General features: G+C 70.3%; 112 protein-coding genes and 1 riboswitch (1 of these 113 cut by a window edge). Of the genes, 48 read left to right on the top strand and 64 right to left on the bottom strand.

The genetic code is table 11. The features are described 5' to 3' along the window. Positions 1 to 571, bottom strand: the start of a protein-coding gene (locus ACFYTQ_RS29875) for a Rieske 2Fe-2S domain-containing protein (protein WP_387368311.1). Its footprint begins 626 nt before the window's first position; the window shows 571 of its 1,197 coding nt (coding positions 1-571); the start codon lies at positions 569 to 571; its stop codon lies off the left edge, out of view. 205 nt (positions 572 to 776) lie between these two features. Here ACFYTQ_RS29875 and hsaA point away from each other — a divergent pair, with 205 nt between their 5' ends. From hsaA to ACFYTQ_RS29850, 5 genes are read left to right on the top strand one after another with little or no spacing between them, the layout of a single operon-like run. Further along, complete coding sequence (hsaA, locus tag ACFYTQ_RS29870; protein ID WP_387368309.1) at positions 777 to 1,940, top strand: 3-hydroxy-9,10-secoandrosta-1,3,5(10)-triene-9,17-dione monooxygenase oxygenase subunit; 1,164 nt, start codon at positions 777 to 779, stop codon at positions 1,938 to 1,940. After that, positions 1,940 to 2,815, top strand: a complete 876-nt coding sequence (gene hsaD / locus ACFYTQ_RS29865) for a 4,5:9,10-diseco-3-hydroxy-5,9,17-trioxoandrosta-1(10),2-diene-4-oate hydrolase (RefSeq protein ID WP_387368307.1) — start codon at positions 1,940 to 1,942, stop codon at positions 2,813 to 2,815. Before hsaA ends, hsaD begins: the two co-directional genes overlap by 1 nt. A 2-nt stretch (positions 2,816 to 2,817) precedes the next feature. Beyond that, positions 2,818 to 3,723 (top strand): iron-dependent extradiol dioxygenase HsaC, encoded by a 906-nt coding sequence (gene hsaC, locus ACFYTQ_RS29860; protein ID WP_387368305.1) that lies wholly within the window; start codon positions 2,818 to 2,820, stop codon positions 3,721 to 3,723. A 5-nt stretch (positions 3,724 to 3,728) separates the two neighbouring features. Continuing rightward, positions 3,729 to 4,301 carry a 3-hydroxy-9,10-secoandrosta-1,3,5(10)-triene-9,17-dione monooxygenase reductase subunit gene (gene hsaB, locus ACFYTQ_RS29855; RefSeq protein WP_387368460.1) on the top strand — a complete coding sequence of 191 codons (573 nt, stop codon included), beginning with the start codon at positions 3,729 to 3,731 and terminating at the stop codon, positions 4,299 to 4,301. A gap of 10 nt (positions 4,302 to 4,311) precedes the next feature. Continuing rightward, positions 4,312 to 4,512, top strand: coding sequence for a DUF433 domain-containing protein (locus tag ACFYTQ_RS29850; protein WP_387368303.1), 201 nt, complete (start codon positions 4,312 to 4,314; stop codon positions 4,510 to 4,512). A gap of 196 nt (positions 4,513 to 4,708) precedes the next feature. On the opposite strand, the gene ACFYTQ_RS29845 is transcribed toward ACFYTQ_RS29850, so the two are convergent. The 5 genes from ACFYTQ_RS29845 to ACFYTQ_RS29825 are packed head-to-tail and all read right to left on the bottom strand — an operon-like array spanning position 4,709 to position 8,163. After that, positions 4,709 to 5,002, bottom strand: coding sequence for a multiprotein-bridging factor 1 family protein (locus tag ACFYTQ_RS29845; protein WP_387368301.1), 294 nt, complete (start codon positions 5,000 to 5,002; stop codon positions 4,709 to 4,711). Next, on the bottom strand, positions 4,995 to 5,351 hold the full coding sequence (locus tag ACFYTQ_RS29840) for a type II toxin-antitoxin system RelE/ParE family toxin (protein ID WP_387368299.1): 357 nt from the start codon (positions 5,349 to 5,351) through the stop codon (positions 4,995 to 4,997). Before ACFYTQ_RS29840 ends, ACFYTQ_RS29845 begins: the two co-directional genes overlap by 8 nt. 56 nt (positions 5,352 to 5,407) lie before the next feature. After that, a complete protein-coding gene (gene dmpG / locus ACFYTQ_RS29835) occupies positions 5,408 to 6,445 on the bottom strand; it encodes a 4-hydroxy-2-oxovalerate aldolase (protein ID WP_387368297.1) in 1,038 nt (345 codons plus the stop codon). 10 nt (positions 6,446 to 6,455) lie between these two features. Continuing rightward, positions 6,456 to 7,367 (bottom strand): acetaldehyde dehydrogenase (acetylating), encoded by a 912-nt coding sequence (locus ACFYTQ_RS29830; RefSeq protein ID WP_387368295.1) that lies wholly within the window; start codon positions 7,365 to 7,367, stop codon positions 6,456 to 6,458. Positions 7,368 to 7,377: 10 nt separating this feature from the next. Further along, positions 7,378 to 8,163: a 2-keto-4-pentenoate hydratase gene (locus ACFYTQ_RS29825; RefSeq protein ID WP_387368293.1), complete on the bottom strand. Its 786-nt coding sequence runs from the start codon at positions 8,161 to 8,163 to the stop codon at positions 7,378 to 7,380. Positions 8,164 to 8,293: 130 nt separating this feature from the next. Here ACFYTQ_RS29825 and kstD point away from each other — a divergent pair, with 130 nt between their 5' ends. Together kstD and ACFYTQ_RS29815 are read left to right on the top strand one after the other, a co-directional pair. Continuing rightward, entirely contained in the window at positions 8,294 to 10,003 is a 1,710-nt protein-coding gene (gene kstD / locus ACFYTQ_RS29820; RefSeq protein ID WP_387368291.1) for a 3-oxosteroid 1-dehydrogenase, read from the top strand. Between the two features lie 11 nt (positions 10,004 to 10,014). Continuing rightward, positions 10,015 to 10,878, top strand: a complete 864-nt coding sequence (locus ACFYTQ_RS29815; protein WP_387368289.1) for a MaoC/PaaZ C-terminal domain-containing protein — start codon at positions 10,015 to 10,017, stop codon at positions 10,876 to 10,878. A gap of 132 nt (positions 10,879 to 11,010) precedes the next feature. Here the strand turns inward: ACFYTQ_RS29815 and ACFYTQ_RS29810 are convergent, their stop codons facing one another. The 11 genes from ACFYTQ_RS29810 to ACFYTQ_RS29760 all read right to left on the bottom strand — a co-directional run bounded on the left by ACFYTQ_RS29810 (position 11,011) and on the right by ACFYTQ_RS29760 (position 22,315). Further along, entirely contained in the window at positions 11,011 to 11,454 is a 444-nt protein-coding gene (locus ACFYTQ_RS29810; RefSeq protein ID WP_387368287.1) for a hypothetical protein, read from the bottom strand. Continuing rightward, positions 11,451 to 12,725 (bottom strand): DUF58 domain-containing protein, encoded by a 1,275-nt coding sequence (locus ACFYTQ_RS29805; protein WP_387368285.1) that lies wholly within the window; start codon positions 12,723 to 12,725, stop codon positions 11,451 to 11,453. The genes ACFYTQ_RS29810 and ACFYTQ_RS29805 overlap by 4 nt, the downstream gene beginning before the upstream one ends. Then, positions 12,722 to 13,684: an AAA family ATPase gene (locus ACFYTQ_RS29800; RefSeq protein WP_387368284.1), complete on the bottom strand. Its 963-nt coding sequence runs from the start codon at positions 13,682 to 13,684 to the stop codon at positions 12,722 to 12,724. The genes ACFYTQ_RS29805 and ACFYTQ_RS29800 overlap by 4 nt, the downstream gene beginning before the upstream one ends. Before the next feature lie 34 nt (positions 13,685 to 13,718). Continuing rightward, positions 13,719 to 14,222, bottom strand: coding sequence for a hypothetical protein (locus ACFYTQ_RS29795; RefSeq protein ID WP_387368282.1), 504 nt, complete (start codon positions 14,220 to 14,222; stop codon positions 13,719 to 13,721). Then, positions 14,219 to 15,157: a DUF4129 domain-containing protein gene (locus ACFYTQ_RS29790; RefSeq protein ID WP_387368280.1), complete on the bottom strand. Its 939-nt coding sequence runs from the start codon at positions 15,155 to 15,157 to the stop codon at positions 14,219 to 14,221. Before ACFYTQ_RS29790 ends, ACFYTQ_RS29795 begins: the two co-directional genes overlap by 4 nt. A 219-nt stretch (positions 15,158 to 15,376) precedes the next feature. Continuing rightward, positions 15,377 to 16,552 carry a lipid-transfer protein gene (locus tag ACFYTQ_RS29785; RefSeq protein ID WP_387368278.1) on the bottom strand — a complete coding sequence of 392 codons (1,176 nt, stop codon included), beginning with the start codon at positions 16,550 to 16,552 and terminating at the stop codon, positions 15,377 to 15,379. Continuing rightward, on the bottom strand, positions 16,549 to 16,965 hold the full coding sequence (locus tag ACFYTQ_RS29780; protein ID WP_387368276.1) for a MaoC family dehydratase: 417 nt from the start codon (positions 16,963 to 16,965) through the stop codon (positions 16,549 to 16,551). Before ACFYTQ_RS29780 ends, ACFYTQ_RS29785 begins: the two co-directional genes overlap by 4 nt. Then, complete coding sequence (locus tag ACFYTQ_RS29775; RefSeq protein ID WP_387368274.1) at positions 16,962 to 17,906, bottom strand: bifunctional MaoC family dehydratase N-terminal/OB-fold nucleic acid binding domain-containing protein; 945 nt, start codon at positions 17,904 to 17,906, stop codon at positions 16,962 to 16,964. The genes ACFYTQ_RS29780 and ACFYTQ_RS29775 overlap by 4 nt, the downstream gene beginning before the upstream one ends. A gap of 8 nt (positions 17,907 to 17,914) precedes the next feature. After that, complete coding sequence (locus ACFYTQ_RS29770) at positions 17,915 to 19,084, bottom strand: acyl-CoA dehydrogenase family protein (protein WP_387368272.1); 1,170 nt, start codon at positions 19,082 to 19,084, stop codon at positions 17,915 to 17,917. Next, positions 19,069 to 20,136, bottom strand: a complete 1,068-nt coding sequence (locus tag ACFYTQ_RS29765) for an acyl-CoA dehydrogenase family protein (protein ID WP_387368270.1) — start codon at positions 20,134 to 20,136, stop codon at positions 19,069 to 19,071. The genes ACFYTQ_RS29770 and ACFYTQ_RS29765 overlap by 16 nt, the downstream gene beginning before the upstream one ends. Positions 20,137 to 20,161: 25 nt before the next feature. Then, positions 20,162 to 22,315, bottom strand: a complete 2,154-nt coding sequence (locus ACFYTQ_RS29760; protein ID WP_387368268.1) for an acyl-CoA dehydrogenase family protein — start codon at positions 22,313 to 22,315, stop codon at positions 20,162 to 20,164. 144 nt (positions 22,316 to 22,459) lie between these two features. On the opposite strand from ACFYTQ_RS29760, the gene kstR reads away from it, so the two are divergent. From kstR to ACFYTQ_RS29735, 5 genes are all read left to right on the top strand, one after another. Further along, positions 22,460 to 23,116: a cholesterol catabolism transcriptional regulator KstR gene (gene kstR / locus ACFYTQ_RS29755; protein WP_387368266.1), complete on the top strand. Its 657-nt coding sequence runs from the start codon at positions 22,460 to 22,462 to the stop codon at positions 23,114 to 23,116. Positions 23,117 to 23,299: 183 nt separating this feature from the next. Further along, the gene (gene otsB / locus ACFYTQ_RS29750; RefSeq protein ID WP_387368264.1) at positions 23,300 to 25,873 is read left to right on the top strand and encodes a trehalose-phosphatase; all 2,574 of its coding nucleotides are present in this window, start codon (positions 23,300 to 23,302) and stop codon (positions 25,871 to 25,873) included. Between the two features lie 156 nt (positions 25,874 to 26,029). Further along, the gene (locus tag ACFYTQ_RS29745; protein WP_387368262.1) at positions 26,030 to 26,920 is read left to right on the top strand and encodes a metal ABC transporter solute-binding protein, Zn/Mn family; all 891 of its coding nucleotides are present in this window, start codon (positions 26,030 to 26,032) and stop codon (positions 26,918 to 26,920) included. A gap of 146 nt (positions 26,921 to 27,066) precedes the next feature. Next, positions 27,067 to 27,831, top strand: coding sequence for a metal ABC transporter ATP-binding protein (locus ACFYTQ_RS29740; RefSeq protein ID WP_387368458.1), 765 nt, complete (start codon positions 27,067 to 27,069; stop codon positions 27,829 to 27,831). After that, positions 27,828 to 28,703, top strand: coding sequence for a metal ABC transporter permease (locus tag ACFYTQ_RS29735; RefSeq protein WP_387368260.1), 876 nt, complete (start codon positions 27,828 to 27,830; stop codon positions 28,701 to 28,703). The genes ACFYTQ_RS29740 and ACFYTQ_RS29735 overlap by 4 nt, the downstream gene beginning before the upstream one ends. Positions 28,704 to 28,815: 112 nt before the next feature. Here the strand turns inward: ACFYTQ_RS29735 and ACFYTQ_RS29730 are convergent, their stop codons facing one another. After that, positions 28,816 to 29,691, bottom strand: a complete 876-nt coding sequence (locus tag ACFYTQ_RS29730) for an A/G-specific adenine glycosylase (protein WP_387368258.1) — start codon at positions 29,689 to 29,691, stop codon at positions 28,816 to 28,818. A gap of 149 nt (positions 29,692 to 29,840) precedes the next feature. Here ACFYTQ_RS29730 and ACFYTQ_RS29725 point away from each other — a divergent pair, with 149 nt between their 5' ends. Both ACFYTQ_RS29725 and ACFYTQ_RS29720 read left to right on the top strand, forming a co-directional pair. Continuing rightward, on the top strand, positions 29,841 to 30,464 hold the full coding sequence (locus ACFYTQ_RS29725) for a carbonic anhydrase (protein ID WP_387368256.1): 624 nt from the start codon (positions 29,841 to 29,843) through the stop codon (positions 30,462 to 30,464). Between the two features lie 63 nt (positions 30,465 to 30,527). Further along, positions 30,528 to 31,178: a hypothetical protein gene (locus ACFYTQ_RS29720; RefSeq protein WP_387368254.1), complete on the top strand. Its 651-nt coding sequence runs from the start codon at positions 30,528 to 30,530 to the stop codon at positions 31,176 to 31,178. On the opposite strand, the gene disA is transcribed toward ACFYTQ_RS29720, so the two are convergent. The 3 genes from disA to ACFYTQ_RS29705 form a co-directional block, all read right to left on the bottom strand. After that, positions 31,165 to 32,427, bottom strand: a complete 1,263-nt coding sequence (gene disA, locus ACFYTQ_RS29715) for a DNA integrity scanning diadenylate cyclase DisA (RefSeq protein WP_387368252.1) — start codon at positions 32,425 to 32,427, stop codon at positions 31,165 to 31,167. The genes ACFYTQ_RS29720 and disA overlap by 14 nt on opposite strands. Further along, positions 32,424 to 33,824, bottom strand: a complete 1,401-nt coding sequence (radA, locus tag ACFYTQ_RS29710; RefSeq protein WP_387368250.1) for a DNA repair protein RadA — start codon at positions 33,822 to 33,824, stop codon at positions 32,424 to 32,426. Before radA ends, disA begins: the two co-directional genes overlap by 4 nt. 74 nt (positions 33,825 to 33,898) lie before the next feature. Continuing rightward, positions 33,899 to 34,609 (bottom strand): hypothetical protein, encoded by a 711-nt coding sequence (locus tag ACFYTQ_RS29705; protein ID WP_387368248.1) that lies wholly within the window; start codon positions 34,607 to 34,609, stop codon positions 33,899 to 33,901. Between the two features lie 302 nt (positions 34,610 to 34,911). On the opposite strand from ACFYTQ_RS29705, the gene carD reads away from it, so the two are divergent. The 6 genes from carD to ACFYTQ_RS29675 all read left to right on the top strand — a co-directional run bounded on the left by carD (position 34,912) and on the right by ACFYTQ_RS29675 (position 39,447). Further along, positions 34,912 to 35,400: an RNA polymerase-binding transcription factor CarD gene (gene carD / locus ACFYTQ_RS29700; protein WP_019931623.1), complete on the top strand. Its 489-nt coding sequence runs from the start codon at positions 34,912 to 34,914 to the stop codon at positions 35,398 to 35,400. A 2-nt stretch (positions 35,401 to 35,402) separates the two neighbouring features. Further along, positions 35,403 to 36,107: a 2-C-methyl-D-erythritol 4-phosphate cytidylyltransferase gene (gene ispD, locus ACFYTQ_RS29695; protein WP_387368246.1), complete on the top strand. Its 705-nt coding sequence runs from the start codon at positions 35,403 to 35,405 to the stop codon at positions 36,105 to 36,107. 17 nt (positions 36,108 to 36,124) lie between these two features. Then, on the top strand, positions 36,125 to 36,613 hold the full coding sequence (gene ispF, locus ACFYTQ_RS29690; protein WP_387368456.1) for a 2-C-methyl-D-erythritol 2,4-cyclodiphosphate synthase: 489 nt from the start codon (positions 36,125 to 36,127) through the stop codon (positions 36,611 to 36,613). 92 nt (positions 36,614 to 36,705) lie between these two features. Further along, positions 36,706 to 38,100, top strand: coding sequence for a cysteine--tRNA ligase (cysS, locus tag ACFYTQ_RS29685; protein ID WP_387368244.1), 1,395 nt, complete (start codon positions 36,706 to 36,708; stop codon positions 38,098 to 38,100). Beyond that, the gene (gene rlmB, locus ACFYTQ_RS29680) at positions 38,100 to 39,071 is read left to right on the top strand and encodes a 23S rRNA (guanosine(2251)-2'-O)-methyltransferase RlmB (RefSeq protein WP_387368242.1); all 972 of its coding nucleotides are present in this window, start codon (positions 38,100 to 38,102) and stop codon (positions 39,069 to 39,071) included. Before cysS ends, rlmB begins: the two co-directional genes overlap by 1 nt. Before the next feature lie 58 nt (positions 39,072 to 39,129). Beyond that, a complete protein-coding gene (locus ACFYTQ_RS29675) occupies positions 39,130 to 39,447 on the top strand; it encodes a DUF4190 domain-containing protein (RefSeq protein ID WP_387368240.1) in 318 nt (105 codons plus the stop codon). A 7-nt stretch (positions 39,448 to 39,454) separates the two neighbouring features. Here the strand turns inward: ACFYTQ_RS29675 and ACFYTQ_RS29670 are convergent, their stop codons facing one another. The 3 genes from ACFYTQ_RS29670 to ACFYTQ_RS29660 all read right to left on the bottom strand — a co-directional run bounded on the left by ACFYTQ_RS29670 (position 39,455) and on the right by ACFYTQ_RS29660 (position 42,490). Continuing rightward, positions 39,455 to 40,264 (bottom strand): enoyl-CoA hydratase/isomerase family protein, encoded by an 810-nt coding sequence (locus ACFYTQ_RS29670; protein ID WP_387368238.1) that lies wholly within the window; start codon positions 40,262 to 40,264, stop codon positions 39,455 to 39,457. 222 nt (positions 40,265 to 40,486) lie between these two features. Further along, the gene (locus ACFYTQ_RS29665; RefSeq protein ID WP_387368236.1) at positions 40,487 to 41,656 is read right to left on the bottom strand and encodes an acyl-CoA dehydrogenase family protein; all 1,170 of its coding nucleotides are present in this window, start codon (positions 41,654 to 41,656) and stop codon (positions 40,487 to 40,489) included. A 93-nt stretch (positions 41,657 to 41,749) separates the two neighbouring features. Then, positions 41,750 to 42,490: an alpha/beta fold hydrolase gene (locus tag ACFYTQ_RS29660; protein WP_387368454.1), complete on the bottom strand. Its 741-nt coding sequence runs from the start codon at positions 42,488 to 42,490 to the stop codon at positions 41,750 to 41,752. Positions 42,491 to 42,564: 74 nt separating this feature from the next. Here ACFYTQ_RS29660 and ACFYTQ_RS29655 point away from each other — a divergent pair, with 74 nt between their 5' ends. Next, positions 42,565 to 42,876, top strand: a complete 312-nt coding sequence (locus tag ACFYTQ_RS29655; RefSeq protein WP_387368234.1) for an antibiotic biosynthesis monooxygenase family protein — start codon at positions 42,565 to 42,567, stop codon at positions 42,874 to 42,876. Between the two features lie 4 nt (positions 42,877 to 42,880). On the opposite strand, the gene ACFYTQ_RS29650 is transcribed toward ACFYTQ_RS29655, so the two are convergent. The 3 genes from ACFYTQ_RS29650 to ACFYTQ_RS29640 all read right to left on the bottom strand — a co-directional run bounded on the left by ACFYTQ_RS29650 (position 42,881) and on the right by ACFYTQ_RS29640 (position 46,639). Further along, positions 42,881 to 45,601, bottom strand: a complete 2,721-nt coding sequence (locus tag ACFYTQ_RS29650) for a discoidin domain-containing protein (RefSeq protein ID WP_387368232.1) — start codon at positions 45,599 to 45,601, stop codon at positions 42,881 to 42,883. A gap of 99 nt (positions 45,602 to 45,700) precedes the next feature. Further along, positions 45,701 to 46,144 (bottom strand): OsmC family peroxiredoxin, encoded by a 444-nt coding sequence (locus ACFYTQ_RS29645; protein WP_387368230.1) that lies wholly within the window; start codon positions 46,142 to 46,144, stop codon positions 45,701 to 45,703. A gap of 174 nt (positions 46,145 to 46,318) precedes the next feature. Continuing rightward, positions 46,319 to 46,639: a DMT family transporter gene (locus ACFYTQ_RS29640; protein ID WP_387368228.1), complete on the bottom strand. Its 321-nt coding sequence runs from the start codon at positions 46,637 to 46,639 to the stop codon at positions 46,319 to 46,321. A gap of 106 nt (positions 46,640 to 46,745) precedes the next feature. Between ACFYTQ_RS29640 and ACFYTQ_RS29635 the strand changes: the two genes are divergently transcribed. Then, the gene (locus ACFYTQ_RS29635; protein ID WP_387368226.1) at positions 46,746 to 47,327 is read left to right on the top strand and encodes a TetR/AcrR family transcriptional regulator; all 582 of its coding nucleotides are present in this window, start codon (positions 46,746 to 46,748) and stop codon (positions 47,325 to 47,327) included. Positions 47,328 to 47,396: 69 nt separating this feature from the next. Here the strand turns inward: ACFYTQ_RS29635 and ACFYTQ_RS29630 are convergent, their stop codons facing one another. Further along, positions 47,397 to 48,245, bottom strand: a complete 849-nt coding sequence (locus ACFYTQ_RS29630) for an ABC transporter permease subunit (protein ID WP_387368224.1) — start codon at positions 48,243 to 48,245, stop codon at positions 47,397 to 47,399. Next, positions 48,242 to 49,144 (bottom strand): ABC transporter ATP-binding protein, encoded by a 903-nt coding sequence (locus ACFYTQ_RS29625; RefSeq protein ID WP_387368221.1) that lies wholly within the window; start codon positions 49,142 to 49,144, stop codon positions 48,242 to 48,244. Before ACFYTQ_RS29625 ends, ACFYTQ_RS29630 begins: the two co-directional genes overlap by 4 nt. A gap of 128 nt (positions 49,145 to 49,272) precedes the next feature. Between ACFYTQ_RS29625 and ACFYTQ_RS29620 the strand changes: the two genes are divergently transcribed. The 4 genes from ACFYTQ_RS29620 (at position 49,273) to ACFYTQ_RS29605 (ending at position 52,290) form a co-directional block, all read left to right on the top strand. Beyond that, positions 49,273 to 50,484: a sensor histidine kinase gene (locus tag ACFYTQ_RS29620; RefSeq protein ID WP_387368218.1), complete on the top strand. Its 1,212-nt coding sequence runs from the start codon at positions 49,273 to 49,275 to the stop codon at positions 50,482 to 50,484. Beyond that, positions 50,481 to 51,143: a response regulator gene (locus tag ACFYTQ_RS29615; RefSeq protein WP_387368215.1), complete on the top strand. Its 663-nt coding sequence runs from the start codon at positions 50,481 to 50,483 to the stop codon at positions 51,141 to 51,143. Before ACFYTQ_RS29620 ends, ACFYTQ_RS29615 begins: the two co-directional genes overlap by 4 nt. An 86-nt stretch (positions 51,144 to 51,229) precedes the next feature. Next, positions 51,230 to 51,466, top strand: a complete 237-nt coding sequence (locus ACFYTQ_RS29610; RefSeq protein ID WP_387368212.1) for a hypothetical protein — start codon at positions 51,230 to 51,232, stop codon at positions 51,464 to 51,466. A gap of 29 nt (positions 51,467 to 51,495) precedes the next feature. Beyond that, positions 51,496 to 52,290, top strand: a complete 795-nt coding sequence (locus ACFYTQ_RS29605; protein ID WP_387368209.1) for an LLM class flavin-dependent oxidoreductase — start codon at positions 51,496 to 51,498, stop codon at positions 52,288 to 52,290. Here the strand turns inward: ACFYTQ_RS29605 and ACFYTQ_RS29600 are convergent. From ACFYTQ_RS29600 to ftsH, 18 genes are all read right to left on the bottom strand, one after another. Then, positions 52,271 to 53,059, bottom strand: coding sequence for a phytanoyl-CoA dioxygenase family protein (locus tag ACFYTQ_RS29600; protein ID WP_387368206.1), 789 nt, complete (start codon positions 53,057 to 53,059; stop codon positions 52,271 to 52,273). The two genes, ACFYTQ_RS29605 and ACFYTQ_RS29600, sit on opposite strands and share 20 nt — an antisense overlap. A 125-nt stretch (positions 53,060 to 53,184) precedes the next feature. Then, positions 53,185 to 55,722 carry an ATP-dependent Clp protease ATP-binding subunit gene (locus ACFYTQ_RS29595; RefSeq protein ID WP_387368203.1) on the bottom strand — a complete coding sequence of 846 codons (2,538 nt, stop codon included), beginning with the start codon at positions 55,720 to 55,722 and terminating at the stop codon, positions 53,185 to 53,187. A 287-nt stretch (positions 55,723 to 56,009) separates the two neighbouring features. Then, positions 56,010 to 56,570 carry an FHA domain-containing protein gene (locus tag ACFYTQ_RS29590; protein ID WP_387368452.1) on the bottom strand — a complete coding sequence of 187 codons (561 nt, stop codon included), beginning with the start codon at positions 56,568 to 56,570 and terminating at the stop codon, positions 56,010 to 56,012. 255 nt (positions 56,571 to 56,825) lie between these two features. After that, entirely contained in the window at positions 56,826 to 57,191 is a 366-nt protein-coding gene (locus ACFYTQ_RS29585; protein ID WP_387368200.1) for an Lsr2 family protein, read from the bottom strand. Between the two features lie 114 nt (positions 57,192 to 57,305). Continuing rightward, positions 57,306 to 58,796 carry a lysine--tRNA ligase gene (lysS, locus tag ACFYTQ_RS29580; protein ID WP_387368197.1) on the bottom strand — a complete coding sequence of 497 codons (1,491 nt, stop codon included), beginning with the start codon at positions 58,794 to 58,796 and terminating at the stop codon, positions 57,306 to 57,308. Positions 58,797 to 58,929: 133 nt separating this feature from the next. After that, positions 58,930 to 59,352 carry a rhodanese-like domain-containing protein gene (locus ACFYTQ_RS29575; RefSeq protein WP_387368450.1) on the bottom strand — a complete coding sequence of 141 codons (423 nt, stop codon included), beginning with the start codon at positions 59,350 to 59,352 and terminating at the stop codon, positions 58,930 to 58,932. 5 nt (positions 59,353 to 59,357) lie between these two features. Next, on the bottom strand, positions 59,358 to 59,960 hold the full coding sequence (locus ACFYTQ_RS29570) for a cysteine dioxygenase (protein WP_387368194.1): 603 nt from the start codon (positions 59,958 to 59,960) through the stop codon (positions 59,358 to 59,360). Positions 59,961 to 60,109: 149 nt separating this feature from the next. Then, positions 60,110 to 60,904: a type III pantothenate kinase gene (locus ACFYTQ_RS29565; protein ID WP_387368191.1), complete on the bottom strand. Its 795-nt coding sequence runs from the start codon at positions 60,902 to 60,904 to the stop codon at positions 60,110 to 60,112. 16 nt (positions 60,905 to 60,920) lie between these two features. Continuing rightward, the gene (gene panD / locus ACFYTQ_RS29560) at positions 60,921 to 61,340 is read right to left on the bottom strand and encodes an aspartate 1-decarboxylase (RefSeq protein ID WP_387368188.1); all 420 of its coding nucleotides are present in this window, start codon (positions 61,338 to 61,340) and stop codon (positions 60,921 to 60,923) included. A gap of 13 nt (positions 61,341 to 61,353) precedes the next feature. Then, a complete protein-coding gene (panC, locus tag ACFYTQ_RS29555; RefSeq protein WP_387368448.1) occupies positions 61,354 to 62,271 on the bottom strand; it encodes a pantoate--beta-alanine ligase in 918 nt (305 codons plus the stop codon). Positions 62,272 to 62,291: 20 nt separating this feature from the next. After that, entirely contained in the window at positions 62,292 to 63,218 is a 927-nt protein-coding gene (locus ACFYTQ_RS29550) for a Rossmann-like and DUF2520 domain-containing protein (RefSeq protein WP_387368185.1), read from the bottom strand. 109 nt (positions 63,219 to 63,327) lie between these two features. Then, entirely contained in the window at positions 63,328 to 64,443 is a 1,116-nt protein-coding gene (locus tag ACFYTQ_RS29545) for a DUF6779 domain-containing protein (protein WP_387368182.1), read from the bottom strand. A gap of 70 nt (positions 64,444 to 64,513) precedes the next feature. After that, positions 64,514 to 64,984, bottom strand: a complete 471-nt coding sequence (locus tag ACFYTQ_RS29540; RefSeq protein WP_387368180.1) for a DUF3180 domain-containing protein — start codon at positions 64,982 to 64,984, stop codon at positions 64,514 to 64,516. Between the two features lie 5 nt (positions 64,985 to 64,989). Next, positions 64,990 to 65,514, bottom strand: coding sequence for a 2-amino-4-hydroxy-6-hydroxymethyldihydropteridine diphosphokinase (folK, locus tag ACFYTQ_RS29535; protein WP_387368177.1), 525 nt, complete (start codon positions 65,512 to 65,514; stop codon positions 64,990 to 64,992). After that, a complete protein-coding gene (folB, locus tag ACFYTQ_RS29530) occupies positions 65,511 to 65,894 on the bottom strand; it encodes a dihydroneopterin aldolase (protein WP_387368174.1) in 384 nt (127 codons plus the stop codon). The genes folK and folB overlap by 4 nt, the downstream gene beginning before the upstream one ends. Beyond that, on the bottom strand, positions 65,891 to 66,712 hold the full coding sequence (gene folP / locus ACFYTQ_RS29525) for a dihydropteroate synthase (protein ID WP_387368446.1): 822 nt from the start codon (positions 66,710 to 66,712) through the stop codon (positions 65,891 to 65,893). Before folP ends, folB begins: the two co-directional genes overlap by 4 nt. A 59-nt stretch (positions 66,713 to 66,771) precedes the next feature. After that, positions 66,772 to 67,386, bottom strand: coding sequence for a GTP cyclohydrolase I FolE (gene folE, locus ACFYTQ_RS29520; protein ID WP_387368444.1), 615 nt, complete (start codon positions 67,384 to 67,386; stop codon positions 66,772 to 66,774). A gap of 126 nt (positions 67,387 to 67,512) precedes the next feature. Beyond that, the gene (ftsH, locus tag ACFYTQ_RS29515; protein WP_387368172.1) at positions 67,513 to 69,867 is read right to left on the bottom strand and encodes an ATP-dependent zinc metalloprotease FtsH; all 2,355 of its coding nucleotides are present in this window, start codon (positions 69,865 to 69,867) and stop codon (positions 67,513 to 67,515) included. A gap of 415 nt (positions 69,868 to 70,282) precedes the next feature. On the opposite strand from ftsH, the gene ACFYTQ_RS29510 reads away from it, so the two are divergent. Continuing rightward, positions 70,283 to 71,098 carry a hypothetical protein gene (locus ACFYTQ_RS29510; protein WP_387368169.1) on the top strand — a complete coding sequence of 272 codons (816 nt, stop codon included), beginning with the start codon at positions 70,283 to 70,285 and terminating at the stop codon, positions 71,096 to 71,098. Between the two features lie 3 nt (positions 71,099 to 71,101). On the opposite strand, the gene ACFYTQ_RS29505 is transcribed toward ACFYTQ_RS29510, so the two are convergent. Continuing rightward, positions 71,102 to 71,935, bottom strand: a complete 834-nt coding sequence (locus ACFYTQ_RS29505) for a DUF1266 domain-containing protein (protein WP_387368166.1) — start codon at positions 71,933 to 71,935, stop codon at positions 71,102 to 71,104. A 161-nt stretch (positions 71,936 to 72,096) separates the two neighbouring features. Between ACFYTQ_RS29505 and ACFYTQ_RS29500 the strand changes: the two genes are divergently transcribed. Beyond that, on the top strand, positions 72,097 to 72,354 hold the full coding sequence (locus tag ACFYTQ_RS29500) for a DUF2277 domain-containing protein (RefSeq protein ID WP_387368163.1): 258 nt from the start codon (positions 72,097 to 72,099) through the stop codon (positions 72,352 to 72,354). Between the two features lie 7 nt (positions 72,355 to 72,361). Here ACFYTQ_RS29500 and ACFYTQ_RS29495 read toward each other — a convergent pair whose 3' ends face one another. Continuing rightward, positions 72,362 to 73,633: a PucR family transcriptional regulator gene (locus ACFYTQ_RS29495; protein WP_387368161.1), complete on the bottom strand. Its 1,272-nt coding sequence runs from the start codon at positions 73,631 to 73,633 to the stop codon at positions 72,362 to 72,364. 145 nt (positions 73,634 to 73,778) lie between these two features. Between ACFYTQ_RS29495 and ACFYTQ_RS29490 the strand changes: the two genes are divergently transcribed. From ACFYTQ_RS29490 to ACFYTQ_RS29480, 3 genes are read left to right on the top strand one after another with little or no spacing between them, the layout of a single operon-like run. Then, complete coding sequence (locus ACFYTQ_RS29490) at positions 73,779 to 75,344, top strand: aldehyde dehydrogenase family protein (protein ID WP_387368158.1); 1,566 nt, start codon at positions 73,779 to 73,781, stop codon at positions 75,342 to 75,344. After that, positions 75,341 to 76,180 carry an SDR family oxidoreductase gene (locus ACFYTQ_RS29485; protein WP_387368156.1) on the top strand — a complete coding sequence of 280 codons (840 nt, stop codon included), beginning with the start codon at positions 75,341 to 75,343 and terminating at the stop codon, positions 76,178 to 76,180. Before ACFYTQ_RS29490 ends, ACFYTQ_RS29485 begins: the two co-directional genes overlap by 4 nt. Before the next feature lie 20 nt (positions 76,181 to 76,200). After that, positions 76,201 to 77,070, top strand: coding sequence for a PfkB family carbohydrate kinase (locus ACFYTQ_RS29480; RefSeq protein ID WP_387368153.1), 870 nt, complete (start codon positions 76,201 to 76,203; stop codon positions 77,068 to 77,070). Here the strand turns inward: ACFYTQ_RS29480 and ACFYTQ_RS29475 are convergent. Genes ACFYTQ_RS29475 through ACFYTQ_RS29460 form a run of 4 tightly spaced genes read right to left on the bottom strand, consistent with a single transcriptional unit; the run spans position 77,055 to position 83,008 of the window. Then, positions 77,055 to 77,714 carry a nucleoside/nucleotide kinase family protein gene (locus ACFYTQ_RS29475; RefSeq protein ID WP_387368150.1) on the bottom strand — a complete coding sequence of 220 codons (660 nt, stop codon included), beginning with the start codon at positions 77,712 to 77,714 and terminating at the stop codon, positions 77,055 to 77,057. The genes ACFYTQ_RS29480 and ACFYTQ_RS29475 overlap by 16 nt on opposite strands. After that, positions 77,711 to 78,412, bottom strand: a complete 702-nt coding sequence (locus ACFYTQ_RS29470; protein ID WP_387368147.1) for a cyclase family protein — start codon at positions 78,410 to 78,412, stop codon at positions 77,711 to 77,713. Before ACFYTQ_RS29470 ends, ACFYTQ_RS29475 begins: the two co-directional genes overlap by 4 nt. Next, positions 78,409 to 80,568 carry a protein kinase gene (locus tag ACFYTQ_RS29465; RefSeq protein ID WP_387368144.1) on the bottom strand — a complete coding sequence of 720 codons (2,160 nt, stop codon included), beginning with the start codon at positions 80,566 to 80,568 and terminating at the stop codon, positions 78,409 to 78,411. Before ACFYTQ_RS29465 ends, ACFYTQ_RS29470 begins: the two co-directional genes overlap by 4 nt. 4 nt (positions 80,569 to 80,572) lie before the next feature. Beyond that, positions 80,573 to 83,008: a serine/threonine-protein kinase gene (locus tag ACFYTQ_RS29460; protein WP_387368141.1), complete on the bottom strand. Its 2,436-nt coding sequence runs from the start codon at positions 83,006 to 83,008 to the stop codon at positions 80,573 to 80,575. A 339-nt stretch (positions 83,009 to 83,347) separates the two neighbouring features. Between ACFYTQ_RS29460 and ACFYTQ_RS29455 the strand changes: the two genes are divergently transcribed. Further along, entirely contained in the window at positions 83,348 to 84,640 is a 1,293-nt protein-coding gene (locus ACFYTQ_RS29455) for an amidase (protein ID WP_387368442.1), read from the top strand. A 91-nt stretch (positions 84,641 to 84,731) separates the two neighbouring features. Here the strand turns inward: ACFYTQ_RS29455 and ACFYTQ_RS29450 are convergent, their stop codons facing one another. From ACFYTQ_RS29450 to dacB, 5 genes are all read right to left on the bottom strand, one after another. Continuing rightward, on the bottom strand, positions 84,732 to 85,607 hold the full coding sequence (locus tag ACFYTQ_RS29450) for a LysR family transcriptional regulator (protein WP_387368138.1): 876 nt from the start codon (positions 85,605 to 85,607) through the stop codon (positions 84,732 to 84,734). Between the two features lie 362 nt (positions 85,608 to 85,969). Then, positions 85,970 to 86,527: a hypoxanthine phosphoribosyltransferase gene (gene hpt, locus ACFYTQ_RS29445; protein WP_387368135.1), complete on the bottom strand. Its 558-nt coding sequence runs from the start codon at positions 86,525 to 86,527 to the stop codon at positions 85,970 to 85,972. A gap of 16 nt (positions 86,528 to 86,543) precedes the next feature. Then, positions 86,544 to 87,512, bottom strand: a complete 969-nt coding sequence (gene tilS / locus ACFYTQ_RS29440; protein ID WP_387368132.1) for a tRNA lysidine(34) synthetase TilS — start codon at positions 87,510 to 87,512, stop codon at positions 86,544 to 86,546. Next, complete coding sequence (locus ACFYTQ_RS29435; RefSeq protein WP_387368129.1) at positions 87,513 to 88,586, bottom strand: zinc-dependent metalloprotease; 1,074 nt, start codon at positions 88,584 to 88,586, stop codon at positions 87,513 to 87,515. Between the two features lie 13 nt (positions 88,587 to 88,599). Continuing rightward, the gene (gene dacB, locus ACFYTQ_RS29430; RefSeq protein ID WP_387368126.1) at positions 88,600 to 89,985 is read right to left on the bottom strand and encodes a D-alanyl-D-alanine carboxypeptidase/D-alanyl-D-alanine-endopeptidase; all 1,386 of its coding nucleotides are present in this window, start codon (positions 89,983 to 89,985) and stop codon (positions 88,600 to 88,602) included. A gap of 141 nt (positions 89,986 to 90,126) precedes the next feature. Between dacB and ppa the strand changes: the two genes are divergently transcribed. Beyond that, positions 90,127 to 90,618: an inorganic diphosphatase gene (gene ppa / locus ACFYTQ_RS29425; protein WP_387368123.1), complete on the top strand. Its 492-nt coding sequence runs from the start codon at positions 90,127 to 90,129 to the stop codon at positions 90,616 to 90,618. A gap of 237 nt (positions 90,619 to 90,855) precedes the next feature. On the opposite strand, the gene ACFYTQ_RS29420 is transcribed toward ppa, so the two are convergent. Together ACFYTQ_RS29420 and ACFYTQ_RS29415 are read right to left on the bottom strand one after the other, a co-directional pair. After that, positions 90,856 to 93,855: a BTAD domain-containing putative transcriptional regulator gene (locus tag ACFYTQ_RS29420; RefSeq protein WP_387368120.1), complete on the bottom strand. Its 3,000-nt coding sequence runs from the start codon at positions 93,853 to 93,855 to the stop codon at positions 90,856 to 90,858. 22 nt (positions 93,856 to 93,877) lie between these two features. Next, positions 93,878 to 94,699, bottom strand: coding sequence for a crotonase/enoyl-CoA hydratase family protein (locus ACFYTQ_RS29415; protein ID WP_387368118.1), 822 nt, complete (start codon positions 94,697 to 94,699; stop codon positions 93,878 to 93,880). A gap of 122 nt (positions 94,700 to 94,821) precedes the next feature. Between ACFYTQ_RS29415 and ACFYTQ_RS29410 the strand changes: the two genes are divergently transcribed. The 3 genes from ACFYTQ_RS29410 (at position 94,822) to ACFYTQ_RS29400 (ending at position 96,233) form a co-directional block, all read left to right on the top strand. Further along, the gene (locus ACFYTQ_RS29410; protein ID WP_387368115.1) at positions 94,822 to 95,163 is read left to right on the top strand and encodes a 2-oxo-4-hydroxy-4-carboxy-5-ureidoimidazoline decarboxylase; all 342 of its coding nucleotides are present in this window, start codon (positions 94,822 to 94,824) and stop codon (positions 95,161 to 95,163) included. A gap of 44 nt (positions 95,164 to 95,207) precedes the next feature. Beyond that, positions 95,208 to 95,681 (top strand): YbaK/EbsC family protein, encoded by a 474-nt coding sequence (locus ACFYTQ_RS29405; protein WP_387368112.1) that lies wholly within the window; start codon positions 95,208 to 95,210, stop codon positions 95,679 to 95,681. Positions 95,682 to 95,768: 87 nt separating this feature from the next. Beyond that, positions 95,769 to 96,233, top strand: coding sequence for a flavin reductase family protein (locus tag ACFYTQ_RS29400; RefSeq protein WP_387368440.1), 465 nt, complete (start codon positions 95,769 to 95,771; stop codon positions 96,231 to 96,233). Between the two features lies 1 nt (position 96,234). On the opposite strand, the gene ACFYTQ_RS29395 is transcribed toward ACFYTQ_RS29400, so the two are convergent. Then, on the bottom strand, positions 96,235 to 96,852 hold the full coding sequence (locus tag ACFYTQ_RS29395; RefSeq protein ID WP_387368109.1) for a LysE family translocator: 618 nt from the start codon (positions 96,850 to 96,852) through the stop codon (positions 96,235 to 96,237). A 50-nt stretch (positions 96,853 to 96,902) separates the two neighbouring features. After that, positions 96,903 to 97,016, top strand: a riboswitch (SAM riboswitch). A 48-nt stretch (positions 97,017 to 97,064) separates the two neighbouring features. Here ACFYTQ_RS29395 and ACFYTQ_RS29390 point away from each other — a divergent pair. Then, positions 97,065 to 98,378: an aminotransferase class V-fold PLP-dependent enzyme gene (locus ACFYTQ_RS29390; protein ID WP_387368106.1), complete on the top strand. Its 1,314-nt coding sequence runs from the start codon at positions 97,065 to 97,067 to the stop codon at positions 98,376 to 98,378. Here ACFYTQ_RS29390 and ACFYTQ_RS29385 read toward each other — a convergent pair. The 3 genes from ACFYTQ_RS29385 to ACFYTQ_RS29375 are packed head-to-tail and all read right to left on the bottom strand — an operon-like array spanning position 98,375 to position 99,692. Beyond that, positions 98,375 to 98,563, bottom strand: a complete 189-nt coding sequence (locus tag ACFYTQ_RS29385; RefSeq protein ID WP_387368104.1) for a hypothetical protein — start codon at positions 98,561 to 98,563, stop codon at positions 98,375 to 98,377. The two genes, ACFYTQ_RS29390 and ACFYTQ_RS29385, sit on opposite strands and share 4 nt — an antisense overlap. Positions 98,564 to 98,591: 28 nt before the next feature. Continuing rightward, a complete protein-coding gene (locus tag ACFYTQ_RS29380; RefSeq protein ID WP_387368101.1) occupies positions 98,592 to 99,044 on the bottom strand; it encodes a DUF2752 domain-containing protein in 453 nt (150 codons plus the stop codon). Positions 99,045 to 99,071: 27 nt separating this feature from the next. Beyond that, on the bottom strand, positions 99,072 to 99,692 hold the full coding sequence (locus tag ACFYTQ_RS29375; protein ID WP_387368098.1) for a TetR family transcriptional regulator: 621 nt from the start codon (positions 99,690 to 99,692) through the stop codon (positions 99,072 to 99,074). 122 nt (positions 99,693 to 99,814) lie between these two features. Between ACFYTQ_RS29375 and ACFYTQ_RS29370 the strand changes: the two genes are divergently transcribed. The 11 genes from ACFYTQ_RS29370 to ACFYTQ_RS29320 all read left to right on the top strand — a co-directional run bounded on the left by ACFYTQ_RS29370 (position 99,815) and on the right by ACFYTQ_RS29320 (position 111,504). Continuing rightward, positions 99,815 to 100,603, top strand: a complete 789-nt coding sequence (locus ACFYTQ_RS29370) for an SDR family oxidoreductase (protein WP_387368095.1) — start codon at positions 99,815 to 99,817, stop codon at positions 100,601 to 100,603. A gap of 10 nt (positions 100,604 to 100,613) precedes the next feature. Further along, the gene (locus ACFYTQ_RS29365) at positions 100,614 to 101,678 is read left to right on the top strand and encodes a diacylglycerol kinase (RefSeq protein ID WP_387368092.1); all 1,065 of its coding nucleotides are present in this window, start codon (positions 100,614 to 100,616) and stop codon (positions 101,676 to 101,678) included. Between the two features lie 305 nt (positions 101,679 to 101,983). Beyond that, complete coding sequence (locus tag ACFYTQ_RS29360) at positions 101,984 to 102,529, top strand: MSMEG_0572/Sll0783 family nitrogen starvation response protein (RefSeq protein WP_387368090.1); 546 nt, start codon at positions 101,984 to 101,986, stop codon at positions 102,527 to 102,529. A 9-nt stretch (positions 102,530 to 102,538) separates the two neighbouring features. Further along, on the top strand, positions 102,539 to 103,597 hold the full coding sequence (locus ACFYTQ_RS29355; protein ID WP_387368087.1) for an MSMEG_0568 family radical SAM protein: 1,059 nt from the start codon (positions 102,539 to 102,541) through the stop codon (positions 103,595 to 103,597). Between the two features lies 1 nt (position 103,598). Continuing rightward, on the top strand, positions 103,599 to 105,023 hold the full coding sequence (locus tag ACFYTQ_RS29350; protein ID WP_387368084.1) for an MSMEG_0567/sll0787 family protein: 1,425 nt from the start codon (positions 103,599 to 103,601) through the stop codon (positions 105,021 to 105,023). Beyond that, complete coding sequence (locus ACFYTQ_RS29345; protein WP_387368081.1) at positions 105,020 to 105,943, top strand: carbon-nitrogen hydrolase family protein; 924 nt, start codon at positions 105,020 to 105,022, stop codon at positions 105,941 to 105,943. Before ACFYTQ_RS29350 ends, ACFYTQ_RS29345 begins: the two co-directional genes overlap by 4 nt. Continuing rightward, on the top strand, positions 105,936 to 107,186 hold the full coding sequence (locus ACFYTQ_RS29340; protein WP_387368078.1) for an MSMEG_0569 family flavin-dependent oxidoreductase: 1,251 nt from the start codon (positions 105,936 to 105,938) through the stop codon (positions 107,184 to 107,186). The genes ACFYTQ_RS29345 and ACFYTQ_RS29340 overlap by 8 nt, the downstream gene beginning before the upstream one ends. Before the next feature lies 1 nt (position 107,187). After that, positions 107,188 to 108,027 (top strand): carbon-nitrogen hydrolase family protein, encoded by an 840-nt coding sequence (locus tag ACFYTQ_RS29335; RefSeq protein ID WP_387368075.1) that lies wholly within the window; start codon positions 107,188 to 107,190, stop codon positions 108,025 to 108,027. Continuing rightward, a complete protein-coding gene (locus ACFYTQ_RS29330) occupies positions 108,027 to 109,115 on the top strand; it encodes an MSMEG_0565 family glycosyltransferase (RefSeq protein WP_387368072.1) in 1,089 nt (362 codons plus the stop codon). Before ACFYTQ_RS29335 ends, ACFYTQ_RS29330 begins: the two co-directional genes overlap by 1 nt. 551 nt (positions 109,116 to 109,666) lie before the next feature. After that, positions 109,667 to 110,053 (top strand): hypothetical protein, encoded by a 387-nt coding sequence (locus tag ACFYTQ_RS29325; RefSeq protein ID WP_387368069.1) that lies wholly within the window; start codon positions 109,667 to 109,669, stop codon positions 110,051 to 110,053. A gap of 176 nt (positions 110,054 to 110,229) precedes the next feature. Further along, positions 110,230 to 111,504 (top strand): IS30 family transposase, encoded by a 1,275-nt coding sequence (locus ACFYTQ_RS29320; RefSeq protein WP_387368066.1) that lies wholly within the window; start codon positions 110,230 to 110,232, stop codon positions 111,502 to 111,504. Positions 111,505 to 111,652: the final 148 nt, after the last annotated feature.

Below are 111,652 nucleotides of genomic sequence, written 5' to 3'. Positions count from 1 at the left end.
CGACCACGTTGTCGATGATCTCGCGGCAGTTCGCGCCCTCGATCAGCATCGAGTTCCAGGTCCAGTCCGTCCAGCCGCTGTCGAGCGTCTCGCTCGTGTTCCCCTCGGTGTCCTGGTAGGGACCCTCGATGTAGGGGATGGTGATGTCGTCCGGCGGCGGATTGCCCTCGTGGTCGTGCCAGACGAACAGCTGGCCGTTGCGCTCGAGCGTGGTCCAGGCGCGGGTGCGCGCCAGCGGCGGCACGCGCCGCGCGTACGGGATCGAGGTGCATCGGCCGTTGCCGCCCCAGCGCCAGTCGTGGAACGGGCAGGCGACCGAATCGCCCTTGATCTCACCCATGCTCAGATCCCCGCCGAGGTGTCGGCAGTAGGCGTCGAGCACCCGCAGTTCCCCCGAGCTGTCGGCCCAGACCACCAGCTTGGTGCCGAATGCCTGCACGGCGTGCGGCTTGCCGTCCCGGAACGATGCGGCCAGGCCCAGGCAGTGCCAGCCCCGCGCGTATCGCGTGGGCGTGGACCCGACGTCGATCTCACGGATCTTCCCGCCGCGCGCAGGTGCGGTTTCCGCCATTGTGATCCCTCCTCTGGAAGTACTAGAACACGTTACAAAAAACTCTGCCGCGACGCCAGCTATTGCCGTGACGACCAGGCAAGGGGCAATGTGTCCATCGAGCGGATACCCGTTCTCGACATGAATAAGAACCTGTTCTAGTCTCAGTGACAGGATCAACCGGGTACCCCCGGTCCGAGACGACCAGGCAGGAGCAGCCCCCGAGATGACGCAAGAAGTAACAGAGCGGGTCGAAGCGCTGTTGCCGATGCTGCGCGAGCGAGCGCAGGAGGCAGAGGATCTACGTCGCATCCCCGACGAGACGATGAAGGCGCTGGCCGAGACCGGTTTCTTCCGGCTCGTGCAGCCCCGGCAGTGGGGCGGCCTGGCCGCCGACCCGGTCGTCTTCTACGACACCGTGCGCAAGATCGCGAGCGCGTGCGGGTCCACCGGCTGGGTCGCGGGCATCATCGGCATCCACAACTGGCACCTCGCGCTGTTCGATCAGCGTGCGCAGGAAGAGGTTTGGGGCACCGACAGCACCGTGCGCATCTCCTCGTCCTACGCCCCGATGGGCGCGGGCGTGGTGACCGACGACGGGTACCTCGTCAACGGGTCGTGGAACTGGTCCTCGGGCAGCGATCACGCCGACTGGACCTTCGTCGGCGGGCCGGTCATCAAGGACGGCAAGCCGGTCGACTTCGGCAGCTTCCTCATCCCGCGCAGCGAGTACCGCGTCGACGACGTGTGGAACGTGGTGGGCCTGCGCGGCACCGGCTCGAACACGCTGGTGGTCGAGAACGTCTTCGTGCCGCGTCATCGCTTCCTGTCCTACAAGACGATGAACGAGCTGAAATCGCCTGGGCTGGAACACAATACCGATCCGGTGTACAAGATGCCCTGGGGCACGATCCATCCCACCACCATCTCCTCGCCGATCGTGGGCATGGCCTACGGCGCACTGAAGGCGCACGTGGAGCATCAGGGCAAGCGCATCCGCGCCGCCTATGCCGGGGAGAAGGCCAAGGACGATCCGTTCGCCAAGGTGCGCATCGCCGAGGCGGCCAGCGATATCGACGCGGCCTGGCGGCAGCTGTCGGGGAATGTGGCCGACGAGTACGCGCTGTTGGTGGCGGGCAAGGAGATTCCGTTCGATCTGCGGGTGCGGGCGCGGCGCGATCAGGTCCGCGCCACCGGGCGCGCGATCGCCTCGATCGACAAACTCTTCGAGAGCTCCGGCGCGACCGCGCTGGCCAACGGCACTCCGCTGCAACGGTTCTGGCGCGACGCGCACGCCGGGCGGGTGCACGCGGCCAACGATCCCGAGCGGGCCTACGTCATGTACGGCACGCACGCGTTCGGGTTGCCGGTGACCGACGGGATGGTGTGATGACCTCGACCGCCGAACTGACCTTCGAGTCGACCTCGCGGTACGCCCAGGCGCGGCCGAATCTGCGCCTGCACTACCACGAGGCGGGCGTGGGCAACGGCCCGACGATCGTGCTGCTGCACGGCGGCGGGCCCGGCGCCTCCTCGTGGTCCAACTTCGCCCGCAACATCCCGGTGCTGGCCGAGAGCTTCCATGTGCTGGCGGTGGATCAGCCCGGATTCGGGTTGTCGGACAAGCCGATCGAGCATCCGCAGTACTTCGTGCACAGTTCGTCGGCGCTGAAGGACCTGCTCGACGCGCTCGGGGTCACCGGGCGGGTGCACCTGCTGGGCAATTCGCTCGGCGGCGGGACCGCGGTGCGGTTCGCGCTCGATTATCCGGACCGGGCGGGCAAGCTCGTGCTGATGGGGCCGGGCGGGTTGAGCACCAATCTGTTCGCGCCGGATCCGACCGAGGGCGTGAAGGCGCTGGGGCGGTTCAATGTCGAGCCGACGCGGGAGAACATCGAGAACTTCCTGCGGATCATGGTGTTCGACCAGTCGCTGATCACGCCGGAACTGGTCGAGGAGCGGTTCGCCTCGGCGTCGACGCCCGAGGCGCTGGCCGCGACCCGGGCCATGGGGAAGTCCTTCGCGGGCGCGGATTTCGAGAAGGGCATGCTGTGGCGGGAGGCGTACAAGCTGCGTCAGCCGGTGCTGCTCATCTGGGGCCGGGAGGACCGGGTCAATCCGCTCGACGGGGCGCTGGTGGCGCTGAAGACGATCCCGCGGGCGCAGTTGCACGTGTTCGGCGGGTGCGGGCATTGGGCGCAGCTGGAGAAGTTCGACGAATTCAACCGTCTGGCAACGGATTTCCTGTCGCCGAAGGAGAAGTAGCAATGGGCATTCGATCGCTCGGGTACATGCGCATCGAGGCCACCGACATGGCGGCCTGGCGCGACTACGGGCTCGAGGTGCTCGGCATGGTCGAGGGCAAGGGCGGCGATCCCGACGCGCTCTACCTGCGGATGGACGATTTCCCCGCGCGGCTGGTGATCGTGCCCGGCGAGCGGGACCGGTTGCAGATCTCGGGGTGGGAGACCGCGAATGCCGAAGAGCTGCAGGATGTTCGGGACCGGCTGGAGGCCGCGGGGGTGCCCTACAAGGAGGGCACGGCCGAGGAGCTGGCCGACCGGCGGGTGTTCGAGCTGATCCGGTTCGAGGACCCCTCGGGCAATGTGCTCGAGGCGTTCCACGGGGTGGCGCTCGAGCATCGGCGGGTGGTGAGCCCGTACGGGCATCGGTTCGTGACCGGGGAGCAGGGGCTCGGGCACGTGGTGCTGAGCACGACCGACGACAAGGCGGCGCTGCGGTTCTATCGCGATGTGCTGGGATTCCGGCTGCGCGATTCGATGCGGCTGCCCCCGCAGGCCGTCGGGCGGCCCGCCGACGGGGAACCGGCCTGGCTGCGGTTCTTCGGGTGCAATCCGCGGCATCACTCGCTGGCGTTCCTACCGATGCCGACGCCGAGCGGGATCGTGCATCTGATGGTCGAGGTGGAGAACTCCGACGACGTCGGGCTGTGCCTGGACCGGGCGTTGCGCAGGAAGGTGAAGATGTCGGCGACGCTGGGGCGGCACGTGAACGACAAGATGCTGTCGTTCTACATGAAGACACCCGGTGGGTTCGACGTCGAATTCGGTTGTGAGGGTTTGGAAGTCGAGGACGCCGACTGGGTCGCGCGGGAATCGACCGCGGTGAGCCTGTGGGGGCACGACTTCACGATCCAGTTCAAGCAGGGATGAGCGAGATGACGGACGGCCCGGCCGCGATCGACCCGCGTCGGTTCCGGAATGTGCTGGGGCAGTTCTGCACCGGCATCACGGTGATCACGACCCTCGATACCGAGGGCGCCCCCGTGGGTTTCGCCTGCCAGTCGTTCGCCGCGCTCTCCCTCGACCCGCCGCAGGTGCTGTTCTGCCCCACCAAGGGCTCGCGCACCTGGGCGGCCATCGAACGCGCGGGCCGCTTCTGCGTCAACGTCCTCGCCGAGGAACAACGCGAGATCTGCGCCCGCTTCGGCTCCCGGGAACCCGACAAATTCGCCGGAATCCCCTGGCGCCCTTCGAACCTGGAGCTCCCGCTCCTGGACGACGCCCTGGCCACCATCCAGTGCACCGTGGCCACGGTCGTCGACGGCGGCGATCACCACATCGTGATCGGCCGGGTGGAGGCCCTGTCGGAGTCCACCGACTCCGGCAGGCCGCTGCTGTTCTACCGCGGCCAATACACCGCCATCGAACCCGACAAAACCACCCCGGCCCCCTGGCGAGCCGACCTGGAACACTTCCTCACCACAACCACCCAGGACACCTGGCTCTAACCTGAACCACGTGCCCCCTCTCGATCCCATCACCACCGACCCCGTCCTCTGCCACGGCAAGCCGGTGGTCCGTGGTCTGCGCTACCCGGTCGAGATGCTGCTCGAACTACTCGCGGCCGGGATGACCATCGACGAAATCCTCGCTGACTATCCGGACCTCGAGCGTGACGACCTCCTCGCCGCGCTCGAGTACGCCACCGAAGTTCGATGACGGGCGATCGTCGGCTCACCGCCGAGGAACTGGTGGCCGCACATCGACGGCTACCCCGGGTGGACTATGCGCGGATGCGGAACGAAGTGGACGAATTCTTCGGAGATGATGACCGGATCGAGCCCGCGGAACCCCCACGGCCCGAAGCTCTTTGACGGACGGCAGGCCGAGCGACACGGTCCATGGAGGTGTAGCCCTAGGCCACACGTGGCCGTACCTGAATCACGAGGTCGGCGTCGAGGGCGTGGGCGAGTCGTTCGAGCACCGGGAGGCTGGGCACGGTTCCGCCCGCTTCGAAGCGGGCGACCGCGGATTGGGTCATACCGGCGCGGTCCGCGAGGCCGCTCTGACTCCAGCCGCGGTCCTCGCGCATCCGCCGGATGGTTCGCCCGAGTTCGTACGCGAGTCGCGTCACCTCGTACGCCTCGGCGGCGCCGGGCTCCCGCATTCGACGGTCGCGCAGTTCTGTCCAGTCGGAACGCTCAGCCATCGATCTCATCCTCCTCAGCGGAGTGCCGCGCCCTGACGCAGCGCTCCATGGCACGTCGCGCCCGCTCGATCTGCGCACGCTCACGCATCCGCGTCTTCACGAACACGGTCAGCAGTATGATCCGCCGCCCCGGAGCGATCCAGTAGGTGACACGCACCTGCCGACTGTCGAGATGGAATCGAAGCTCACGCAACTTGCCGTCGAGCTGCCGGGTGTAGGGCTCACCCAGCAGCGGCCCCTCCTCGGCCAGCAGGTCGATGTAGAAGGCCGCTCGGGCGAACTCGTCCGCAGGCAGGCGCTCCAGCCACGTACGTATCTCCGATTCCAGCTCGACGGTACCCCAACCCATAGCACGAATGCTATACGCCCAGCTGAGTGGTCATACCTTTTTCACATAACGGGGCCTCAGGCCGTGACGGCTTGTTGTTCGCGTTGGAGTTCGAGGGCTATGTCGATTAGTTGGTCTTCCTGGCCGCCGACCAGTTTGCGGTGGCCGGCTCGGACGAGCATTTCGGCGGCGGAGACGTTGTAGCGTTCGGCTTGGCGTTCGGCGTGTTTGAGGAAGCTGGAGTAGACGCCGGCGTAGCCCATCATGAGGGATTGGCGGTCGAGGAGGCATTCGGTGGGCATGGCGGGGCGGACGACGTCTTCGGCGGCGTCGGCTATGGCGTAGAAGTCGATGCCGGTCCTGATGTTCAGCTTGTCGCAGACGGCGACGAGGGCCTCGACGGGGGTGTTGCCCGCGCCCGCGCCGAAACGTCTTGCGCTGCCGTCGATCTGGGTGGCTCCGGCGCGGATGGCGAAGACGGAGTTGGCGTTTCCGAGGTCGAGGTTCTCGTGGCCGTGGAAGCCGACCTGGGCGTCGTCGCCGAGTTCGGCGACCAGGGCCGCGACGCGGTCGGAGACCTGTTCCAGGACAAGGGCGCCCGCGGAGTCGACGACGTAGACGCACTGGCAGCCCGCGTCGGCCATGATGCGGGCCTGCTTGGCGAGGACCTCGGGGGGCTGGCTGTGCGACATCATCAGGAAGCCGACGGTCTCCAGACCCAGTTCGCGCGCGAGGCCGAAATGCTGGATGGACACGTCCGCCTCGGTGCAGTGCGTGGCGATGCGCACGATCGAGGCGCCGTTGTCCTGGGAGATCTTGATGTCCTCCTTGACCCCGACGCCGGGCAGCATGAGCACCGCGATCTTGGCCCGCTTCGCCGTCTCGGCCGCGATCGTGATCAGTTGCTGCTCAGGGGTTTTGGAGAAGCCGTAGTTGAACGACGAGCCGCCCAGCCCGTCGCCGTGGGTCACCTCGATCACCGGCACGCCCGCGCCGTCGAGCGCGGCCACGATATCGCGCACCTCGGTGGCGGTGAACTGGTGGCGCTTGTGATGCGACCCGTCGCGCAGCGAGGTGTCGGTGACGCGAATGTCGAGTTCGGAAGAGTAGGGCATGGCGGTCTCCTTAGACCCGGGCCGACAGGATCTGGTCTGCGATGACGTCACCGACGCGGGTCGCGGCGGCGGTCATGATGTCGAGGTTGCCCGCGTAGGGCGGCAGGAAGTCCCCCGCGCCCTCGACCTCCACGAACACCGAAACCTTCGCCAGCCCACCGGAAACCACCGAGGGCTCGTCGAACTGCGGCTCGTTGAGCAGCCGGTACCCGGGCACGTACTGCTGGATGTCGGCGACCATCCGATGGATCGACTCGGCGATGGCGTCGGTGTCGGCGTCCTCGGGGATCGCGCAGAAGATGGTGTCGCGCATGATCATCGGCGGTTCGGCGGGATTGAGGATGATGATCGCCTTCCCGCGCTGGGCCCCGCCGATGGTCTCCACGCCGCGGCTGGTGGTCTTGGTGAACTCGTCGATGTTCGCGCGCGTCCCCGGCCCGGCCGACACCGACGACACCGAGGCCACGATCTCCGCGTAGGGCACCGCGACCACCCGCGACACCGCCGCCACGATCGGAATCGTGGCCTGCCCGCCGCAGGTGATCATATTCACGTTGGGCGCCTCGAGATTCGCGTCCAGGTTCACCGGCGGCACCACCGCGGGCCCGACCGCCGCCGGGGTCAGATCGACCGCCCGGATCCCCGCCTCCGCGTACCGCGGCGCGGCCTCGCGGTGCACGTACGCCGAGGTCGCCTCGAAGATCAGATCCGGCAGTTCGGACCGGGCGAGCAGCCAGTCCACACCCTCGTGCGAGGTCTCGAGCCCCAGCCCGGCCGCGCGCTTCAGGCCCTCGCTCGCGGGATCGATGCCGATCATCCAGCGCGGCTCGATCTTGTCCGAGCGCAGCAGTTTGTACAGCAGATCGGTACTGATGTTGCCGGAGCCGACGATGGCGGCCGCGACCTTTCCGTTGGCAGGCACTCGGATCTCCTCAGCTGAATTTCAAACGGACGGAACCGAGTCCGGTGAACTCGGCGTGGAAGTCGTCGCCCGGCCGGGCGTCGATGGCGCGGGTGCACGAACCGGGCAGCACGATGTCCCCGGCGCGCAGCCGCACCCCGAAGGAGGCGACCTTGCGCGCCAGCCACGCCACCGCGACGGTCGGATCGCCCAGCACCGCGTCGCTGCGGCCCTCGGCGACCACCTCGCCGTTGCGGGTCAGGCGGGCGTCGATGGCCTTGATGTCCAGCAGGTCCGGGGCCACCCGCTCGGGGCCGAGCACCCAGCCCGCCGAGGAGGCGTTGTCGGCGATGGTGTCGCACAACGCGATTCGCCAGTCCTTGATGCGGGTGTCGATCAGCTCGATCGCGGGCGCGTAGGCGACGGTCGCGGCGAGCACGTCGGCCTCGGTGCACTCCTCCCCCGGCAGATCCGCGCCGAGCACGAAGCCGACCTCGACCTCCACCCGCGGATACAGGTACCGCGAGGTGTCCACCGGGACGTCGGTGAACACCTCCATCTCCGCGAGCAGATGCCCGTAGTCCGGTTCGTCCACGCCCATCATCTGCTGCATGGCCTTCGACGACAGTCCGACCTTGTGCCCGATGATCCGCGCGCCGCCCGCGATCCGCTCGCGAATGTTGATCAGCTGGATCTCGTAGGCGTCGACGACATCGATGTCGGGATACCGCGCGACCAGCGGGTCGATCGGTACCCGGTCGCGCTCGGCGAGCGCGAGCTCGGCGGCCAGTTCACTCCGTACCGCATCCGACAGCACGCCACTTCCTTCCACTGGGGGCCGGTCCGCGCCCGAGATCGAAAACTGAAACGAGTTTTCCTGCGATTTCTCGCTCCAGCCGTCCCTTCTGCCAGATCAATATAGACCGAACCTGTGCCGATTCTATAACGTGTTCTACATGAGTGATCGGGAATACGATGTGGTGGTGGTCGGCAGCGGCGCCGCCGGAATGACCGCCGCCCTCACCGCCGCGCACCACGGCCTGCGTGTGGTGGTCCTGGAGAAGGCCGAGCACTACGGGGGGTCGACCGCGCGCAGCGGGGGCGGCGTGTGGATCCCGGGGAACAAGGCGCTGCTCGCGTCGGGCCGGCCCGACGATCGGGAGGAGGCGCGCAAGTACCTGTACAACATCATCGGCGACGTCGTGCCCAAGCAGCGGATCGATACCTACATCGACCGCGGGGCCGAGGCGCTGAACTTCGTGCTCGACCACACCCCGCTGAAACTGCGCTGGGTGCCGGGCTACTCCGACTACTACCCCGAGGCGCCGGGCGGTCTGGCGCAGGGCCGCTCGTGCGAGCCGAAGCCGTTCGACGCCAAGGTGCTCGGCGACGAGCGCTTCAAACTGGAACCCCCCTACAGCAAGGCGCCGCTGAACGTGGTCGTCACGCAGGCGGACTTCGTGCGGCTCAACCTGATTCGACGGCACCCCAAGGGCATGGCGCGCGCCCTGCGGGTCGGCGCGCGCACCTATTGGGCCAAGTTCACCGGTAAGCATCTTCTCGGTATGGGTCAAGCGATTATCGCGGCAATGCGCAAGGGCCTTCTCGATGTCAATGTACCCGTTCTCCTCAACACCCCGCTGACCGGACTGCTGGTGGAGGACGGCCGGGTGGTCGGCGTCGAGGCCACCCAGGACGGGAAGACCGTGGCGTTCCGGGCCCGGCACGGGGTGATCCTCGGCGCGGGCGGGTTCGAGCACAACGCCGAGATGCGGCACCGGTACCAACGCGAACCGATCGGGACCGAGTGGACCACGGGCGCGAAGGCCAATACCGGCGACGCCATCCGCGCGGGCATGGAACTCGGTGCGGCCGTGGATATCATGGCCGACGCCTGGTGGGGCCCGACCGTGTTCAAGGGCGGTAAGCCGTGGTTCGCGCTGGCCGAGCGCAACCTGCCCGGCGGCATCATCGTCGACACCGCGGGCAAGCGGTTCTTCAACGAGTCCCTGCCCTACGTCGAGGCCGTGCACAAGATGTACGGCGGCGAATACGGCCAGGGCGACGGACCCGGCGAGCACGTGCCCGCCTGGCTGGTGTTCGACCAGCGCTACCGCAATCGCTACATCTTCGCGGGACTGCAACCGGGACAACGGATTCCGAAGCGGTGGATGGAGAACGACAACATCGTCTCCGCGCCCACCCTGCCGGAGCTGGCCGAGCGCATCGGCGTGCCGGAACAGGCCCTGGTCGACACCGTCGCGCGCTTCAACGCCTTCGCCGAGACCGGGGTGGACGAGGACTTCGGCCGCGGGAACAGCGCCTACGACCGCTACTACGGCGATCCCACGGTCAAGCCGAATCCGTGCCTGGCCGCGCTGGTGCAGGGCCCCTACTACGCGGCGAAGATGGTGCCCGGCGATCTCGGCACCAAGGGCGGTCTGGTCACCGACACCGCGGGCCGGGTGCTGCGCGCGGACGAGACCGTGATCGAGGGCCTCTACGCCGCGGGCAACACCTCCGCACCGGTCATGGGCCACACCTACGCGGGTCCGGGCGCGACCATCGGACCGGCGATCACCTTCGGTTATCTGGCGGTGCTGGACATCGTGGACCGCGCGAAGCGGCAGCCGGTGGCCACCGAGGCGAGCAACTAGGAGACAGTGTCATGCCGATCGACCCGAAACTCGCTCTGGGAGCGGCGCTTCCGAGCCAGGAGTTCGCCTGGTCGCCCTCCGACGTCCAGCTCTACCATCTGGGCCTGGGCGCGGGGGCGCGCTGGACCGACCCGGCCGAACTGCGCTACCTCGACGACCGCGACCCGCGGGTGCTGCCGACCTTCGCCACCGTCGCGCACACGCTGCGGATGACCGAACCGCCGCGGGTGAGCTTCCCGGGCGTGGAGATCGACCTGGCGAAGGTGGTGCACGGCAGTCAGGAGATCGTGGTGCACCGCCCGCTCCCGGCCGAGGGCAAGGCGTCGAGCACGGGGCGGATCAGTGAGATCTGGGACAAGGGCTCGTCGGCGGTGATCGTGCAGGAGACCACGGTCACCGGTTCGGACGGGGCGGCGCTGTGGACCGCGCGGTCGTCGATCTTCGCGCGCGGCGAGGGCGGCTTCGGCGGCGAGCGCGGACCCAGCACGAAATCCGAATTGCCCGATCGCGCACCGGATTTCGATGTCGCCACGCCCACCCTGCCGCAGCAGGCGCTGCTCTACCGCCTGTGCGGGGACCGCAATCCGCTGCACTCGGATCCCGAATTCGCCAGGGGCGCGGGGTTTCCCGATCCGATCCTGCACGGGCTGTGCACCTACGGCATCGTCTGCAAGACGGCCGTGGACACCGTGCTGGGCTCGGACACGAGCCGGGTCACCGGTTTCCGGGCGCGCTTCGCCGGGGTGCTCTACCCCGGCGAGACGATCCGGTCGCGGATGTGGCTCGGCACCGGTGAGGTCATCATCGCGGCCACCGCGCCCGAGCGCGACGACGCGCCGGTGCTCGGGGACGTGCGGCTGACGTTCAGCTCCTGATCCGGCTCAGTGCTCGGGAAATCCCGTCGCGAACAGAACGGCGATGGCGATGGAACTGGCGACGGCGACAACGGGAATCAACCACATGGGCGTAATACTACATGAAGTAGTATTACGCCCTGTCGTCTCAGCCTACCGATCGGTCGACTCCGGGGCCGGTTCGGGGGTCACCCCCCGCACGACGCCCGCGTAGGCGAGGATCACCAGAACCGGCGCGGCCAGCGGTAACCAGGCGAAATGCGCGGGCACCACGCTCGCGGCGACGGCCGCGCCGGTGGCGATCAGCGCCCCGGCGACCGAGGGCAACGTGGTGGGAACCACACCCTTCGGGGCGTGCACGGTCGCGATGTTGAGCAGATACGTCGTGGCGACCACACCGGTGGCGGCGGCGACCGGCGCGCCGGGGTCGGCCCAGGCGAGGGCGCCCAGCGCCACGAACACCGCGCCGACCGCGCAGATCCGCCACCACCAGCCCGCCACCACGAGGGCGGCCGCGGCGAGCGCGGCCCAGGGCAGCGCGACGGCCACGGCCACGGTCAGCAGCAGCCCAGACAGCACGGCGAGGAATCGGGTCATCGCTTCACCCGCACCACACGGCGATGCGCGGGCAGCATCCGCACCACCTGATCGAGCCGGGCGTCCTCGGGCCAGGGCACGATGTCCACCCCGACCGTGCCCATGTCCCGGTACATGGCGGCCCGTTCGAGCTGCCACATCCGGGCCAGCGTGCGATCCAGGCCGTCGCGGAAGGGCGTGCCGCGCAACACGTCCACGACCACCACCACGTGTCCGCGCTTGCGCAGATCGATGAGCGCGAGCGCGAACTGGGTGTCGAGCAGCGTGGAGAAGGCCACCACGATCGCGCCCAGCGGCACCGCGGTGTGCGGGGCCAGCGTGCCCGAGGTGACGATGTGCTCGTCGCCGACGTCGAGCACGGTGTCCACGATCCGGTAGAACTGCCGCCGCCCGATGTCGGGCCGCAGCCAGCGCGGGGCCTGCCCGAGGCACACCACGGCCGTGCGGTCCCCGGCCTGCAGGGCCGACTGCGCGACCTGGGCCGCGCCGCGCACCGACAGTTCCAGCGAATCCGAGGCCGGGCCCGGGGCCTGCAACGAGGTGTCCACCAGCACGACCACGTCGGCGGCCCGGTTGGTGAGCCGCTCGGTCACGAACAGCCGCCCGCGGCGCGCGCTCACCGCCCAGTTCACCGTGCGCAGCTGATCGCCCGGCGCGTAGACGCGGATGTCGGCGTATTCGACGCCGGGCCCGTGCCGCCGGGTCAGGTGGGTGCCGATGCGCTCGGGAAGTTCGGTGCGCGGCAGGCGCATTCGCTGCGGATCGGCGATCGGGTACACGTAGACCTGTCCGGCGGGCAGCGACACCGAGGCCACCGCGAGCCCGGCCGGGCTGAGCGCGGTCACCCGGACCCGGACCGGATAGCGGCCCCAGCGCGCGGTGGACAGGGCCAGCCGCAGCCCGGCCGGGGTGAGGCCGGAGTCCACCGCCTCCTCCACCCGCACCTCGATGCCCTCGATCGGTTCGGGTTTGCAGCGCAGCAGCGCGTGCCCGTCCTCGACGAACGCCGCGACCGGCAGCACCACCTCCTCGGATTCGAAGCAGCGCAGCACGCCCGCGCCGTCGACCTGAATCCTGGTGCGCGCCGACTGCATCGGAGCGCTGGCGAGCACGCCGAGCATGGGCGCGGCGAAGATCAGCAGCTGCCAGCGGCCGAGGATCACCGCCAGGGCGAGCGCGGGCGCGGCCGCCCCGGCCAGCATGAACACCAATGCCGCCGGGCGCCAGCGCAATTCGGCCTCGGCGATCGAGGTGACGTCGCGATGCCTCATGGCACGCTGGCGCGCGGGACCGGTAGGCGGCGCAGCAGTTCCCCGATCACGTCCTCGCCGCGGATGCGGCGCACCCACATCTCCGGGCGCAGCGTGATGCGGTGCGCCACCGCCGGAATCGCCAATGCCTTGACGTCCTCCGGGATGACGTAGTCGCGACCCATGAGCAGCGCGCGGGCGCGGGCCATCTGCACCAGATCCAGTTCCGCGCGCGGGCTCGCGCCGACCTCCACCTGCGGATGGCCGCGGGTGGCGGCGGCGAGCGCCACCACGTAGGTGACCACGTCCGGATGCACGGTCACGTATTCGACGGCCTGGCGCATCTCCAGCAGCCCCTGGGCGTCGACGACCTGACCGACCTGCGGCGGCACCGCGCCGCGCTCGAGGCGGCGGCGGATCATCTGGGTCTCGTCCTCCTCGGACAGATACCCCAGCCGCAACTGCACGGCGAACCGGTCGAGCTGGGCCTCGGGCAGCGGGTAGGTGCCCTCGTACTCGATCGGATTGTCGGTGGCCAGCACGATGAACGGCTGTGGCAGCGGGAAGGTTTCGCCGTCGATGCTGACCTGCCCCTCGGCCATGGCCTCGAGCAGGGCCGCCTGCGTCTTGGGCGGGGTGCGGTTGATCTCGTCGGCCAGCAGCATGTTGGCGAAGACCGGACCGCGCCGGAAATTGAACCGGCCCGAGTTCATGTCGTAGATCGTCGAGCCGATCAGATCCGCGGGCAGCAGGTCCGGGGTGAACTGGACGCGGGTGAACTGGAGGCCCAGCGCCGCGGCGAAGGACCGCGCGATGAGCGTCTTGCCCAGGCCGGGCAGATCCTCGATGAGGACGTGCCCGCCCGCCAGCACCGCGACCATGATCAGTTGCAGCTCTTCGCGTTTGCCGACCACCACGCGGGATATCTCGCGCAGCACCGCCTCGGTGCGTTTGATGGTGACGTCCATGGGAGTCGTCATATTCGAATTCGAAGTCACACTCGTAGCACCTTTTTCACATCGACTGCAGTCGGCGCAGGATCTCGTCGAGGGCCGCCCGGCCGGGCGCCCGCGAAGTCTGGTCGCGCAGCGCGGAATCGGCGGGATCCACCCAGCGCCACAGCTCCGGGCCGAACTGCATGAGTCCGGCGGCCTCGGTCGCCCGGCGATTCTTGGCGATCCGATGGCCGCTGGACAGCTCGAACTCCTTGGCCAGCAGGGGACGCAGATGGCGGTCCCAGTCCGCGCGCGAGCCGTCGGCCCGGTCGGCCAGCATCTGCGCGCGGGCCCGCCACCGGCGCAACATCTCGGCGGGGCCGTTCTCGATCTCGTTGTCGGCCGGATCCTTTCGACTCGCGGCGCGGGCGCCCTCGACCAGCGACCAGGCCAGCAGGCCCAGCGCGACCACCAGCGGCGCCGCCACCAGCAGCGGGATCAGATCCCGTCGCTCGGCGGGGGCCGCCAGCTCGACCAGCGCGATCACCACGATCGCGCCGCCCACGATCATCGAACGCCTCACCGGACCTCTTCTCCCTGCAGATCCCGCAGCACGATCCGCAGCAGCTGCTCGGCGCGCATGCGCTGCCACTCCAGCATGGCGTGCGGGCTGAACCGGGCCTCCTCGAACAGCGCGACCAGTTCGCGGGCCGAGGCGTCGTGCAGCGCACCGCGTTCGAACGCGCGGGCCAGCACCTCGGAGGGGGTGTCGGAGATCAGCGGCGCGACCTCACGGGCCAGGGCCAGGCCGCGTTCCATCGCGACATAGCAGGCGATGATGGCCTCGCGGGCGTCCTGCCCGGAGGCGATCATGGCCGCCAGACCCATCTCGGCCACCTCCGCGAGCGAGACCGGGGGTTCGGCCGCCGCCGGTGCGGGCGCGTCGTCGGGGGCGGCCGGGCGACGGCGGGTGCTCACCGCGACCACCACCAGTCCGACGAAGGCGGTGGCGATCAGGGCGCCCGCGGTCGCGCCGACCAGGACCAGGGTGCGCCCGGTGAGATGCGGTGTGCCCGAGAACGGATGGGGGTCCGGCGGGGTGGTCGGCACGGCCGTGGTCGGGGCGGGGCGCGGCGCGGGGGTCTCCGGGGTGGCGGACCCGCCCGGGGCCAGCAGCCGGATCGACCACGCGATCGCGGCGGACACGGCCAGCACGGCGAGCACCACCAGCAGGGCCAGGCCCATCCGGCGCAGTCGACCGGGGGGGCGTTCGCGGTCCCGATCCCGCTCGGGCAGCGCCAGCGGGAGCCGGTGCTGACTGGTGAGCACGCCCGCGAGCAGGATCACCACCGACACCAGCGACAGCACCGGCATGAGCGCGACGGTCACCGCCGAGGGCGGCGAGACCGCGTGCGGCCCAGCGGTTCCCGGGACGAAGCCGCGCAGGGCGAACACGGCCAGCACCAGCAGCACGATCGAGCCGATCGCGCGCGGTATCGCCGTACCCACCCGACCCACTGGCCTCTCCCAAAGTATTCGCAACTGCCGGAAACAGCCACATCGTTACATGCCGCGCGGTTCGCCAGCAGGAGAATCGGAAACACCAGGTCGATTCCATATACGGTTGTGAATGGGCACAACCGATTCCCCCTACCGGCTTCCATCCGGCACAGAACGCAATTTCGCATTCGCCATTCGAAAGCGACTGTGCGCAATGGTTTTCCGGGCGAAGACCGATCAGTTCGTGGTGAGCACCAGCCCGGAGGTGGGCACCCCGGTCCCGGCGGTGACGACCATGTTGGTCACGTTCTCGACCTGGTTGACCGAGGTGCCGCGCAGCTGCCGCACCGCCTCGGAGATGCCGTTCATGCCGTGGATGTACGCCTCGCCGAGCTGACCGCCGTGGGTGTTGAGCGGCAGCCGCCCGCCCACCTCGATCGCGCCGTCGGCGATGAAGTCCTTGGCGTCGCCACGGCCGCAGAATCCGAGTTCCTCGAGCTGCATCAGCACGAAGGGCGTGAAGTGGTCGTAGAGAATCGCGGCCTGCATGTCGTCGGGCCGCAAACCGCTTTGCGCCCAGAGTTGTTCGCCGACCAGACCCATTTCCGGCAGCCCGGTCAGGGCGTCGCGGTAGTAACTGGTCATCACGTACTGATCCGCGCCCGAGCCCTGCGCGGCGGCGGCGATGACGGCCGGGCGCTGCGGCAGATCCCGCGCCCGTTCGGCGCTCGTGATCACCAGCGCGACGCCGCCGTCGGTCTCCTGACAGCAGTCCAGCAGGTGCAGCGGTTCGGCGATCCAGCGCGAGTTCTGATGATCCTCCAGGGTGATCGGCTTGCCGTAGAAGTGCGCGGCCGGATTGACCGCGGCGTGCTTGCGATCCGCGACCGCCACCCGGCCGAAGTCGGCACTGGTCGCGCCGTAGACGTGCATGTAGCGCCGGGCGACCATGGCCACCTGCGCGGCGGGCGTGCCCAGCCCCTGCGGATAGGCCCAGGCCGCGTCCACGCCCGAGGAGGTCGGCGCGGTGGCCAGTTGCGTGGAGAACTGGCCGAACCGGTGCCCGGACCGCTCGTTGAACGCCCGGTAGGCCACCACCACGTCCGCGATGCCGGTGGCCACGGCCATGGCCGCCTGCTGCACGGTCGCGCAGGCCGCGCCGCCGCCGAACGGGATGTTGCTGAAGAACGTCAGATGCGGGATGCCCACCGCCCGCGCGACCGCGGCCTGGGTGTTGGTGTCCATCGTGAACGTCGTCAGCCCGGTCACGTCCGCGGGCGTCAGCCCCGCGTCGGCGAGCGCGGCCGAGACCGCCTCGGCCGCGAGCCGCAACTCGCTGCGCCCGGAGTCCTTGGAGAAGTCGGTCGCCCCGATGCCGACGATGGCGGCCCTGCCGCTGATCGAATTGCTCACGCCCGCTCCCGAATCGCGATGACGACCTGTGCCCGGATGTGGTCGCCCAGGCTGTCCCGCCCGACCACCTCGATGTGGATCTCGTCGCCCTCGACCGCGGTCACCGTGCCCGACAGCGTGAGGGTGTCACCCGCGTAGAGCGGCACGCCGAGCCGCAGCGCGTTGGACCGCATCACCGCGGCGGGCCCGGCCCAGTCGGTGACGAACCGCTGCACGATGCCCATATCGGTGAGGATGTTGACGAAGATGTCCTTGGAGCCGCGCGCCACCGCCTTGTCGCGATCGTGGTGCACGTCCTGGAAGTCCCTGGTGGCCAGGGCCGTCGAGACGACGAAGGTGGGATCGGCGTGCACGACCGCCTCGGGCAGGGCCGTGCCCACCGCGACGGTGGCCGGATTCAGCGTGGCGGTCATGCGAGCACCTTCCAGTACGGCAGCACGGTGTCGTCGTCGAGTTGCTCGAAGGCCACCTCGACGGGCAGATCCACCCGCACCCGATCGGGTTCGACGCCGCGCAGCTCGCCCAGCATCCGCACGCCCTCCTCGAGTTCGACCAGCGCGACCACGTACGGCAGGCTCCGGCCGGGCACCTTCGGGGCGTGGTGCACGACGTAGCTGAAGACGGTGCCCTTGCCGGAGGCGACCACGTAGTCGACCGGTTCGGCCTTGTCCTGCCACAGCGCCGGAACCGGCGGATGCCGCAGGGTGCCGTCGGGCAGCCGCTGGATGCGCAGTTCGCCGAGTTTCGCTCCGGCCCAGAAGAATTCGGTGTCGAGCGAGACGATCGGGCGGACGCGCTTGCTCGGATCATCCTGCGGCGCGGCGGGTTTCGCGGTGCCGGGCGCGAATTTCAGCATCCGGAAACGCATTTCGGTGACCGCCTCATCACCCACGTACCAGGTCAGCACATAGGTCGCGAACCAGCCCTCGCCGAGCGCGGTACGCTTGGGGCCCACCAGATCCTGCAAGCGGGTGCGCGCCTGCGGGCGCTCGCCCAGCCGCAGGTACCGATGATAGGTCTGCTCGCAGTTGGTGGCGACCACCGAGGTGTACCCGGCGCGGTCGAGCAGGTCGTTGACGGCGTTCATCGGATCGTCGGCGGGCCGCGCGCCGTGCAGGCCGGGCATCGTCCACACCTGGGCCATGGCGGGCGGGGCGACGATGCCGGGATGTCCGGCCGCGCGCGCGGCCTCCTCGTCGACGTAGATCGGATTGCGATCGCCGATCGCCTCGACCCAGTTGTTGATCATGGGCTGGTTCACCGGGTCGCGGGCGAGACGCGGCGCGCTCTCCCCGGCCGCCTCGACGCGCGCGCCCGCGGCGCGAATCTCGTCCGCTGTCAATGCTTCCGGCACGGACACTCCTATCTCGGTACGCGGGGCAGTCGCAGGCCCGCGGTGGCGATCAGCTCGCGCATGACCTCGTTGACGCCGCCGCCGAAGGTCACCACCAGGTTCTGTTTGGTGCGCCGGTCCAACCAGCCGAGCAGCTCGGCCGTGGCCGGATCGGCGTAGTCGCCGTGACGGCCGACGATCTCCTCGGCGAGGCGGCCCGCCTCCTGCAACGCCTCGGTCGAATAGACCTTGGTGGCCGAGGCGTCGGCGATCACGCCCATGGGGTTATCGGCGGCGTGGTCGGCGCTCGCGGCGACCTGCCAGTTCAGCAACTCGTTCTGCCGGACCATGGCGTGCATGCGGCCCAGCGAGCGGCGCACATCGCTCTCGCCGAGCACGCCGCGCCGCTGCGCCCAGTCCCGGACCCGGTCGTAGAGCTGCTCGATCTTGCCGGACGGGCCCAGGCTGACCCGCTCGTGGTTGAGCTGGGTGGTGATCAGCCTCCAACCCCGGTTCTCCTCGCCGACGAGCATGTTCGCGGGCACGCGCACGTTGTCGAAGTAGGTGGCGTTGGTGTGGTGGGCGCCGTCGCAGGTGATGATGGGCGTCCACGAGTAGCCCGGATCCCTGGTGTCCACGATGAGGATCGTGATGCCGCGGTGGCGGGATTCGACCGTGCCGGTGCGGCAGGCCAGCCACACGTAGTCGGCCTCGTGGGCGCCGGTGGTGAACACCTTCTGGCCGTTGACGATCCAATCGCCGTTCGCGTCGCGGACCGCGCTGGTGCGCAGCGCCGCGAGATCGGTTCCGGCCTCCGGTTCGGAGTAGCCGATGGCGAAGTGCACGTCGCCGGACAGGATGGCGGGCAGGAACTTCCGCTTCTGCTCCTCGGTGCCGAACTCTTGCAGGGTCGGCCCGACGGTCATCAGCGTCACCAGCGGCAGCGGCACATCGGCGCGAACCGCCTCGTTGTAGAAGATCTGCTGTTCGACCGGTCCGAAGCCGTGCCCGCCGTACTCCTTGGGCCAGCCCATGCCGAGCCACCCGTCGCCGCCCATCCGCCGCACCACCGCGCGATAGGCGTCGCCGTGCCGGTTGACCGCCATCTCGGCCTCCTCCTCGGGAGTGACGAGATCGGCGAAGTACGAACGCAATTCGTCGCGCAGCCGGCGCTGCTCCGGGGTCAGGTCGATGAACATCGGGCTCCCAAACGGTCCAGCCGGAACGACGCGCCGCCGAGCCAGCGGGCGATGTCCTTGGCCTGTGAGTAGTAGCGATGCAGGGGATGGGTCACGTCGACGCCGATGCCGCCGTGCAGGTGATGACACTTCTGCATGGCCGCGGGCAGGTCGGCGGCGACGGTATAGGCCAGCACGTCCAGATCGTCGTCCACGCGGGCCCGCAACTCCGGGCTCGGATCCGGTTGCGCCAGCGCCCAATTCGCCGACGCCGCCGCGACGTGCAGGGTCCGCGAGGTGACGTAGAGATCGGCGATCTGCTGGGCCACCGCCTGGAATTCGGCCAGCGGTCTGCCGAACTGGTGCCGGGTCCGGACGTGTTCGGCGGTCAGGGTGAGCGCGCCCTTGAGCAGACCGTCGGCCACCGCGCCCAGACACGCCACCGCCGAGCGGTGCAGATCGGCGAGACCCGCGCTCGGCAGCAGATGGTCGGCCGGGATGCGGGCATCCTCGAAACGCACGGAGAATTCCGGCATTCCGGTCGAGGCGGGCGACGGTGTCAGGGTCGTGCCCGGCGTGTCCGCCTCGACCACCGCGATCCCCGAATCGGTCGGCACCAGCAGCCATTTCGCCTGCGCGGCATAGGGCACGGCGACCTTGTGGCCGCGCAACCGCACCCGATCGCCCTCGGTCACCGCGGTCGTCGCGGGCTTGGGGGCGAAGGGCGCGCCGGGCTCGTTCAGGGCCGCGGTGAGCACCGCGCCCTCGGCGACGGCCGGAAAGATCCGCTCCGCCAGCGTGTCCGGCGCGGTGCGCAGCAGCGGCAGCACACCGAGGCCCAGCGTGGCGAGCGCGGGCAGTTCGGCGGCGTCGGTGGCCAGTTCGGTGAGCAGCGCGCTCACCTCGAGCAGTCCCAGGCCGTCGCCGCCGAATCGCTCGGGCAGCGCCACGATCAGCAGGCCGCTGTCCACCAACGCGGGCCACAGCGCCATATCCCGGGCGCTGTCGCGTTCCAGCAGATTCACGACAACCTCGGCGACCGCGTCCTGGCTCTCGTCGTAATCGAAATCCATTCAATCTCCCCGTTGAGGTGTGGATTCAGCCGTGCGTTTCGCGCGGGAGCCCGAGAATCCGTTCACCGGCCACGGTCAAAAGGATCTGCTCGGTGCCCCCTGCGATCGACAAGCAGCGCGTCAGCAAGAATTCTTTCACCACATCCGATTCCCGCGCGCCCACCACACCAGCGAGTTCCACGGCGAATTCGGCGACCGCCTGCCGGTGCCGGACGCCGACCAGTTTGCGCACGCTGCTCTGCGGTCCGGGGTCCACCCCGGCCAGCATGCGCTGGGCCGCTCGGGTTTCCACGAGCAGCCCCGCGACCGCGTCGGCGACCAATCCGCCGAGCCGGTCCGCGATCAATTCCGCGCCCGGTCCGGCGGTCGGAGCCGTTTCGATCAATCGCTCGAGTTCGTCGCCGATTCCGCTTCCGCCCATGGCGACTCGTTCGTTCGACAAAGTGGAGCGCGCGATTTTCCAGCCCGCGCCCAATTCGCCGACCAGACCGTCGTCGGGGACGAACACATCGTCGAGGAAGACCTCCGAGAAACGCGCCTCGCCGGTGATCTGCACCAGCGGCCGCACCTCGATCCCCGGACTGCTCATGTCGACCAGGAAATAGCTGATGCCACGGTGTTTCGGCGCGGCGGCGTCGGTGCGGGCCAAACAGATCGCCCAGTTCGCGACATTGGCCAGCGAGGTCCACACCTTCTGACCGCGCAGCCGCCAGCCGCCCTCGGTCCGGGTGGCCGTCGTGCGCAGCGCCGCGAGATCCGAACCGGCGTCCGGTTCGCTGAACAGCTGGCACCACACCACCGACCCGCGCAGCGTCGGCTCCACGAAGCGTTCGATCTGCTCGGGCGTGCCGTACTGCAACAGGGTGGGCACCGCCCAGTTGCCGATCTGGATGTCCGGCACGGTGATTCCCGCGCGGCGCACCTGTTCGTCGATGAGCGACCGCAGGATCGGGCCCGCGCCCCGCCCGTACGGCGGCGGCCAGTGCGGGGCGAGCAGCCCGGTGTCCACGAGGGCGTCGCGGCGCCGGTCGATCGGCAGCGCGGCGATCCGGGCGAGATCCGCGGCGAGTTCGGCGGCCCCGGCCGGGTCGAGTCCGACCGCGTCCCAGGCGGATTCGCCGACGCCCTCGTCCAGTCCCAATTCCAGTCCGACGGTGCGGCGCATGCCCGCCCGCACGAGTTCGGTCACCCGGGCCCGCCAGCGCGCCGAACCGCCGAGCAGCTGGCGCAGGGCGACCGCCCGGCGCAGATACAGATGGGCGTCGTGCTCCCAGGTGAAGCCGATGCCGCCGAGCACCTGGATGCAGTCCTTGGCGGTCTCCACGGCCGCGTCGAGCGAAACGGCCAGGGCGATGGCGGCGGCCAGCGGCAGTTCGTCGGTGCGCGCGTCCACGGCGGCCGCGGCGTCGGCGGCGACCGCGCGAATCAGCTCGGTGCGGCACAACATCCACGCGCAGATGTGCTTGACGGCCTGGAACTCCCCGATCCGGCGGCCGAACTGCTCGCGCACCTTCGCGTACTCGGTCGCGGTCTCCAGGCACCAGCCCGCGATCCCCGCCAGTTCGGCGGCCACCAGGGCGGCGATGAGATCGGTTGCGTCGTAATCGGTTTCGAACAGTTGCTCGGGGGCGATCCGGACGGCCGCGCAAGTGACCCGGGCCAGGGGGGTGGACGTGTCCAAGGGCGGATGGGATTCGACGGTGAGGCCGTCGGTCCCGGCGGGGAGCAGGGCCCAGCGACCGGAGTCCACCCGGAGCAGCACCGCGGTGCCCGCGGCCGCGCCCAGCACGGTTTCGAAGGTTCCGGTCAACTCGAACGCACCGGACCCCTTGGCGGACACCGCGATCGGATCGCCCAGCGAGATGCCGCACGGAACGTCCTCGGCGAGCGCCCCGTTCGTCACCAGACCGGCGAGCGCGGTCGCCGAGACGGGCCCGCCGACCAGATCGTGCGCGGCCTGTTCGAGGAGCACGGCCAGGTCGGCGACCGAACCCTCGGCGTCCCCGCCCGCCTCGGGCACGGCGACGCGGAAGATGCCCAGCCCCACCAGGCTCGGCCAGTACTCCCGCCAGTGCTCGGGGCCGCCGTGGCGCAGTGTTGCAATCGGCCGGATCGACGCGGCCCATCCGCGCATCGACTCCTGAACCGCTTTATGCTCGTCAGTGGTGGCGATGCTCACACCGCATACCGCCTTTCCGGCGTGACTCCCACACCTAGAACATGTTCTAATATTCCATCCGGGCGGAAGTCAAGAGACGATTCCACCGCGAGCGGCCACGCACCCCAGCCGCGCTACGACGTTTGCAGGAAAGGACTTTCATCGATGGCCAGTCCCTCCCGAGAGCCGGCGGACTCGGGTGCGCCGAACGGAAACCGCGCGCGCACCGCACCGGTCAGCACGCTCAGCGAGGACGAGCTGAGCTCGGCCGCGCAGCGGGAGCGGCGCAAGCGGATCCTCGACGCCACCCTCGCGCTGGCGTCCAAGGGCGGTTACGACGCCGTGCAGATGCGCGCGGTCGCCGAGCGCGCCGATGTCGCCGTGGGCACGCTGTACCGCTACTTCCCGTCCAAGGTGCATCTGCTCGTCTCCGCGCTCGCGCGCGAGTTCGAACAGTTCGAGAGCAAGCGCAAACCGCTGCCCGGGCAATCGCCGCGCGAACGCATGCATCTGCTGCTCACCCAGGTCACCCGGGCCATGCAGCGCGACCCGCTGCTGACCGAGGCGATGACGCGCGCGTTCATGTTCGCCGACGCCTCGGCCGCCGCCGAGGTCGACCGGGTCGGCCGGGTCATGGACCGGTTCTTCGCGCGGGCCATCGAGGACGGCGAACCGACCGACCGGGATCTGGCCATTGCCCGGGTCATCAGCGACGTATGGTTGTCGAACCTGGTGGCGTGGCTCACCCGGCGGGCCTCGGCGACCGACGTCACAGAGCGGCTGGAACTGACCGTCGACCTGCTGCTGGGCGACAAATCCTGAGAAGTTTGCCTACCCTTCCGCGTGGCAAACCAGTCAACGTACGGCAGGATCCCGCAAAATGGGGGACGCGTACGGCGAGGCGTCTGTAAACGTCTCGTATCACTGCGCGTACATGCGAGCAAACCTCACCCAGTAGAGTTTCTCGCGCCCTGCCATTTCTCCTCCGATCACTAGGTTGGATGCGTGAGCGCACAGGATTTGCCACAGGAACTTCGCCGTGCCTTGTCCGCGGTAGCCCGCATGCCGCGGCTACTTGTCGCATCGGACTACGACGGGACGATCGCGCCCATAGTGTCCGACCCGGCGAAGGCCTATCCCCATCGGGAATCGGTGAGCGCGTTACGCGCGCTCGCCGGCCTCACCGCCACCACGGCGGCCGTCATCTCCGGCCGGGCGCTGCGCGATCTCGCGGCGCTGTCCCGGCTTCCGGTCGAGGTCCAGCTGATCGGTAGTCACGGTTCGGAATTCGACGTCGGCTTCGTGCACGCCATCGACAACGACGCCAAACACCTACTGCAGGAAGTGCAGAACTCCCTGAACCGCATCGCCGAGGACAATCCCGGCGCCGCGGTCGAGACCAAACCGGCCAGCGTCGCGCTGCACGTGCGCAACGCCGCGCCCGAGGTCGGCCGACGCGCCCTGCACCAGGCCCGGCAGGGCCCCGCGAGCTGGGTCGGCGTGCAGGTCACCGAGGGCAAGGCCGTCATCGAACTCGCGGTCATCCAGACCGACAAGGGCGACGCGCTCGACATCATCCGGCATCAGGAGGGCGCCTCCGCGGCGGTCTTCTTCGGCGACGACGTGACCGACGAGAAGGCGTTCGCGCGGCTGTCGGGTCCCGATGTCGGCATCAAGGTCGGCGACGGCGAGAGCCTGGCCAAGTACCGGGTGGCCAGCACCGAGGAGGTGGCCAGGGCGCTGGCGTTCCTGCTCGAGGAGCGGCGCACCTGGCTGGCGGGCGCCTCGGCCCCGCGCATCGAGCGGCTGACCATGCTGGCCAGTCCGCGCTCGAAAGGTCTTGTGACACCGGACGGTACGGTCACCTGGTTCTGTCACCCCGAGCCGGATTCGGCCGCGGTGTTCGCGCATCTGCTCGGCGGGCCGGATGCCGGACACTTCACCATCGCGCCGGAACGTCCCGGGCTGCCGCTGTCGCAGCGGTACGTGGACGGCACCATGACCGTCGAAACCCGTTGGTCCAGTTTGCAAGTGCTCGACTACCTGCCGCACGACGTGGCGCCCGAGCGCACCGATCTGACCCGGGTCATCACCGGCGTCGCGCGCGCGGTGGTCACCTTCGCGCCGCGGCCGGAGTTCGGTCAGGTGCCGGTGAGCATCGATCGCGAACCCGCGGGCCTGCGCGTGCACGGCACCAACGATCCGATCGTGCTGCGCTCCCCCGGCGTCGCGTGGGAGATCATCGAGGAGGGCATCCACCAGACCGCGCGTGCTGTGGTCGATCCCTCGCGCGGGCCGATCGTGCTCGAAATGCGTTGCGGCACCTCGGATCTGGCTCCGGCCATGGTCAGCGAGGCGGAGCGGCGGTCCGAGGCCGAACGGTACTGGCGGGACTGGTCGGAGGAGCTGGAGCTGCCGCCGCTCAAGCCGGATCTGATGAAGCGGTCGGCGCTGACGCTGCGCGGGCTGGTGCATCAGCCGTCCGGTTCGATCATGGCCGCGGCCACCACCTCGCTGCCCGAGGACATCGGCGGCGTGCGCAACTGGGACTACCGGTACTGCTGGCTGCGCGACGCCGCGCTCACCGCGCACGCGCTGGTGCGGCTGGGCTCGCTGCACGAGGCCGAGGAGTACCTGGACTGGGTGCACCGGGTGCTGGAGACCCTGGCCGGGCCGGAGCGGTTGCATCCGCTCTACACGCTCTACGGCGAGACGCTGCCGCCCGAGGCCGTCATCGACTCGCTGCCCGGATACGCGGGGTCGCGGCCGGTGCGCGTGGGCAACGCCGCGAACATGCAGGTGCAGCTGGACGTGTTCGGTCCGATCGTGGACCTGATCGCCGAGTTGGCCGCGGCCCGCGAGCGCAAGGGCATCCACGATCCCGCCAAGGCGCTGCCGGATCGGGACTGGGAGTTGGTGCACGCCATGGTTTCCGCGGTGAAGCGGCGCTGGCGCGAACCCGACCACGGCATCTGGGAGATCCGCGGCAACCCGCGCCACCACGTGTACTCCAAGGTGATGGGCTGGCTGACCGTCGACCGCGCGCTGCAACTCGCGCAGCGGTTCAACCGGTTCGCCGATCCGGAGTGGGTCGAGCTGCGCGAGACCATCGCCGAGGAGGTCAAGGCCAAGGGCTGGAACGAGGAGGTGCAGTCCTTCACCGCGGCCTACGACGGCACCGATCTGGACGCGGCGACGCTGCACATCGGGCTGAGCGGGCTGATCGATCCGTCGGATCCGCGGTTCGCGGCGACCGTGGTGGCCACCGAGGCCGAACTGCGCAGCGGGTCGACCGTGTACCGGTACCACCACGACGACGGCCTGCCCGGCGGCGAGGGCGGCTTCCACCTCTGCGCGGCCTGGCTGGTCGAGGCGTATCTGCTGATCGGCAAGCGGTCCGACGCCGAGGCGCTGTTCGCGCAACTGGTCGACGTCGCCGGGCCGACCGGACTGCTCAGCGAGGAGTACGACCCGGTGGCCGAGCGCTCGCTGGGCAATCATCCGCAGGCGTACAGCCATCTCGGTCTGCTGCGCTGCGCCCAGCTGCTCAGCCAGCCGGTGCCCGCACTGGTTCAGTAGCGAATCCGCGTCGAGGGCCCGTGACCACGGTCACGGGCCTTCGTCGTGTCGAGGACCACACGGGAATCGGACAGATCGATGTCACCGGCTATGGACACGTACGCTACATTCAAATGGAAATCGTTTCCGTTAAGTGCTGTGCAGGAGTACCCCCGCGTGAACAGAAGTCTCGTCGTCCGATCATTCGCCGTCGTGCTGGGGGTCGCGGCAGCGGCAGCCCTGACCGCCTGCTCGAGCAGCTCCGAGGGCGCCGGCAAGCACACCGTCGTCGCCTCCACCAGCGCGTGGGGCAGCATCGCCGCCGCCGTCGCCGGGCCGGACATGACGGTCGAGTCGATCATCGATCAGCCCACCCAGGATCCGCACGAGTACCAGACCAGTCCGTCGGACGCGGCCAAGATCCGCGAGGCGGGGCTGGTGATCTTCAACGGCGGGCACTACGACGAGTTCGCGGAGAAGGCCGCCGAGGGTCGCGACAAGCCGACCATCGATGCCTTCGAGCTGCGCGCGGGTGCGGCGAAATCCGATGACAACGAGCACATCTGGTACGACGTGGACACCGTCGACGCGGTGGCGACCCGGATCGCGTCCGAACTCGGCACGATCGACGCCCAGCACGCGCAGGCATACACCGACCGCGCCAACGCCTTTCGCGCCCGGCTGAAGGAGATCTCCGCGATCACCGCCAAGATCGCTGCCGAGCACCCGAAATCGCCTGTGCTACAGACCGAACCGATCGCGCACTACCTGCTGCTGGCCGCCGGGACCGACGACCGCACCCCGCACGCCTTCGCCGAGGCCGTCGAGCAGGGCACCGATCCCGCCCCCGCCGACGTCGCCACGGTCCGGGACCTGTTGAACGGCAAGCAGGTTCGCGCGCTGGTCTACAACAAGCAGACCGAGGACAAGACCACCCGCGACGTCGCCACGGCCGCCACGGCCGCCGGTGTCCCCGTCGTCGAGGTCACCGAGACCCTGCCCGCGGGCAGCGACTACCTGCAATGGCAGATCGGGAACGCCCAGGCGCTGGCCAAGGCGCTGGGCTGACGACGGGAGTGGTGATGTCCGGGAAGGCAGACCTCGGCGAACGTGTTGCGAACGGTGTGACAGGCACTCCGGGCGCCACTCCCGCACTAGCCGAAACCGATTGTCCGTTCGATGCCGCGTGCGCGGGTGAGCTCGCCGAGCCCGCGGTGCGGCTGCGGGGGGCGCGGCTCGCGTTCGGGGAGCGGACGCTGTGGGACGGGCTGGATCTGGATGTGGCGGCCGGGGAGTTCGTCGCGGTGCTGGGGCCCAACGGGTCCGGCAAGACGTCGCTGTTGCGGATGCTCTTGGGGCAGATCGCGCTCAGCGCCGGGAGTGTCGAGATCGCGGGTTCGCCTGCGCGACTGGGGAATCCGCGGGTGGGGTACATTCCGCAGCAGAAGACGATGGACGCCGGGGTGCAGTTGCGCGGGATCGATCTGGTCGGGCTCGGGGTGGACGGACATCGGTGGGGGCCGGGCTGGCGGGGGCGCGGGGAGCGGCGGGCACGGGTCGCCGCGGCCATCGCTCAGGTCGGGGCGCAGGATTTCGCGCGCGCGCCGTTGGACGCGTTGTCGGGTGGGGAGCAGCAGCGGCTGCGGGTGGCGCAGGCGCTGGCGGGGGATCCGAAGGTGTTGCTGTGCGACGAGCCGTTGCTGAGCCTGGATCTGGCGAATCAGCGGCTGGTGTCGCAGCTGGTCGACCGTCGGCGGCGCGACCACGGGACGGCGGTGCTGTTCGTGACGCACGAGATCAATCCGGTGCTGCCGCTGGTGGATCGGGTGCTGTATCTGGTGGACGGGAAGTTCCGGATCGGCACGCCGGACGAGGTGATGACCTCCGAGGTGCTCTCGGAGCTGTACCGGACCCAGGTCGATGTCGTGCGGGTGCGGGGGCGGCTGGTCGTCGTCGGGGCCGAGGAGGGCGCGGCGTGATCGAGAAGTTGTCCGAGGTCTTCACGCGGATGGTCGATCTCCAGGTGACGGCGAATCTGCTCTCCTACGACTTCGTGCGGCAGGCGATCCTGGCCGCGGCGCTGCTCGGATTGCTCGCCGGGGCGATCGGACCGCTGATCGTGAGCCGGCAGATGTCGTTCGCGGTGCACGGGACGAGCGAGCTGTCGCTGACCGGGGCCGCGGCGGCGTTGCTGGCCGGGATCGGGGTCGGGGTCGGGGCCATCGCGGGTTCGGTGGTGGCGGCGGTGTTGTTCGGCGTGCTGGGAGCCCGTGCGCGGCAACGGGATTCGGCGATCGCGGTGGTGCTGTCGTTCGGGTTGGGGTTGTCGGTGCTGTTCCTGTGGCTGGGTCCGAGCCGGGCGGGGTCGAAGTTCTCGCTGCTGACGGGGCAGGTCGTGAGCGTGGGCGACGGCGGGCTGGGGCTGTTGCTGGCGTGCACCGTCGGCGTCCTGGTGGTGCTGGCGTTCGTGTACCGCCCCTTGCTGTTCGCGAGCACCGATCCGGAAGTGGCCGTGGCCCGCGGTGTTCCGGTCCGCGCCCTCTCGGTGGTCTTCGCCGTCCTGCTCGGCATCACCGCCGCCTTCGGCGTCCAGATCGTCGGCGCCCTCCTGGTCCTGTCCCTCCTCATCACCCCCGCCGCGGCCGCCGCCCAACTGACCGCCAGCCCCCTCCGCACCACGCTCCTCGCCATAGCCTTCGCCGAAATCTCCGCGGTCGGCGGCATCCTCCTCTCCCTGGCCCCCGGCGTCCCCGTCTCCACCTTCATCACGGCGATCTCCTTCGCCATCTACGTCATCTGCCGCCTCATAGGCACGAGAACCCGAAACCGCCGCTCCCCCATACCCGTTTGACCCGCAGGCACGACAACCCAGCCGCACCCTTTATTCGGATCCGCACCCGTTTCAGGGCTCTGGAAGGGGTGCGGATTCGAATAAAGGGTGCGGCTGGGTTCGTGCGCTGCGGTTAGGGGGTGGCTTCGCCTGCTAGGGCGAAGAGACCTTCGGGGGTTTGTTCTATGAGGCCGTCGGTTAGGAGGGAGTCGAGGGCTCGGGTGCGTTGGGTGGGGTTTTGGGGCCAGGCTAGGTCGAGGGTGGCGCGGGGGACGGGGGTGGGGGTGTTGCGGAGGACGTCGAGGAGGCGGCCTCGGGCCTGGCGGTCGGTGCCGGTGTATTTCTGGGTGCGGCGGGGGGTGGTGGATGGGGGGTGGCCCGCGGATTTCCAGGTGCAGTGTGGGAGGGGGCAATTGGTGCAGGTGGGGGTTCTGGCCGTGCAGATCAGGGCGCCGAGTTCCATGAGGGCGGCGGAGAATTTGGCGGCCCGGGGGACGTCTCCGGGGAGGAGGGCCTCGGTTTCGGCGAGGTCTCGGGCGGCGGGGTTGGCCGCGTCGGCGCGGCCGTGGACGGCTCGGGCCACCACTCGGCGAACGTTGGTGTCCACCACGGGAACTCGCTGCCCGTAGGCGAAACAGGCCACGGCGCGGGCGGTGTAGGCGCCGATGCCGGGCAGGCCGAGGAGGACGTTCACGTCCGCGGGGACCTCGTCGCCGTGTTCGTCGGCGAGGACCCGGGCGCATTCGTGCAGGCGCAGGGCGCGGCGGGGATAACCCAATCTGCCCCAGGCGCGCAGGACCTCGCCCTGGGACGAGGCGGCCATGGCGGACGGGACGGGCCAGCGGGCGACCCACTCGCGCCAGATGGGCTCGACCCGCACGACGGGGGTCTGCTGGAGCATGATCTCGCTCATCAGGATCTGCCAGGCCGTCACCCCGGGCCGCCGCCACGGGAGGTCGCGGGCGGTCTCGTCGTACCAGTCGATCAAGGCGTCGGAGTCGATGCTCACGCGTTCGCCGTCCTCTCGCAGTTTGCCCTCACGCTGCCCGCCGCCGCACCACTCATTCCGTACACTTCCCGTACCCGGCCGACACCGGTTTGCCGGGACGTAACTTGGCGGACTCGCCGGTAACCGGCCCAGTATGGAAAATGGGACACATGCCTCATACCAACCCGATCAGTGCCTGGAAGGCCCTCCGCGAGGGCAACGAGCGGTTCGTGAGCGGCACGCTGCAGCATCCTAGCCAGGGTGCCGCCGACCGGGCCAAACTCGTGGCCGGTCAGCAGCCCTCGGCGATCCTGTTCGGGTGCGGCGACTCTCGCGTCGCCGCCGAGATCATCTTCGATCAGGGCCTCGGCGACATGTTCGTGGTGCGCACCGCGGGACATGTCATCGACTCGTCGGTGCTCGGCTCGATCGAATACGGGGTCGAGATCCTGAACGTGCCGTTGATCGTCGTGCTCGGCCACGACAGCTGCGGGGCCGTGCGCGCGACCATCGACGCGCTCGACGGCGGCGATGTGCCGGGCGGCTTCATCCGCAGCGTGGTGGAGCGGGTCACCCCGTCCATCCTGGTGGGCCGTCGCGAGGGCTTGACCGAGGTCGACGAGCTCGAGGCGCGGCACGTGATGGAGACCGCGCGCCTGCTCATGCAGCGTTCGATGATCATTTCGCAGCGGGTGGCGACGGGTGAGTGCGCGATCGCCTGCGTGACATACAAACTCACCGACGGCAAGGTGCAGCTGCATCGCGCCGTCGGCAACATCGGCGAAGTGGCCTGACCGGGGCCGACACGCCGTGCGCGTGAGCCGGACCGGCCGGATCGTGCGCTTACCGTTGTCGCTGTGCTGGAACCGACTGGACCGTTACCGCCCGAGGTCTACTGGCGGCGCCGCCTGCTCGCGATCGCGGCGCTGGTGGTCGTGCTCGCGCTGCTGATCTGGCTGGCGGTCTTTCTGCTGGGTGGGGGCGACGACAAGCCGAGCTCCGCGGCGGCGCCGAGTTCGACCTCGACCTCCCCCGGTTCCGCCGCGCCCGCCGCGGGTGCGGAGAGTTCGCCGAGCGCGGCCGCGACCACGAACGCCGCGGCCAGCGGGTCGCCGTCGCAGTGTCCGGATCAGTCGCTCGCGGTGAAGGTCGCGGTGGGACAACCCAACTACAAATCGGGCGAACAGCCGGTGTTCCGCATCGTGATCACGAACATCTCCACCGCCGCCTGCACCCGGGACATGGGTTCGGGATTGCAGCAGGTGTCGGTGACCTCGCTCGACGGGCAGCGCCGACTGTGGGCGAACACCGATTGCGATCAGGGCGGTCCGGGAGATGTGCGGACCTTGAACGGGGGGCAGCAGGCGGAGTTCACGCTCACCTGGTCGGGGACGACCTCGCAGCCGAACTGCGCCGGGGAACGGGTGCCGGTCGGGGCGGGGGCGTATGCCGTTGTGGCGCAGTTCGGTTCGGTGCGGAGTGTGCCGGAGCCGTTCAATATCGCGTGAGCGCCGCGCGGATTCGGCGGGCCAGCCCCTCGTCGATGCCGGGGAGGGCGGTGAGGCCGGGGAGGTCGGCGGCGCGGAGGTCGGTGAGGGTGCCGAAGGCCGCCACCAGGGTTTCGGTGGCTTCGCCGGAGAGTTGCGGGAGCTGCGCGAGGAGGCGGTAGCCGCGGGGTGCGGTCGTGGTGTCCAGTGCCTCGAGCGTCGCGGGAAAGCCCAGGGGCGGGGCCAGATTCGGCAGGTCCAGCAGGTCGAGTTCGTGGAGTTGGTCGAGGGCGTCCAGGGCGCGGTCGGCGACGGTCTCGTCGGCGGTCGGGCGCGCGTGGTCGCGGACGATCAGGCGGCGGACGCGATCGGTGTCGCCGACCACCTCGGTGAGTTGCAGGGCCAGTTGGCGACCGTCGGTGCCGAGTTCGAGGACGTCGGATTCGATCTCGTGGGTCACCCGGCGGACCAGCTCGAGGCAGTGCAGGGCGCTCAGCACATCGCGGAGGGTCGCCGTGTCGGACAGCTCGGCGGCCGAGAGGCGCCGCAGCGTCTCGTCCAGTCGGGTCCGATACCGATCGAGGGTCGCCATGGCCTGATTCGCCCGCGCCAGAATGGTTTCCGAGGGCTGGATCAGGTGCCGGGCGCCGTGGGCGTAGACGGTGATGAGGTTGGTGGACCGGCTCACCGAGACCACCGGGTAGCCGATCTGCGCGGCGGTCCGCTCGGCCGCCTTGTGCCGGGTGCCCGTCTCCGTCGTCGGCAGCAGCGGATCGGGGACCAGGTGGACATTGGCCCGTCGGATCCGCATCCCGTCCGCCGAAAGCACCACGGCCCCATCCATTTTCGACAACTCCCGCAGTCGCGTCGGGGAGAACTCCGTATCCAGGTCGAATCCCCCGTCGCAGATCCGCTCGACGCTCTCGTCGTACCCGAGCACGATCAGCGCCCCGGTCCGAGCCCGCAGAATCCGATCGATCCCGTCCCGCAGCCCTGTCCCCGGCACGAGCCGGGCCACGACGGCCCGGACGAGAGCGTCCGCGCCGCTGTCGCGGCGGGAACCGAGGGAAAGGTCACGAGGGGAACCGAGGGAGAGGCCCCCCGGGGAAAGGCCACCGGGCGATGCGAGGGGTAGGTGGCCGTGTGGGCCCGGTGGGAGGTCGGCGTGGGAGTCGTTGCCGGAGTGGGCATTTGCCGCGGGCGGGAGGGACAGGCCCGCGGCGGCCAGGGGGCGGCCCAGGAGGTTGGTGACCCAGCGGCCCGGTCTCATTCGACGGCCTCCAGTCGGGGGCGGTTGCGTTTGGCCAGGCCGGTGACGGTGAGGGCGGTGCGGACGTCGGTGACCTCGTGGATCTTCAGGCCGAGGCCGGAGGTGTCGACGCCGGGCGGGACCAGGGCCTCGGTGAAGCCGAGGCGTTCGGCCTCGGCGAGGCGGCGGGTGGCGCCCGCGACGCGGCGGACCTCGCCCGCGAGGCCGACCTCGCCGAGGATGACGGTGCCCGCGCGCAGGGGTTTGCCGCGTTCGGCGCTGGCGATGGCCAGGGCCACGGCGAGGTCGGCGGCGGGTTCGGTGAGGCGCATACCGCCGACGGTGGCGGCGTAGACCTCGAATTTGCCGAGGTAGAGGCCGCACCGGCTCTGGAGGACGGCCAGCACCATGGAGACGCGGTTGTAGTCCAGACCGCTGACCGCGCGGCGGGGCATGGCCGCCTGGGTTTCCACCGTGAGGCCCTGGACCTCCCCGACGAGCGGGCGCTTACCGTCCATGGCGACGGTGATGGCGGTGCCGGGAACGGCGTCGGCGCGGTGATGCAGGAACAGGCCGGACGGGTCCTCGACGCAGACGATGCCGTCGTCGTGCATCTCGAAACAGCCCACCTCGTCGGCACTTCCGAAGCGGTTCTTGATGCCGCGGATCATGCGCAGCGTGGAATGCTTGTCGCCCTCGAACTGCAACACCACGTCCACCAGATGTTCCAGCGTGCGCGGCCCGGCGAGATTGCCGTCCTTGGTGACGTGCCCGACGAGCAACACGGCGATACCGCTCGCCTTGGCCAGCGAGGTCAGCGCCGCGGTGACCGCGCGCACCTGCGTCACGCCGCCGATCACGCCGTCCACGTCGGCGGCCAGCATGGTCTGCACCGAGTCCACCACCAGCAGCGTCGGCCGCACCTGATCGACGTGCCCGAGAATGGTCGACAGATCGGATTCGGCTGCGAGATAGACCCTTTCGTGCACCGCGTCGGTGCGGTCCGCGCGCAGCCGGACCTGCCCGGCCGACTCCTCCGCGGTGACGTACAGCGACCGCTCGTCGCGTTGGCGCGCCCAGCGATGCGCGACCTCGAGCAGCAGCGTCGACTTGCCCACCCCGGGCTCGCCGGACAGCAGCACCACCGACCCGGGGACGATGCCGCCGCCGAGCACCCGGTCCAGTTCGCTCACCCCCGTGGAGCGGGCGCGGGTGATCTGCGAATCGATCGTGGAGATGGGCGCGGCCGCGGTGGACGGCAGCAACGCCCGGCGCGCGGCCGAGCCGCCGGTGGACGACACGACGGGGGCGGCCTCGTCGACCGAACCCCACTCACCGCAGCCGGGACACCGGCCCACCCACTTGGCGACCTCGTGCCCGCACGCGGAACATCGGTACTGCGATTTCACCTTGGCCACGTGCGCAGCCTAGAGATCGGGTCCGACACGAGCGGGCAACGGCGCGAGGCGATTCCGCGCGCCGGGGCGCCGACTCAGTGACCCGAGCCCTCGGCGGCCGTCTCGCCCGCCTTGCGCTCGAGGTCCGGACCCGCGTCGACGGGGACGTCCACCTTGACCGTGCCCGCGTTCTTGAAGTTGAAGGTGACCTGGTAGGTCAGGCCCGGCGACACGTCCTTGGTCAGGCCGGTGATCTCGATGAGCAGCGGATGCGCGGCCGGGTCGGCGGGCTGATCGGGCGAACCCTCGCCCACCCCGTGCGCGGGCGCCGCGCTCGCGGTGGCCGACGCGCCGGTGCTCGTCGGCGCGGCCGTGGTGCTGGCGGCGGCGGAGGTGGTCGGCGCGGCCGCGTGGACCGCCTTCGGCGAGGCGGCGACGACGGTCTGGCCGGACTGCAACTGCGGATTGGCCGGGGTGATCTTCACCGTGCCCAGATCGGAGGTGATGCTGGTGAGCTCGTCGCCACGGGCCGGATCGGCGTTCACCGCGGTGAACGCCAGCACGGCCTTGCCGCCCTTGGCGTTGGTGTACTCCTCCGACTGCGGCAGCAGCAGGCGCACGTCGCGCAGCGCCACCTTGCCGATGTTCGCGCTGTTGCCGTTGACCGCGGCGACCTGGTCCGCGGTCTGCGAGATCTGACCGGCACCGCACCCCGACAGCGCGAGCATCGCGCCCGCGGCGAAGGCGGCGACGGTCACGGCGTGGCGGCGCGCCTTCGACGCTGTGGTGGCTTTCTGGGCAGTCACGGCTTGTCCTCCATGTCGACCGGCTCACTCCACGATGCAGAGTAGTAGTAGGCAGCGTAGTAGTCGCCCCGCGACGCCTCGTGTCGGGTAGGGGGACTTGTAAGCTCAACAATGGGCGGTCGGTACCATTCGACGAGCGGAATGCGGGCCGATCCGTAAATCCTTCTGGCACAACGGGATGCACACCAATGGCGTTCTGTCAACCCCCGCCGCCGCCTCGTTGTGGCCCTGACCTGCGTCGTTGATCGCGCCGTTACCGAGTCGCATGTTAAACTGTGAACATCGAAAGGGGCACGGGACACATGATTTTTAAGGTCGGAGACACCGTCGTTTACCCCCACCACGGAGCGGCGCTGATCGAAGCTATCGAGACTCGCACCATCAAGGGCGTGCAGAAGGAGTATCTGGTCCTCAAGGTCGCCCAGGGCGATCTCACCGTACGCGTTCCCGCCGAGAACGCGGAGTACGTCGGCGTCCGCGACGTCGTGGGCCAGGAAGGTCTCGACCGAGTTTTCCAGGTGCTACGCGCACCGCACACGGAGGAACCGACCAACTGGTCCCGCCGGTACAAGGCCAACCTGGAGAAGCTCGCCTCCGGCGATGTGAACAAGGTGGCCGAGGTCGTCCGCGATCTGTGGCGCCGGGAGCAGGACCGCGGCCTGTCCGCCGGTGAGAAGCGGATGCTGGCGAAGGCGCGCCAGATCCTCGTCGGGGAGCTGGCCCTCGCCGAGGGAACCGACGACGTCAAGGCGGAGACCCTGCTCGACGAGGTTCTCGCCGCGGCCTCCTGACCGTGAACGCCGCACACGACGCAAGTCGTGTCGTGGCATTGGTGCCTGCCGCCGGTCGGGGCGTGCGCCTGGGTGAAGCGATGCCCAAGGCGTTCGTCCCGATCGGCGGCAGCCCTATGCTCACGCTCGCCGTCGACGGCTTGATCGCGTCCGGGGTCGTGGACCGCATCGTGATCATCGCGCCCGCCGAACTCGTCCGACACGCCGAATCCGCCTTGCCCGCCGGATTCCCGGCGGATGTGGTGGCCGGCGGCGCCGAACGCATCGACTCCGTGCGCGCCGGACTCGCGGCCGCGCCGGAGGCCACCCATGTGCTCGTGCACGACGCGGCCCGCGCCCTCACGCCGCCGTCGCTGATCGCGCGGGTGGTGGCCGAACTGCGCGCCGGGTATCCGGCCGTCGTGCCGGGCGTGCCCGTGGCCGACACCATCAAGTCGGTGGATTCGCGGCAGACCGTCACCGGCACCCCGGACCGCGCGGGACTGCGCGCGATCCAGACCCCGCAGGGTTTCGAGGCACAGCTGCTGCGCGAGGCGTACGCGCTCGACGTTCCCGCCACCGACGACGCGGGACTGGTCGAACGCCTCGGCGCGCGCGTGCGCGTGATCCCCGGGGACACAATGGCTTTCAAGATCACCACCCCGCTGGATCTACGGCTGGCCAACGCCCTGCTCGCCGATCGGCCCGTACCGGACGCGGTGTCGTGATGGCCGACCTCGCGGCGATGCGCGTCGGCATCGGAAGTGATGTGCATCCCATCGAACCCGGCCGTCCCTGCTGGCTGGCCGGGCTGCTGTTCGAGGGTGACAGCGGGTGCGCGGGTCACTCCGACGGCGATGTGGCCGCGCACGCGCTCTGCGACGCGCTGCTCTCGGCCGCCGGGCTCGGCGATGTGGGCGCGGTCTTCGGGACCGGACGCCCGGAATGGGCGGGCGTCTCCGGCGCGGCCATGCTGAAGGAAGTGCGCCGCCTGCTCGACGAGGCCGGTTTCACGGTTGTCAACGCCGCCGTCCAGGTTATCGGGAATCGTCCAAAAATCGGCCCGCGCCGTGGCGAGGCCCAGCGGGTGCTGGGAGAATTACTGGACGCGCCGGTCTCGGTGTCGGGCACCACGACCGACGGATTGGGGTTGACCGGTCGCGGGGAGGGGATCGCGGCGATCGCCACCGCCTTACTCCAGTGTTGTAGCCCCTCCTGTCCGGGTTCGCACTGACCCCTGCGCCTCTCCGGCATCGGAGCGCGTGCCCGTGCTCCCCCCTGTACCACCCGTAATCTGCAAATTCTCAACAGCTAGGATGGCTGGTCGTGACTCTGCGCCTGTTCGACACCGAGACGCGGACCCTGCGTGATTTCACGCCGCTGGTCCCCGGCCGCGCGTCGGTGTATCTGTGCGGGGCCACCGTGCAGGGCGAACCCCATATCGGCCACGTACGCAGCGGCGTCGCCTTCGACGTGTTGCGACGGTGGTTGTCCGCCAACGGATTCGACGTGGCCTTCGTCCGCAATGTCACCGATATCGACGACAAGATCCTGAACAAGGCCGCCGCCGCCGGTCGGCCCTGGTGGGAGTGGGCCGCCACGCACGAGCGCGCCTTCGACCGCGCCTACCGGGCGCTGGGCGTGCTGCCGCCGTCGGTCGAGCCGCGGGCCACCGGGCACATCACCCAGATGGTCGACCTCATGCAGCGGCTCATCGATCGCGGCCACGCCTACGCCTCCAGCGGCAACGTGTATTTCGACGTGCGCAGCTATCCGGACTACGGCAGCCTGTCCGGGCACAAACTCGACGATGTGCACCAGGGCGAGAGCGCCGGTGAGGGCAAGAAGGATCCGCGCGACTTCACGCTCTGGAAGGCCGCCAAACCCGGCGAACCGACCTGGCCCTCGCCGTGGGGTCCCGGGCGGCCCGGCTGGCATCTGGAGTGCTCGGCCATGGCGGAGTTCTATCTCGGTGCCGAATTCGACATCCATTGCGGCGGTATGGATCTGGTGTTCCCGCACCACGAGAACGAGATCGCCCAATCCCGTGCCGCCGGAGACGGTTTCGCCCGGTACTGGCTGCACAACGGCTGGGTGACCCTGGGCGGGGAGAAGATGTCGAAGTCGCTCGGCAATACGCTGTCGGTGCCGAACGTGCTGGAAAACGTTCGCGCCGTGGAACTCCGGTTCTACCTGGGCAGCGCGCACTACAGCTCGATGCTGGAGTACTCCGACCAGGCGCTGCGCGACGCGGCCCAGACCTATCAGCGGCTGGAGGCGTTCGTCCGGCGCGTGGTCGAGCGGGTGGGCGAGGTCCCGGTCGGCAAGTGGACCGACGAGTTCGCCGAGGCGCTCGACGACAATCTCGGAATTCCCAAGGCGCTGGCCGAGATTCATCGGGCGGTGCACGAGGGCAACAAGGCGCTGGAGTCGGGCGATCACGACACCGCGCGGGAACTGGCCGGGCAGGTGCGCGCGATGCTCGGTGTCCTCGGTGTGGATCCGCTGGATCCGCACTGGGCCGCCCCGGAGGATTCCTCGGCGGCCCTCGACGCCCTCGACGTGCTGGTCCGCGCCGAACTGGAGCAGCGTCAGCAGGCCCGGGCCGCCAAGGACTGGGCCACCGCCGACGCGGTCCGCAACCGGCTGACCGCGGCCGGTGTCGAGGTGACCGACACCCCGGACGGCCCCGAGTGGAGCCTCAGCGGAAAGGCCAACTGATGGCAGGCAATTCGCAGCGCCGCGGCGCGATTCGCAAGTCGGGCACCAAGAAAGGGCAGACCGTCGGCTCGGGCGGGCAGCGGCGGCGCGGGCTGGAGCCGCGCGGCGCGACCCCGCCCGCGGAGATGCGCAAGTACCACCCGGCGGCCAAACGCGCCGCCGCGGCGGCGAAGAAGGCCACCCAGCAGCCCAAGCGCCCGGCGGGCCGCCCGAGCACGCGTAAGGGCGACGACGGTCCCGAACTGGTGCTGGGCCGCAATCCGGTGGTGGAGTGCCTGCGCGCCGGGGTTCCGGCGACCGCGCTGTACGTCGCCAACGGCACCGAGAACGACGACCGGCTCACCGAGGCCGTGCAGCGCGCCGCCGACACCGGGATCTCGATCCTCGAGGTGCCGCGCACGGATCTGGATCGCATGAGCGCCAACGGTTTACATCAGGGTCTGGCATTGCAGGTGCCGCCCTACCGGTACGCGCATCCGGACGATCTGCTCGAGGCCGCGCGCGCCTCGGGGACGCCGCCGCTGCTGGTCGCGCTGGACAACATCTCCGATCCGCGCAATCTGGGCGCGGTGATCCGCTCGGTGGCGGCCTTCGGCGGGCACGGCGTGGTCATTCCGCAGCGCCGCAGCGCCAGCGTCACCGCGGTGGCGTGGCGGACCAGCGCGGGCGCGGCGGCCCGGCTGCCGGTCGCGCGGGCCACGAATCTGACTCGGACGCTGAAGGATTGGGCCAAGGCCGGATTGCAGGTGGTCGGGCTGGACGCGGGCGGGGACACCTCGCTCGACGACTTCGACGGCAGCACACCGACGGTCGTGGTGGTCGGATCGGAGGGCAAGGGCCTGTCCCGGCTGGTGCGCGAGACCTGCGACAGCGTGCTGAGCATTCCGATGGCGGGCGAGGTGGAATCGCTGAACGCCTCGGTCGCGGCGGGTGTGGTGCTCGCCGACATCGCGCGGCGGCGGCGGGGCTGAGCCGGAAACCGCGCGCGTCCGCGAGCTTTCGGGGTACCGAGCCCCCTAAACTTGGTTGGTGGCCAGCTACCCGCCCCAGTATTTTCCCGACGAGCCGATCGGTTCGCCCGTCGAGCATCCGCACGCGACCACGGTGCTGCTGCTCGGCGCGCTGAGCGTATTCTGTTGCGGCGCTCTGGGACCCGTGGCGTGGGCGATGGGCAAGCGCGCGCTCGATCAGATCGAGTTCTCCCTCGAGCATCCCGAGCAGACCGGCGGGCAGGTGTTCGGCGGCCGGGCGCAGGTGCTGGTGGGTTACATCCTCGGGATCATCGGCACCATTCTGATGGTGATCGAGGCGATCATCTTCCTGCTGGTGCTGATCGGCGGCCACTGACCGCGGTTCAGTCCAGGCCGGGGCGCGGCGGGTCGGCGGGGACCTTCCAGGCGGGCCAGTCGGCGCTCACACGTCCGGTCCAGTTGGGGGCGCGGCGATCTCGCACGGCGGCCAGGCCCTCCCCCGCGTCGACGCTGTTGGCGACGTAGGTGGTGAGTTCGGTCTCGAGCGCGGCGACGGCGTCGGGGCCCATGCCCAGGCCCTCCCACAGCAGGCGCTTGGACAGCGCGGCCGACAGCGGGGCCGAGCCGGCCGCGATGTCGTGCGCGACCGACAGCGCGGTGGGCAGCACCTCGGCCGCGTCCAGGCTGGCATTGGCCAGGCCGAGCTCCTTGGCCTCGTCGCCGTCGAAGGTGCGGCCGGTGAGCAGGATGTCGGCGGCGTTGGCCATACCCGCCAGGCGGGGCAGCAGCCAGTGCGCGTAGCCGTCGGCGAGGACGCCGCGCCGCACCTGGTTGAGTCCGTAGATGGCGTCGCGAGCCAGATAGCGCAGATCGCATTGCAGCGCGAGCGCCAGGCCGAGCCCGACCGCGTGCCCGTTGACCGCCGCGATCACGGGTTTGCGGATGCGCCAGGGCGCGGGGTCGATGGTGGCGGTGACGTCGCCGACGCGGCTGGACAGGTCCGCGCCCGCGCAGAAGGCGGGCGGCGTGCCCGTGACGACCACCGCCCGCACGGCGTCCTCGGTATCGCACCGCCGCAGCGCCGCCCCCAGTTCGGCCGCCATCGTCGGGGTGAACGCGTTCTGTTGCGCGGGACGATGCAACGTGAGCACGGCGACTCCGGCGGATACATCGACGTGCAGTTCCGAACTCATGCGACGAAATCCTAGCTCTGTGCGCGGGTCGTGCCCTGGTACGCGAACGAGCAGATCACAGGCGGGCACGGTCCCGCAACCGCCCACCCGGCGCACCGGGAGACGTTCGCGGCCCGGTCCGTCGATCGGGGCCTGGCGCGGAGCGATGAAGGAGTGAGCACCAGGTGCCGATCGGCGGGCCTCAGGGGCCGCGAACCCGCCGCGACGAAGGAGCGGCCAGAATTACCGCAAGACCTTGCGGCCGATGGCCCACTTGTGGACTTCTGTGGGGCCGTCGTAGAGGCGGAACGCGCGCATGTCGCGGAAGATCATCTCCACGACGGTCTCGTCGCTGATGCCGATGCCGCCGAGGACCTGGACGCAGCGGTCGGCGACCTTGAACAGTTCCTCGGAGACGAAGGATTTGGCCATCGAGCTCTCGTGGCGGGCCTTGTGGCCGTGGTCCATGAGCCAGCAGGCGTGCCAGATGGTGAGGCGGCACTGGTGCAGGGCGATCTCGTTGTCCGCCAACATGAACGACACGCCCTCGTGTTCGCCGATGGCCTTGCCGAAGGCGGTGCGGGTCTTGGCGTGCTCGACGGCGATGCTCTGGGCGCGTTCGGCGGCCCCGAGCCAGCGCATGCAATGGGTGAGCCGGGCGGGGGCCAGGCGCAATTGGGCGTAGCGCAGGGCTTGGCCGGTCTCGCCGAGCAGGGATTCCTTGGACAGCACCAGGTTGTCGAACCGGACCACGCCGTGGCCGCCGACGTAGTTGCGGTCCATGGTGTTCATGGTGCGTTCGATGACGATGCCCGGGGTGTCGCCGTCGGTGAGGAACAGCGTCGGCCCCTCGGGCAGATGCGGGTTGGCGGCGAGGCGGGCCATGATGATCCATGTCTTGGCGCCGTCGGCCCCGGTGATCAGCCACTTGCGGCCGTTGACGGTGAAGTTCTCGCCGTCGAAGGTGGCGGTGGTGGCCAGCTGATCGGGATCCGAACCGGCCCCGGCGGGTTCGGTCATGGCGAAGACGGACCGCTGGTGGCCGGTGATCACCGGCATCAGGTAGCGGTCGACCTGTTCGGGATTCGCGATCTTGGACAGCAGGAACATATTGCCCTCGTCGGGCGCGGCGCAGTTCATGGCGACCGGGCCGAGGGTGGACCAGCCCGCGGCCTCGTAGAGCACGGCCTGCTCGACGTGGGTCAAGCCGCGGCCGCCGAGTTCGAGCGGGGCCTGGATGGTCAGCAGTTTCTCGGCGCGGGCGAGTTCGACCAGTTCCTGTCGCAGCTCGTCGTTCGGGCCGTGCGAGGTCAGTCGCGGATCGCGCTCGTAGGGCACGATCTTGTCGACGACGAATCCGCGAATCCGGTCGCGTTCGGCCTCGAGCTCGGCGGGCAGCGAGAAGTCGATCATCGGTTCACCCTTTTCCAGCGGTCCCGGCGCGTCGTTCGCCGGGTGTGCTGCGAGCATACGGCCCGGCCGCGCGAAGACTGAAGGCGGCTGCCATCAAATGCTGTCGCGCAGGAATTCGGTCACCTGGGCGCGGTAGACCTCGGGCCGGTCGTCGTGCGCGAGATGTCCCGCCCCGGCGATGCGGACGTAGCGCGCGTGCGGATGCGTCGCCGCCATCTCGCGCATCTGACCGGGCGGGGTGATGGTGTGCTCGGCCTCGACGAGCAGGGCCGGCGCGCGAACCGCACGCCACTGCGACCAGAACTCGCGCGTCCCCCATTCCTCGGAGATGGCACGGAAGGTCTCCACCGAGCCGTGCAGGCGATACCCGTCCGGGCCCGCGACGAAGGAGTTCAGGAAGTACTCCCCCGCCACCGGGCCGAAGAACTCGCGCACGGCCCGCGCGTCCGGAAACGGTTGCGGCCAAGCCGAAATCATGGCCGCCCAGTCCGACGCGGTGCGGCCGCGGAAGTCGGGGGCCATGTCCTCGACCACGAGCGCGCGCACCCGCCGCGGGAATTCGGCCGCGAACATCCAGCCGTGCAGCCCGCCCATGGAGTGGCCGATGACGATCATGGGTTCGGCGATGTCCGCGGTCGCGGCCGCGAGATCGGCGACGAACGCCTCGGTGCGCAACTCCGCCGGGGCGGGCCGCCCGTGCCCCGCCGCGTCGACGGTGTACACGTGCCCGAACTCCCGCAGCCACGGCACATGCGCCCGCCAGGTCCGGGCGCTGCCCATCAGCCCGTGCAGCAACAGAATCGGCACACCCGTGCCACCCTCGTCGTACAACAGCTCGTCCGCCTCCTCGTGCGCCGCGCACTCGCCACGGGTCCTGCGACCCTACCCACTGCCCTAGGCTGGGGCGCATGGCTGTTGTGAAGATCAATGCGATCGAGATTCCCGAGGGCGCGGGACCGGAGCTGGAGAAGCGGTTCGCCGCTCGCGCGCACGCGGTGGAGAACTCGCCCGGTTTCCTCGGTTTCCAGCTGTTGCGTCCGACCGCCGGGGAGAACCGGTATTTCGTTGTGACGCAATGGGATTCGGAGGAGTCGTTCGCGGCGTGGCGGGACGGGCCCGCGCGCGAGGCGCACGCCGGGCAGGCGCGGCAGCCGGTCGCCACGGGCGCCTCGCTGCTCGAGTTCGAGGTGGTGCTCGACGTGGCGGGCAAGGGCGCGTAGGACCTCAGCGCGGCCGGGTCGCGACGTCCACCTCACGGATGCCGGGCCGGGCCGTCGGATCGCCCCCGTCGACCTGGATCCGGACGTAGCGCGCGCTCGTCGGTTGCAGGAGTTCACCCAGCGGCGTGGTCGCCACCTGCGACCATGTCCGGTTGTCGCCGGAGACGAGGATGGACGAGGTGACGGGGGCGGGTTCGGTCCAGCGCGGGCTCACCCGGGTGAGGGTGACCGTCGCGCCGAGGTCGACGGTCAGGTCGGCCCGGGACGAGTCGGGGAGCCAGCTGGTCGCGGTGTCGCCGTCCACCGCGGCCGCGGCGTAGTCGCCGGGTTGTTCGCTGCTGGCCGCGGTGGCCTTGCAGCGCGCGGCGTCGTCGGTGGGGACCAGATCCGGTCGGCGGGTGGGCAATTCCAGCGTCCCGTTCGAAGCGACCTGGCGCAGGCCGGAATTCGTCTCGACCGGGAGCGGGTCGCCGGAGCGCAGCGTGACCGTGGTGCGTTCCGGTCCGGCGGCGACGTCGAAAACGCGTCCCTGCCAATGCAATCCGCGCACGGTGAGGCCGGCCGCCAGGCGCGGGGTCAGCATCGGGTCCAGCACCACGCGGTCCTCCCGCAGGCGCAGGCCCAGCAGGCCGTTGGTGAACTCCTGGAGGTAGCCGCCCGCGAGGGTGGTGAAATCGAAGGCCGGGGATCCGGCGAGCGGGTCGTTGGCTCCCGCCTTCACCCCGCGCGCCTCGGAGAACTGGCCGAACGGTTCCCGGGCGAACGGCCGCGCCGAGCGTTCCAGATACGTGGCGACCGAACAGCCGGGCTCGTTGTTGCGCGCGGCATCGATCGCGTGCACCGAATCGGTCATGGCCGGGCCGTCGGGATCGGTGCGTTCGGCGTAGTAGTCGAGGGTCTTCGCGGCCACCTCCGGGGACATCGGCCATTCGAGGGGATATTGCAGCAGCACGGTGTCGGCCTGTTTGATCTGCGCGCCGCGGTAGCCCGCGTATTGCAGGAATACGCCGTTGACCGGATCGAAGGGGATGCGCAGGTGGTCGGCGACCTCGGTCCAGGCCGGTGGGGCGGGCTGGTTCAGCAGGCGCGCGGCGGCGGTCGCGTTCCGGAGTGCTTCGGCCGCAACGGCATTGGTGTACACGCCGTCGTCGACGCCGTTGCTGTACTCGTCGGGTCCGGCGACATCGCGGATCGAATAGCCGCCGTCCGGGTCCGCGGTGACGCGCGCGGCCCAGTACTCGGCCACCGCCGAGAGCACCGGCCAGCCGCGGTCGCGCAGGTAGCCCAGGTCCTTGGTGGCGAGGTAGTACTGCCAGACCGCCAGGGCGACATCGCCTTGCAGATGGTTCTGGATCAGGCAGTGCGGGGGTGACCAGCTGTGGCAGTCGGTGTTCAGATCGCCGGTGGCCGCGCTGGTCCAGGGGTAGAACGCGCCGGGCAGGCCGAGCCGCCGCGCGTTCTCGCGGGCGGCGGGCAGGGTCTTGAAGCGGTAGTCGACCACGGATCTCGCCAGATTCGGGGCCAATTGCAGCAGGCCCGGGTACATCCAGATGTCGGCGTCCCAGAAGATCAGTCCGGCGTAGTTGTCGCTGCTCAGACCGGTCGGCGAAATGCTGTTGTCCTGCTGGGCGTTCGTCGCCGAGTACAGCGAGTACAGCGCGCCGCGCACCCAGCGCTGGGTGTCCGGATCGCCGGGCACCTCGATATCGGCGGACCAGAGTTCGCGCCATTGCCGGGCCTGTTCGGCGAGCAGGCTCGCCCAGCCGCGGGCGGCGGCGCGGTGGGCGGCGTCGGTGGCGGCGCGCGCCGGATCGGGGGCGGTGAGGGAGGTGTCGACGCCGACGTACTTGATGATCTCGTACGAGTTGCCCTGGGAGACCTGGAGTTCGGCGCGCTGGCTGGTTTCCTGTTGCCGCACCGGGGCGTTCCCGGCGGCGAGGACCGAGACGACGTCACCGACGACATTCGTGGTGCGCGTTCGGAATTCGAGGGCGGTGGTGTTCGCGTCCGGGGTGGCGATCGCGGTCCGGTCCAGGCGCCGGGCCCCGGCCATGTCCAGCAGGCCGGTGATCGTGGCGGGGCCGTCCCAGTGCGGGGTGAGCGTGAGATGGACGGCGGCCGTGTGCTGGTCGGCTCGGTCGGCGAGGACGTCGTAGACCAGATCGGTGGCCCGGCCGTCGCGGGTGGTCCAGGTGAGCGCGGTGCGGACCAGGCCGCAGCGCAGGTACTCGGTCTGGCGGAAGTTCGACACCTGGTCGGGAGACAGTGCGGGCGTGAGGGTTTCGCCGTTCACGGTGACCTGCAGGGTGGACCAGTTGGGCAGCGCGGCGGCCACCGTGCGGCCGTCGGCGAGTCCCGGTTCGGCGCCGTAGAGTCCGGCCACGAACGCGCCGTCGTAGCGCGGGGTGTACAGCGGCCAGCCGGTGCGCTCACCGGTCTCCACGTAGCCCGTGCCCGCGGGCGGGACGCGCAGGCCGAGATAGCCGTTGCCGACGAAGGGATGCCGGTCGTATCCGGCGCGGAAGTCCTCGGAGAAGGGCGCCCAGTCCGGGCGCGCCGCGGCGGTGTCGCTGGGACACGCGGGCGCGGTGGCGGATTCGCCGTCGCGCGACCGCACCGCGACGAGCACGACCGCGGCCACCACCACCGCGACGACCACGACCACGACGAGTCCGATCAGCAGCCGCGTACGACTGCCGAGGAGATGTCGCGCTCCGGACGCCACACAGGCAGAGTGCCACAAACGGGCCGGATGTATGCGCGGACACGACGCCCGCCGGACCGTCGCGACCGATGGGCCGCAACGGTTTCGGCGGGCGCGGGATCAGGACGCGAGCGCGGCGTCCAGTTCGATGGTGTCGACTCCGGCCAGCGCCTTGCTGACCGGGCACCCCGCCTTGGCGCCCTCGGCGGCCTGCCCGAACGCGGCGGCATCGATGCCGTCGACGTCGCCGCGGACGGTCAACTTGATCTTGCTGATTCGGAAGCCGCCCGCCGGATCCGGGCCCAGCGTCACGTCCGCGGTGACGTCCAGGCTCCGCACGGTGCCACCGGCATTACCGATCTGCGCCGACAGGGCCATGGCGTAGCAGGAGGAATGCGCGGCCGCGATGAGTTCCTCCGGGCTGGTGGTGCCGTCGGCGTTGTCGGCGCTGCGCTTGGGGAAGGAGACGTCGTACTTGCCGACGCCCGAACTGGCCAGCTCGACCTGTCCGGAACCGTCCTGCAGACCGCCGGTCCAAGCGGTGCGCGCGGTACGTGTTGGCATCACTGTCCTTTCAGAGTGGGTTTGGGGTCGCCGTCGCGATCGAACCTACCGCCTTCCCGTGTTCCGGGTTGTCGTCCGACGAGACCGACCCGACGTTCCCGCGTCCGCGCTCGTCCCGTGAGCGAGACCCGGCCCGGGGGTCCCGACTCCCGGTCGTCCGTGAACGCTACGGGTTCATGCGGGGTTGGTGGCGCGGGCGAGCACGATGCCGCCGACGATCAGGGCCAGGGCCAGTACGCGGCCCGCGCTGATGGGGTCCTTCTGGACGATGACGCCGAGGACGATCGCGCCGACCGCGCCGATTCCGGTGAACACGGCGTAGGCGGTGCCGACCGGCAGGGTCTGCATGGAGCGAGAGAGCAGGTAGACCGCGGCGGCGGCGAGCAGGAAGCACAGCAGGGTGGGCAGCGGGCGGGTGAAGCCCTGGGTGGGCTTGATGCTCTGGGACCAGGCGATCTCGATCAGACCGGCGAAAGCCAATAGGGGCCAACCCATTTCGGGACTCCTTCACAGACAAGTGGACGAGATGTCCACTTCCTTCGAGGGTAGAGCGATATGGACACGTTGTCCACTTACTTCCGTCCGCAGTAGAGTCGAGCCCATGACCGACCTCCTCGCGCCGGACCCGGCCCCCGGGGAGCGGGCGGATGCCGCGCGCAATCGCGCCAAGGTCCTGCACGCCGCCGCGGAACTGTTCCGCACCCGCGACCCCCGGGCGGTGACGATGGACGACATCGCCAAGGCCGCCGGGGTGGGCCGGGGGACGCTGTACCGGCGCTACCCGGACGTCGCCTCGGTCGCCCTCGCCCTGCTCGACGAGCACGAGCGCGAGGTGCAGGGCCGCCTGCTCGACGGCCCCCCGCCGCTGGGCCCCGGAGCGCCGCCCGGCGAACGGCTGGCCGCCTTCTACGCCGCGATGGTCGAATTGCTGGAAACCCATTCACATCTGGCCCTCGGGGCGGAGACGGGCGGGGCCCGGTTCGCGACGGGTGCGTACGGGTTCTGGTACGCCCACGTCCGCGCGCTACTCACGGAAGCCGGTGTGCCGCAACCGGATCGACAGGTGGACATCCTGCTCGCGCCCTTGGCGGCGGAGGTGTATCGGCATCAGCGGGAGCGGGGGCTGTCGGCGGAGGAGATCGCGGAAGGGTTGGCGCGGTTGGCGTATTCGGTGGTGGGGTAGCCCTGCCGTCCGGCCCTGGGGGGCCGGACGGCAGGGACAAGGGAGGGGCCGACGTGTGGGAGGGGACCCTCAAGCCATATCGCGGCGGCGGATCAGCCAGAGCGTGCCCACGACGAACACCGCCACGTACACCCCCGTCGTCACGAAAGCCACTGGGCGGGTGAGGGTGTCCACCACGCCGGGGGTGGCCGCGCCCTGGACGGTGCGCATGGCGTTGGCCAGGGAACCCGCGGCGGTGCCGGGGAGGTGGTCGGTGAGGGGGTGCAGGGGGGTGAAGAGGGCGGCGACGCCGCGCAGGAGGTTCTCCACGACCAGGACCCAGACGAGGCCGAGGCCGACGGCGAGGGCGGGGCCGCGGGCGAGGGCGCCGATGAGGGCGCCCGCGAGGGTCCACATGGCGAGAATGGCGGTGCCGGTGAGGATTCCGAGCAGGATGCGGGAGGCCGAGGGGAGGGCGAGGGATTGGTGTTGGGTGGCGGCGATCAGGGCGGCCACGCCGGTGTCGACCACGAAGGCGACGCAGACGAGGGCGACGACCACCGCGGCGAGGGACACGATCGTCCCGCCGATGACGGCGATGCGCGAAGGCCCTTGGGCGAGAGCGGTTTTCCAGGTGCCCCAGCCGTAACCGCTGCCGATCGCCAGCGCGCCCAGCACCAGGATGAGCGCCCCGCCGAACATCGCCATGCCCTGGGTGAACACCTCCGGCACCGCGGCGGGCAGCATCTGCCGCAACAGCAGGTCGCGGGGCAGCCCGTTGGACATCCGGGAACTCGACCCGGACGAATAGGCCAGGTAGTTGAACAGATACGCGAAGGTGAGATTCAGCAGCAACCAGGTGCCGACCAGAATCCACATCGCGGGCCATTTCACCATTCGCGCGAATTCGGCTCGCGCGCAAGCCAACAGGTCGGTCATGATCCCGCGGCCACCTTCGTCATCTCGAAAAACACTTCTTCCAGGGACTTCTCGTCGGTGCGCAACTCCAGCAGATCCGCACCGGCCTCGATCACCGCGCGTGCCACCGTGGGCGCCGTCGCCCGATCGGCATCGACTCTGATGCCGCTGGCGGTCAGCAACGCGGAGCGCTCCCCCACCACCCGGCGCACCGCCGGGAAGGCCACCTCCAGCGGCTCGGCACGCAGGAAAAGCGTTGCCGCGCCGCGCAGTTCGCTCACTGTGGCCTCGGTGAGCAACCGGCCCCCGGCGATGACGCCGACCCGATCACAGATCTCCTGCACCTCGCTGAGCAGGTGTGACGAGAGCACGACGGTGTGCCCGTCGGCGGCCAAACCGGTGATGAGCTCGCGCATCTCGGCCATTCCGGCCGGATCGAGCCCGTTGGTGGGTTCGTCGAGGATCAGCAGATCGGGGCGGCCGAGCAGGGCGGCGGCCACCCCGAGCCGCTGCTTCATGCCGAGCGAATACGCCCGGAACTTGTCGTCGGCGCGGTCGGTCAGGGCGACCCGGGCCAGCGCCTCGGCCACGGCCGCCATCTCGCAGCCGCGGTAGCGGGCCAGGACCCGCAGGTTGTCCCGGCCGGAGAGATACGGGTAGAAGCCGGGACCCTCGATCAGCACGCCCATGCGGCGCAGGGTGCGCGGATCGCCCGGTCGGCTGCCGAGCACCCGGGCGGTTCCGGATGTCGGGCGGATCAGGCCGGTCAGCATACGCAGCGTGGTCGTCTTGCCCGCCCCGTTCGGGCCCAGGAAGCCGTAGATCTCCCCCGCCCGGACCGTCATGGCGACGGCGTCGACGGCGGTGTGGGTGCCGTAGCGTTTGGTCAGTGCCTCGGTGACCACGACGGTGTTGTTCATGCCTTCGAGAATCCGCCCTCGACCTGCCCGGACACATCGGCCGCCCGGCGTGAGCGGACGTACGTATCGCGACGTATTTCCTCGTGGCGGCGTACCGCGCCGGGTTCGTCCGGGGTTACCGTGCGAGGGTGAGTCCGACCGCGCGCCCGTGTGGGCGAGACGTGCTGGTGGCGCTCGTCGTCGCCGGTGTGCAGCTGGGCGCGGGCCCGGCGGTCAACCACGCGGAGGTACAGCACGGGCTCGCGGGCGCGCGGCCGGTGGACGTGCTGGGGTACGGCCTGCTGTTGATCGGGCCGCTGCTGCTGGTGGTGCGGCGGGCCTACCCCCTGGCCGTCTTCGTGGGCGCGCTGGCGGTGACGGTGACCTATCTGGTCGCGGGTTTCGGCTACGGGCCGATCTTCCTGTCGCTGGTCATCGCGTTCCTCACCGCGGCCTCCGCCGGATCACGGTGGCGCACATACCCGTTCGTGCCCGTGGGCTATCTGCTCATGATCTGGCCGCTGCCCGCGCTGCGCGGCTATCCGACCAACGGCTGGCAGATGGTCGGCGTGCTGGCCTGGTTGTGCGTGCTGCTCGGCCTCGCCGAGGGCATCCGCCAGCGCCGCGAGATCCTCACCGCCCGGCGGCAGCGCGCCGAGGCCGCCCACCGCAACGAACAGGCCGAACGCGAACGCGAACTGGCCCGGCGCGAACAACGCGCCTCCGAGGAGCGGCTGGCCATCGCCCGCGAACTGCACGACGTGCTCGCGCACAGTCTGTCGCTGATCAATGTGCAGTCCTCGGTGGCGCTGGAGTTGCTCGACCGCAAACCCGAACAGGCCGCGACCGCGCTGGCCGCCATCAAGCAGGTCAGCCGCGACGCGCTCGGCGAGGTGCACACGCTGTTGCGGTCGATCCGCTCGGGCGCGGAAACCGGTGCGGCGCCGACCAGTCCGACGGTCGGCATCGCCGATCTCGACGCGCTCATCGATCCGGCCCGCGCGGCCGGGCTGACCGTGCGCACCGAGATCAACGGTCCGGCGCGCCGCCTGCCCGCCGTGGTCGACGTGGCCGCGGCCCGCATCGTGCAGGAGTCGCTGACCAATGTGCTGCGCCACGCGCCCGGCGCGGAGGCCGTTGTGGCGCTGGACTATTCGCCCGGGGAACTGCGGCTGACCGTCGAGAACGGCAGGCCCGCGAGTTCTCCACAGCCGTCCACAGGCGGCGGCAACGGCATCGCCGGAATGATCGAGCGCGCGCACGCGCTCGGCGGCGAGGTGGCCGCGACGCCCGCCGGGGACGGCGGCTTCCGGGTGGCCGCGCGGCTGCCGCTCGGCTCGACCGACGAGGGGACCCGATGACCGTTCGAGTACTGATCGCCGACGACCAGGCCCTGGTCCGCGCCGGATTCGTGGCCCTGCTCGACGCCCAGGACGGCATCGAGGTGGTGGGCGAGGCCGACAACGGTCAGCAGGCGCTGCGGCTGACCCGCGAGCTGCGTCCCGACGTGGTGCTCATGGACATTCGGATGCCGGTCCTCGACGGGTTGTGCGCGACCCGCGAGATCGCCGCCGACCCCGACCTGTCCGAGGTGCGGGTCGTCGTGCTGACCACCTTCGAACTCGACGAGTACGTCTTCGAGGCGATGCGTTCGGGCGCGACCGGGTTCCTGGTCAAACACACCGAACCCGCCGATCTGGTGAAGGCCGTGCGGGTGGTCGCCGCGGGCGACGCCCTGCTCTCCCCCAGCGTGACCCGCCGTCTGGTCGCCGAATTCGCCACCCGCGCCAAGCCCGCGCCGCCCGCCGAACTGACCGGCCTGACCGACCGCGAACGCGAGGTGATGGTGCTGGTGGCCGAGGGTCTCACCAATGCCGAGATCGCCGAACGCCTGTTCCTCAGCCCCGCGACCGCCCGCACCCACGTGAGCCGAATCCTGTTGAAACTGCGCGCCCGCGACCGCACGCAGCTGGTGGTGCTGGCCTACGAATCCGGATTGGTGCGGCCGGGCTGGCAGTGATGCCGAATCCCGTACGCATGCAGACGTACGACGGGTGTCGCTCCCGCGCCGATGTCCACCGCGGCGGATCGGCGGAGGCTGGGGACATGAACGAATACCTTTCCGCGGCGGCCGAATACGGCTGGCATCCGTGGCCCTTCTTCTGGATCTTCCCGGTGCTGTTCTGGCTCGCCGCGATCACGTTCGCGGTCCGGTTCCGGCGTGGGTGTGGGCGCGACAGCGGGGTGGGGCTGTTGCGATCCGCCTTCGCCCGGGGGGAGATCAGCGAGGAGGACTACCTGTCCCGGCTCGCGGTGCTGCGCCGTTCGCGGCGTCTTTTCTGACCGATATCCACATTCGACGAGAGGCCGTCATGTCCATCAGCTTCGCCACCATGGCCGTACCCTTCGCCGGTCGGGCCTGGGCCGAGACCGCCCGCCGGGTCGAGGAGCAGGGGTATCACACGCTGCTGCTGCCCGATACCCTGCACACCCCGTCCCCGTTTCCCGCGCTCGCGGCCGCCGCGGCGGTGACCACCGCACTTCGGTTGCGCCCCAATGTGATCGCCGCGCCGCTGCGGACCGCCGCGGCGACCGTGCGGGAAACCGCCGCGCTGCAAGTACTTTCGGACGGCCGATTCGAACTCGGGATCGGCATCGGGCGACCCGACGCCGCGGCGGAGGCCGAGCGACTCGGGCAGCCCTGGGGGTCGGCCACCGCACGCCGCGCGCATCTCGCCGAGACAGTGGCCGCGGTCCGGACCGGGGTCGATCCCGTGCCGCCGATCGTGATCGCCACCTCCGGGCCGCGAATGCTGGCGCTGGCCGGTCGCATCGCCGACCGCGTGGTGCTCGCCGCCGGACCGCAGGTGACCGAGGACGATCTGGCGGGCATGGTCGCCGTGGTGCGCGACAACGCCGAACGGCCGGTGGCCTTCACCGTTCAGCTCATGGGCATCGGCGACGCCGTGCCGCGCTGGCCCGGGAACTGGAAGGTGCCCAGCGTCGACGCGCTGCGCGACGCGGGCTCGGCGGCCGTCCTACCCGGCGACCCGGACGAGGCGGCCGAGATCCTGCGGCATCGGCACGAGAAGTACGGCATCGACGAGGTGATCGTGCCCGGCGATATCGCGGACGCCTTCGCCCCGATCATGGCGTTGTTGCGCTGAGGCCGCGCCGAATCGCCTGTTCCACAGGCGAATACGCGCCGTCGGGGCGGTCCAGGACGCAGGGCTCGCGGGGCAGCAGCGGCGGCTGGGCCATGAATTTCGGCCGGTCGCCGCGATGGCGCTGGGCGGCGTGGACCAGGAACGGATGGCACAGGTACACATCCCCGGCCCGCCCGGTCGCCGCGACCTCCGGCAGATCCGCGGTGTCGGCGTAGGCGGCCTGCATCTCGGGGCCGCCGATCGGCAATCCGGCGGCGCCGTGCGGCGCGAGCACACCGGACAGCCGCGTATGCGAGCCGACCCGGATGCGGGTCGGCGCGTCGGCGGCGGAGACGTCGGAGAACAGGAACAACATCAGCAGCGCGCGCCCCTCGGAACGCACGTTGACCCGCCAGGTGAGGAAGTCGGTGTAATCCTCGCCCGGCAGGCTCGCGTCCACGTGCCAGCCGTCGTCGCCCGCCGATCGTTCGCTCGGGAAGCGGATCGGGAAGGTGCCGAGGCTGATTCGCGGTAGCCATCGCCCCGCACCGACCAGCTGATCGAATGCCTCGACCAGGGCCGGAGCGGTCGCCGCGGCGCGGAACGGTTCCTCGCCGTGCTCGCCGAGGCGGATCACCGGTTCCGTCCACGTTCGCGGATCGTCCGGATCGCGGCCGGTGGCGCGCCACAGGATCGCCCGCCCGGCATCGGCGGTCGCGCGCGGGAACGCCTGCTCGATCCGCACGAATCCGTCGGTGATGAAACCCTCGATCTGCGCGTCGGTGAGCACTGGCGTCCTTTCCTCCCGGGTCGGCTCGACAATGGCCCACGATCGCGGCCGCGCGCCAGCGATTTTCGGGCCCGCACACGCGAAAGCCCCTCTCGCCCAAGGCGAGAGGGGCTTTCGAGCTGGACTTACTCGCCCGCGGCGGCGGCCTCGCCCGCGAGGGCGGCGACCGGCTCCTCGTCGGACTTCTTCGCCTTCTCCGTACCGGCGAAGGTGAACTTGGCGTCCTCGCCCGCGCCCTCGCCGTCCCAGTTCTCGACGTCGACCCGCACCAGCTGACCGGGGCCGATCTCGCCGAAGAGGATCTTCTCCGACAGCTGGTCCTCGATCTCGCGCTGGATGGTCCGGCGCAGCGGGCGGGCGCCCAGCACCGGATCGAAGCCGCGCTTGGCGAGCAGGCTCTTGGCGCGCTCGGTGAGCTCGATCTCCATGTCCTTGTTCCGCAGCTGGGTGGCGACGCGGCCGATCATCAGATCCACCATCTGGACGATCTGCTCGGTGGTGAGCTGGTGGAAGACGATCACGTCGTCGATGCGGTTGAGGAACTCGGGGCGGAAGTGCTTCTTCAGCTCGTCGTTGACCTTGAGCTTCATCCGCTCGTAGTTCGAGCCCTCGTTGTTCGACTGGGTGAAGCCCAGGCCGACCGCCTTCGAGATGTCCTGCGTGCCGAGGTTCGAGGTGAAGATCAGCACCGTGTTCTTGAAGTCGACCGTGCGGCCCTGGCCGTCGGTGAGGCGGCCGTCCTCGAGGACCTGCAACAGGGTGTTGTAGATCTCCTGGTGGGCCTTCTCGATCTCGTCGAACAGCACGACCGAGAACGGCTTGCGGCGCACCTTCTCGGTGAGCTGGCCGCCCTCCTCGTAGCCGACGTAGCCCGGAGGGGCGCCGAACAGCCGCGAGGCGGTGAAGCGGTCGTGGAACTCGCCCATATCGATCTGGATGAGCGCGTCGTCGTCGCCGAACAGGAAGTTCGCCAGCGCCTTGGACAGCTCGGTCTTACCGACACCGGACGGACCGGCGAAGATGAACGAACCGGACGGACGCTTGGGATCCTTCAGGCCGGCGCGGGTGCGGCGGATGGCCTTGGAGACGGCCTTGACCGCGTCCTCCTGGCCGATGATCCGCTTGTGCAGCTCGTCCTCCATGCGGAGCAGCCGGGTGGTCTCCTCCTCGGTGAGCTTGAACACCGGGATACCGGTCCAGTTGGCCAGCACCTCCGCGATCTGCTCGTCGTCGACCTCGGCCACGACGTCCAGATCGCCCGAACGCCACTGCTTCTCGCGCTCGGCGCGCTTGGCGACCAGCTGCTTCTCCTTGTCGCGCAGGCGCGCGGCCTTCTCGAAGTCCTGCGCGTCGATCGCGGACTCCTTCTCCCGGCGCGCGTCGGCGATCTTGTCGTCGAACTCGCGCAGGTCCGGCGGCGCGGTCATGCGACGGATGCGCATCCGGGCGCCGGCCTCGTCGATCAGGTCGATCGCCTTGTCCGGCAGGAAGCGGTCGTTAATGTAGCGGTCGGCCAGCGTGGCGGCCGCGACCAGCGCGGAGTCGGTGATCGAGACGCGGTGATGCGCCTCGTACCGGTCGCGCAGGCCCTTGAGGATGTTGATGGTGTGCTCGACGGTCGGCTCACCCACCTGCACCGGCTGGAACCGGCGCTCGAGGGCGGCGTCCTTCTCGATGTACTTGCGGTACTCGTCGAGGGTGGTCGCGCCGATGGTCTGCAGCTCGCCGCGGGCCAGCTTGGGCTTGAGGATGGAGGCCGCGTCGATCGCGCCCTCGGCCGCGCCCGCACCGACCAGCGTGTGCAGCTCGTCGATGAACAGGATGATGTCGCCGCGGGTGTTGATCTCCTTGAGCACCTTCTTCAGGCGCTCCTCGAAATCACCGCGGTAGCGGCTGCCCGCGACCAGCGAACCCAGGTCGAGGGTGTAGAGCTGCTTGTCCTTGAGCGTCTCGGGGACCTCGCCGTTGACGATGGCCTGGGCCAGACCCTCGACGACGGCGGTCTTGCCGACGCCGGGCTCGCCGATCAGCACCGGGTTGTTCTTGGTGCGGCGGCTGAGCACCTGCATGACGCGCTCGATCTCCTTCGAGCGGCCGATGACCGGGTCGAGCTTGCCCTCGAGGGCGGCCTGGGTCAGGTTGCGGCCGAACTGGTCGAGCACCAGCGAGGTGGACGGGGTGCCCGACTCGCGGCCACCGGCCTCCACGGCCTCCTTACCGCCCTGGCTGTACCCCGACAGCAGCTGGATGACCTGCTGGCGCACCCGATTCAGATCGGCGCCGAGCTTGACCAGCACCTGGGCGGCCACGCCCTCGCCCTCGCGGATCAGGCCGAGCAGGATGTGTTCGGTGCCGATGTAGTTGTGACCGAGCTGCAGCGCCTCGCGCAGGCTCAGTTCCAGCACCTTCTTCGCCCGCGGGGTGAAGGGGATGTGCCCGGACGGGGCCTGCTGGCCCTGGCCGATGATCTCCTCCACCTGGCTGCGCACACCCTCCAGCGAAATGCCCAGCGACTCCAGCGACTTCGCCGCGACACCCTCGCCCTCGTGAATCAGGCCCAGCAGGATGTGCTCGGTGCCGATGTAGTTGTGGTTGAGCATCCTGGCCTCTTCCTGAGCCAGGACAACGACCCGCCTTGCGCGGTCGGTGAACCTCTCGAACATCGCTCCCTCACTTCCTGCTCCGCTATCCACGGCGTTCCGGCGGTTCGGTGGGATCCGTCGCCAGCCTGCCATGAAGCCCTGGGGTTGCATCCCCCGCCTCCACTCTAGTTGGCGGGGGTCGCGGCCGTCGTGCGTCCACCCTATTGCGGACCTCCGACAGCACGTGTCATTCAGTCATAACGCGACTGTTGCCCGGTTCGTTTCCGTCTCGATACGCCGACAGCGAACACTCGTCCCGCCGAGGTCCTACCCGGGTCGCCGAGGGCCTAACCGGCCGCGGCGGCGGCCTACAGGTCCCGGTCGGAGATGATCCCCGCCTGGAGCGCGAGGCTGGCCAGCCGGACCCGTTTCTGGTTCTGCGGCAGGTCCTCGACGCCGAACTTCGAGAACAGCGTCCGCAGATGGGTTTTGATCGCGTCCACGCTGAGGAACAGCTCGTCGGCGATCTGCTGGTTGGACGCCGGGGTGGCGAAGCCGGAGTTGTTCTTGTACGGACGGCACAGCGCGACCAGGACCGCGCGCTGGGTCTCGGTCAACGAGCGCAGGGTGGGGAACATTCCCACCGACGTGCGGGTGGCGTCGTCGGCCACGCCGCTGAAGTCGTGGAACGACAGCAGCTGCGAGCCGATCCGGATGCGGTCGCCCTCGGTGAGCCGCCGCCGGCCGAGCACGCGTTCGCCGTTGACGAACGTGCCGTTGCGGGAGAGCCCGTCGTCGACGATCGTCCAGCCCGCGGTCAGGAACTCCACCGCCGCGTGCAGCCGGGACACCTCGGCGTCCCAGGACAGCGTGAGGTCGGCCTGTGGCGAGCGTCCGATGGTGACGCGCTGCCGATCGGGGGTCAGCATCAGCTCCTGGCGTTGGCCGTTGTCGTCGGTGAATCGCAGGAACGATCCGTGAAATCCGGTCACTGTGCCGATCCCTCACTCACCCGTCCATGGTGCCGCGCCCGCTCGGCTCGAAGCAAGATCGCGTGACGCTCGTCCGGGGAGCGTCACTTTCACCGGTTATGCGGAAAAGGTATGAAAATGCCGCTGCCGTCCGGACGGGGCGCGATTTCCTCCGGGCGGCAGCGGCCCCCAATTACAAACCGAGTTGTCGCTCTAGTTGTTGCGGCCGACTTCCTTGTTGTACGCCTCGGCGATCTCGGCGGAGATGCGGCCGCGCGCGGAGACCTTGTGGCCCTTGCGCCGGGCCCATTCCCGAATTGCGGCGCTCTGCTCGCGATCGCGCGAGACATGGTTCTTCGGCGCGCCCGCACCGGTACCCGCGGGCTTGCTGCGCCGCCGGCCGCTGACCCGGCGGGCGTTGGAAACCCACGGCTCCAGCCCATCCCGCAGCTTCGCCGCATTCGCCGACGACAGATCGATCTCGTACGACACACCATCGATCGCGAACTCGATGGTCTCGTCCGCGATGGACTCACCGTCGACGTCGTCGATCAGGCTAACGGTGACCTTCTTTGCCATGAGCTGAACGTCCCTTCGAAATCGTGCGACCCGCATACCAGGCCGATACCCGAGTCGAGAATACCTCGAATTGCGAGATTTCCAAGACGAGACTTCGGCATTCAATCCCGAAGTTCACCGGGCGGCCGGACGCACAATTGGGAAGAGTATGGTTTCCCGGATTCCGAGACCGGTCAAGGCCATCAGCAACCGGTCGATTCCCATACCCGTACCGGTTGTCGGCGGCATGCCGTGTTCCATGGCGGTGAGGAAGTCCTCGTCCAGCCGCATCGCCTCGTCGTCGCCCGCCGCGGCCAATCTGGCCTGATCAATGAAGCGCTCGCGCTGAATGACGGGATCTACGAGTTCCGAATAGCCGGTGGCCAACTCGAACCCGCGAACGTAGAGATCCCACTTCTCGGTCACGCCGGGCCGGTCCCGGTGCTCCCGGGTGAGCGGGGACGTCTCGACCGGGAAGTCGCGCACGAAAGTCGGGGCGTACAGCTTGTCCCCGTAGGTGTGCTCCCACAGTTCCTCGACGAGTTTGCCGTGTCCGTACCCCTTGCCCTGGGGAATTTCCAGACCGACCCGATCGGCCAGCGCCAGCAATTCCCGGACCGTGGTTTCGGGGGTGACCGCCACGCCCAGCGAGTCCGACAGCGACGGGTACATCTCCACGGTGTTCCACTCGCCACCGAGATCGTATTCGGTGCCGTCGGCCAGGGTGACCACCAGGGTGCCGTACACCTCGGCGGCGACCTCCTGGATCAATTCGCGCATCATGCGCGCGGAATCGTCGTAGGTACCGTACGCCTCGTATGTTTCCAGCATGGCGAACTCGGGCGAATGCGTGGAGTCCGCGCCCTCGTTGCGGAAGTTGCGGTTGATCTCGAAGACCTTCTCGATGCCGCCCACCACGCAGCGCTTGAGGAACAGCTCCGGCGCGATGCGCAGATAGAGATCGATATCGAGCGCATTGGAGTGGGTGACGAACGGCCGCGCCGCGGCGCCGCCGTGCAACGTCTGCAGCATCGGGGTCTCCACCTCGAGAAAACCCCTGCGCTCCAATGCGTTTCGCAGCGCGCGCACGACCCGCACGCGGGTGCGCGCCATTTCCCGGGCCTCCGGGCGCACGATGAGATCGACATAGCGCTGCCGGACCCGCGCCTCCTCGCTCAACTCCTTGTGCGTCACCGGCAGCGGGCGCAACGCCTTGGCCGCCATCGACCAGGAATCGGCCATGACACTCAATTCGCCGGTGCGCGAGGAGATCACCTCGCCGTGCACGAATACGAAGTCGCCGAGATCGACCTCCGCCTTCCAGGCGGTCAGCGCGTCGGCGCCGACACCGTTCAGGCTGATCATCGCCTGCAGCTTGGTGCCGTCGCCCTCCTGCAGCATCGCGAAACACAACTTGCCGGTATTGCGCACGTGAATGACGCGCCCGGCCACGCCGACCACCAGGCCGGTCGCCGTATCGGCCGCCAGGTCCGGATAGGCCGCGCGAATTTCGGCGAGGCTGTGGGTGCGCGGTACCACCACGGGGTAGGGCTGGCGCCCCTGCTCGAGCAACCGCTCCCGCTTCTCCCGCCGAATCCGCATCTGCTCGGGAAGGTCGACTTCCATTGCGGCAGGACCGTTTTGCCGCGGCGGAACCGTGGCGTCACCGGTTGCGGGAGGATTCGGGTTGCTCACATCGAACCACCCTATCGTGCGGTGAAAATTCTTTTGCGGCGGAGCCCTGCCGGGCCGGTGACAATTACGACGACGCGAGCGCCACGACCTCGCGGGTGATGTGCGGGGCGTTCGCCGCGACCGACAGCAGACCGGCCGCCTTCAGCGCCTGATATCCACCGACCAGATCGGTCGCCCGGCGCAGGCCCAGCTCTTGCAGCGAGGCCGCGGCCAGGCTCGAGGTGTAGCCCTCGGAGCAGACCACGATCCATTCCACATCGTGGTCGACGGCCAGCGCCAGCCGCGCGGAACTGGTCGGATCGAGCCGCCACTCCAGCACATTGCGCTCGATGACCAGGGCGCCGGGCAGCGTGCCCTCCTTGACGCGCTGCGCCTGCGGCCGGATGTCGACGAGCAGGGCGCCTCGGGCGAGGGCCTCCGGCAGTTCGAACGCGTAGATCCGCCGCAGCCGCTCACGCGCGTTCGCCAGCATGCGATCGATCGTCAGATGGGTCATTTCGCATCGCCTTCCGGCTGGTCGGTGAGGACGGTCCGGGTGCGGCGCAGCGTGCCGTGGCCGGTGACCTCGTAGTAGGACATGGCGGTGAGCGGTGGTGAATAGGCGTGCACGGACAGCGTGGGATCGGCCGGTCCGGCGACGAGGTGATCGGGGGCGCGCACCACGTCGTGCACCCAGCCCAGCGGGAACGCCGCCTGATCGCCCGCCGACAGCGTGCGATTGCGTAATTCCCTTCCGTTCCAACGAAATTCGGACAACGCGCCGGAGAGCACGGTCAGCGCGCCGAGGGATCCGGCGTGGTCGTGCAGTTCGGTGTACTTGTCGGGCACCCAGCTGATCAGCCAGACGTCGACCTCGTCGTCGGCCGACAGGCGGGTGGCCCAGCGGTTGTCGGTGGGCCAGGCGCCGTCGGCGGGCAGCAGGTGGTCGTAGCGCCCGGCCAGCACGTCCTCGGCGCCCTCGTCGGTCAGGCGCAGCAGGTCGGCGGGGCGCAGCCGGGTGGGCAGCGCCGAGGCGACCGCGCGCTCGGTGACCTCGGGGGCGAGGCGCTGCGGCGCGAGGGCGGGAGAGGCGGGGGTGATGACAGAGGAACGCATGAGCGAATCTCCAGGAGAAGTGGTCGGCCGGGGGATGCGAAGCCCCGACAACGGTCGAGGCGAATCAGCCTCGACAACACTCCTGGACGCTCATGCGGTAAGCCACGGGCAAGAGCTTAGCAGTGTGTGGGAGAAGCACAAGCGGGCGCCTAGCGACGGCGTTGCTGATTGCGCTCGTAGACCAGCCGCAATCCGTCGAGTGTGAGATGCGGCTCATGATGTTCGATGGTCTCCGACTCCGGCACGATCAGCGGCGCGGTGATCCCGGTGGCCACGATCGCGACATCGTCCCCCGCGAAGGCGTCGAACTCGTCGCGCACGCGATCGATGATGCCGTCCACCAGTCCCGCGAAGCCGAACACCGCGCCGGACTGGATGCATTCGAGGCTGTTCTTGCCCAATACCGAACGGGGACGGGTCAATTCGGCCCGGCGCAGCGCGGTGCGCGCCACCAGCGCCTCGGTCGCGATCTCGACGCCCGGCGCGATGCTGCCGCCGAGGAATTCGCCCTTGGCCGAGACCAGGTCGACGCAGATGGCGGCGGGACCGAAATCGACCACGATGGCGGCGGATTCGAAGCGGTGATAGGCGGCCAGGCAGTTGACGATGCGGTCCGCGCCGACCTCCTTCGGATTGTCCACCAGCAGGGGGATTCCCGTGCGCACGCCCGGTTCCACCAGGACGTGCGGCACGTTGTTCCAGTACCGGCTCAGCATGGCCCGCAGCTCGCGCAGCACGGGGGCCATGGTGGACAACGCGGCGACGCCGACCACCCGGTCGAGCTGGTCGCCGACCAATCCCCGTACCTGCATGGCGAATTCGTCGGCGGTCAGCAGCGGATTGGTGTGCATGCGCCAGGTCTGCGTCAGCTCCGCGTGCGCGCCGCTGCCGGAGAACAGGCCGATCTCGATGCTGGTGTTGCGGACGTCGATGGTCAGCAGCATCCCCGAGGCCCGCCGCTCAGGCGAAGGTGAGCGAGCGCGGGGAGGTCAGACCCGACCCCTCCGGCGCGTGCGCCGGATCCGACCCGAGTTCCACGGGCCGGTTGCGCTCGTCGACGAAGACCACGCGGGGCTGGTACTCGCGGATCTCGCGCTCGTCCATCATGCCGTAGGCGATCAGGATGACCAGATCCCCGGGATTCACCAGATGCGCCGCGGCGCCGTTGATTCCGATGACGCCCGAGCCGCGTTCGCCCGCGATGACATAGGTCTCGAGCCGGGCGCCGTTGTCGATGTCGACGATGCAGACCTGTTCGCCCTCGAGCAGGTCGGCGGCGTCCATCAGATCCGGATCGACGGTCACCGAACCGACGTAGTGCAGATCGGCGTGGGTCACCGTCGCGCGGTGGATCTTGGATTTCATCATGGTGCGCAACATCGTCGTCGCCTTCCTACGAAAGAGCTTGTGCGGCAGGGGTATTGGGGTGGCCGTCGATCGGTACCCCGACGGTGACGGCCATGTTGTCGATGAGGCGGGTCGCGCCGATACGCGCGGCGACCAGCAGCCGGGCATTGCCGCTCGCGGTGATCTCGCCGAGATCCGCGCCGCGCAGTTCCAGATAGTCGACGGTGATCTCGGGCCGGGTGTCGAGCACGGCACGCGCGGCGGCGAGGACGCCCTCGGGGCCGAGACCCGCGGCATGGCGGCCGGCGGCCAGGGCGGCCGACAGGGTGGTGGCCAGTTCGCGTTCGGCCGGATCGAGGTAGCGGTTGCGCGAGGACAGGGCCAGCCCGTCGGGTTCGCGGACCGTGGCGACCGGGACGACGCGGACGTCGAAGTTCAAGTCCCGCACCATCTGTCGGATCAGCGTGAGTTGCTGGTAGTCCTTCTCGCCGAAGAACGCCTCGTGCGGGCGGGCGATCTGCAACAGTTTGGCGACCACCGTCAGCACCCCGGCGAAATGGGTCGGGCGGCTCACGCCCTCGAGTTCGGCGCCCAGCGGTCCCGGGTGCACCGAGGTGCGCGGGCCGTCGGGATACATGTCCGCGGCGCTGGGCGCGAAGACCAGTTCCACCCCCTCGCCGCGCAACAGGGCCACGTCGGCATCGAGCGTGCGGGGATAGCGATCCAGATCCTCACCCGCCCCGAACTGCAACGGGTTGACGAAGATCGACACGATCACGACCTGATTCGTGCGCCGGGCGCGGCGCACGAGCTCCAGATGACCCTCGTGCAGGGCGCCCATCGTGGGCACCAGCGCGACCTTGCGGCCGACCGAGCGCAGCGCGTGCACCACCGCGGAGACGGTCGCGGGGTCGTGCAGCACGGTGAGTTCACCCGGGCGGTAGGAGCCGCGCAGGGCGAGCAGCCGGGAATTCGGATCGGACATCAGCGTCCCTCCAGCAAATCGATCAGCTCGGGTTTCGCGTGCGCCCGCTCGGCCGTGCGCAACGACAGCGCGCGATAGCCCTCGGCCAGGCGCGGGTCCACCTCGCCCAGCGCCACGAGATGGGCCGCGACGGCCGCCGCGTCGCCACGCGCGACCGGTCCGGTGAGCGCGGATTGCCCACGGCGCAGGGCGTTGTCGAGGGCCGCCGAGGCCAGCGGCGCGAGCATCCGTTCGGCGAGACCGCCCGGCTGGTCGTCGACCACCTGCTGGCCCATCAGGCCGGGGCCTTCCAGCGCGGCGCGCAGCGCGGCCACCGCGTCCACGATCAGCGTGACGAGATGATTGCTGCCGTGCGCGAGCGCGGCGTGATACAGCGTGCGCTGCTCCTCGCGCACCCGCACCGGCTCGCCGCCCATCTCGATCACCAGCGACTGCGCGATGGCGTAGCCCACCTCGTCGGCCGCGGTGATCCCGAAACAGGCGTTGCCCAGCCGGGCCAAGTCCTCGTCGTGACCGGTGAAGGTCATGGCCGGATGGATCGCGAGCGGACGCGCGCCGCGTTCGGTGAGCGGGGCCAGCACGCCGATCCCGTTCGCGCCCGAGGTGTGCAGCACGATCGTGCCCGGCCGCACCACGCCCGCGGTCGCCAATCCGCCGACCAGATCGGCCAATTCGCTGTCGGGCACGGCGAGCACCAGCAGTTCGCTGCGCGCGGCCACCTCCTCGACCGGCAGGATCCGCGAATCCGGCAGCCGGGTGCGGGCGCGCCGGACCGACGCGTCGGAGATCGCCGCCACGCCGAAGACGACGTGCCCGGCGCGCTCGAGCGCGGCGCCCAGTGCGGAGCCCACGCGTCCCGCCGAGACGATTCCCACCGTCAGTCGTGCAGGCGCAGGGTCACTCCCAGAATTACCTGAGGTCACCATTGTCCTCTCGATGTCGTTCCAGTCCCGCCGTGCGGGTACCGGACGTTACCGAGTCGAGGATAGGACGACGGACGTGCCGCGCCCAGAGGCGGGCCCGGTGATGTTCACCTCAGCGTCCGCTCTGCTCCGCGCGGAGATTGGCCATGATCTCGGCCACCGACAGGCGCGGGCCGTCGTCGTCGCCGTCCTCGTCGTCGGCGCGGCGACGGCGGCGCGAGCCCGCGGTGCCCATCGGCGTCCGCCGCTCCGGGCCGTGGTGGGCCGTGGGTTCGGGCCCGGATTTCGGTGCGGGCGCTGGCTTTTCGGGTTCGGAGGTCTCGGGCTCCGCCGGTGTCGCGGGCTGCCGGGCCTCGGGCGGTTCGGACGCGAGTCGCACGGGACCGGCCTGCTCGGCGGGCTTGGGGTGGTCGACGACCTCGGGGCGCACCGGCCCGAGTTGTTCCGGCTCGGCCTGCTCCTGAGACTCGGCTCGGTCGCCGTCGCCGTCACCGGATTCGCGGTCGCGCTCGCGCTTCGAGGGCCGCTCCGGCTCGGCGCGCGGTCGCTCGGGGCCGACCCGCTCGGCCTCGAGGTCGGCCAGTTCCTCGGCCGAGACCACCGCGGTCTCGGCGGTCACCGGATCGTCGAAGGGGCTGGCGAAGGCCGGGGGCTCGGTGTGGTCGGTCTCGAAGACCGGGGTCACGTCCAGCGGGACCGCGGGGGCGTTCCACGCGTCCCAGGTATCGGTTTCTCGCGAGTTACCGTTCGCCACGCCCGGAAGTTCGGGCAGGCGGAACGCGTCCGCGTGCAGGGCCGGGCGCTGATTCGGCAGGCCGCCGTCGAACAGTCGTTGCAGACTCTCCCGCAGCACCGACAGCTCGGCGCGCAGCGCGGCCAGTTCCGCGGCGTCCGCGCCGACCTTCTCGCGCACCCGCGCCTCGACGGTCAGTTCGTATTCGCGGCGGGCGCTGATCTCCCGCTCGAGCTGCAACTCGTACACCGTCCGCAGCTCGCGCGCCCGCGCCTGATCGTTGGCCGCCTCGCGCCGGTACCTGGTGGCCGCGAGCGCCCCGAGGACCGCGGCCCACAGGGCGGCGACCAGACCGACCCGGACCAATTGCAGGCTGTCGCTGAAGATCAGGAACACACTGGCAATCAGGCCGAGCAGGATCAGAATTCCGATCAGGAACTTTCCCGCGTAATCCCGCCACCGACGGGAAGTACTGCTACGGGCGGGTGAAACCATGACCGCGAGGATAGCCTGGTCAACTCGTTCCGGGTGGAAGCCGGTGCGATAATTCCCGAACGAATAATTGCTAGGAAGTAGCCGCTTCGTCGGGCGGTTCGTTGGGCGCGCGACAGCAATACTCCAGCCACAGGGCCGCCGCGACCAGGGCCAGCCCGGCGACGAGACCCACGACCGCGCCCGGCGTGTCGGCCGCGGCCGCGCGCAGGGTCGACCGCTGCGGGAAGACCCAGATCAAAAAGCCCAGCCACACGCCCGCCGCCAGCGAACCCACCAGCGCCGACGCCTTGGCCAGCGCGGCCGCGCGGGCGACGGTGATCGGATGCAGATGCCGGGGCGCGTCGCCGATCCGGTCGTCGTTGACCCGGGCGCGAATCACAAAGGCCAGCACGGCCTCCAGCGCCGCCACCGGATAGAGCGAGGCGCCCGCGATCGCGGTGATCGGCGGGAAGCTGGAGTACGCCCAGCGCGTGGCGATCCACGCCACGACGGCGGCCACCAGCACGTTCGCGGTCAGATCCAGGGCCCGCGTCGGCTTCATGACGTTCATGACACGGCCGCGCGCAGGGTGAGTTCGGTCCGGCGGACACCGTCGATCTCGCTGGCGTCCAATGCGTTCAGCCAATCCCGGATCGGCAGTTCCCGGCCCTCGGCCGCCAGCACCGCGTCCGGTTCCACCTCGAGCCAGGGCACCAGGACGAAGGCGCGGCGATGCGCTTGCGGATGCGGCAGGGTCAGCGTCGGGTCGGTGCTGCGCACCTCGCGCGAACCCGTCGCGCAGCGGATCACGTCGACGTCGAGAGTCCGTGCGCCCCAGCGCACTTCGCGCACCCTACCGGCGGCCTGTTCGAGTTCTTGGCCGCGCCGCAGCCAGTCGCGCGGTTCGGCGGCCGGATCGTCCACCACCACAACGGCATTGAGGTAGTGCTCCTGCGGCACCCCGCCCCACGGCGCGGTCGAGTACACCGACGACACCGCGACCACATGCGGCCCACACGCGTCGACGACGCCGCGCAGGTGGGCGAGCCGGTCGCCCAGGTTGGATCCGATGGACAGCACCGCGCGGCTCACGCGATCACCTCGGCCCCGGCGCGGCGGCGGGTGGCGACCACCCGGACGTCGGCGAAGGTGTGCGGGATGGGGGCGGACGGCTTGTGCACCACGACCTCCGCGGCGGCGACGCGCGCGTCGGTCATCACGTCGTCGGCGATCTCGGCGGCCACCGTCTCGATCAGATTGCGCGGCGGTCCGGTCACGACGGCGACGGCCCGCCCGGCCAGCTCGCCGTAGTCGACGGTGGCCGAAAGGTCGTCGGAGGCGGCCGCTTTCGCGAGATCCAGCCACAGGGTGATGTCCACGACGAACTCCTGGCCGTCGCGGCGCTCGAAATCGAAGCACCCGTGATGGCCGTACGCGCGCAGGCCGCGCAGCTCGATGCGGTCGGTACTCACTCGGCTCCCTGTCGGATTCGTTCGGCGCGCCGCCAGGCGTCGGCGACGGCGATGGCGTCCAGTGACGCACGAACATCGTGGACCCGCACACCCCAGGCGCCGTGCAGCGCGGCCAGCGCCGAGATGGTGGCCGTGGCGGTCTCGCGCCCGTCGGGCGGGCGCGGGCCGGAGTCGTCGGCGAGCAGCGCCCCGAGGAAGCGTTTGCGGGAGGCGCCGATCAGGATGGGCAGGCCGTGCGCGGTCAGCTCGGGCAGCGCGCCCAGCAACGCCCAGTTGTGCGCGGCGTTCTTGGCGAAACCCAGGCCGGGGTCGAGGACCAGGCGGCCGGGGTGCACCCCGGCGGCCATGGCCAGGTCCACCTGCATGGACAGCTCGTCGCGCACCTCGGCGACGACGTCGTCGTAGTGCTCGGCCGGACCCGTGTGCCGGTAGTCGGCGTCCGCCCGCCAGTGCATGAGGATCCACGGAACCTCCGCCGCCGCAACGACTTTCACCATATCCGGATCGGCGCGGCCGCCGGAGACGTCGTTGACCACCGAGACCCCGGCCGCGATCGCGGCGTCGGCCACCGGGGCACGCATGGTGTCCACGCTGGTCGGCACGCCCGCCGCGACCAGTTCGCGGATGACGGGCACGACCCGCGCGGCCTCGGTCGCCGGATCGACGCGCACCGCGCCCGGCCGGGTCGACTCGCCGCCGACGTCGATGATGTCCGCGCCCGCCTCGTACAGCGAGAGCCCGTGTGCCACAGCGAGTTTCGGATCCAGGTAGCGGCCGCCGTCGGAGAACGAATCGCCGGTGACGTTGACCACGCCCATCACCACGCACGAGCGGTCGCCGCGCGGGGAGACGAGTCGTCCGGACACGGGCCGCCCGCTCACTTCCGCAGGATCAGATCGAGGGCCTCGGCGCGCGAGGAGGCGCTGCTCTGCAGCAGGCCGCGCACCGCGGACGTGGTGGTGCTCGCGCCCGGCTTGCGGATGCCGCGCATGGCCATGCACAGATGTTCGGCCTCGATGACCACGATCGCGCCGCGCGGATCCAGTTTGCGCATGACGGCGTCGGCGATCTGGCTGGTCAGCCGCTCCTGTACCTGCGGGCGCTTGGCGTACAGGTCGACCAGCCGGGCCAGTTTGGACAGACCGGTGACCCGGCCCTGCGGGCCCGGGATGTAGCCGACGTGCGCGACGCCGTGGAACGACACCAGATGATGTTCGCAGGTCGAGTACATCGGGATGTCGCGCACCAGCACCAGCTCCTGATGACCCTCGTCGAACGTGGTGTTGAGCACCGCGTCCGGTTCGGTGTACAGGCCCCCGAACATCTCCCGGTAGGCGCGCGCGACCCGGGCCGGGGTGTCGGCCAGACCGGGCCGGTCGGGATCCTCACCGATCGCGAGCAGTAGTTCGCGGACCGCCGCCTCCGCGCGCGCCTGATCGAATCGGCGGCCGGTCTCGATCGCGATCAGAGCGTCGGTATCGGGTTCTGCGATGGCGTGGTTGTTGGCCGACACTCGGGACACCTCCAAAAATCCGGGTACGCGGCGCCCGGCGGCGCCGGTCGCGACCGGCGCCGGTTACCTCTCGGCACCGCGCTGTCGAGCCTAATCTCCGGTCGGTCAGTGCCGACCGTTCGGCCCGTCCCACTCGCCGCCCTCGGCTTCGCCGTTGGGCGAGGGGTAGCCCTGGCCCTGCTGATCGTGCGGCTGATGCCGAGCGGGACGGCCGTAGCGCTGACCGCCGCCGGGCGCCCAACCGCCCTGCGCCTGCCCGCCCGGGGCGGGACGGCCCTGCTGATCCTCCTGCGGCGGCCAGCCGGGGGCGGACCAGCCGGCCGGGGCGCCGTAGTCCGGCCGCGAACCGTGCGTGCCGGGCCGCGGGTAGCCGGGGCCGTTGCCGGGCAGCGGGTACCCGCCGGGCTGCGGCTGCGGATACCCGGGCTGCGGCTGCCGCGCGCTCTCGGGCGGGTAGCCGTTGGCCGGGACCGGCTGGGCCGCGGGGCGGGCCGCCACCTGGGTGGCCGACTCGTCGGGCCACGGCTCGCCGCGCTCGGCGGCCAGTTCGCGGGGGGTCTTGACCGGCGGGCGGTCCGAGGGGGTGCGCTCGCCGAAGTCGTTGAACGCCGTGATGCGCGGCCGCTTGTCGACGGTGGCGAGGACCTCCTCGAGATCCTTGCGGTGCAACGTCTCCCGCTCGAGCAGCGCGCTGGCCAGCGCGTCCAGTTCGTCGCGGTAGTCGTTGAGGATGGCCCACGCCTCGGTGTGCGCGGCCTCGATGAGGTTGCGCACCTCCTCGTCGATCTCGCGGGCGACCTCGTGCGAGTAGTCCGAGCCCATGCCCATGGACCGGCCCAGGAACGGGTCGCCCTGCTCCTGGCCGTAGCGGACCGCGCCCAGCCGGGCGCTCATGCCGTATTCGGTGACCATCGCGCGGGCGATCTTGGTGGCCTGGTCGATATCGGAGGACGCGCCCGTGGTCGGCTCGTGGAACACCAGTTCCTCGGCGGCGCGCCCGCCCATCGCCATCACCAGCCGGGCGATCATCTCCGAGCGGGTCATCAGGCCCTTGTCGTCCTCGGGCACGGTCATGGCGTGCCCGCCGGTGCGCCCGCGGGCCAGGATGGTGACCTTGTAGACCGGCTCGATGTCGGGCATGGCCCATGCCGCGAGGGTGTGCCCGCCCTCGTGGTAGGCGGTGATCTTCTTCTCGTGCTCGCTGATGATGCGGCTCTTGCGCCGCGGGCCGCCGATGACGCGGTCGACCGACTCCTCCAGCGACGCGCCCGTGATCACCTGGCCGTGCTCGCGCGCGGTGAGCAGCGCGGCCTCGTTGATGACGTTGGCGAGATCCGCGCCGGACATGCCGACCGTGCGCTTGGCCAACCCGTCCAGGTCGGCGTCGGGGGCGATCGGCTTGCCCTGCGAATGCACCCGCAGGATCGCGCGCCGGCCCGCGAGGTCGGGGTTGCCGACCGGGATCTGCCGGTCGAAGCGGCCCGGCCGCAGCAGCGCCGGGTCCAGGATGTCGGGGCGGTTGGTGGCCGCGATGATGATCACACCGGTGCGGTCGCCGAAACCGTCCATCTCGACCAGCAACTGGTTCAGGGTCTGTTCGCGCTCGTCGTGCCCGCCGCCCAGGCCCGCGCCGCGCTGGCGGCCGACCGCGTCGATCTCGTCGACGAAGATGATGCAGGGGCTGTTCTGTTTGGCCTGGTCGAACAGGTCGCGCACCCGGGACGCGCCGACGCCGACGAACATCTCGACGAAGTCCGAACCGGAGATGGTGAAGAACGGCACCCCCGCCTCGCCGGCGACCGCCCGCGCGAGCAGCGTCTTACCCGTACCGGGCGGGCCGTAGAGCAGCACACCCTTGGGGATCTTCGCGCCCAGCGCCTGGTATCGGGCCGGATTCTGGAGGAAGTCCTTGATCTCGTAGAGCTCCTCGACGGCCTCGTCGGCCCCGGCCACATCCGCGAAGGTGGTCTTGGGCATGTCCTTGGACAGCTGTTTGGCCTTGGACTTGCCGAAGCCCATCATGCCGCCGCGCCCGCCGCCCTGCATGCGGGCCATCACGAACACGAACAGGCCCAGCAGGACCACCATCGGCAACACGAACAGCAGCACCTGGGTGAACCAGCTGTCCTGCTTGACCGTCGTGTTGTAGGGCGCGCCGGAGGCCTGCACGTCCTTGAGGATCTGCGCGGAGACCTCGCTGCCGCCCGGGTACTTGGCGATGATCTGGCTCTGGCCGTCGGTCGCGTCGTTGCCCTTGTTCAGGGTGATGCGGAGCTGCTGCTCCTTGTCATCGATCTGAACCTGTTTGACGTTGGCCTTGTCCTGCAGCTGGGTGAGCGCCACCGAGGTATCGACGTTCTTCCAGCCGCGCGTGTCGTTGCTGAAATACGTGACCAGATAGATCACGAGCAGGATGCCCGCGACTATGGCCAGGTTGCGAAACACTGTCTTGCGGTTCATAGAGCGTCGGCCGGCGGGCCAGTCCTTTCCGGTGATTCCGGTTCGTGCCTACGATGCATCGGGCGGCGTATCCGCAACCGGAGGCGACCGGGTGCGACCGAACGGATGCGGACAAGCCACGTTACCGCGTACGGTCTACTCGATACATCGCGCAGTTCGGCACCTGATGCAGTTCGACAAGTAAACGGTCGGAGAACAGCGGTGGTTCCCGGCCTGTGCTCAGACCGATCCGAACATCATGTGTTCGGCGTCGGACCAAGTGGTCACAATGATGACATGCGCGCCCTATTGTGAGCGAGGACACAACACGAGTGCAGGGGGTATGGACATAGTCGAGTTACGGACACCCACAGCGATCCTGCGTCACGGCGGTGGTCGGCTGCAGGTCCTCAGACCGGGTGCGGAGGGCGAGCGCGTGCTCGACGTGCCGGTCTCCGACCTGCTCAAGGTCCGGCTGAACCGGCGTACCGACGACGCCGTCGTCATCGAGATCTACCTGCGCTACCCCACCTCGCTGCTGACCGGCATCCCGGCGGACCGCACTCCGCTGCCCGTGCTGATCGCCGAGCACGACGTCCCGGCGGCCACGGTGATCGTGGAGCGGATCAACGCCCAGATCACGGCCACGCAGCGCATCGATATGTCCGTACCCGACCTGGAACCGCCCGCCCCGGTGTGGGGCAAGAACGGTCCCACCCGCGCCGACGTCGATCGCGCGGTCCGCCGGATGGCCCCGCGCCGGGACACCAAGGCCGCGGTCACCACGCTGCACCGGCTGGTCACCCCCGAGGAGTTCGCGCTCGAGACGGCGCTGGTCACCGCCCAGCCCCCGGCCGGACGCGGGCGCGGACTGCTGGCGGTCACCACCGCGCGCCTGTTGTTCGTCGCGATCGGCCCGGCCGAGCGCTACGCCCACGAGATGCCCGTCGCCGCGCTCATGACGGCGCGCTCGGCCGACACCGACGGGGAACCCGGCGTGCAGGTCTGCGACGGCAATATGACGCTGACCTTCGTCGGCGCCGACCGGGCCGACACCGAGCGCGTGGTGGGCGCGTTGACCTTCGCGATCCAGCGGGAGGCCGCCGACGGGGCCGTCGCCCCGCCGGATCCCGGTGTGGCCCAGCTGTATTCGGAGTGGGAGCTGCTGGTCGAGCGGCATTCGCTCGGCATGGTCGACGATTCGCAGTTCCAGCGCTACGGCCGGGGCATCCTGCGTTCGCTGCCCGACTGAGCGCTAGGCGCTCGCCTCGGTGGGCTGCAACGAGATCCGGCGCCAGGGGCTGGTGGGCCGCATCCACAGCCGTACCAGTTCCAGGCGCCGGTCCACGCCGCCGGACTTCAGTTCGGCCAGATCCTCGCACGCCTGCCAGTAGGTCCAGCCGGTGAGATAAGAGTCACCGAACTGCCGCCAGTTGCGGTAGCGGCGCTGGGCCGCGGGCAGCGCCCGCATCACGTAGTCCCAGGCGGCGTCGGCGTCGAGATATCCGGCGGTGAACGCCATCCGCGCGACCGCGACCACGCGGGCCAGATCCCACGCCTGGATGTCGGCGGGCAGCGGTTGCACCAGATGCTCGGTGAGGCCGAGTTTGATGGCCTGGGACCAGATGTCGTAGTCGCGCACGAGGGCCTCGGGGTTCTCCATGCCCCGGAACGAGCCGACCTGCCGCAGGAAGGCCCGGTGCCGATCGGCCCGCTCCCCGAACCGGTCCCGCTCGGGCGAGTTGATCGCGGCCATCACCAGCGGATGCACCAGCGCGTAGAGCGGGGAGTGCATCCCCTCCAGCAGCTGTTCCATCGAGGCCATGGCCTCGGTGCCGTCGGTGATGCCCCACGCGCCCGTGAGGGTGTCGATGGCGAGTTCGCGGCGGTCGCCGAGCGGATGCTCGCGCTCGGGGCCGAGCAGCAACGCGTCGTGGAAGGCGTCCCAGCGCGCGGAGTAAAACGCCCCCAGCGAGAGCGCGCGCAGCTCGTCGTCGGAGACCTGCGCACCGGACCAGTGGTCGTCCTCGCGCCGGTCCAGCTCCTCGTAGGGGAAGGTGGTCAATGTCGGCACGTCGCGGGTGGCCATATCTTCGATTGTGTCGTATCGATGCGCGGCGGGTTCGCCCATCCCCGTCGAGACGCGCGTCACGCCGCCGCCGCGCGGCCGGCGCGGCTGCAACACACAATTTTCACATCTGTGGTTTCTTGACCTGTCGCGGTCGGTTACCGAGCGCTACTCTCGGCGCCATGTGTAGAAACATCACCGTCCTGCGCGGGCTCGAGCCGCCCGCGACCGATCAGGAAATCTACGCGGCCGCACAGCAATACGTGCGGAAGGTCGGTGGGCTGACCGGCCTGTCCTCCACCACCAAGCCCGCGTTCGACAAGGCGGTGGCGGCGGTCGCGGCCGCGACCACGCAACTGCTGGCCGAACTGCCCGATCGCCGGGTGCCCCCGGCCACCGAACCTCCGCTGCGACGGCTGGCGGCCAACGCGGACCAATAGCTCACGGCTATCGAACTCCGTAGATCGCGGCGCACTCCAGCGCGATCTCCAGCCACAGGCCGCGGTGTTCGATCGGATGGCCCAGTAGTTCCTCGATGCGCTGCATTCGATAGCGCACCGTGTTCTTGTGCACGCCCAGTCGTTTCGCGGCCGCGTCCGGACTGCGACGGCAGCGCAGATAGGCGTGCAGCGTCTCGCGCAGCCGCGCGGAGTTCGCGTCCGGCGCGGCCAGCGGGCCCAGTTCCCGCGCGATGAGCGCGCGCATCGCCGCCTCGTCGGTTCCGGCCAGATAGGCCACCTCGACCTCCGGATAGTGCAGCACCCGCCCGATCTCGCCCCGCGCGCGCTCGGCCACCCGCCGCGCCGAGACCGCCTCCCGATGGCTCGCGCGGAAGCCCGCGATCCCCGCCGCGGGCGCGCCGACCGCGATCCGCACCGGCGCCTCGACCGTCGCGGGCGCGCGGGCGGCGTCGGATTCCACCGCGATCCAGGCCCACAGCGCGCTCGCGCCCGACGGCACGGTCAGTACGCTGCGGCTGCCCAGGGCCGCGGCCAGCCGCGCCACCACCCGGTCGAGCAGGCCCAGCGTCTCACCGTCGCCGACCTCGGCGCGAAAACCGTTGTCCGGCAATGTCACCGGGCCCGGCATCGCGTCGTCGGTCCACACCACGCAGGCCAGGTGCCGCCCGGCGAGCCGGTAGCCCAGCCGCGCGCTGGCCTGGTCGATGTCGGCGTCGGCGCCCGCCAGCAGCGCGCGCACGAGTTCGGTGCGCTGGTTCAGGGCCGCGCGCAGGCCGCGTTCGCGCTCCTCGATGTAGGTCTCGGTGAGTTCCTCCACCGACGTGCCGACCCAGCGGATGGACCGCTCGAACAGCCGCATCAGCACCGACCGCTCGATGTCGGGCGGCAGCCCGCGCCGGTCCAGCACCTCGGTCATGTAGTCCATCACCGCCTCCTGACCCAGGTGGTAGACCCGCAGCAGCAGTCGCAGCTCGAGGCCGCGGCGGGCCAGGGTGCGGGCGAAGTCGTGGGCCTGCTGCGGCACCGGGTAGTCGGCGCGGTCCTGGGTGAGCCCGCCCAGCATGACCAGCGCGTGCGCGTGGGTGCTGGCCGCCAGATCGCGGCGGATGTCGCGATCGGCCAGCTCCGGCAGCCGGGCCACCACCTCGTCGTCGAGCCGGTCCACGATCTGGTCGAGGATGCCCGGGCGCAGGGTCTCGGCGACGAAGTCGTTGAGCCACTCCCGCACCAGCGGATGGGTGCCCGCGGTCCGCGTCATCGCCGCCCTCCTTTTGTATCCGGAGTACAAACCGCGCGGGGAGGATTGACCGTCACGGCCAAGAAGCCGCCGCGCGATTGTGTCACGATCATAGTTCAGTGAACCATTTCACAATTCAGCGAAACGTGTACCCGGAGAACAGATCGTGACGAACCCCCAGACGACACCCGCCGACGCCGCCGGGATCGAGGTGCGCAATCCGGCGACCGGCGCGGTGGTGGGCACGGTGCCGAACGAGTCGGCCGCCGCCGTCGCCGCCAAGGTCCGCGAACTGCGGCTGTACCAGCGGGAGTGGGAGGCCATCGGCCCCGACGGCCGCAAGGAGTGGCTGCTGAGACTCCAGGACTGGCTGATCGACCACACCGATCACCTGGCCGACGTGGTGCAGTCCGAATCCGGCAAACCTCGCGTGGACGCCCTGATCGATCCCGGCTTCGCGGTCGATCTGATCGGCTACTACGCCCGCCGCGCGGCCGGTTTCCTCGCCGACGAACATCCCGCCCCGCACAGCCCGCTGGCCCGGGTGAAGAGACTGACCACGGTCTACCGCCCGTATCCGGTGGTCGGGGTGATCACCCCGTGGAACTTCCCGCTCGCCATGCCCGCGCTGGACGTGATCCCCGCGCTCGCGGCCGGGGCGGCGGTGCTGCTCAAACCGTCGGAGGTGACTCCGCTCTCGGCGCTGGAACTGGCCCGCGGCTGGGCCGAGATCGGCGCCCCGCCGGTGTTCGCGGTGGTGACGGGCGCGGGCGAGACCGGCGCGGCCGTGGTCGACAATGTCGACTATCTGCAGTTCACCGGGTCCACCCGGACGGGCCGGGCGATCGCCACGGCCTGCGCGCGGCGGCTGATCCCCTACAGCCTGGAGTTGGGCGGTAAGGATCCGGCCATCGTGCTCGCCGACGCCGATCTGGATCGCGCGGCGTACGGCGTCGCGTTCGGCGGGCTGTTCAACGCGGGCCAGGTCTGCATCTCGATCGAGCGCGTGTACGTCGAGGCCCCGGTGTACGACGAGTTCGTCGCCAAGCTGACCGCGCACGTGCGCACGCTGCGCCAGGGCCAGGACGATCGCCGCGCCCGCTTCGACATCGGCGCGCTGGCGACCGAGGCGCAGCGCGACATCGTCGCGCGGCACGTCGACGACGCGATCGCCAAGGGCGCCACGGCCGTCACCGGCGGCAAGCCGACCGGCGTGGGCACCTTCTTCGAGCCGACCGTACTGGTCGACGTCGATCACACGATGGCCTGTATGACCGAGGAGACCTTCGGCCCGACCCTGCCGGTGATGAAGGTCGCCGACGAGACGGAAGCCGTCGCGCTGGCGAACGATTCGATCTACGGCCTGTCGGCGTCGGTGTGGACCGGCGACAAGGTGCGCGGCGAGCGCATCGCGCGGCGGCTGAACGCGGGCGCGGTGAACGTCAACGACGTCTTCGCCAACCTGTTCAATTTCGCCCTGCCGATGGGCGGCTGGCAGCAATCCGGCATCGGTGCGCGCTGGGGCGGGGCCGAGGGGGTGCGCAAGTACTGCCGCAAGCAGGCGCTCACCACGCCGATGCTGCCGACACAGCAGCGGGAACTGTTCTGGTTCCCCTACAACAAGACCCGCCTCGCGATCGCGCTGTCGGCCATGCGCGCGGCGGGCGCCCGGGGCATGCGGCGGCTGGGCGTGCTGGACGTGATCAACACCGTGGGAGGTCGGGGCAAGTGACGGATTTCGGCATCATTCGCGGCAAGGTCGTGGTGATCACCGGTGGCGCCCGGGGCATCGGGCTGGCCACCGCCACCGCGCTGCGCGCGCACGGCGCGAAGATCGCCATCGGCGACGTGGACGAGGTGGCCGTCAAGGAGTCCGGCAGCGCCCGCGATTTCGAGCACTACGCCCGGCTCGACGTCACCGACCAGCAGTCCTTCACCGCCTTCCTCGACGAGGTGGAACGGCGGCTCGGCCCGATCGACGTGCTGATCAACAACGCGGGCATCATGCCCACCGGCCGCGTGGTCGAGGAGCCGGACGCGCTGACCCGACGCATCCTCGACATCAATGTCTACGGCGTGATCCTGGGCTCCAAACTCGCCCTGGCGCGGATGCTGCCGCGCCGAAGCGGGCACATCATCAATATCGCCTCCCTCGCCGGGGAGACCCATGTCCCCGGGCTGGCCACCTACAACGCCTCCAAGCACGCGGTGCTCGGCTTCACCGACACGCTGCGCGAGGAGTACCGCGACAGCGGGGTGTCGTTCTCGTCGGTGCTGCCGACGCTGACCAACACCGATCTGGGTTCCGGCGTGACCGCGCCCAGACTGCTGCGCCCGGCCGAGCCGGAGGAGATCGCCGACGCCATCGCGAATCTGCTGGTGCGCCCGCGCGCGAAGGTGCGCGTCACCCGGGTGGCGGGGACGATCTCGCGGTTCTTCGGCCTGCTGCCCCAGGACGTCGCGGACGCGCTGGGCCGCTCGCTGGGTTCGGGCCGCGCCTTCCTCGACGATGTCGACGCGGGCGCGCGCAAGGCGTACGAGGAGCGGGTGCGCTCGGATACGAAGTGAGCCACCGCTAGGGTCGCCGCATGGCGACGGCGGTATTCGCGGGGCTGGCCACGCTGGACATCGCGTACGCGGTGGACCGGTATCCGGCCGAGGACAGCAAGACCCGGGCGCGCGATCAGTTCCTGGGCGCGGGCGGCCCGGCGGCCAATGCCGCCGTGGCCTACGCGTTCCTGTCCGGTCGCGCGCCGACCCTGGTGACCGCGCTCGGGAAACACCCCCTGGCGCAACTCATCCGGCACGATCTGGACGAATTCGGCGTTGCGCCAAGCGATCTCACCCCGGACGGGACGCATCGCCCGCCCATATCGTCGATCGTGGTGGCGACGGAGGCGGCCACCCGCACGATCGTGTCCCGGGACGGTTCGGGAATCTCCCCGACCCTCGACGCGGATCCGTCGCCGACGCTCGCGGACGCCGAGATCCTGTTGCTCGACGGCCATTACCCGGCGGTGGCGCTCGAATTCGCCCGCGCGGCACGGCGATCCGGTGTTCCGGTGGTGCTCGACGCCGGACGGTGGCGGGACGAGCACGCCGCCCTGTTGCCGCTGACCGACATCGCCATCTGCTCGGCGTCCTTCGCCCCGCCCGGGCTGGCGCCGGAGGGGCTGTTCGATCATCTGCTGGAACTCGGCGTCGGACAGGTGGCGGTCACCCGGGGCGGCGAGTCGATCCGTTACGCCACCCCCGCCGACCGCGGGGAGATCGCGATCGCGCGGGGGCCCATGGTCGACACCCTCGGCGCGGGCGACATCCTGCACGGCGCGTTCTGCCATTTCCGCACGGCCGGAAGCGATTTCCCGGAGGCGTTGCGCCGGGCCGCCGAGGTCGCCTCGGCGTCGTGTCGCTATCTCGGTACCCGGGAGTGGATGCGGCACTACCGCAGCGAGTAGTTCTCCCCGTCGGACCGCAGCACCAGATCGGCGCGCTCCCTCGTGCTCGCGACCAGTTCGGCATTGCGCAGATCGCTGTCCGCCACCTTGGCCGCGGCCGATTCCGCGCTGCGGCCGCCGCGAATATGCCTGCGCACCAAGCGGTCTCGCAGCTGTTCGACGGGAGCGTCGAGATACCACGCCTCGTCGAGCAGCGCGCGCACGCCCGCCCATCCGGCGGGCCGGTGGTCGTCGAGCAGCAGATAGTTGCCCTCGGTGAGCACGATCGGCTGCCGCTCGAACACCACCCCGTCGGCCACCGGCTCGTGCCGGTCCCGATCGTAGATCGGCCACGAGATCGATTGTCCGAGTGGCGTTTCCCGCAGCAGCCGGAGCCGCTCCAGATATCCGGCCACATCGAAGGTGTCCGGCTCGCCCTTGCGCGCGAGCGCGCCCGCGGCCCGCAGCTCGGCGTTGGGGAGATGGAATCCGTCCATCGGCGCGACCTCCGCGAGCCCGTCGAGTTCCGCCCGCAGCGCCGCCGCGAAGGTGGACTTGCCCGCCCCCGGCGGTCCCGCGATCCCGAGGACGAACCGCCGCGACCGCCCGGCCGCGTGCGACCGCACCCGCGCGGCCAGCTCCGCCAGCGTCAGCGCGCCGCTCACGGCACCAACGCCACGACGCCCGCCGGACCGCCCGAGCCGCCCCGATAGATCGGTCCCCCGGCCAGCACCCACGCCCCGGTCACCGGCAGCGCGGCCAGATTTCCCAGGCACTCCAGGCTGATTCGATGCTCCCGATACACCATCCGCGACACCCGATACTCGTGATCGATCCCCCGGTCCGGCCCGAACGTGTCGATCCCGAGCGCGCCCCGCCGCCCGAGCCGCCCGGTCGCCAGCAGCCACGCCACCGTCTCGGGCGCGAATCCCGGCTGATGGCCGAAGGATTCGCCGACCCCGACGAAATCGGGGCCGCCCCACTTGGCGTCCCATCCCGTCCACGCCACCACGGCCGCCTCGTCCGGAATGCGCCCGTACTCGGCCTCCCACGCCGTCAGATCCGCCACGGTGATCGCGTAGTCCCGATCCCCGCACCGCTCCCGCACATCGATCTTCACGGCGGGCCGGAACAGATCCTCCGCGTCGAGTTCGTCCGCCGTCAGCCCCGTCGGATCGAAATGCGCCGGTGCGCCCCAATGCGTCCCGGTGTGCTCGCCCTGCCGCACGTAGCGCAGGAAATACCCGTCGGCCGCGATCTCGGCCACGGTCTCGAACTCGAACGCCGGATCGCCCGGATACAGCGGCGTGGTCGCCGGATCGTGCACATGCGACAGGTTCACGATCCGGCCGAAGGGCGTCATCGGGTCCCCCGCGGCAGGGCCCGGATGAGCGCGCGCAGATCCGCCTCCAACAACCGGAACAGCCAATAGGTCAGCACGAACGCGACGATCCCCGCCACGCTCAACACCCGCACCGGGCCGATCACCAACGGCAGCTGCCCGTCCGGCACGAAGGTCGCGCTGGCCACCGCCAGCAACGGCACCGACGCCGCCGCGGCCAGATACAGATTGCTCCGCCGGGCCAGCCGCGCCAGCTGCCGCCCGTCCTCGGGACCGACCGGCCCGGCCACCAGCAACTGCGGATAGATCGACCGGATCATGTACACGGTCACCAGGAAGAACGGGTACGCCAACGCGATCGCGGCACAGACGACCTGGGCCGTGTAGAACTGCACGAAATTGTGCGACGGCAGCACGACCCCGGTCCGCATCAGCGCCAGCGGCCACGCCACCCCCGCCAGCAGCCACATCGCGAACGGCACCAGCACCAGCCGATCCCCCACCGACAGCGTCTCGGTCCGCGCGCGCGGCACCTCGGCCGGCGGGTAGCCGCGCCCGTAGGCGAGCCGATAGCCCGCGACCAGCGCCCGTCGGCACAGCAGCAGCATCACGATCCCGGCCAGCGGGAAGCTGACGAGATTGTTCACCAGCGCGACGGTCCGGAACCGCTGTTGATCCGACGCCGCGAGCGCGTCCACGATCAAGACCTGATTGAGCCGGATGTTGTAGACGCTGGCGGCGAGGTTCGGAATGCCCACGCAGAGCGCGGCGATCGGGAACAGCCAGCGGCGGGCCCGGAAGCGCAGGCTGCGCGGCGGCGGATCGACCAGATCGCGGGCCCGCGAATCCAGGCACAACTCCAGTTGCCCCGCCAGTTCCGCACCGGATCGCCAGCGCCGCCCGGGCTCGGGACGCAGGCAGGTGAGCAGCACGCGGCGCAGGGTCGCGGGCGTATCGGCGGGTAGTTCGTCCAGTGCGCTCCCGTCGACACCGGCCGCGCGGGCGCGCATCATGGTGGTCAACGGATCCGGGTCGTCGCCGGGCGGATCCGCGAACGGCCTTGTACCGGTGAGCATTTCCCACAGCAGCACGCCCAGCGCGAAGACGTCGGCGCGGGCGTCCGGCTGCGGGGCGGCGGGATCGAGGATCGCCGCCAGGTACTCCGGCGCCTGATACGGCACGGCCTCCGGATCCGCCGAAGCCGGTATCTCGCAGGCGAAATCGGCCAGCTTCGGCACGCCCTCGGCGGTGAACAACACATTCGCCGGTTTGATCGCGCTGTGCGAAACCCCTTGCTGGTCCGCGTAATCCAGCGCCGAGGCCAGCCGCCGCCCCACCCACGCCACGGTCTCCGGCCACGACAACGCGGCGATCTCCCCGCGCACGGCCGAATCCGTCGGGCGGATCTCCCCGCGCGCCTCCATCGCCGCGTCCACCGCCCGCAGCAGCCGCGCACCGCCGTCCGGCGTGTCCGCCCGCATCGAGCGCAGCAGATCCGCGCCGGTGCCGCCCGGCAGGTACTGCATGTACTGCAACCGCAGCGCCGCGTCGTCGGCGTCGGCGATCACGCGCTGATCGAAGACCCGCACGATGTATTGGTGGTCCAGCTGCGCGACCCGGCGCGGATCGTGCGCGTCCCCCGCCTCCACCCGCACCGCGACCAGCCGCTGCATCGAAAGTTGCCGCGCCAGAAAGACCTTCGCGTGCTCCCGGCCGCCCAGTTGGGTGAGCAGATCGAAATCGTCGACCCGGATGCCGACCTCGATCCGCGCGGGCAGCGCGGCGTCGGGCCGCGAAAGATACTGTGGCGCTTCGGAATCGCCGAACCGGTCGCGCAGTTCGGCCGCCTGGTCGGGGTATTCGGCGCAGAACTCCGCCAGCTCCACCGCCTCGAATCGGCGGCGCAACGTGAACTCCTCGCACACCAGCTCGGTGTACTGCGCGGTCCCCACCAGATCCGGGAACTGCTCGCCGTACTCCGTCATGCGCCGCCCGGCCCCGCGCCGCCACCGCTGCCGCTGATCGATGCGGATCAGATCGGCCAGCACCGCCAGCCGGACCGCGCTGCCGTCGGGGATGTAGCGCGCGAGCACCGGTGGCTCGAAACGCGTTTCGCGCAGGGTCGCCTCCCAGTCGGAGGCGAAACGCGCGACCGTCGCCGCCGGGGCGGTGTTCACGCGGTCATCCTTCCGCTCGCGGCCGCGCGTCGGCGGCCCGGCCCGCCGACCCCGGATCGACCACCCGCTCGAGCGCGCGCAGATCCGCCTCCAGCGCCCGGAACAGCACATACGCCACCAGGAACGCGGCGATCGCCCCGACGCACAGCACCCGCACGGCCACGATCACCCGCGGGATGTCGGCGGCGGGCAGCAGCGTCACCCCCGCGACCCCGAGCAGCGGCACCGAGGCGGCCACCGCCAGATACGTGGTGCACCGCCGGTCCAGCCGCCGCAGATGTTCGGCGTCGGCGGCCCCGATCTCGCCCTGCCGCAGGAAGATCGGATAGATGCTGCGCATCATGTAGAAGGTCACCAGGAAGAACGGATACGCCACCGCCATCGCCCCGCACACCAGCAGCGACCACAGGAAGTGCACCAGGATCCGCGTCGTCACCTCCCCGTTCACCACCTGCAGGATGATCGGGAACAACACCGCCGCCACGCCCCACAGCGAGAACGCCACCAGCACAGCGCGATCCCCGAGCAGCAGCGCGTCCGACCGCGCCCGCGCCAGCGTCCGCGAATCGTAGGTTCGCCCCTTGCGCAGCCCGCGGTGCACGACGAGCAGCGTGCGCGACAGATAGACCAGCAGCGCCACCCCGGCCGGGAAGAACACCCCGTTGATGAGGGCGGTCACGATCAGGAACGTGTGCTGCGCCGGTTCGCTGAGCCGGTCGATGATCAGCGACCGGTTGTGCTGGATGTTGAACAGCGAGGCGACGATGTTCGGGAAGCCGATGGCCAGCACCACCACCGGAATCAGCCACCGCCGCAACCGAAGTCGCCAACTGCGCGGCGGCGGATCGACCAGATCGCGGGCCCGCTCGTCCAGGCACAGCTCCAGCTGCTGGGCCAGTTCCGCGCCGTCGGTCCAGCGCTTGGCGCGGTCGGGCTCGAGGCAGGTCAGCAGCACCCGCCGCAGCGCGGCCGGGCAGTCGTCGGGCACCCGGGCCAACGCGGCCTCGTCCACCCCGGCCCGGCGCTGGGCCAGCATCTGCCGCAGAGTCGTGGTGTCGCCGTGTTCGGAGGCGGTGAGATCGTCGAAAGGCTTTGCGCCCGTGAGCAATTCCCACAGCACCACGCCGAGGGAGTAGATGTCGGAGCGGGTGTCGAGATCCCCCGGCGTGCGCCGGTAGCCGGGGTGGCAGGCCTCGAGCTGTTCGGGGGACATGTACGACAGCGACCCGCCGAAGTACGCGACGGGGCTGGTGCCCTCCAGATTGCGGCTGAAGCTGATGTTGAAGTCGGCCAGCTTCGGCACGGCCTCGGCGGTCAGCAGCACGTTGGCGGGTTTGACATCGCGATGCAGCACGCCCTGGCCGTCGGCGTAGCACAGCGCCTCGGCCAGGCGACGGCCCAGCCAGGCCACGGTCTCCGGCCAGCTCAGCGCGGCGAGTTCGGCGCGCACGCTGGAATCGGTCGGGCGGATCTCGCCCTTCTCCTCCATCGCCGCGTCGACCGCGTCGAGCAGCAGCTGCCCGCTGCGCTGCTCGGGCGGGGTGGCCCGCACCCAGCGCAGCACGCCGAGCAGGGTGCCTCCGGGCAGGAACTGCATGTACAGCAGCCGCAGGCGGCGCGAGCCGAGATCCACCCCGGAGTCGAGGATGGGATCGTCGAGCAGCCGCTGATCGAATACGCGCACGATGTAGTCGTGGTCGAGCTGGGCCAGCGTCTGCGGTTCGGTGCCGCGGTCGGCGGAGATCTTCACCGCCACCAGCCGTTGCAGCGCCCGCTGCCGGGCCAGGAACACCCGCGCGAACGCCCCGCTGCCGAGCCCGGTGAGCAGGTCGAAATCATCGATGCGCTGCCCGACCCGGATGCTGTCCAGGCCGTCGGACTCGGCCTGGGTCAGATCGGTCGTGGTGCGGGTGGCGTCGCCGAGGAAGGTCGCGGTCCCGGACGCGGCCGTCGCCGTGCCGGGCGCGGCGGCGGTCGCCGTGGCCGTGGCCTCGGGCAGGGCGCGGCGGGTGCTCTGATCCTCGTCGTCGGCGTTGAGCATCTCCCGCAACTGGGCCGCCTGCTCGGGGAACTCCCGCAGGCAGTCGCGCGGATCCACCCGCTCGCCGCTGTGCCGCCGGATGACGAACTCCTCGTAGACCAGCCCCGCCGGCACGCGGTCGACCGCGAGTTCGGGGAACTCGGCGCAGTACTCGCGCAGCCGCTTGCGCGCCGGCCCGGCGGTCGCGGCCGAGCGCCGCAGCCAGCGATGCCGCAGATCGATCCGGATCAGCTCGACCAACGCGTCGAGCCGCAGCGTCTGCGCGTCCGGCAGGAAGTCCGCGATCTCCGGGGGCCGCCCGTCGGACTCCCACGCGGCGGCGAAGGCGGCCACGGCGCCGAATTCCATACCGGCCGTGCGTCGCCCGTAGCCACTGGCGGAGTCGGAACTGTAGCTCATATCGCACCTAACGATTCCGGGCCGCGCCCGGCTCACCGGAGGCCCGAACAAAGGATCCCGACGACCGATATCGGCACTGGTCGGCCGGAGGCCCGGCGAATAGAATCCGCCACACCCCGAGACCATCATTCCCGAGCACTGCCGGAAATGATAATTTGCGCGTCGATACCGAAACACCCGATTCGACCACGACGCGACGGGGGCACGAGTATGCAGCACGAGGGCACCGCGTTAGCGGCCGCGACATCGACCGCCGCCACCGGAGCCGCTCAGGAGGTACCGGTGGACACGCCGGAGCCCAGGACCGCCACGGCCATCGCCGCCGCCGTGCGCGACGGCATGCTCGACCCCCAGGACATCGTCGAAGCCACGCTCGAACGCATCCGGCTCGGCGATCCGCGCGTCAACGCCTTCAGCCGGGTGCGCGCCGACGCCGCCCGCGCCGAGAGCCGGGCCCTGGCCGAACGCCCCGATCTCGACGCGCTGCCGCTGGCGGGCGTGCCGATCGTGGTCAAGAGCAATATCGACGTGGCCGGCGAGGTGACCCGCGCGGGGTCCGCGGCGGGGAGCGAGGAGCCCGCCGAATCGGACCATCCGGTGGTGAGCCGGTTGCGCGCGGCGGGCGCGATCGTGGTCGGGGTGACCGAGATGTGCGAGTTCGGCCTGTGGGGCGTGACCGACACCCCCGAGCGAATCACGCGCTCCCCCTGGGACATTCGGCACAGCGCGGGCGGATCGTCCGGCGGTTCGGGGGCGGCCGTCGGCGCGGGTCTGGTGCCGGTCGCGCACGGCAACGACGGGCTGGGCTCGGTGCGCATCCCGGCGGCGTGCTGCGGGGTGTTCGGGGTGAAGCCGGGGCGCGGACTGGTGCCCGCGGAGGTCGGTGTCGATTCGTGGGGCGGGATGACCGAGAACGGCGTGCTCGCCACGACGGTCGCCGACGCGGCGCTGGTGCTCTCGGTGCTCGCCGACCGCCCGGCGCTCGCCGAACTCGAACCGCCCGCGCAGCTGCGCGTCGCGCTGGCCGTGGCCGCGCCCTCGCCGCTGCTGATGGTCGACAAGCAGTGGGCCGAGGCCGCCCGCACGGCCGCCGAACTGGCCGCGGCGGCCGGGCACGTGGTCGCCTCGGCGACGCTGCCCTACTCCGGCGGGGTCGGCGCGGTCGCGCTGCGCTGGCCCGCGAACGCCGCGCGCGAGGCCGCCGCACTACCCCATCCGGAACGACTACAGCGGCGCACCCGCACCCATGTGGCCCTCGGCCGCGCGGTGTTGCGCGCCGGACTGGTCCGGCCCGGACAGGTCGACCGCATCGAGGCCCGGCTGCTGGACTTCTTCGAGAACCACGACGTCGTGATCACCCCGACCCTGGCCGGTCCGCCGCCGCCCGCCAAGGCGTGGCACACCCGCCGCTGGCTGCCGAATGTGTTGGCCAACATGCGTTTCGCGCCGTTCACCCCGCTGTGGAACCTGGTCGGCTGGCCCGCGGTGAGCGTCCCGATGGGCCTGCACGGGCGCACCGGGACCCCGGTCGCCGCGCAGCTGGCCGGGCCGCCGGGCAGCGAGTCCACGCTGCTGCGATTGGCGGCCCAACTGGAATCGGCCCGGCCCTGGCGGCGCGTAGCCCCGGAGTGATTCGCGGCGCGGCGGCCCCGGCCCGAATCGAGCGCGGCGGGCGCCTCGAGCGGCCCGCGGGGATCCGCGGCCGGAGGCGCCGGGTGGCGAATCAGTCCTGCGGCGTACCGAATCCGCCCGCCATGACCCGATTGGCGAAATCGAGGATGGTCGGCCGATCGTCGTCCGCGCGCCACGCCACCGCCAATTCGCAAGCGGCCAAACCGCTCACGGGCCGGGCGGTGAGGCCGGGCCAGCGGTACATCGGCACATTGCTCTCCGCGAGCAGGCACACCCCGAGGCCCAGGCTCACGGCCTCGAGCCGCTCCTCGGCCGTCGCGGCCTCGCCACCGATCTTGGGCTGCCGCCCGTTGCGGCCGTCGTTGCCGAGCCAGAAGTCGCGCGCCGCACCGGCTTCCGAGGGCATGGCGACGAAGGGCTCGTCGATGAGATCCGCGAACTCGATGGTCTCCCGGTCGGCGAGCGCGTGATTCTCCGGCAGCAGCACCCAGCGCGGCTCGGTGCGCAGCACCTGCCAGCGGTAGCGTCCGACGTCGGGCACGGGTAACCACATCAACGCGAGATCGGCCTGCCGCCCGGCCAATCCGCTGGACGGATCCGTCCACGAGGCCGAGTGCAGGGCCAGCCGGTGCCCGCTGGCGCTCTCCAGATCCGCGATCAGGCCGCGCCCGATCGAACTCTGGATGCCGACGCGCAGCACCTCCCCGGCCTCCTGCAGGGCCACATTCGTGACCTCCCACAGTTCGAGGATCTTGCGGGCGCCCTCGAGCAGTTCCTTACCGGCCACGGTGAGCGCGACACTGCGCTGATTGCGGTCGAACAGCACCACGTCGAGCTGCCGCTCGAGCTGCCGGATCTGGCGGGACAGCGTGGGCTGGGCGATGTGCAGCCGCTGAGCGGCGTTGGTGAAATGAAGTTCCTCAGCGACGGCGACGAAATACCGCAGGTCGCGCAAGTGCGGATCCATAGCCCCTTGCTATCAGAATTGGTTTTGGAAATCCAGCTGTATCAGACCTCGAAGTTGGGATAGAGGCCCAGAAACAGCCATCAGGTTTGTTACTCACAGCATAGAGCCTCTGCATAACCCCCGCACATCGGGCTCCGCGAATCTCCGGACAACTCCGCCCGGACCGCACGAAAACGGCACACCGACGGAGCTGAGCAGCGGCGATACCCGCGATACACGCCCGCGACGGACGCCACCGCCGTGCGAACGCGAAATGGCCGCGCGCCCAGCAACATTCACCCGAAGGGGACATGCAGGACCGTCGGCGAAGAAGTGAAATTCCTCACACCATCGGCGTGCCGCGAAGAGACACGCCGAACGAGTTACGGCGTGCTGTAGACCTTCGGATTCAGCGTCCCGATGTAGGGCAGATCGCGGTAGCGCTCGGCGTAGTCCAGCCCGTACCCGACGACGAATTCGTTGGGGATGTCGAAGCCCACGTGCGCGACGTCCACATGCGTGCGCAGCGCGTCGGGCTTGCGCAGCAGCGTCACCACCTCGAGCGAGGCGGGATTGCGGCTGGACAGGTTGCGCTTGAGCCACGACAGCGTCAGGCCCGAGTCGATGATGTCCTCGACGATCAGCACATTGCGCCCGGCGATGTCCTTGTCGAGGTCCTTGAGAATGCGCACCACACCCGACGAGGAGGTCGACGAGCCGTACGAGGAGACGGCCATGAACTCCATCTGGGTCGGAATGCCCAGGGCCTGAGCCAGATCCGTCATGAAGAAGATCGCGCCCTTGAGCACGCCCACCAGCAGCAGATCGCCCTCGGGGGCGTCGGCCGGGTACCGCTTGGCGATCAGTGTGGCGAGTTCGTCGACCTTCGCCTGGATCTGCTCCTCGGTGATCAGCACCGACGCGATGTCGTCCCCGTACACGTCCGCTGGTTTCCCTTCACTGGTTTCGTGTTACCAGCGTCAGCCTGCCATGTTCGCGCTCGGCAACCAACCTCGTCCCGGGCGGACCGCCGCCCACGGCCACGCCGCCCTGGCCCCGCCAGTCGACGACGAGCGCGTCGACCGCGCGTAAGTGCTTGTCCGTCAAGCCCTTTGCGCCGCCCGCGGTGAGCCACGCCCGCAGCGCCCGGCGGCGCAGCGCGGCCGGGGCAGTGGCGAGCGTCTCGGCCGACAGCGCCGGACCCTCGGTCGCCGCGACCAGCAACTCCTCGGCAAGTCCGTCGAGGACGGCGTTGTCGGCGCGCAGCTGTTCGGCGGTGCGGGCCAGCGCCGCCGCCACGCCGCCGCCGAGCACCTCCTCCAGCAGCGGCAGCACCTCGGCGCGCAGCCGCACCCGGGTGAACTCGGGGGCGCTGTTGTGCGGATCCTCGTGCGGCCGCAGCCCCAGCTCGGCGCACAACCGCCGGGTCTCGGCCCGCCGCACGCCCAGCAGCGGCCGCCCCCAGGGCGCGGCGACGGGGGCCATGCCCTGGATCGAGCGCGCGCCGGAGCCGCGGCCCAGGCCCAGCAGCACGGTCTCGGCCTGATCGTCGAGGGTGTGGCCGAGCAGCACGGGCAGGCCGTCGCGCGCGGAGTCCAGCGCCGCGTAGCGGGCCCGCCGGGCGGCGGCCTCGAGCCCGCCCGCGCCCGCGACCCGCACCGGCAACACCCGCGCGGACCGGCAGCCCAGCGCGAGCGCGGTCTCCGCGGCCGCGGCGGCGACCCGATCGGAGCCCGCTTGCAGTCCGTGATCGACGATCAACGCGTCGACCACCTCGGCCTCGGTCACGGCGGCGGCGGTCAGCGCCAGCGAGTCCGCGCCCCCGGACAGCGCGACCGCGACCACCCCGGCCGGCGCGTACCGCGCGAGCCAATCCCGAACGGCGCGACGGACTTCCAGCGCCGCGGGCGTCTCGGGCAGCGGCATCTAGCCCAGCACCCGGGCGATCCAGCGTCGCGGTTCGCCGATCTCGTCGGTGCGCGGCAGCGTGTCCGGCTCCGACCAGACGGTGTTGAACCGCGTCGTGCCGACCGTGCCGACCACCTCGTCGACGAACGCCTTGCCGCGCACGTACTGCGCGACCTTGGCGTCGACGCCCAGCAGCGCGCGCAGCAGCCGCTGCACCGGATTCACCGGGCGGTGGCGGCGGCGGTCGAAGGCCGCGCGGATCTCGGTGACCGACGGCACGACCGCGGGGCCCACGGCGTCCATCACGTGATCGGCGTGCCCCTCGAGCAGGGTGCCGAGCATGAGCAGCCGGTCCAGCGCCGCGCGCTGCGGTTCGGGCTGGGTGGCGCGCAGCAGTCCGAGCACCCCGTTGCTCGCCGGATCGTCGGTCTCGGCGCGGCCGCGGCGGCGCTCGCGCACCTCGTCCAGCAGCCGTTGCAGCATCTCGGCCAGCGGCTCCTCGCCGACCTCGCCGAGGGTGGTCACGTTCTCGCGCATGTAGTCCGACAGCCAGGGCGCCGAGGAGAACTGCACGCGATGGGTCACCTCGTGCAGGCACACCCAGAGCCGGAAGTCGCCGGGCGAGACGCCCAGCGCGCGCTCGACCGCCACGATATTGGGGGCCACCAGCAGCAGCGTGCCGTCGCGGCCACTGAACGGGTCGTACTGGCCCAGGATGGCGGTGGCCAGGAAGGCCAGCATGGCCCCGGCCTGCACCCCGGCGGGCTTACCCGCGAACCGGCCGCGGTCGCCCTCGGGCGCGCCGGTCAGCTGGGCCATGGAGTCGGCCGCGGCCCGAATCCAGCCGGGGCGGTCCACGATTCGCGCGTCCGGGATCACGCCGTCGTCGACGAGCCCGCTGACCTCCCGCACCGGGCCCTCGGCGCGCGTCGAGGCCGCGGCCAGTTCCGCCACCACCTGCTCGGCCGAATAGCGCGAGGTGCGCGGGCCCGCGGGCACCAGGGCGGTCGCGGTGCGCGCCGCGGTGTTCCAGTCCACCGCCCCGGACAGGGCGGACCGCTTCAGGGTCTTCTCGTCACCGGGTCCGCTCATGGTCAACCACCCGTCATCGACAGCCACAATTGCGTAGCGTGGCAGCGACGGCGTCCAGGGCCGGCCGACTCGCCTCCGGCGGGCGATCGTTCGACATCAGCGCGAAGGTCAGCACTCGGCCGTCGTTGTCCAGCACATACCCTGCCAACGCGCTGGATACCGACAGAGTTCCGGTTTTCGCCCGGACCCAGCCCGCCCCGGCGTGATCGCGCGGGGTGACGAACCGATCGGCCAGCGAGCCCGAGGCCGCCGCGACCGGCAGATAGTCCAGCAGCGGGGCGAGCGGCGAACCCGTGCCGTTCGGCGGGGCGGCGGCCGCGGCCAGCACGCGATCGAGCAGCCGGGCCGGGACGCGGTCGTCGGTCGACAAACCGCTGTTGTCCAACAGGTTCAGCCCCGCGGTGTCGAAACCCGCCGCGGCGAGCGCGGTTTTCGTGGCGGTCGCCGCGCCCGCGAAGGACTGCTCGCCGCCGGTGGCCGCCGCGATCTCCCGGCCGATGGTCTCGGCCAGTACGTCGTCGGAGTGGATCATCATGTCGCGCAAGCGGTTCCGCAGCGGCGCGGACTCCACCCGCGCCACCTCGGCCGCGCCGGTCGGGGCCCGGCCCGCGCGCACCTTCGCCGGATCCAGGCCCAGCGCGCTCGCCAGCCGCCGTCCGGCGTCCAGTGCCGGGGTCGCGCTGCGCGGTGAGTACTCGACCAGCGGATCGAGCCGCCCGCCGTCGATCATGACCGATTCGATCGGCGCCCACGAACCGCCCGCGATATCGGCCGGATCCCAGCCCGCGGGCGCGGTCGGCCCGGAATAGACGGAGGTGTCGACCAGGATCGTGTCCACCCCGTGCGCCGCCGCGCGCACCTGCGCGGCGAGGTCGGCCAGCCGGGGGCCGTCGGGGTAATAGCCCTTGCCGTCGGCCTGCGCGGTCAGCGTCGGATCGCCCCCGCCGACCAGGACCAGTTCGTTCGGATTCGCCCCTGCCACAACGCGAGTCGCGACCCGGCGATCGGCGGGCAGCACCAGCAGCGCGGCGGCCGCGGTGAGCACCTTGGCCGTGGAGGCGGGGATGACGGGCTTGTCGGGGTCGGCGCTCCACAGCACGGCTCCGGTCTCGGCGTCGGTCACCGACGCGGAGAACGCGCCCAGATCCGGATTGGCCGCCACCGGGCCCAGGGCCGCCGCCAACCCGGCCGGACTGGGCTGCGGCGCGCTCGACGGGGCCGGGGCCACCCGGGGCGAGGGATCCCGCGGCGCGGGCGGCGCGGCGATCGTCAGGCCGCCGTGCCGGAACTCCGGGGTCCACGGTTTCACCGCGACCAGGACCACCGCGGCGGCGGCGACCACCACGACCAGTCCGGCGCTCACGCCGATCCACACGTTCCTGCTCTTGCGACTGACCACCTGACCGCTGTCTCCCTGCTCACCGAGTGACGTCCCTGCCGCACCCACGAGTTCGCCGCCCACACTATCCTCACCTCGCCGGCGTTCCCCCGAACGAGATGGCGAGTCGGCAGCCGCAACCGCACCAACGAAGGAGATGACGTGGAGTTCGACGTCACCATCGAAATCCCCAAGGGACAGCGCAACAAGTACGAGGTCGACCACGAGACCGGCCGGGTGCGGCTGGATCGCTACCTCTACACCCCGATGGTCTACCCGGCCGACTACGGCTACATCGAGAACAGCCTGGGTTCCGACGGCGACCCGCTGGACTGCCTGGTGCTGCTGCCGGAGTCGGTGTACCCCGGCGTCATCGTCGAGGCGCGTCCGGTGGGCGTGCTGCTGATGAGCGACGAGGCCGGCGGCGACGAGAAGATCGTCGCGGTCCCGGCGGGCGACAAGCGCTGGAACCACATTCAGGACGTCTCCGACATCGGCGAATTCGACCGCAAGGCCATCGAGCACTTCTTCGAGCACTACAAGGACCTCGAGCCCGGCAAGTGGGTCAAGGTGGACGGCTGGGCCGACAAGGCCAAGGCCGAGACGCTGGTCGAGGAGGCCTTCGCCCGCCTGAAGGAGCAGGGCGGCCACTGATCGGAAGTCGAACGCTCGGTGGAGGATCCGGATCGCGGAACTTCCACCGAGCGTTCGCCTCTCGCGACCGGCATGCGTGCCACCACCGCCGACCCCCCGAACGACGATGGCCGCACGCTCGGCCGCGCTTCTCACGCTAGTGCGGCGCGCCCGCCCGGCGCATCCCGACGGGCACCCCGTTCGCGCAGGTCGGCGCGTTCGATGAGGCGGAGATGACGCGAAAATGACGCGCTCGCCTCAGTTTCGGGCCTTCTCGGCCAGCACCTCGTCCAGATGGACCCGCAGGATCTCCACCACCGGCGCCTCCATCGCCTCGTCGAGGCGTTCGTGCACCAGATGCGCGTCCTCGAGTCCGGCGAAGATCTCCGCGGCGGAATGAAAGGCCGCGCGCGCCTGATCCTTTCGGTTCCGGGCCAGCAGCACCAGCCCGTAGAGCACCTGGAGCCGGGCGCGGTCCAGCGGACCCGCCGCCCCGGACACCGCCTCCACCGCCGCGGCCGCCACCGATTCCGCGCCCGCCAGCCGTCCCGCGAGCATGCCCAGCTGGGCCAGCCGGCCCAGGGCGCAGCCCAACCGCAGCCGCGATCCGCTGGCGCGCGCGAATTCGACCGCGCGCGTGCACAATTCGAGGCCGCGATCGAGTTCGCCGCGGAAGGCCAGGGCCGCGCCGAGTTCGTGGGTGGCCATGGCGGTCAGCCCGTGGTTGCCGATCCGCCGGGCCAGGGCGAGCCCCTGCTCGGCGTGCGTGACCGCCTCGTCGAAACGGCCCGCGTCCGACAGGGTCTTGGCGGCGTGCACGAGACATCCGGCCTCGATGGCCGCGTCCCCGATGCGGCGCGCCAAGCGGATCGCGCGGTCGGCGTGCGCGAGCGAGGCCGCGGCCTCCACCCCCTCGCGGGTCGAGGCGGACAGCAACTGCGCGGCGAAGGCGGTCAGCCGCAACGCGTCCGCGGAGTCGGCGCCCAGCGACAACGCGATCCGCTGATGATCGCGCCCGACGCGCATCCGGGCCAGGGCGAAGGTGGACAGCGTGCCCAGCGCGACCCGCACCCGGCACTCCAGCCCGCGATCCCCGGCGCGCAGCGCGGCCCGCAGCAGCTCCTCGAGCGCCCGGCCGTGTTCCTGCGCGTTGGGCCCGCATTCGATCAATTCGGCCATGGCCCAGGCCAGATCGGCGGCCAGGGTCAGCGCCGCGCCGCCGATCCGGGCCGCCTGCCGCAGCAGCGCGATCAGATTGAAGCGCTCGGTGTCGATCCAGGCCCGCGCCTGCGCGCCGTCGCGGAACGAATTGCCCTGCGCGACCGTGGGTTTCAGATAGTCCGGCAGCCGGGTGCCCGGATTGCACACCAGCACCACGTGTTTCATGGTCGCCAGATAGAAATCCAGCAGCCGCACCACCGCGCCCGAGTCGTCGGCGGGTTCCACCTCGCGGGCGAACAGCCGCAGCAGATCGTGATAGCGGTAGCGGCCCATGGCCGTCGTGTCGAGCAGGCTCAGGTCCACCAGCGTCTCGCACAGCGATTCCGCCTCGGCCACGGTCGATTCCAGGACGGCGGCCGCGCCCGCCAGCGGCAGATCCTCCACCTCCGGGACGGCCAGCAGCCGGAACGCCTGCGCCTGCGCGGGTTCGAGATGGTCGTAGCCGAGCCGGAACACCGCCGCCACGGTCAGGTCGCCGGTGCGCAGCAATGCCAGGCGCTGGCGTTCGTCGGCGAGTCCCGCGGCGATCGAGGCGATCTCCCAGCGCGGGCGCGAGGCGAGCCGCGAGCCGACGATCCGCACCGCCAGGGGCAGCCGCCCGCACGCCTGCACCACCGCGTCGGCCGCCCCGGCGTCGGCCGCCACCCGCTGCGCGCCGACGATGCGGGTCAGCAGGGTCAGCGCCTCGTCGGCGGCCATCTCGTCGAGCCGCACCGCGAGCACCCCGGGCAGCCCCGGCAGCGCGGCCCGGCCGGTGATCAGCACCGCCGAACCGGGCGTGGCCGGGATCAGCGGCAGCACCTGATCGGCGTCGCGGGCGTTGTCCAGCACGATCAGCACCCGGCGGCCGTCGAGCCGGGCGCGGAACTGCGCGGCCCGCTGCCCCGGCGCGGGCGCGATCTCGCCCTCGGGCATGCCCAGCGCGCGCAGGAAATCGCCGAGGATGTCGCCCGCCGTGACCCCGCCCGGCCGTTCGACGCCGTGCAGGTCCACATGCAGCTGCCCGTCCGGAAACCGGTGCCGCACCAGATGGGCCACGTGCACGGCCAGCGTGCTCTTGCCCACGCCGCCCATACCGGTGATCGCGCACACCGGCACCGCGGCCCCCGCGTGTTCGAGACGTTCCACCAGCCGCTCCACGATGGCACGGCGACCGGTGAAATCGGCGATGTCCGGGGGCAATTGGGCGGGCGGCGGCAGCGCGCCCACGGCCGCGCGGGCCGAGGCGATCGGGGCGAGCACGGCCGCCCAGCCGAGCCACATCGGCTCGGTCGGCGGCTCCTCGCCGCCGGGCGGCTCGCCGCGCAGGATGCGCTGCTGCAATTCCGCGAGCCGCGGGCCGGGCTCGATTCCCGAGCGCTCCACCAGGATTCGGCGGGTCTGCGCGAAGACCTCCAGCGCCTCGGCCTGCCGCCCGGCGCGATAGAGGGCGGTCATGAGCAGTTCGCGCGTCTTCTCCCGCAACGGATGTTCGGCGACCAGCGGTTGCAGCGCGGCCACCACCTCACCGGGGCGGCCCAGCCGCAGATCGGCCTCGAGCCGCCGTTCGAGCAGGCTCAGCCGCAGTTCGACGAGCCGGGCGCGGGCCCGCTCGGCGTGCGGACCGGGCAGCCCGGCCAGCGGGGTGCCCGCCCACAGCGCGAGCGCCGCGGCGAGCCGTTCGCGGGCCGCGGCGGCGTCGCCCGCGGTCTCGGCCTCGGCCGAGAACCGTTCCGCCAGTTCGACATCCACCGCGCCGGGCGGCAGCCGCAGCGCGTAACCCCCGGCGAAACCGACCAGCACCTGCGGCGGCGCGCCCGCCGGACGGTCGGGTTCCAGCACCCGGCGCAGGTGCAGCACGTGGTTGCGCACCGCGCCGACCGCGCTCGGGGTGGCCCGCTCACCCCACACGTCGGCGATGAGATCCCCCACGGTGGCCGAGCGCCCGCGGCGCAGCAGCAACGCGGCCAGCACGGCCCGGCGCTGCCGCGGACCGAGTTCGAGCGACCGCTCACCGTGCCACGCACGAACCTCACCGAGCACGGCGAACTTCAACATCTGACCGTTCCGAAAACCCGCGTCAACGGCCCTTGAACTCGGGCTGCCGCTTCTCGAACACCGCCTGCAACGCCTCGGTCAGATCCTCCGACGGGAGGAAGGCCGCGTTCCACGCCGACACGTAGCGCAGCGAATCGGCGATCCGCCCCGCGCGCGGCTGCTCGAGCACGTCCTTGATGCCCCGCACCACCAGCGGCGGATTGAGCGCGATCTCCCGGGCCAGCGCGTCGGCCGCCGCGAGCACCGCCTCCTGATCCGGGAAGACGTCGTTGACCAGGCCGATCTTCTCCGCCCGCGCGGCGTCGATGTCCTTGCCGGTGTAGGCGAGTTCGCGCAGGTGACCCTCGCCGATGATGCCGGGCAGCCGTTGCAGCGAACCCACATCGGCCACGATCGCGACCTTCGCCTCGCGCAGGCTGAACGTGGCCTCGGCGCTGGCGAGCCGGATATCGGCGGCCGCGATCAGATCCAGGCCGCCGCCCACACACCAGCCGGAGACCGCCGCGACGACCGGCTTGCGGCAGTCGGCCACCGCGGTGACCGCCGCCTGCATGCGCCGGATGTCGTCGAGGAACGCCGTGCGCGGCGCGGCCAGCGCCCGGTCCCCCAGCAGCGGCGCGAACGACGGGCTCATCGCCGGGAGGTCCAGTCCGTAGGAGAAATGCCTGCCCGATCCGGTCAGCACGATCGCGCGCACCTCGGCGTCGGCGTCGAGTTCGCCGAAGATCAGCGGCAGCTCGCGCCAGAAATCCGGGCCCATGGCATTGCCCTTGCCCGGGCCGGTCAGGGTCACCCGGGCGACGTGGCCGTCGCGTGCGACGGTGAAGGCCTTCCATTCGGTCATCCGCCCAGCGTAGCGACCTCGCCCGACGCTTCGGCAGGGCGTGTAAAACCTGCGTCAAATAACCGGTGTCGCGGTGCTTTCCGGCCGATCGCGGACGGACCATATGAGTCCTATCTCTTCGCGTGACGGCTCCGGAGGCCCTCATGTCGCTCTACCAAGGTCTCGGCCTGGACGCGTTCAACGAACTCCCCCGCGCCCGCGCGGTGCACACGCTCTACGCGTGTTGCTGCGCGGTCACCTGGGCGGAGAAGGTCGCCGACGGACGCCCCTACCCCACCCGGGAGACGCTGTACACCGCCGTCGAGGTGGAACTGCGGGCGCTGTCCCCGGCGGACCGCGATCGGATGTTCGATTCGCTTGCGCGCGAGCCCGTTTCGAACCGGTCGGTGGCGGAACTGGCGCGCATCACGCGAATTCGGCTCGATCGGGTGCTCGGCCCGGTCGAAGGCTATCCCGAATACTGATTTTCGGCGGGCAGGGCCCTCGCCCGGCCTCTAGGCTGGGTGCCATGCGCAGGTCGTTGCCCCCGGTCGCGTCCCGGGTCTCGGACACGCTCATCGCGCGCGGGCACCACGGCGTGATCGTCACCCAGTCCGAACCCACCCACACCGCCGAGCAGGCCGCGCAGGCGCTCGGGGTGGACGTGGGCGCGATCACCAAATCGCTGGTGTTCCTGCTCGACGACGAGCCGGTGTTGCTGCTGGTCTCCGGCGCCCATCAGGTCGATGTGGCGCGCACCGGCGAGCGGCTCGACGGCACCCTCACCCGGGCGCCCGCGGCCCTGGTCCGGGAGGTGACCGGGCAGCCGATCGGCGGCGTCGCACCGGTCGGGCATCCGGCGAATCTCCCCACCTACGTCGACAACGCGCTGGCGCGCCATCGTGAGCTGTGGGCCGCGGCCGGGCATCCGAACACCGTGTTCCGCACCTCGTTTCCCGAGCTCGTCCGCATCACCGCGGGCTTGGCGATCGATGTGGACTGATCGAAGAAGTAGGTTGGAAGCGTGAGCGATCGACTACGCGTGCCGGAGGATCTGAGCGGCATCACGTCGGCGCAGTATCGAGCGGCGATGCGGCACTATCCGGCCGGGGTGACGATCGTCACGATCGGCGCGGCTACCGGCCCGGTCGGCTTCACCTCCAGCTCCTTCGCGTCGCTGTCGCTGCAACCGCCGCTCATCTCGTTCAATATCGCGCACACCTCCTCCAGCCTCGCCGCCATGCTCGCGGCCGATTCGGTGGTCGTGCACTTCCTCGGCGAACATCAGCACGCGCTGGCGCGGCGGTTCTCGCGCGCGGCGGAGGAACGCTTCGCCGACACCTCGCTGTGGTCGACCCTCGAGACCGGCGAGCCGGTGCTGCACGACACCCCGATCTGGGTTCGGGCCACCGTGCAGCAAACCATCCCGATCGGCGATCACACGCTCGTCGTCGGGTTGGTGACCCGGGTGTACGACAACACCGCCGACAATCCGGTCGGCGCGCCGCTGGTGTACTACCAGGGCGCTTACCACCGGCCCGCCGAGCTGGAGTGACTCAGGCCGCCGAGGCCACCGTCCCGATGCCCAGGGCGGCCAGCACCCCGGCGCTGAGCCGTTCGAGCCGATCGCGCACCCGCTCCCGGCGCAACAGGCCCGCGAGCCGGGCGGCGGCCAGCGCCAGCGACACCATTTCGACTGCGGCGACGGCGGATTCGATCGCGCCGAGGGTCAGCGTGTGCAGGAAGGTCGGCGTGGCGAGGAACTGCGGCAGCACCGCCAGGTAGAACAGTCCGACCTTCGGATTCAGCAGCGTCGACAGCAAGCCCGCGGCGAACGCCGACCGCGCCGTCACCGACCGCGGCGCCTCGGCCGTGGTCGCGGTGTTCGCCCGCCGCCGCGCGAGCAGCGTGCGAATCCCCAAGTACACCAGGTAGATTCCGCCGATCACCTTCACCACCCGATAGGTCGTCGCCGACTGCTCGAGCAGCGCCGCCACGCCCGCCGCGACCACGATCGCCCAGCCGATGCCGCCCAGCGCGGAACCGATGCCGGACGCGATCGCCGGTCGTCGTCCCGCCAACGCGTAGCGCAGCACCAGGAACGTATCCGGTCCCGGCGTCACCGACAGCAGCACACACAGCCCGAGGAATCCGAGCAGCACCGACACACTCATCGGTCCATTCTTGACAGCCCGGCCCTCGATCTGCCAGCCTTTTCCACCAAGGTCATGAGTGCCAGCGCGAAGCCCCGGCTTGCTGGCCGGCAACCCTCCTCCGCGGTGGGGTGCTCCGGGTGACGACCGGGCCGTAGCCCGACCGGGCGCGGCAAGCGCGGACTCCGATCACCGATCCCCCCGGAGTCCCTGAGCCGAAGGGATTTTCTTCGATGACCGCCGTACTCGAACAGGCCCGCACCGCCCTCGCCCGCGTCTCCGGATGTGATCTGCGAGTTCCGTTGGTGCAGGGCGGAACTCGCGCATACGCCAATTTCGACTACGCCGCCAGCGCCCCCGCCCTCGAGCGGGTCACCGACCGGATCGCCGAACTGCTGCCCTACTACGCCAGCGTGCACCGCGGCGCGGGGTACGCCTCCCGGATCTCCACCGACTGCTACGAGGCCGCCCGCGGTTCGGTGTCGCGCTTCCTGAACAGCGCCGACGATCAGGTCGTCGTGTTCACCCGCAACACCACCGACGCGCTGAACCTGCTGGCCGCGTGCGTGCCCGGCGACACCGTCGTGCTCGACATCGAGCACCACGCCAACCTCCTGCCCTGGACCCGCCGCGGCCGCCGCGTGGTGCCCGCCGCCGACACCGTGGAGGAGACCATCCGCCGCGTCGTCGCCGAGCTGTGCGCCAAACCCGCGGCGCTGCTGGCGGTCACGGGCGCGTCGAACGTCACCGGCGAGGTGCTGCCGCTGGATCGGCTGGCCGCCGTCGCGCATCAGTGCGGCGCGCGGCTGCTCGTCGACGCCGCGCAGCTGGCCCCGCATCGGCGAATCGACCTGTGCGCCACCGGCATCGATTACCTGGCGTTCTCGGGCCACAAGCTGTACGCGCCGTTCGGCGCGGGCGTGCTGGTGGGCCGCCGCGACTGGCTCGACGCCGCCCCGCCGTATCTGGCCGGGGGCGGCGCGGTCACCGAGGTGGGCGTCGACGAGGTCGGCTGGGCCCCTGCGCCGCAACGGCACGAGGCGGGTTCGCCGAACGTGCTCGGCGTCGCCGCCCTCGCCGCCGCCTGCGACGCGCTCGCCGCGCTCGACGAGCGGGCGGTGCTCGAGCACGAACGCGCCCTCACCGAGCGCCTGCGGGCGGGCCTGAAAGCCGTTGCGGGCGTTCGGTTCCTGCGCATCTGGCCGGACAGCCCCGACAGCGTGGGCATCGTCGCGTTCACCGTCGACGGCTTCGAACCGGGCCGGGTCGCGGCGTACCTGTCGGCCGAACACGCGATCGGCGTGCGCGACGGGCGCTTCTGCGCGCATCCGCTGCTGGCCCGCCTCGGAGTCGACGGGGCGCTGCGCGCGAGCATCGGCCTGGGCACCGGCGCCGCCGAGGTGGACCGGCTCGTCGAGGCGATCGCCGCCCTGGTCGAGCGGGGTCCGGCCTGGAACTACGCGCGCACCGCGGGGCAGTGGAATCCGGTGCCGGAGACCCGGCCCGGGCTGGGCGGTGTGGCGGGCGCGGCGCCCTGCTCGTTCTAGGGGACCAGATAGCGTTCGGCGAGGCGCTCGACCAGGGGATCGTCGTCGGCCACCGCGTCCAGCGCCTCGAGATCGCTCTCCACCGACACCTGTCGCGTATCGTCCTGCTCCGGGTCGGGGCGGCCGTCCTCGTTCAACTGCCGCAGGATCTTCTCGCGCACGCGCGCCTTCAACGAATCACTCATATCGAAAGCATGCCCGCCCGGGCGGCACTCACACCGGGGCCAGCCAGCCGCCCCACGGCGTATTGCGCACCACCGAGAACACCGTGAGCGCGGTCAGCACCACGATCAGGCCGGTGCGATTCAGCGTGAACGACACCGCGCTTCCGGGTTGCCCGCGCCAGCGACGCAGCACCCAGCCGCCCCACCACGCCGCGAACGCGACGAGCAGCGGCAGCACCACGATATTGCTGTGCACCGCGTCGAGCACCCGGCCCTCGGTGAGATTGTGCATCGCCCGCAGGCCGCCGCAGCCGGGACACCACCAGCCGGTCAGCGCGTAGAACGGGCAGATGCCGTAGGAACCGGATACGTGCGGATCGCGGAAGTGCAGCACCGCCGCCGCCCCGGCCGCCACCCCGGCGACGAGCAGCGGCTGCCCGAGGGCTCGCCACCCCGGCCGGATCTCGCCCCGTCCGCCGGGCAACACGTGCGCGGTGTCCACAATCGTCCACGGTAGCGCGTCCAAACCTCAACGGCTCGCGCTGTGTTGGGAGACCGGGGCGGTGAGCGCGCCCGCGAGCATGTCCACCACCTCGGCCCACGCCGCGGTGTCCCCCGGATCGACGCGGCCCGCCTCGATCGCCCGCTCGTGATCGGCCAGCAGCGCGAACAACACGGTCGGCAGCGTCCGCAACCGCCGAATCCGAAGGCGCGCGGGCAGATTCGGCAGGGCGCGCTCGAGACCGCGCATGATGATCCGTACCGAGGCGCGGTTCTCGTCGTCGAGATTGGCCGCGTCGGTCACCGACGGATGCGCGCGGATGCGCTCGAGGAAGCGCGCGTAGTGGTCGATGCCGTGCCGCGCGCTCAGCTCGAACATCGGCACGACCAGCGCCCACAGCAGGTCGTGGACGTCGTCGGCCGTGCGTTCGGCCAGCAGCTCCAACCGCCGCACCTCCAGCGTCGCCATCCGGTGCTCGACCACGGCCGCGACGAGGTCGTCGCGGGATCCGAAGTGGTACTGGATGGCCGAGTTGTTCCGCTGCCCCGCGGCCGTGGCGATATCGCGCAGCGGGACCGCCGCGCCGCGTTCGGCGATCAGCCGTTCCGCCGCGAGAATGAGCCGCTCCCGGGCCGTAGTCGGTTCCACATCCGGAAGAATAGCCCGCCACCTGGGTGTTGAACTCGACTCCTTGACAGTTAAGCACTTGTTCTTAACACTGCTTGTGACTCTCATCACGCGCTCAGCAGTTCCAAGGAGGACCCGTCGCGATGATTCTCGACACCTTCCGGCTCGACGGCCGCGTCGCCGTCGTCACCGGCGCGGGCCGCGGCATCGGCGCCGCGACCGCCCTCGCCCTGGCCGAGGCCGGGGCCGACGTCGCCATCGCCGCCCGCACCGCCGCCCAGCTCGACGAGGTGGCCGACAAGATCCGGGCACTCGGCCGCCGCGCCCTCACCGTGCCCTGCGATCTGTCGGATCTGTCGGCGGTGACCGCCTTCGCCGACACCGCCGCGGCCGAATTCGGCCGTCTCGACATCGTCGTCAACAATGTCGGCGGCACCATGCCGAACACCTTCCTCACCACCACACCGGAATTCCTGGAGGAGGCGTTCCGCTTCAACGTCTCCACCGCACACGCCCTCACCCGGGCCGCGGTCCCGCACATGCTGCGCGGCGACGGCGGCAGCGTGGTCAACATCTCCTCGATGATGGGCCGCTCCCCCGGCCGCGGCTTCCTGGCCTACGGCACCGCCAAGGCCGCCCTCGCGCACTGGACCCGTTTGGCCGCAACGGATCTCGCGCCCCGCGTCCGGGTCAACGCCATCGCGGTGGGTTCGGTGCTGACCTCCGCCCTCGAGGTGGTCGCCCAGAATCCGGAGGTGAAGTCGACGATGGAGGCGGCCACCCCCCTGCACCGCCTCGGCGAACCGTGGGAGATCGCCGCGGGCATCGTCTATTTGTGTTCGGCCGCGGGCGGTTACGTCACCGGCAAGGTGCTCGAGATCGACGGCGGCATCGAGAGCCCGAATCTCGAACTGGGCATTCCGGATCTGTGAGGAGCCGACGATGACCTATCGCGTAGTGCAGTGGAGCACGGGCAATGTGGGGCGGTGGGCGTTGCGGTCCATTCTGGCCCGGCCGGAACTGGAATTGGTGGGCGTCTGGGTCTCCAGCGACGCCAAGGCCGGTAAGGACGCCGCCGAACTGGCCGGACTGGACCGGCCGACCGGCGTGCTGGCCACGACGGACGCCCGATCCCTGATCGACCTGCGCCCCGACTGCATCCTGCACACGGCCATGGCCGACGACCGGTTGATGGAGGCCGTGGAGGATCTGAAGACCTTCCTCCGGGCGGGCATCAATGTCGTCTCCAGCAGCCCGGTGTTCCTCCAATACCCGTACGGCACACTGCCTTCCGAGGCCATCGAGCCGATCGCCGCAGCCGCTCGGGAGGGCGGCGCGTCGTTGTGGGTCAACGGCATCGACCCCGGTTGGGCCAACGACTGGCTCCCCTTGCTGCTGACCAGCGGCTGCGAACGCATCGACCGGGTCGTCTGCTCGGAGATCATGGACTACTCGACCTACGACAATCCCAAGGTCCTGTTCGACATCATGGGCTTCGGCAGCGCGCTGGACGAGCTGCCGATGCTCCTGCAACCCGGCGTGCTGACATTGGCCTGGGGCAGCGTCATCCGCCAACTCGCCGCGGCGCTGGATGTCGAATTGGACGATGTCACACAGCGATTCGAACGCCTCCCCGCCACGCAGACCCTCCGCGTCGCCGACCGCGAGGTCGCGGCGGGCACCGCGGCCGCCCTCCGCTTCCGGCTCAGCGGCCTGCGCGCCGGACGCGAGGTGCTGGCCCTGGAACACGTCACCCGATTGCACCCCGACTTGGCCCCCGACTGGCCGCAACCCGCCGGAAAGGGTTGCTATCGAGTCGAAATCGAGGGAGAGCCCGACTATCAGCTGGATCTCCAGCTGTACAGCGGGGGTGATCACGCCAAGGCCGGGGTGGTGGGGACGGCCGCTCGGTTGGTGAGCGCCGTCCCCGCGGTGGTCGAGGCCGCGCCCGGACTGCTCACGGCGCTGGACCTGCCGTTGACCACGGGACGGGGGCTGGTGTCCTGATCGCCCCGTCGCCGGATGACGGCGGTGTTACGGATCGGTGCGGGCCGCGCGCGTGCGATGTTAACGGCGCGCGGAAAAGCCCAGCACGGTGATTACGCGGCAGCGGCTCGTTTCTCTGAAATTCCCCGAATTCACACCGTCGCGAGCGCGAAAACGCTTGCGAGACAGCTAATTCGGGGAATTTCGGCGTTATTCGGCCCGGTGAGGTCCGGGAAATGTCCTCTTACTCCGGATGTGACCAATCCGAAATACCCCGGGCGTCAACTTGATTCATCGAATCTCGTCGACAATCCCAGGAGCCGAGCATGTCCGCACCCACCGAGACCACCGACGACCTCGACAAGGCGATCGAGGAGAACATCGCGCGGTCGCTGGCCGAGATCCCGCACCCGGCGCTGCCCAAGGGCACCAACATCTACGGCGGCACCAAGATCTTCCCCGACTATCGCGCCGAGGCCGGGGAAACGTATTTCACGCTCGTCCACGGCATCGCGCACGAATCCTCGGTCAGTTTCGTGGCCGTTCTGCAGGCGACCCGGGCGCTGCGCAAGGGTTTCGAATCGGCGATCTATTTCTACGGTCCCGGCGCGATCAACTGTGTCGCCAACCGCGGTTTCCCCACCACCGGCGACAGCGGCTTTCCCGGCGAGCAGAACATCAACGACGCGCTGACCACGTTCATCCAGGAGGGCGGCCGGGTGTTCGCCTGCCGGTTCGGCCTGGCGCTGCACGGCGCGCGCGAGGAGGACCTCATCGCGGGCGTCATCCCGGCGCATCCGCTGGACGTGCAGGACGCGCTGATCCACTACGCCCGCAAGGGCGCGATCATCAACTCCACCTATCAGGTGTAGGCGGCCGCCATGACCGAGGTGTCCACCCGAGTCGAGCTGGCGCTGCTCGGCATTCGCGTCGACGTGCCGGTGCGGCGGCGCGCCGGAGCCGGTCCCAGCGACGACGGGCATGTGCTGTTCGAGGGCGCGGGCGCCGCCGTTCCGCTCCGCTCCGACAGTCCCTACAGCCTGCGCGGCGATCGCCTGCTGCGCGAGGGCACGGACCTCGGCGTCACGGTGGAACCGGTCCGCCGCCCCCGCTTCTACGACCTGCGCACCGCCGACGGCATCGCCTACGAGCGGATCGCCCGGCTGCACGGCGCGGACGTGCTCGCGACCACCGTCGTGCAGACCTGTGTCCGCTACGACGAGGACCAGCGCTGCCGATTCTGCGCCATCGAGGCGTCGCTGACCGCGGGCGCGACGGTCGCGGTGAAACGGCCCGACCAGATCGCCGAGGTCGCGGCGGCGGCCGTCCGGCTCGACGGGGTGCGGCAGCTGGTGCTCACGACCGGCACCAGCGCCGGAAAGGACCGGGGCGCACGGCATTTGGCGCGCTGTGTCCGCGCGGTACGGCAGGCGGTGCCGGAACTGCCCATCCAGGTGCAGTGCGAACCGCCCGGGGATCTGGCGACACTGGCGGAGCTGCGCGCGGCGGGCGCCGACGCGATCGGCATCCACGTCGAATCCCTCGACGATCGGGTGCGGGCCCGCTGGATGCCGGGCAAGTCCACGGTCCCGCTCACCGAGTACCGGGCCGCCTGGGCGGAGGCCGTGCGGATCTTCGGCCGCAATCAGGTCTCCACGTATCTCCTGGTCGGCCTCGGTGAGGATCCCGACGAACTGGTCAGCGGCGCAACGGAATTGATCGCGATGGGCGTGTACCCGTTCGTGGTGCCGTTCCGGCCGCTGGCGGGCACCCTCGCCACCGACGTCGACGGCGCCACGGCTCCGTCCCCGGCGCTGCTCGAGGACGTGACCCGCCGGGTCGCCGCGCAGCTGCGCCGCGCGGGGATGACCGGCGATCAACAGAAGGCGGGTTGTGCGGCCTGCGGGGCGTGCAGCGTGCTGCGGACCGCGGGCGGTTGACATGCCGGACGTCGAGACATTCTCCGCCACACCGCGTTTGGACCAATGCGTGCTGTCCGGGCGGCCGCGCCCCGCCGCCGGGGACGGCTTCCTCATCCGCCCCGCCGACACCCGCCACCTCGCCGCCTACCGGACGCTGCGCCGGGCGAACTTCGTCCTGGACCAGGGCCTGTTCCAGGGCAGCGACCTCGACGACACCGACGACGATCCGCGCACGATCGTGCTGGTCGCGCTCGCCCCGGACGCGGCCGTGCTCGGCGGCGTGCGCCTGGCCCCCGCGCTCGACCCCGATCTGGGCTGGTGGACCGGCAGCCGACTCGTCGTCGATCCCGGTCGCCGCACCCGCGGGGTCGGGCAGGCGCTGGTGCGCGCGGCCTGCGCGTACGCGGAGAACAACAATGTGCTGCGGTTCGAGGCCACGGTCCAGCGCCGCCACGCCGCCCTGTTCCTGCGACTGGGCTGGATTCCCTTGGGCGACACCGTGATCGGGGGCGTCGCGCATGTCCGCGTGCGCTGGCCGATCGACCGCGTCGAGCGCCTGACGCGCGCCACCAAGGCCATGCTCGGCCCGCTGCTCGACGACCTCGGCCGCCAGCCGATGGGCCTGGGCGGCAAAGGTTTCCGCGGCGACGACGGCGCACCCGTACCGGGCAGCGATCTGGTCGCGGCCTGCGACGCCATCCTCGCCTCGATGGTCGAACGCGATCCGGAATGGGCGGGCTGGTGCGCGGCGCTGGTCAATCTCAACGATCTCGCGGCGATGGGGGCCGAACCGGTCGGCCTGCTCGACGCGGTCGCGGCACCGACCCGATCCCTGCTCACCCGCGTCCTGCGGGGCCTGGCCCGCGCGAGCGACACCTGGGGCGTGCCGGTCCTGGGCGGGCACACCCAGATCGGACCGGCCGCGCTGGCGGTGACCGCGCTCGGCCGCACCGCCCGGCCCGTACCGGGCGGCGGCGGCAAGGTGGGCGACGAACTGCGCCTCACCGCCGATCTGGGCGGCCGCTGGCGCGCCGGATACGCGGGGCGGCAATGGGATTCGTCGTCCCACCGCACCGGCGGCGAACTGCGCGCGCTCGGCCGGTTCGTGGCCGAGACCGCCCCGGCGGCCGCCAAGGACGTCAGCATGGCGGGTCTCGCCGGTACCGCCGGGATGCTCGCCGAGGCGTCGGGGGTCGGCGCGGAACTCGACGTGGCGCGCATTCCGCGCCCGGGGAATACCGCGGTGGCGGACTGGATCACCTGTTTCCCCGGCTTCGCCATGCTCACCGCCGACCGGCCCGGCGCGGCCGTCGCCGATCCCGCACCGGCCACCTCCGCCGTCTGCGGCGTCCTCACCGCCACGCCCGGCGTGCGCCTGCGCTGGCCGGACGGCATCACCACCACCGCGGTGCCCGGCACCGTCACCGGATTGGGACTCTCATGACCGAACTGACCATCTCCGTCGCCGCCGCCGAATTCGGCCGCGACCTGGACGCCTGCTACCGCACCATCGCCGCGCTGATCGAGACCGCCCGGGAACGCGGCAGCCGCCTGCTGGTCCTGCCCGAGGCATGCCTGGGCGGATATCTGCCCAGCCTCGGCGGCGACACCGAGAGCGAGGAGGACCGGCTGCGGCGGCTGCGCAGCCTCCCGCCCGCCCTCACGCTCGACGGACCCGAACTCCGCCGGATCGCCGCGCTCGCCGGGGATCTCGTGGTCACCCTCGGTTTCTGCGAGGCCGACGGGGACCGCCGCTACAACGCCGCGGTCACGCTGACCGGCGACGGCATCCTCGGCTCCTACCGCAAGGTGCATCAACCGCTCGGCGAAAACCTCTGCTACGCGGCCGGTTCGGAGTACCGCGCGTTCGACACGCCGGTCGGCCGGATGGGTATGCAGATCTGCTACGACAAGGCGTTCCCCGAGGCCGCGCGGGCGCTGGCCCTGGACGGGGCGGAACTCGTGGCGTCGCTGTCGGCGTGGCCGACCGCCCGCACCGCCACCGCCGAACGGCTCGAGGACGACCGCTGGACCCAGCGTTTCGACATCTTCGACCGTGCCCGCGCGGTGGAGAACCAGGTGGTGTGGATCGCGTCCAATCAGGCGGGGACGTTCGGTTCGCTGCGCTTCGTGTGCAGCGCCAAGATCGTCGGCCCCGGCGGCGAGGTGCTCGCCACCACGGGCACCGCACCGGGCCTGGCCACCGCGACCGTCGACGTCGAGCGCGCGCTCGGCCTGGCCCGCGGCGGCGGCATGTACAACCTGCGCGATCGTCGCCCCGAGGTCTACGCCAGCGTCGTCGCCCGGCACGGCGTGGTGGGGCGGCCGGCGCTGCCCGAGGAACTGGCGGCGATCCATGGCTGAGCACGGCGAACATCACGAGGTCGTCGTGATCGGCGGCGGGCAGGCCGGATTGTCGATCAGCTGGCATCTGACCGCGCGCGGCATCGACCACGTCGTTCTCGAACGCGACACCATCGCCCACGAATGGCACGACACCCGGTGGGACAACTTCACTCTCGTCACCCCGAACTGGCAGTGCGTGCTGCCCGGGTACGCCTACGACGGCCCCGACCCGGACGGCTTCATGAGCCGCGACGAGGTCTACGCCTGGGTGCGCGGCTACGCCGACACCTTCGATCCCCCCGTCCGCGAACACGTCGCCGTCACCGCCGTGACCGTGGCCGCACACGGGTTCGATATCGAAACCACTTCGGGGCCAATGCATTCCGATCAGGTGGTGGTCGCCGTCGGCGGCTATCACCGTCCGACCATCCCGCGCTTCGCCGAGCGGCTGCCGCGCTCGATCCGGCAACTGCACTCGGCCGAATACCGCAGTGCCGCAAGCCTTCCCGAGGGTGAGGTGCTGGTGGTCGGCACGGGACAGTCGGGCGCGCAGATCGCGGAGGATCTGCATCTGGCCGGGCGCCGGGTGCATCTCGCGGTCGGCAGCGCCCCGCGCGTGGCCCGCCGGTACCGGGGGCGGGACTGCGTGGCGTGGCTGCACGAGATGGGCCACTACGACGTCCCCATCGAGGATCAGCCCGGTGGCCTGGGCAAACGCGAGAACACCAACCACTACGTCACCGGCCGCGGCGGCGGGCGCGATATCGACCTGCGCCGGTTCGCGCTCGAGGGGATGACGCTCTACGGCCGCCTGGTCGAGATCACCGGCAGCACAGCGCGTTTCGAGCCGTCGCTGGCGAAAAATCTGGACGCCGCCGACGCCGTGGCCGAGAGCATCAAGGACGGCATCGACGACTACATCGCCCGCGCGGGCATCGACGCGCCCACCGAACCGCGCTATCGGCCGGTGTGGCGGCCCGAACGGGAGATCACCGAAATCGACCTGGCCGCACGCGGTATCACGGCGGTGGTGTGGTCGGTGGGCTTCCGCACCGACTACCGCTGGCTGCGGGTCGGCGTCTTCGACGGCGAAGGTCACCCGTGCCACAACCGCGGCGTCACCACCACGCCCGGCCTGTACTTCCTGGGGCTGCCGTGGCTGCACACCTGGGGTTCGGGCCGGTTCGCCGCGATCGCCCGCGACGCGGAACACCTCGCCGACCGGATCGCCCGCACCGCGGCCACGACGGTCGCGGCCTGAGATGCCCGTCACCCGGATCGCCGCCGTCGCCGCCCATTTCGGCAGCGATATCGCCCGCGCGCTGGACAAGATCACCGGCATCGTCGACCGGCTCGCCGCCGACGGCGTCGATCTGCTGGTCCTGCCCGACGCCACCGTGGGCGGCTACATCGGCGACCTGCGCGATCCCGATCCGGCCGCCGGACCCGAGCCGATCGATCCCGACGGACCCGAGATCCGGTTGCTGTGCCGGTTGGCGGGCGCGATGACGATCTGCGTCGGCTACGCCGAGCGCCGCGGCGACACCCGCTACAACGCCGCGGTCTGCCTCACCGGCGACGGCGTGCTGGGCCGCCATCGCAAGGTGCACCAGCCCGCCGGGGAGCATCTCGCCTACGCGGCCGGAAACAGCTTCGCCGCCTTCGACACTCCGGTGGGCCGCCTCGGCATGCTCATCGACTACGACAAGACCTTCCCCGAATCCGCCCGCGCCCTCGCCCTCGACGGCGCCCGCACCATCGCGGCCCTGTCCGCCTGGCCCGCCAGCGTCACCGACCGCGCGTCCCGCCTGCCCAACGACCGCCAGTCGCGCCTGTTCGACCTCTACGACCAGGCCCGCGCGGCCGAGAACCAGGTGGTGCTGGCCTCCTCCAACCAAACCGGCATCACCGGTTCGCTGCGCTTCCTCGGACAGGCGAAGGTGGTCGGCCCCGGCGGCGACATCCTGGCCAAGACCTGGTCCAAGGGCGGCCTGGCAGTCGCCGACATCGATATCGACGCGGAGGTCACGCGTGCCCGGCGGGTGCTGCGGCATCTGGAGGAGCGGCGGGTCGACGCCTACCACAATCTGCTGAGGTCCTGATGCGGGTCGCGCTGCTCACGTACTCGACCAAACCCCGTGGCGGCGTGGTGCATACGCTGAACCTGGCCGAGGCGCTGGCCGAACTCGGGGTCCGGGTCACGGTGTGGACCCTCGGCCGCGGCGGCGACGCGGCTTTCTTCCGCCCCGTCGACCCCGCGGTGGAGGTCCGTGTGGTGCCATTCGAGAGCATCGACGGCGAACCGGTCGGACCGCGAATCATGCGCTCCATCACCGTATTACGCGCGGCCTTCACCCCCCGGTCCTACGACATCGTCCACGCCCAGGACTGCATCACCGCGAACGCCGTGGACCACTGCATCCGCACCATCCACCACCTGGACTCCTTCACCACCCCCGAACTGATCCGCTGCCACGACCGCGCGATCACCCGCCCCCACGCCCACATCTGCGTCTCGGCCGCCGTCGCCGCCGAGGTCCGCACAGGCTGGAACCTCCACCCCACGGTCATCCCCAACGGCGTCGAATACACCCGCTTCGCCTCCGCGACAACCGATTCCGCCCCCACCGTAGCCGCCTGGCAACACCGCCTCGGCCCCTACATCCTCGCCCTGGGCGGCATCGAACCCCGCAAAGGCAGCCTGGACCTCCTGGAGGCGTTCTCCCTCCTCCACCACACCCACCCCCACCTCCGCCTGGTCTTCGCAGGCGGCGAAACCCTCTTCGACTACCGCACCTACCGCACCACCTTCGAAACCCGCGCCACAACCCTCGACATCCACCCCACCATCCTCGGCACAGTCCCCCACGAAACCCTCCCCGCCCTGGTCTCCGGCGCCACCCTCGTCCCCTTCTTCTCCACCAAGGAGGGCTTCGGCCTAGCCGCCATGGAAGCCCTCGCAGCCGGAGTCCCGGTCGTAGCCCGCGACTTGCCGGTGCTCCGAGAGGTCTTCGGCGACACGATCACCTACGCCACCGACCCGGCTGAAATGGCCGCGGCAATGGCTCGAGCCCTGATCCCCGACCCGTCCCGGACCGCCCAAGGCAAAGCCCTTGCAGCACAATATGATTGGCACACAGCAGCCGAAGCCCATTTGTCGTTCTACCGAATAAGCTTCCGTCCTGGGTAACCCTCCATGTGCCTCGAGGCTCAGAGGCTGGTACCCGGCCGACCGCATCTCCCGCGCGGCCGCACCAACGGCGGCAATACCGAAAACCTGCTGGTAGAAAGCGAATTGGGCGAGAGCGCCGGGGGGAATCGGACCCCCCAACCTTTCAATACGAGGTATCGTGTCGAACATGCGGGGTCCCCAGTGGAGTTGGCGGTCATGGCTGGCGGTATGCGTCGTGATGGCCTTGGCGTTGACCAGCCTCGTCATCTACGTGATCCGGTTCGACACCATCGACCACGTTTCGATCTACTTCGCACAGGGCGCTGTAGGGGCCGGTATCTTGTTCGGCTTGCTGGGTTGGCTTCCCGGTGGCCGGAACAGCCGGAACAAGCGGTAAGGCAAGCGTCCGCGGCTGCCGGTCCACGGCTTGCGACCACTATGTGATCGTCGTCACTTCAAGGAACGGACCTTCTCATCGCGCCGTCCAAGCAAGTGATCCGCAGTTAGCGGACTTCATCAAATGAGCTGTCGCACAACGTATTACGCGGCTCACGTAGGGGAATGATCTCATGAAGTTCTATCGCACGATCCTGATCCTCGGCGCGGTTTCCGCGATCGCCACCGGCCTTGCCGCCAACGCGGGCGCGCAGGAGCCCGCGCCGAGCAATACATCCATCAACCAAACCGAACTTCAGTTCATCGGCAGGTGGTCGGGGCCTCAGGGATATATCGAAACCCATTGGTATGGATTCCATTACCACATGGAGCCGAGTCTGGCGAACAAGGTCATCGGCGGAGTCTGGACCGCTGATGGGGCGGCAGCCGTGGCACAAGCGATGGGCGCCCCGACCGCAATGGTGGTCGGACTGCTCACCGTTGGGGCCGGCGCGCTGCAAATGTGCCAGCACGACGGCGGTGTGTTGGACGTCTACAGCACTCCGACCGGGGCACCTTAGACGGATTCAACTGATCGTCGCAACACCCCTGATCATAGAGGGTGTTGACAGTGGGAGCTGTTCAGCGGTGGAAGGATGTTCGGCAGTATCGGGGACAGATTCCGTCGCCGGGCCGGCCGACGGTGGCCTGGCGTGAGGATCGGGCCCGGTTCTGGGCCGCGATCGCGCGTGGAGTGATGACCGAGGACGCCGCGGCCGAGGCAGGGGTGTCCTCACCGGTCGGGTTCCGCTGGTTCCGGCATGCTGGCGGAGTGAATCCTCGTTTGCCCCAGTCGGTTTCGGGTCGGTATCTGTCATCGGTCGAACGCGAGGACATCGCGCTGTGGCGCGCCCAGGGCGCGGGAGTTCGCGAGATCGCTCGCCGGCTCTGCCGGAATCCGTCGACGATCTCGCGGGAGTTGCGCCGCAACGCCTCCACCCGCACCTACCGGCTGGATTACAAGGCCTCGACGGCGCAGTGGCATGCCGAACGGCGCGCCCGGCGCCCCAAGACCGCCAAACTGGTCGGCAACGACCGGCTGCGAGAATACGTGCAGGACAAGCTGTCCGGGGTCGTGCGCGATGCTGACGGGCGCGTAGTGGCTGGTCCTGCCGGTCCGGAGTGGAAGGGCCGCAACAAGCCGCACCGTGGTGATCGGGGGTGGGTGACCGCGTGGAGCCCGGAGCAAATCTCCAATCGGCTGAAGCTCGAATTTCCCGACGACGAGTCCATGCGCATCAGTCACGAGGCGATCTACCAGGCATTATATGTCGAATCCCGGGGCGGGCTCGAACGCGAGCTCGTCGGCTGCCTGCGCCGGGGCCGGGCGCTGCGGGTCCCGCGCGCACGCACCAAACAGAGGGCCTGGGCGCATGTCACCGTCCAGACGTTGATCAAGAACCGGCCCGGCGAGGTCGACGACCGGCTGGTTGTCGGGCATTGGGAAGGTGATCTTGTGATCGGGCTGCAGCGTTCGGCGATCGGCACCCTGGTCGAGCGCACCACGCGATTCACGATGCTGATCCACCTGCCCCGTGAGGACGGCTACGGGGTCATCGCCCGCACCAAGAACGGCCCCGCTCTGGCCGGCTACGGCGCGGTGACCATGACCGATGCTCTCACCAAGACGATGCGCCCGTTGCCGCCTCAGCTGCGCCGATCACTGACCTGGGACCGGGGCAAGGAACTGTCCGACCACGCCCGGTTCACCGCCCGCACGGGCATGCGGATCTTCTTCGCCGACCCGAAGAGCCCCTGGCAACGCGGCACCAACGAGAACACCAATGGTCTTCTGCGCCAATACTTTCCGAAGGGTACAGACCTGTCCCGCTGGTCTGCGCGCGAGATCGCGGCCATAGCACACACCCTCAACACCCGACCCCGTAAGACCCTCGGCTGGAAGACGCCCGCCGAAGCCTTCAACGAACAGCTACGATCGCTCCGACAATCCGGTGTTGCGACGACCGATTGAATCCGCCTTATGTGTGCAACCCATTGTCCTGACGAGTCGCAATTCTCGAACACGGTCAAGTCCAAACGGGTGGTGTAACGGGGTGATTGCCGCGTGATCCTGTTCGGTCAGGCGGTCAGTGCTGGGGTGGTTTCCTCCTGGTCGGTGG

The organism is Nocardia sp. NPDC004068, assembly GCF_042874315.1.
Taxonomy (GTDB): domain Bacteria; phylum Actinomycetota; class Actinomycetes; order Mycobacteriales; family Mycobacteriaceae; genus Nocardia.
The sequence above is the reverse complement of the archived record's forward strand: the minus strand, read 5'-3'. Positions and strand labels throughout refer to the sequence as shown.

Coding starts and splice junctions, on each gene's coding strand:
- hsaA (WP_387368309.1), top strand. CDS start 777: ATGACGCAAGAAGTAACAGAGCGGGTCGAAGCGCTGTTGCCGATGCTG.
- hsaD (WP_387368307.1), top strand. CDS start 1,940: ATGACCTCGACCGCCGAACTGACCTTCGAGTCGACCTCGCGGTACGCC.
- hsaC (WP_387368305.1), top strand. CDS start 2,818: ATGGGCATTCGATCGCTCGGGTACATGCGCATCGAGGCCACCGACATG.
- hsaB (WP_387368460.1), top strand. CDS start 3,729: ATGACGGACGGCCCGGCCGCGATCGACCCGCGTCGGTTCCGGAATGTG.
- ACFYTQ_RS29845 (WP_387368301.1), bottom strand. CDS start 5,002: ATGGCTGAGCGTTCCGACTGGACAGAACTGCGCGACCGTCGAATGCGG.
- ACFYTQ_RS29840 (WP_387368299.1), bottom strand. CDS start 5,351: ATGGGTTGGGGTACCGTCGAGCTGGAATCGGAGATACGTACGTGGCTG.
- dmpG (WP_387368297.1), bottom strand. CDS start 6,445: ATGCCCTACTCTTCCGAACTCGACATTCGCGTCACCGACACCTCGCTG.
- ACFYTQ_RS29815 (WP_387368289.1), top strand. CDS start 10,015: ATGCCGATCGACCCGAAACTCGCTCTGGGAGCGGCGCTTCCGAGCCAG.
- ACFYTQ_RS29810 (WP_387368287.1), bottom strand. CDS start 11,454: ATGACCCGATTCCTCGCCGTGCTGTCTGGGCTGCTGCTGACCGTGGCC.
- ACFYTQ_RS29805 (WP_387368285.1), bottom strand. CDS start 12,725: ATGAGGCATCGCGACGTCACCTCGATCGCCGAGGCCGAATTGCGCTGG.
- ACFYTQ_RS29800 (WP_387368284.1), bottom strand. CDS start 13,684: ATGACGACTCCCATGGACGTCACCATCAAACGCACCGAGGCGGTGCTG.
- ACFYTQ_RS29780 (WP_387368276.1), bottom strand. CDS start 16,965: ATGACCGCCACGCTGAATCCGGCCACCGTCGCGGTGGGCACGGCCCTG.
- ACFYTQ_RS29770 (WP_387368272.1), bottom strand. CDS start 19,084: ATGTTCATCGACCTGACCCCGGAGCAGCGCCGGCTGCGCGACGAATTG.
- ACFYTQ_RS29765 (WP_387368270.1), bottom strand. CDS start 20,136: ATGGATTTCGATTACGACGAGAGCCAGGACGCGGTCGCCGAGGTTGTC.
- kstR (WP_387368266.1), top strand. CDS start 22,460: ATGGCCAGTCCCTCCCGAGAGCCGGCGGACTCGGGTGCGCCGAACGGA.
- ACFYTQ_RS29725 (WP_387368256.1), top strand. CDS start 29,841: ATGCCTCATACCAACCCGATCAGTGCCTGGAAGGCCCTCCGCGAGGGC.
- disA (WP_387368252.1), bottom strand. CDS start 32,427: ATGAGACCGGGCCGCTGGGTCACCAACCTCCTGGGCCGCCCCCTGGCC.
- carD (WP_019931623.1), top strand. CDS start 34,912: ATGATTTTTAAGGTCGGAGACACCGTCGTTTACCCCCACCACGGAGCG.
- ispF (WP_387368456.1), top strand. CDS start 36,125: ATGCGCGTCGGCATCGGAAGTGATGTGCATCCCATCGAACCCGGCCGT.
- rlmB (WP_387368242.1), top strand. CDS start 38,100: ATGGCAGGCAATTCGCAGCGCCGCGGCGCGATTCGCAAGTCGGGCACC.
- ACFYTQ_RS29670 (WP_387368238.1), bottom strand. CDS start 40,264: ATGAGTTCGGAACTGCACGTCGATGTATCCGCCGGAGTCGCCGTGCTC.
- ACFYTQ_RS29665 (WP_387368236.1), bottom strand. CDS start 41,656: ATGATCGACTTCTCGCTGCCCGCCGAGCTCGAGGCCGAACGCGACCGG.
- ACFYTQ_RS29655 (WP_387368234.1), top strand. CDS start 42,565: ATGGCTGTTGTGAAGATCAATGCGATCGAGATTCCCGAGGGCGCGGGA.
- ACFYTQ_RS29645 (WP_387368230.1), bottom strand. CDS start 46,144: ATGCCAACACGTACCGCGCGCACCGCTTGGACCGGCGGTCTGCAGGAC.
- ACFYTQ_RS29640 (WP_387368228.1), bottom strand. CDS start 46,639: ATGGGTTGGCCCCTATTGGCTTTCGCCGGTCTGATCGAGATCGCCTGG.
- ACFYTQ_RS29635 (WP_387368226.1), top strand. CDS start 46,746: ATGACCGACCTCCTCGCGCCGGACCCGGCCCCCGGGGAGCGGGCGGAT.
- ACFYTQ_RS29630 (WP_387368224.1), bottom strand. CDS start 48,245: ATGACCGACCTGTTGGCTTGCGCGCGAGCCGAATTCGCGCGAATGGTG.
- ACFYTQ_RS29625 (WP_387368221.1), bottom strand. CDS start 49,144: ATGAACAACACCGTCGTGGTCACCGAGGCACTGACCAAACGCTACGGC.
- ACFYTQ_RS29615 (WP_387368215.1), top strand. CDS start 50,481: ATGACCGTTCGAGTACTGATCGCCGACGACCAGGCCCTGGTCCGCGCC.
- ACFYTQ_RS29610 (WP_387368212.1), top strand. CDS start 51,230: ATGAACGAATACCTTTCCGCGGCGGCCGAATACGGCTGGCATCCGTGG.
- ACFYTQ_RS29605 (WP_387368209.1), top strand. CDS start 51,496: ATGTCCATCAGCTTCGCCACCATGGCCGTACCCTTCGCCGGTCGGGCC.
- ACFYTQ_RS29595 (WP_387368203.1), bottom strand. CDS start 55,722: ATGTTCGAGAGGTTCACCGACCGCGCAAGGCGGGTCGTTGTCCTGGCT.
- ACFYTQ_RS29590 (WP_387368452.1), bottom strand. CDS start 56,570: ATGCTGACCCCCGATCGGCAGCGCGTCACCATCGGACGCTCGCCACAG.
- ACFYTQ_RS29585 (WP_387368200.1), bottom strand. CDS start 57,191: ATGGCAAAGAAGGTCACCGTTAGCCTGATCGACGACGTCGACGGTGAG.
- lysS (WP_387368197.1), bottom strand. CDS start 58,796: ATGGAAGTCGACCTTCCCGAGCAGATGCGGATTCGGCGGGAGAAGCGG.
- ACFYTQ_RS29570 (WP_387368194.1), bottom strand. CDS start 59,960: ATGCGTTCCTCTGTCATCACCCCCGCCTCTCCCGCCCTCGCGCCGCAG.
- ACFYTQ_RS29565 (WP_387368191.1), bottom strand. CDS start 60,904: ATGCTGCTGACCATCGACGTCCGCAACACCAGCATCGAGATCGGCCTG.
- panD (WP_387368188.1), bottom strand. CDS start 61,340: ATGTTGCGCACCATGATGAAATCCAAGATCCACCGCGCGACGGTGACC.
- ACFYTQ_RS29550 (WP_387368185.1), bottom strand. CDS start 63,218: ATGGTGACCTCAGGTAATTCTGGGAGTGACCCTGCGCCTGCACGACTG.
- ACFYTQ_RS29545 (WP_387368182.1), bottom strand. CDS start 64,443: ATGGTTTCACCCGCCCGTAGCAGTACTTCCCGTCGGTGGCGGGATTAC.
- ACFYTQ_RS29540 (WP_387368180.1), bottom strand. CDS start 64,984: ATGAAGCCGACGCGGGCCCTGGATCTGACCGCGAACGTGCTGGTGGCC.
- folP (WP_387368446.1), bottom strand. CDS start 66,712: ATGGGCGTGGTCAACGTCACCGGCGATTCGTTCTCCGACGGCGGCCGC.
- ftsH (WP_387368172.1), bottom strand. CDS start 69,867: ATGAACCGCAAGACAGTGTTTCGCAACCTGGCCATAGTCGCGGGCATC.
- ACFYTQ_RS29505 (WP_387368166.1), bottom strand. CDS start 71,935: ATGGCCACCCGCGACGTGCCGACATTGACCACCTTCCCCTACGAGGAG.
- ACFYTQ_RS29500 (WP_387368163.1), top strand. CDS start 72,097: ATGTGTAGAAACATCACCGTCCTGCGCGGGCTCGAGCCGCCCGCGACC.
- ACFYTQ_RS29495 (WP_387368161.1), bottom strand. CDS start 73,633: ATGACGCGGACCGCGGGCACCCATCCGCTGGTGCGGGAGTGGCTCAAC.
- ACFYTQ_RS29480 (WP_387368153.1), top strand. CDS start 76,201: ATGGCGACGGCGGTATTCGCGGGGCTGGCCACGCTGGACATCGCGTAC.
- ACFYTQ_RS29470 (WP_387368147.1), bottom strand. CDS start 78,412: ATGACGCCCTTCGGCCGGATCGTGAACCTGTCGCATGTGCACGATCCG.
- ACFYTQ_RS29460 (WP_387368141.1), bottom strand. CDS start 83,008: ATGAGCTACAGTTCCGACTCCGCCAGTGGCTACGGGCGACGCACGGCC.
- ACFYTQ_RS29455 (WP_387368442.1), top strand. CDS start 83,348: ATGCTCGACCCCCAGGACATCGTCGAAGCCACGCTCGAACGCATCCGG.
- ACFYTQ_RS29450 (WP_387368138.1), bottom strand. CDS start 85,607: ATGGATCCGCACTTGCGCGACCTGCGGTATTTCGTCGCCGTCGCTGAG.
- tilS (WP_387368132.1), bottom strand. CDS start 87,512: ATGCCGCTGCCCGAGACGCCCGCGGCGCTGGAAGTCCGTCGCGCCGTT.
- ACFYTQ_RS29435 (WP_387368129.1), bottom strand. CDS start 88,586: ATGAGCGGACCCGGTGACGAGAAGACCCTGAAGCGGTCCGCCCTGTCC.
- ACFYTQ_RS29420 (WP_387368120.1), bottom strand. CDS start 93,855: ATGTTGAAGTTCGCCGTGCTCGGTGAGGTTCGTGCGTGGCACGGTGAG.
- ACFYTQ_RS29415 (WP_387368118.1), bottom strand. CDS start 94,699: ATGACCGAATGGAAGGCCTTCACCGTCGCACGCGACGGCCACGTCGCC.
- ACFYTQ_RS29405 (WP_387368112.1), top strand. CDS start 95,208: ATGCGCAGGTCGTTGCCCCCGGTCGCGTCCCGGGTCTCGGACACGCTC.
- ACFYTQ_RS29400 (WP_387368440.1), top strand. CDS start 95,769: ATGCGGCACTATCCGGCCGGGGTGACGATCGTCACGATCGGCGCGGCT.
- ACFYTQ_RS29395 (WP_387368109.1), bottom strand. CDS start 96,852: ATGAGTGTGTCGGTGCTGCTCGGATTCCTCGGGCTGTGTGTGCTGCTG.
- ACFYTQ_RS29390 (WP_387368106.1), top strand. CDS start 97,065: ATGACCGCCGTACTCGAACAGGCCCGCACCGCCCTCGCCCGCGTCTCC.
- ACFYTQ_RS29385 (WP_387368104.1), bottom strand. CDS start 98,563: ATGAGTGATTCGTTGAAGGCGCGCGTGCGCGAGAAGATCCTGCGGCAG.
- ACFYTQ_RS29370 (WP_387368095.1), top strand. CDS start 99,815: ATGATTCTCGACACCTTCCGGCTCGACGGCCGCGTCGCCGTCGTCACC.
- ACFYTQ_RS29365 (WP_387368092.1), top strand. CDS start 100,614: ATGACCTATCGCGTAGTGCAGTGGAGCACGGGCAATGTGGGGCGGTGG.
- ACFYTQ_RS29360 (WP_387368090.1), top strand. CDS start 101,984: ATGTCCGCACCCACCGAGACCACCGACGACCTCGACAAGGCGATCGAG.
- ACFYTQ_RS29355 (WP_387368087.1), top strand. CDS start 102,539: ATGACCGAGGTGTCCACCCGAGTCGAGCTGGCGCTGCTCGGCATTCGC.
- ACFYTQ_RS29350 (WP_387368084.1), top strand. CDS start 103,599: ATGCCGGACGTCGAGACATTCTCCGCCACACCGCGTTTGGACCAATGC.
- ACFYTQ_RS29345 (WP_387368081.1), top strand. CDS start 105,020: ATGACCGAACTGACCATCTCCGTCGCCGCCGCCGAATTCGGCCGCGAC.
- ACFYTQ_RS29340 (WP_387368078.1), top strand. CDS start 105,936: ATGGCTGAGCACGGCGAACATCACGAGGTCGTCGTGATCGGCGGCGGG.
- ACFYTQ_RS29335 (WP_387368075.1), top strand. CDS start 107,188: ATGCCCGTCACCCGGATCGCCGCCGTCGCCGCCCATTTCGGCAGCGAT.
- ACFYTQ_RS29330 (WP_387368072.1), top strand. CDS start 108,027: ATGCGGGTCGCGCTGCTCACGTACTCGACCAAACCCCGTGGCGGCGTG.
- ACFYTQ_RS29325 (WP_387368069.1), top strand. CDS start 109,667: ATGAAGTTCTATCGCACGATCCTGATCCTCGGCGCGGTTTCCGCGATC.
- ACFYTQ_RS29320 (WP_387368066.1), top strand. CDS start 110,230: ATGACCGAGGACGCCGCGGCCGAGGCAGGGGTGTCCTCACCGGTCGGG.